The organism is Lentzea sp. NPDC036955, from assembly GCF_055608005.1.
Map to the genome: position 1 here is coordinate 165,884 of NZ_JBVJRC010000011.1, position 115,343 is coordinate 281,226.

Genomic DNA, 115,343 nt, shown 5'->3' on the forward strand with positions numbered 1-115,343 from the left:
CCGGCGACCCCGAGCGTCCCGCAGACCCGGCCGACCCCGCCTCGATCCGCATCGTGGGCACCGCCGACGTCACCAACGCCGAGCAGATCGCTGGCTACCGCGATCTGGCCGACTGCGACCCGGCGTGGGTTCTGGGCACCTGGAGGCACCTCAGCGAGGCCGGAACCGGCCTGCTCCAGGCACCGCACGTGGTGCACGCATGGGAACTCGCCGCCACGCTCGCCAAGGTCCGTCTCGACTCGGACGTCGCGTCGCTGATCACCCGCGAGCAACTGGAGTTCTGGGCAGGCCGCCCGCTCGACGAGGACGACCTTGACCGGATCGACGACGCGATCCCGAACTCCAGCATCCCGGCCGCGATCGGCGAAATCGTCGCCGGCATGGACAGCGGGGACGTCGAGTAAGCGCCTCACGCTGCTCTTCTCATCGGGCCGACATCCAACTCCACCGGGTGTCGGCCCAGCCGTCCATTCGGCACATCGCCCGGCCCCAGCCACGCGATTCACGCTCGCAAAGCACGGAGGAACACGCGCCCCATGAACATCACGATCAAGTTCGCGCCCGTACCCGACGGCAGCCGGTGGCAAGTCATTGTCGAGAAGGAGACGACCACGCTGTACCGGGTTGTGGTCGACCACGCCGAGCTCGGTGTCGACCACAACCCGGACGACATCACCGAACTGAGCGACGCCATCAGCGCCCGCGCGTTGGAACTGATCGCCCAGGGAGACGCCACGATCCTCGGCGTCGAGGACCCGCCGGCCTCGGTCGCGAGCTGCGAACTGGAGGGCGGCGGATACGCCCAGGAAGCGCTGGAGTACTACACCCAGCGCGTCACCGGACCGACCCCGCGGTAGTCGCCACCGCCGAGCTCGGGCTCTTCCGCGAAAAGTCAGCTACGAAAATTGGGTAAGGTTAGCCATGTCGGAAACGGGGGTGACGCCCTGTGGATTCCGGCGATTTCGAAGACCAATCAACGGAGGAAATTCATGATCGGTCCTGTGGTCGCGGTAGGCGACACCGTGTTCGTCGCCAGCCAGGCTGGTCGCTGGATTGTTGACGGCATCCACCTCGGACGCGGAGATGAAGCCAGTCCGCACCACACGCCGCAGAGCGCGGACCGCTCGTTCGTCACGGTGTGCCAGGTCGAAGGTGGCGGCAACGGCTACCCGTACACCACCGAACTGAGCGGCTGGACCCATGCCACCGTGCTCACCATCCTCGACCCTCGTGCGCTGACCTTCGTTCGCCCCGGCAACGCACTTGCCGATGAATTGACGGCACACGGTTTCGATTACGAAGAAGTGATCAAGCGCTCCGATAACGTGATCGACAACGGCAGGATCACCACCGTGCAGGCAATTCGCGCCGCCGCCGACGCCAAGCTGAAGGCCTGCCTCGCGAGTACGCGGGCCGAGTAGGCCTACGCGGCAGCTTGTCTGAAGGTCGCTCCCGCCACCGACGTCTGATCATCCATCCTCAGCCCGCACGACGGCTCCGACGTCCACGCGGGCATCGGAGCCGTCGGTCCTTGAAGGAGTCAGCCTGGGCATTCCGGCGGATACGCCCAGGAAGCGCTGGAGTACCACATGCGACGCGTCACCGGCACTGCTCCGCCATGACCGCCGCCGCCGATCTCACGCGCTGGCACAAATGCTGATCAATGTTTCTGACCCGCACCACCACACGAGTGAGGTACGACCATGCCCACCGGCAAGGAGATCCAAGAGACCGAGTTGGCCCCTGAGGTTGTGATCCACACGGAGGAAGCGTTCTACGCGTGGGCTGGTGATCGGTACGTGGACGTGTACGTCGACCCGCAGCAGTGGCCCGCCGGGAACACGCCGGCGTACTCGTTCGAGATCGAGCCGACGGCCTACGACCCGGCCATCCTGCCCGGCCTGGTACGCACGCATCTGGCCCTGCGTGCTGCCGCCAAGAGCACGGCATAAGCGCGGCGGGCGCGGTGCGGTCCTGCGCGGCTACGGGCACGTGATTCCCGCGAAGCACAAGCAGCGCCGACCTGGACCGAGCCACCGCGACCGAAAAGCTTCCATCACTAATAGGGTATAGTTAGTCATGTCGAAAACAGGGGTGACGTCCTGGAGATCCGACGACATCGAAGACCGACTACGAGGAGAAATCTGTGACGGAGAACAGCGCGACCGAGCCGATCACCCCGGCGGCCGAGCCGATCACCCCGGCGGCCGAGCCCGAGAAGGACCTGGGCGACCGGTCGATCACCGCGACGTGGAACGTCGGCACGGCCGACAAGGACGGATGGCAGCCGCAGGCCCGCCTGATGGTCAGCCACTGGAAGGAAGCAAAGCGCTACCAGGCCCAGCTGCGCGTCGGACGCGTCAAGAAGGAGGGCGTGTTCAAGAGCGAGATGCTCAACTACGGCGCGCTGGCGCACAAGGTGGTCATCCTCGATCAGGACGCCACCCGGTTCAACCGCAACACGCTGAACAGCCTCTACAACACCGCGCTCGCCCAGCTGCGCAGCCGCTACGAGGACGGCGATGACGCCGTGACGGCCTACTTCGACCCCACGTCGGACAAGCACGACGCCTGATCGTCCATCCCCGCCACACGACGGCCCCGACGTCCGCACGGCGCCGGGGCCGTCTGTCCTCGAAGGAACCAGCCATGCCCAAGACCACCGGCACCAAGGTCACCGTTCCCGCCATCGAGATCGAACTCGACCTGTCCGAGGTGCGCCGGTTCGGCACCGGCGAAGACGGTCGGCTGATCGCGATCGGCTACGTCCACGAACCCGGCTACCCGCGCCTGAGTGGACCGATGCTGCACTTCCAGCTCCCCGACGACAGGATCGTGCTCGCCGTGCCCGACCCCGACGGTTATCGCCTGATCTGGAAGGGCAGCCAGGCGCCCGCGACCGTCGACAAGGGAGCGGAAGAGGTTCTGGACCTGATGTGGGGCCAGGTGAACGAGGCCTTCCAGTCCAGCCTGCTCAAAGCGTTCGGCACCGCAGCCGTCGCGGCTCTCGTGGCCGCGCTCACCACGAGCTGAATCCGGCCCACGTCAGCACTGCCAACGGGCGGTGTCGCCCAGCCCCCACAACCTTCTCGCGGCCCGGCCGCCGAGCCTGACCACGTCCTCACACTCACCCTCACCGGGAGAAGACATGAACCACATTCGCAGCAATGTGTCCGGAAACGTGGTCGGTTCGGTGATCCGCGCCGACCACATCGGAAGCGTTCACATCACCGCCCACCACCACGGACATGTACCTCCCCACGCGTCCTCGGCAGGCGTGGCCGCCAGCGAAACCGTGATCCAGATCGCCGAGCGGACGTTCAACGGGTGGGACGATGTCGCCACCGCCAACGCGAAGAGGAGCGCGGACGATCACGACCCGTCCGCCTCGACAGACGACAGCGAGCACGCGCCGGACGCCGACTCTGACGACCCGCACGCGGAGTGCTGGGGGGTGCACTCCGGTCCCTTTGGCCCCGCCGACTGCGACGGCCGAGAGTTCTGACGGCACCTGCTGGAGGAGGTCGCTCCAGATCGAGGCCCCCGGTTTCCGCCGGGGGCTTTTCCATGCGCACAGCCCCCGGAGCCACCGACTGTCCCGCCTGTCAGGTGGGATCGGCGACCTCTTGCTTCTCGAACTGTGCGCCGCAGCGGAGCACGGCTGCGGGAACTCGTGCAGCTCGAAGCCGAACCAGTGCCCGCGGAGACAACAAGGGCTGCCGCTCCGGGCAGCCCAGTCGCTCAATTCGGAACCTCCTTCGCTCTAGCCGGCGGGCGCCCTCGATCTGACCGTGTTGTTCGAACAGCCTCCGGGAGGAACATTGTCCTGCGGGCCTCTTCACACGCCCATAAGCGCCGACCGAACCAGTGTCATTTTCGCAGCCCCTGCCGACATCGACCACGAAACGACCCGAACACAGAAATACCCCTGAGGGGTATTATCGACCTTGTCGGATCGGTGAAGACTTCCCGAATTCTCTGACGCCTTCGCACATTCCCACTGCTTGGAGAGATCTGTGACGACCACGCACGCCGAACGGACGGTAGAAGCGCTCGCCGACGCTGTCGAGCGGGCACTGCACGACAAGTACACCCTGATCCACCTCGACCAGGGCGATTCGCTCCCTGCGGATGTCGTGGCAGCGCTGGTCAGCGGAGACAACCCTTGGGACACCAAGGGTGGCGAGGCACTCACCAAGTGGGGAGACGAAGCTCAATGCATCAACGCATGCGACGCAGTGGACGAACTGGCTCAGACCATCCTCCGCAACTGGGAGCGGCGGGATGACGTCGACCATGAGGAGATGCTGTTCAACGAATGGCTCCTTAGCGACGCACGTCCGGCCTTGATCGACACGGTGCGAGCGCGTGACGAGTCGGGGTGGTTCGGGGAGCTGATCAGCCGCCACGGCGCCGTGCTGTTGAGGGTGACTATCAAGCAGATGGACGAAGACGCAGGCCTCAGCTTCGCCGTGCTTGAGCCCGAGCAGTTCCTCGACCGAATGGGTTTCAGTCACACAGAGCACAACTTGCATCTCGCCGGTGAGGTGATCGACAACGCGTCGCCGGAGTTCAGCGTGGTGATCGGCCAGGCGCTCATCGGCGTCGATCTGGCGGCGATCGTTCGCCTGCCAGCCGGCGGCACGGTAGAGCTCCGCAACCCGCATGTGTGGCTAGGCAGCCCGTTCGCGGGATTCGGATGGTGCAGCGAGGAGGCGTTTGCAGGAACGCTCACCGTGGACCGCAGCGACCTGAAGACTGACGAGGATGCGTTCGGCTACTCCTGGAACGAGGTAGTCGGTGGTACGTCACCCGACTCCTACAGAGGTGAAATTGTGGCATCTGCGGACGCGCAGTAGGTCAGGTCGTCGCCTCAGCGGCGCTGCCCGGCGGTCGGATTGACCGCCGGGCCGTACTGCTTGCACGCCCCCCAAGAAGACCGGTCAACCATGATCATTTTCAGCTTTCGGCAGAGCAAGATAGGTTAAACCGAAACGGTTTGACCACGACCGCTTCGCGATCTGGCAGACTTCCTTGTAGGCAGCCCCCCACCGCTCGCCACAAGCAGGCGAGCCGGACTCGGGGAGGCAGTGACTATGGCGAGTGCGCGCGGCAAAGACCGATCAGCGAGCTTGTGGCGCTACCGCGACCACTCGCTTCACGGCACCCGAGTCCCGCGTGGCCTGATGAGGTTTTCCGACCATGAGTGGGCGACAATCGTCGCCGCGGCTGCTAGAGCCGGGTGGTCACCAGCAGCATGGGCACAGCAGGTCGCGTTCGCCTACGCGGCCCGACACCAGCAAGGCGTGGCCGTCGGTGACGAATACCTCGACGCGCTGCAAGAGGTCCGGCGGCTGCTGGCCAACATCGGCAGCAACGTCAACGACGTCGCGAGGACCGCCAACACCACAGGCGAACTGCCAAGCGCCGACGCGCTCGCCGAGATGCTCGCGCTACTGCGGGAACGCCTGCAGCTGCTGGACACCTGTGTGGTGATGTTGCGTCCGGGTCTGATGCCGTGATCGCGAAGGTCGTGCACGGATATCGACCGGCCGGGTTGCTCCGCTACCTGTTCGGGCCGGGCCTGCACGAGGAGCACGAGAACCCTCGGGTGGTGGCGTCCTGGGACGAAGCTGCGTGGGCGCATCATCCCGCGAAGATCGGACCTGGGGAGTTTGACTTCGAGCTGACGCCGCTCACCACGACGATGCAGGAGCTTGCGGCTGCGGCCGGGTTGCCTTTGACCAACCCTCCTGCCCTCACCGATAAATGGAGAAAGCACCTGCGGTCCGGTGCGCCGCGTCGCGCTGATGAGCCAGAGTGGCTGACGCACTACAGATACGACTTGCGCAAGCGCGCGGTCGTCCTACGTCCTGGCTACGTGTGGCACTGCCCAGTGAGGCTGCACCCGGACGATCCCGTACTGACCGACGAGCAGTGGCAACTCATCGCCGAGCGGCTGATGGCAGCTGTGGGAATCCACGGCGAGGGATGCCGGTGGATCGCGGTGCGGCATGCGGACGATCACGTGCACCTGATGGCCACGCTGGTGTCCGAGCGAACAGGCAAACGCGTCCATCCATTTCAGGACTTCGTGAAACTGCGTGAGGAGTGCCGCACCATCGAGCGGGAGTTCGGGTTGGTCCGGACCGCCGGCGCGGACAAGACCGCATTGCGTGGTCCCACGAGCCAGGAGAAGGGCAAGGCTGCCCGGCTGGGCGAGCGCGTGGGCTGGTTCCAGCACCGGGAGGGCGTTGTGCTCACGCCGAGAGAGGTGTTGCGCCGGGCGGTGGTACGGCACGCGGCTGTGTGCGGGAATGGCACGGAGTTCTTGGACGCGCTCGCCGGCGAGGGCTTCTCGCCCTTGGTGCGTCATGATGGCCAGGGCCGGGTTCGCGGGTATGCGGTATCGCTGCCTGGTGACAAGACCTCTACAGGGGACCCGGTGCTGTACTCGGGGTCGAAGCTGGGTGCGGACTTGAGTTGGCCGAAGCTGGAGGCGAGGTGGCGTTCGGCAAGCGAGGACGTGGCCGGCGATCTCGGACCAGCAGAGGTTGATCCGGGGTCGCTGGAGGGGCGCCGTGCGGCTTTGCAGGACGCGGCGCGTGGCGTGGGGCTGGCGTTGACGGCGGTACGGAAGGGCGAGGACGCCGAGGACGCCGGTGGGATTGCTCATGCGACAGGTGAGGTGCTAGTCGCGTTCGCCCACGGGCGTGACGGTCGGGTAGCCGGGGATCTGACCGAGCTCAGCGAGGTGTTCGACAGGGCGGCCCGGGTGCCTCATCGTGTCCTTCCGTCGGTGCTGGGTCCGGCGGCGGCGGAGTTGCGGCGGACGGCTCGTCGGATCGGGGCAGTCGGCGTGCTGTCAGGCCGCGGGCGTGAGCGCGAGGCAGCCGCGGCGTTGGTGGTCGCCCTCGCTGCTCTCATCACCGAGATCGCAGCGTGGCAGGAGATGCGCGGCAGGGTGCATCAGGCTGCGGCTGCTCGTGCCGTTGCGCGAGGGCTCGGGGTGCAGGCGGATGCCGGTGTTCGCCGGCCGGCGGGAACGCCAGTACAGCCGGCACCGGGACGTCGTGTTGCGCGGGGTACTGCGGAGACGCAGGAGCGATCGCCCACGGCGGGTTCTCGGGCGCGTTGAGCGTGCGCGACTTCGGCATTCAAGGATCGCGCAGGGCATTCAGCTCCGCGATCACAGCCATCTGGCGCTTCGGCAACAGCGCCTCGGCTCGCCGAGTCGCAGGTCGCTGCGATCCGGGCGAACTTCGGAACTCGGTGGGATCACGTCTCGGAGGGCACGCCGCTCTGTTCGGGAACGACGGCGGGAGGCTGTGCCGGTGGTTGGCGTGTTGGATCAGCCGGGCTCATTCGAGCGACGATGACGGCCGAGCTGGTGGCAGCTCAGCCGTGTTGCTGCCCGCCCGGTCCTTAGGTTTAGGGCCGTGCGAGGCACAGCTGACCCGCCGTCTCGGGCGCGCTGTGTGCGGGCAGCGGAAGGCCCTGGTCGGAGAGGGTGGTCATCAGCGGAGAGGGTGCCGGCGGTGTGCAGCGCCGTGGTGCTGGCCGCGTCGACCTTGGCGGCCGCGGTAGGCCCAGCTTTGTCGCGGTGGGTGGCGCTCGCGCGACGCGCGGCGGATCGGTACGGTAGATGCGTGCCTGAACGCGAGAGCGGTGACGTTCGTACCGAGACCGAGGTCTCGGCGGCGGTGACGTCTGCGTCGCGGACGGAGCCTCAAGAGTCTTTCGCCACGGCACGAGCTCGTGCGATTGCCGGTCTTGACAAGAAGTACGGGGCGCCGCCGGTCAAGGTCATGACTGCCGTGTACGAGCAGTTTTATCCCGCTGTGCGGAATCCGTACGTGGCGTAGCGAGTAGGTTACTTGTTCACAGGTACCGGCTGGGTTCTTGACATCCCTGTGATTGCCGGGTTCGCAAAGAACGACCCTGTCGCGCAGGCGTTCGTGCGCGTAGCGCTCGAACAGAATGCCACACTGCTGCTGCCCGCCACCGCGGTCGCTGCAGCGTATGTCGAGGCTGGGGATGCTGCTGACAACATCGGTGACCTGCACGATCTTCCTGTAGTTGTCCTCGACAAGCTGGATGGCAGCCGTTCGGTCGACGTCGGCTTTCTGCTGGCCCGTGCTCGTGACGTCGAGGAAGCGCGCTCGGACTGGCGCGCAGTGGCGCGAGCGCATATCTGTGTAGTGGCGAGGGCTCGAGAATGGCCGATTGTCACCGGTGACGCCGTCGTTCCCTTCCACGCGTTCGACGACCGCCTTGAGGTCAGGTTGCTGTGGCCGCGCAGGCCTCCGAAGCCGACCTGGCAGTGATCGGAGCGCCGCACGGCGAGTACGCGATTCGGATTGTTCGATTCGATCCTCCGTGACGTGGCGCGCGGATGCCTACGCTGGTCGGGATCGGGTGTCGGGCAGGGGGAACGACACCCTCGACCTGGTCGCGCAGTTGGGCATCAGACGATAGCGATCGGCACGGGACAATGCCGATCCCTCGGTGGCCGCCGGCTGGATCGGTCGAGTCTGCTCCCCCACCTGGCTAGGCGATAACAGGATCTGCGCCCACGCCAGTACGCATCAGGCTGATGCATGGGTGCCGGGACGCTGGAGGCAGCGGGTCCGGGCCCGTTCGACAGCCAGACGTCGGAGGGGACGATGAGCGACGACGCACCTGGACTAGGACTCTCGGCGCAGGACATCCACACGGTGAGCCAATTCCTGATCGCGGTGGCCACAGTGTCCTCACTCGCGCGGCGGCGCATCGAACGTGTCCGCATGGAACGCCTGGCGTTTGCCGACGCCGAGCACGCGGCGCGGATGTACGAGCAGAGTCTTCATCCTCCGCTGCGGCAGATGAACGCCGAGGAACAGCAGGAGTGGCAGCGTCGCGTGCCGCGGGAGCTGGCCGGGCCGCAACGGGGCGAGCCGTTGACTGTGTGGACCGCGTGGATGGCGGACGCGCAGGGTGCTCCTACCGGCGAGTGGGGCGTTGAGGCGCACACCTGGGGCCCGGACGGGGCCGCGACGTCGTCGTTGTGGGTGGTGTGCCGGGACGCCGAGGATGCGATCGGGATGCAGGCGTACCTGCGGAAGTTCGGGACGTCCGAGGATCTAGGGCGCCTGCGGTACCTGGCCGGTGCCGGCGAGGGGCGGTTCGTGGAGTCCCCATCGGTGGCCGTACCAGAGAGGATGCGATCGCGCTCAGCGCCGGTCGCGCGCCCAGTCGACCAGAACATCATCATGCAGTTCGAGGCGGCGTTGCGCGCACTACTGCCTACTTACGCTGAGAGCATCCTGTACCCGAACTCGCTCGGCGATGAGTACGACGCGGCCAGGCACCTGCGGCGTCTCGTGCACAACGAGGTCACGCAGTCGGGCGTGGCTCCGTACACGCTCGCCAAGGCCGTGGCAACCGTTCCGCGCTGGGAGGGCAGATACGGGGTGCGCAATGCGCCGGCACTCGCGATGTGGGCCATCAAACGAGTGCGGGCGTCAGGCGGCTATGAGCGTTTGGCCGAGCAGCCGGTCCGGGCCGGCTCCACTGCTGCCGCAGAGCCAAGCACATCGCAGGGCGCGATCGACAAGCAGACCTCGACATCGACACGCCTGAGTGAAGTCCACACGGTCACCCAGGCCAAGAAGTGGGCCGAGCACCTGGATCCGCGAAGCGCGGAGCATCGCATCGAGGCGAAGCAGGGCTTCGGCGAGTGGGGCCCGCAGGTTGACGCCGTTCTCGCAACGAAGTTCCCCAGTCTCGTGCCGCAGGCTCTCGCCGCGGCGAAGAAGGAGCGGGACAACAAGGCTGCTGTTGTTGTAACAACCGACGGGCACGCCGTCGAAGGCGCCGTGTCCCCAGACCACTCTGTGGCATCCACTGTGGATGTTGCCGCAGTCGGTGCACCCGAGCCGAGCGCGCGCAAGCTGGCTGAGATGGCGGAGTGGGTGGACACCCTGGACACCACGAGAGGCTTGGACAGGTCCATCGCGCGCGGCACGCTCGGCCGTTCGGGCGTCGAGATCGACCGGCGGCTGGCGGCGCACTTCGGTATGGCCGATCACGAGACCGCGACGAAGCACGCCGAGAATGGCGACCCGTTCGCGGCCAGACTCACCGAGCTGTATCCAGACGGACTGCCCGATCCGGCTGCAGAGGCGGAGGCTGCTGCGTGGCGTGGCCGGGCGGAAGGCGACGAACAGCAGGCCGCCGCGCACCACGCCACACCGGACGATCGTCACACACCGGTGCGCGAGGACATCACCGGAGCTGAGCAGGCGGCAACCGATCACGCTGTGGCTGCCGTTCACCGTGGAATCGGCGCCGCCGTCGCAACGCGCCCCGCGGTCCCGCGCCAGACCGTAGCGGCGCGGCCGCCGACCGCTCGGTGAAACGGGCGCGGTCGCCGCGCACTATCACGGATTGATCAGGGGGAAGTCCATGACAGAGACCATCGAGTCGGCGGTCGTGATGCCGGCGCCGGAGGACGGCGCCCGAGATCCCGTGGACGGACGCGCTGCGCCAGACCTGACGGCCACAGCCACGGTGCCGGTATCGCGCGCGGGCGGCGCCGGTGAGTCAGAGGTGCCCGCGGCAGCGGGCACGGAGGCACCGGATGCTGCGTGGGACCTGTTCGGGGACGTCTTCGCCGACCACGTCTCAGGCTTGGTCCGCGATCCGGACAGCGCCGAGCACAGCGCACGGGAGCAGTTGTCCCAGGGACACGGCGTCGACATGGCGGTCGCGTTGCGGGCGATCGCGGCCGAGGCACGTCAGCGTGCCCGCGACGACGGGGTGATCGGATCGGCGCTGCGTGGTCTGGGCATCGAGGTCACGGCCGCGCACCTCGACACAGTCGCTGATCGGATGGCCGCGATCGGCGGATTCGACCTGGTCGAGGTCATCGACCTGGGCGCCGGGACTACGGATGCCGAGACCGCGGGCGATGACGACCTCGTGGCGTCCGCGCGTGCCGATGCCGTCGGCAAGTTCGACCTTCTCGTCACGAACCACTTGATGCCCGCGATCAACCAGGCGCCTCCCCCTCCCGCCCCCGAGCTCGCCGACGAGCGCTTTCCGCTGGACCTGCAGGAGCATCATCTGCGGACCCGCGGGCTGCTCGCGATCACCTGGCGGCAGCAGCTCGACGAGCTACGTCAGACCGATCCCGGCAACGTGCTGCTGAGGGGTGTACTCAGCATGGCCATCCTCCTGGTCGAGCATCACTCGGACCGTGACACCTTCCCCGTCATGCAGTTCGCGCGCACGATCGTGGGCACCGACCCGACTCCGCTGCATACCGCGGCACGGTTGCGGCAACTCTCGGACTTGCTCGATGACCGTTTGCTTGCTCGCGGGGTACAGAGCCAGATGAACACCGCGGCCGGCGGTCCCTCACCTGCAGGGAAGCTGGAGGCGATTGCGCGCGAGATCAACAGGATCGCCAGCACCCCCGTTGAGCTGGCCAGGGCACGTATTACCGGGGTGTTCGTCACCGCGCAGCAGTGGGCTGACCGCGACCGTGGCGGAGCAGCATCCGCTTCGACTGCTGTCTCCCAGGAGACTGCCCAGGCCGCTACCGGAGCCGGTACATCGGCAGCGGCCTCGGACTCGGCCCCCGAAGCCACGAAGGCCTCTGGCACCGACTCGCCCACGGAGACCGCAACTCAGTTCGATCCTGACCTGCCAGTCGAACAGGCGCTGTTGGGCAGCTTGCTCTACGCGCCGACCGCGATCGGGAAGATCGAGAAGATTCTGGGCGCCCGTGACTTTTCCAATCCCGAGATGCGCGTGGTGTACGAGACGCTGCGGGTGTTGAACCGCAGTCGCGGGCTCTACGACGTCGCATCCGTGCCGGCAGAAGCCAAGCGCCTGACCAGGGCGCACGAGAACCACCTCAAACTGTTCGACGCGCTGAACCGATCGGTTGTCCCGCACAGACTGTCCAAGAGGGATATTCAGCGGGTGGTGGCCGAGATCAACGCGGCCGCGCCTGCGGCGAGTGTTCCGTTCCGAGGCGTGTTCGATCCTGCCGCGCAGTCACACCTGGTGCGCATGGTGTGGGAGACAGGGTTTTCGCGGCGGCTGGCGGCGATGGCCGTGCAGATGGATCGCGCAACACCGCTGATCTCCCCAGATCGCCTGATACCAGACCGCTCGGCGCGTTCGGCGCGGAACCTGGCAGCGACCCTGACGACGATCGGCGGACAGCTTGATGCGATGTCGGCGCAGCTGGCTTCCGCGGTGCGGCGGACTGGTGTGGACGCCGAAGGCCGGCGGGCTGCGTCGGCTGTGGTGGATGCGTCGCGGTCGTGGCGGATGCCCGATCCGCTGCGGCCGGTGCTGGCACCGCTGCGTCACCGCGCCGAACGGCACATCCTGCATCTGGCGCTGCATGCCGGGCACATGACGTCGATCCCACAAGCGGTCCTGGATCTGCAGCCTGAGCATTTCGGCAGTGAGCGTCACGCGAACCTGTGGCGGACGATCAAGGACGTGCACAGCAGAGGGGAACCGGTGAACTGGGTCGCGGTGCACTGGGAGACCCGCAACCCGGAGTTCGCGCACCATCCGATGCCCAGTGTGAAGGAGCTCGCGAGCATGGGGGCGCCGCCAGAGGTCAACCCCGATAAGATCCGCCGTTCGCTGGGACTGCTGGTGTCCACGGCGTTGGCGCGTGCCAAGGCAGACGTGCAGAGCGCACTCGTGGCCCTCGCCGACACGTCAAAGGTGCCGACCGAGGCCGGGATCGCACAGGCGAAGGAGCAGGTGCGGAACCTCCGCTCCCATGCGAACACGGCGGCCGGACACCTCGAACAGATCAGCGCGGTGCGTGCGAGTGCGCAGGCACATCCCCCACGGCTTCACCCCGTTGAGCCGCCAACCCGAACCGGAGGGCCCCGAGCATGATCACCCGCGCCGCCATGGACGCGCACATCGCCGCAGGCCGGGCTCAGCGATGGACCCACGAGCTCGGCCCTGGCCGCCTGGTTCCTCAAGCCGTGCTGCTCGACGGCACGTGGTTCACGATCCGCGAGGGAGAGCACGTCTTTCAGGAGGCGTCCGCGGAGCTCGCCGCCGAACTGACGGAGGGACTGGCCGCAGCCACAGCCTTCGACGCGCTCTTCGCGGCCGGCGACGAGGGCGCCGATCAACCCGTTCAGCAGACATGAGGAGGTACCCGGTGGTCAGCGACGTCGAGTCGATGAGCCGCGCGCAGATGACTGTGCTGGTCGACGAGGGCCGCGGAGAACGGCACCGTGTCGCCGAGGCGGTCCTGGTCGAGCACCGGTGGTGGGTTGTTCACGTCGATGACGACCTGTACCGGCCCGTGACGCGCGAAACCGGCGCCGAGCTTGACCGGATGCAGATGCTCATGACCGCGTCCCTCGAGAGGGTGGCGCGCGCCCGGTTGGCGTCGTCGTCATGACCGGGCCTGTGATCGTCGCAAGTGCTGTGTGGCACGCGGAGCGGGCCGTGCTCGGCTCCGTCGTGAAACAACCTGAGCTGGCTACCGGCGCAGCCGCGTTGAGGACCGAGGAGTTCACCTACCCTGAGCACGCGGCGGTCTGGGCCGCAGTACTGGGCGTGCAGCGCGAGTCCGGGCATGCTCCCGATCCTGCTGATGTCGCGCTCGCGCCGGCAGTTCCCACACGGGTTCTGGCAAACGCCGAGGTCGTCGCCGAGGCCGTGGAGTCCCGGCGGTTCAGTCAAACAGACGTCGTGAACCCACGCCGGTTGATGCACGAGGTGCTCGCAGCCGCGCCGACGAACATCTTCGACGCCGCGGTGTACGAGCTCGTCGTGCGCGAGGCAGCCGCTCGGCGCCGCCTTGAGGAGCTAGGGATCCGGCCGGCGACCCCCAGCATCGGCATCACCGGCGACCTCGGCGCCGAGAGCCTCACCTCGCAGGAGCTAGCCGACCGCAAGCGCGTCCTGAGCAACGTCTATCGCAACGCGCGTGAAGAGAGCTCCAGCCACGCCCGCCCAGGAGCCGCCTCGGCGTCCGACGTGGCGGATCCGGTTACACCACTTCCGAAACAGCTCGTCTACCGCCAAGAGCAGGTGCTGATCCGTGCGATGCTGATCGACCCTTCAGCGCGGGACAGGAACCTCCTTGCTCTGTTTCAGCCTGAGGACTTCGGCTCGGCGAAGCACGCATCGACCTGGTACGCCATGCAGTGCGTGTTCGAGCGCCACGGTGGCCTCGTGCCGATCACCGTCGCCTGGGAGTCGGAGATCCATACCCCCACCGCGGTGAGCGTGTCGGAGCTGACGGCCATGACCCGCGAGCCTCCTGGCGATCTCGCGCTCGCCATCGTCGTCGTCGCACGTGCGGCGTGGACGCGGTACAACGAAGCATCGGTCCGCGCCCGAGCGGCTGACGACCTGGCGCCGGACGCTCGCGCTGATCGAGTACCGCCTCACGCGGCCAACGCGGTGGACCAAGCGCGGAGGCGAGCCGCGACCGAGTACGGGCCTACAGTGGCCACGATCCGCAGCTGACGACACTCGGACCTGCTCCTCTCCGGAGCTCGTCCGCGGATTCGACCTCGACGATGTCCAAGATCGTCGCCGCGCGCCTGACTTGGCGATGCGCCTGGGTTGATGGTGCGCGCACGGCGGTGCTTGCCGGCCGAGCCTTGACGAGGCCGACGCAGGAGCCCCGTGCGCCAGAAGCCGGCAACGTGAAAGCCGGATTCCGCGCCGAAGAGCGGGATCCGGCTCCAGATATGAGATAGCGGCCCACACTTCGACCGGCAGGTTTCGGAAGTGTGGGCCGCCTCGCCGCGAGTTCATGTGAACATCCGGCAGGGAGGGGGTACTGGCGGTTTAATTACGTAATGTCCTCCTTTCTGGCTGCTCTGGGAACGTCGGTCTGTGTCAGCAGTGGCCGATCGCGCACGCGTAGGTGACCTTGCCCCGGCCCTGCAGCGCCCAGTGGTCCGTGAGGTTCGTGACCCCGCCCATGATGTTGATCTCTTTGTAGCTGGCGAACGGCCAGTAGCTGAACCGCACTCTGATGCGGGTGTCGTAGGGGCTGCAGTGGTTGTAGTAGGCCTTCTCGTTGGTGTCCCAGCCGGAGAAGTAGAACCCGCAGCTCGCGGCGTTGTAGCTGCCGCCAGAGCCGAGGCCCTGCTGCTCGATGGCGGTCCGCCCGTACACCTGGGCGGACGCGGTCGAGGCGAATCCTGCGGCGAGAGCAGCGGCGACAGCGAGCGTGGCCGCAGCTCGGCCGAAAATGGAAGTCTTCATTGTTTTCCCCCGAGTGCGTCACTGATATAGCGGGACGGCGCGCGACTGTTGGCAATTTGCGCAAGGTTTCCCGCGTGCGGCTCCAAGAAAAGCCGAGGAGCTTCGCTGTGGTCAAGATACGGCGGAAATTATCCGAATTTGCCTCGTGGTCACGAGCGCGTCAGGCGTCGTTGTCGCGTAATGCGGTGGTGCGAATGCGTATTGTCACGGCCCGGGGCAGGGCTCCGGCGGGAAGTCGCGGCACACTGAACCCGGATCACCAGGGCTTGCTGTCACCGTCTGCCCGGGTCGTCACGCTGTGGCCGCGAGGGGGCGCACGTGATGGGCACGGCGGGACGCGGCGAAGGCGGCCTGCACGAGTCCAGGTTGCACACGCAGCGCGAGGGCGAGCCGGGTGCGGATCGGCACAGGAAGAACACCCGTGCGTTCGAACGTGGCGATCGAGCCGGTGCCGATGCCGAGGTTGGCGGCGAGCAACTCCCCTGTTTCCTCCTGTGCTCCCAGCGCACCGGTTTCCCACCATGCGAGCCGCTGGGGGGTGATCCACAGCCGCTGGGCGAGTTCTGCGCGGGTCAGCGCACGCAGCTCACGCAGGTTCGTCAGCGTCGGAGGTGCGGTCAGCGGGTGCTGCAGCTGCGCGGGAGTCACACGCAGGACCTCGGCGACGCTGCGCAGAACGCGCGCGGTGATCGGTGTGACTCCACGCTCCAACCTGGACACCGCGTCGTTGGCGGCATGAATCTGCTCGCCGAGTTCGGCCTGCGTGAGGCCGGCGCGCTGCCGGTGGCGGATCATCGCCTTGCGATCGAAGTTCGGGACCTCTCGGCGGGCGGGCATGAACGTGTTCCCCCTGGATAGTGATGGTCTCGCGCGGACGGTCGCCTCGAGCGTCCAGTGACGCTGGACAAGCCGGCGCGGTGACGGGTTCTTCAGCTACGAGAGCGGCTTGAACCGCCCGAGATGGTCGGGTCCACGTCGACGCGCGGACGCACCACGGTCAGCTTCGGCCTGCTCGGCTGGGCGGCGGGTGGGGCCGCTTGGCTGACAGCGGCCGCGATGGCGCGCACGAGTCCCGCCTGCACCGGTGGCAGCGTGCGCACAACCTCGGGATCGCGCGCGTGCAGCTTGGCGATTTCCCTGGACATCTCGTTGCGGGCGTTTTTCTCCGCCTCGGAAAGTTCGCCCCGCGGCGCCGTGGGGTGAGTAAGCCGATGCAGGTACCGGTCTGCTGCGCGACGCAAGGCGCTGGGCGGGTGCGTGGGGTCGTCGCCGCTCGGGCGAGGCTGGTCGTGCCACGAGGCGTCGGGCACGAGGAGCAGCAGGAAGCGGGCCCGGCCGCTGTCAAGCAGGGCAATCGCGGACGGGGTCTCGGCCTGGATCCTGGCGATGCGGGCGGCGGCGCGCGAGGTGTCGCTGATCGCTCGCCCGTCCGTCTGGCTTCGGTCGAACTGAGGCAGGGTGGTGAGAATCGCGAACTCGTCGATCAGGACCTTGAGCCGGTCGGCTGCTTCCTGCGTTCGTTGCCGTTCGGCTAGGGCCTCGCCGTGGGCGCGTAAGGCCGGGATGACCAGCCCTTCGGTGGCCGCGAGGCCGCGCGCGATCTCGCGGATGTCCTCCGCGAGCGCGGAGACGTCGCGCAGCGGCAGCGCCGCGGTGGAGATCGAGCCGTCCAGGTCGAGCGCGCGTAGGTCGCTGTGTCCGTTCTCGCGTGCGTTCGCGACGGCCTCGTCGTACCGCGTTGCCTGGATGGCCAGATACTCACACAACCCCGCCACGTAGTGCTGCTGGTCGAGTTGATCAACGAAGTTCTGCGCCGAGCCCTGCTGCACGGCGCGCTCATACGCATCCAGGACGCCGCGGACATCGAGCGGCTGCACAGGCGAGGACGTTAGCCGAGCGTCGACGAGGCGCCCGATGAACAGTTCGGCGTGGTCCTCGCCGGCGTTGCGATAGTGGGCATCGATCATTGAGTCGTGAGCGTCACTGGTCAGTTTCGCCCGCATGCTCCTCACACGCTGGGCCAAGGGTTCGGGCGCTGGCGGCTGGATTGCCGGTAGCCCAGCGAACGGCACGACGGCGGATCCGCCAATGGGGTCAGTCATAAGGACTTCCTGTTCTGATCGGACGTAGTCCGGGCGGAATCAGGAAGCGGGGGCTGATCGTGCTCCCGCCCTGTGTTGCACTGGACAGGAGCGGTACTCCGATGGGCTGGCTTCCCAGCTAGGTCAGGTCTGAGGTCGGAGGGTAAGCATGGCCTGGATGACTGTGAGCGCCCCGACTGTTTCCACCGTGGCGGTCGATCAGTTCCCGCGTCACGGATTGCTATGGGGAGCTTGCAGTTTTCCCATCTGTTGGGCTTGCGTGAAACCTATGCGCCGATGATTACAGGGTGCCACCTCACAATCGGGGTTCCGGATCTTTCGGAGGACAGGCATGAACGTGTTTCTCCAGCCGATGACGGACGTGCGGTTGCGGATTGCCTGAACGTCAAGCGGTACGGGGCAGGCGTCGCGCTGCTGGTGAGTCAGCCACGTCTGTGGCCAGCGTTCGTTGCGGGCAAGGTCCGGTCCGGATGAGCATGAGGGCGAACCAAGGTCAGGTGTCTCTTTTCGGCTGGCGGGGCGACATTGGGTGAGGATTTGACCGCTTCAACGATCTCGCGAACGAGCCCCGCGTGAACGGGAGGCAAGGTGAGTACGGTTGAGGGATCGGCTGCGTGCAGCTCCGCGATCGCGACAAGATCACGGCGCATGGCGGCACTTGTGAGTTTCTCCTGTGAGCCATTGTGGTGACTCATCCGAGCAAAGACGCGCTCGGCTGCGTCGAACAACTTGCTGGGAATCTGTCTAGAGCCACCGGATCTTTTCGGCCGGGGATTGTCGTGCCGAGTGACGTCGGGCAGCAGGTCACGCAGAACCTTGGCTCGGTTGTCGTCGAGTTGTGTGATCGCGGACGGAGTCTCGCCCTGGACTTGGCCGATCTGGACGGCGATGCGCGCGGTGTCGCTGATCTGTCGCCCCGCCGCCGTGCTGCGGTCCAACTGGGGTACGGCGGTGATTACTGCGAGCTTGTCGACCAACGCGGCGAGTCTGCCGGCAGCTCGCTCAACCCGTTGGCGCTCGGCTTCGGCCTCGTCGTAGGCGTGCAGGGCCGGGCTGAGCACGCGTGTGGCTTGCGCCAGCGTACGAGCTACGCCGCGCATCTGGTCAGCGAGTTCGGCGACGTCCTGCAGCGACAGTCCCGTGGTCGGCAGCAAGCCGTCCTGTTCGAGGTGTGCGCTGTCGAGTCCGACGCTACGCGCGGTCGAGAGGTACTGGTCGTACCGGTTCGCTTGCAGCGCAAGATGGTCACAGAGCGCGGCGACGTAGCTTTGTTGAGCAAGTGACAGTTGGTCGCCGAGCCGGGGTTCCGGTCTGTTGCGGAGGAAGTCGCGCACCGCGGTGGCCGCATCGAACGGGTGCTGCGGGTTGGTGCGACGAGCGTCGAGCAGGCGCTGGGTGAAAATTTCGGCGTGGCGCGCCCCGATTTCCCGGTAGTACACGACGGTCACAGCGACGGGTGCATCGCGGTACACATCGTCGACCAAACCTTGGATGCGCCGGTCGACTTCACTGGATGTCAGCGGGGCAATCTCCGGGAGGCCGGCGAATGACACGATGTCAGCGCTTCTGGCGGGTCCGGTCATGACGACTTCCTGTTCTGTGCGGACGGCGTCCGGTTGAATCAGGAAGCGGGGGCTGATCCTGTGCTCCTGCTGAGGTGCTTGTTGCTCAGGAGCGGTCGTGCGGTGGGCTGGCTTCCCAGCGGTGTCAGATTTTAGACCTGTTCGTGTCCAGCGGTCCACCGAACACGCGGGTGGCGACCCATCGGCCTCCTTTGGCCTGCAGGGAGATCTGGCGAATTAGCTGGCCGGACTGCGGTGCCTCGATCATCTGCTGATCGCCGATGTAGAGGGCGACGTGGTCTTTCTCGCCATCGTCGTTCCAGTCCCAGAACAGCAGGTCGCCGGGTTGTAGCTGGTCGGCGCGCACGGTCTGTGCGCGGGTGCTGTTGTACTGGGCGTCGGCCACGCGGGGCAGCTCGATCTGCCCGGATGTGCCCACGTAGAACGCGTACCGCATCAGCGACGAGCAGTCGAAGCCGACGACGTGGGTGTCGGGCGGCATGCCCAGCGTGGGCTTCTCGAGCCCGCCGCCACCCCACGAGTACATGGTCTTGTTCACGTGAGCGGCGGCCGCGACGATGACCTCCTTGGCCTCTCCGGTCCCCCGCAGCACCTGCGCGTACTTGGTGACCGCGAGTTGCCGGATCTTGTGGACGTAGTCCTGCGTCTCCGTGATCGGCGGGACTCCGCCGCTGTCAAGAACATGCCCCGGACCTGCGTTGTAGCTGGCCAGCGCCAAGCTGATCACATCGCCTACCAGGCCCGGTCTCTTCTCCACGAACGAGACCAGGTAGTCCATGTAGGCCGATTGCGAGGCGATGGCGTCAGCGCCGTTACGGGGGTCGGCCCGGCTATCGCCGTCACCGTCGCGGCCCCACTCCGTCCACGTCGACGGCAGGAACTGTGCGGGGCCGTCCGCGCCTGAGCCGTCGTTGTGCGCATCCAGCCGCCAGCCGCTCTCGACCTCCAGTTGCGCGGCCAGAATCGGTGCGGGCAGCTTGGGGTACTTCGTGGCAGCGTCCTGCAACGGCCCGCAGGCCCACGCCGGAACCCCCGAACAGCTCAACGAGATCCTGCTCCAGTCCAGACCGCCCCGGGACGCCGTCGCGGTCGTCGAGTTCTTCTGCGCACCGATCATCAGCGTCATGAGGATCACCACCATCATCCCCGCGGGCAGCAGCAACGCCGCGAACCCGAGCTTGTTGCCGGTGTTCACGGAAACTCCTCGCCGGAGCGGGAGTCCGCGAGGCGTACGTCGGTGACCCGCCAGCCCGAATCTGCACGGCCTAACGCGCAGTAGACGACCACAGTAGACAGTTCCTGGCGCCAGCCCGCGTCCCCGACCGCGACCCGCGTGGCCACCACCCCGGCGCCCGCATTGCCCTCACGCGGCGTCGGCGGGTCGTCGCGCACCGGCACTGTGGTGACCTCGACACGCCCGCGACGGGCCGCCACCATCGCCCACGTCGCGCTGCGGCCCTCGGCGCTGAGGCGCGATGCGAGCTCGGGCGTGCCGAACCGCTCGGCGGCACGCCGACGTGCGAGCCCCGGACCTTGGTCCCGTGTGGTGTCGAAGGCCAATGAAGCCGCCGCGAAATCCGAGCAGACCTTCTGCACCTCCTGCGGAACCGCCGCCGGCGTCGCTGCGGGCACGGGCGGCGGCGTGTCGAGTGCCGTGCCAGCAGGATCCCGCGAGCACGCCGCGAGCGCACACGCGGCAAGCGTGACGAGCAGTGCGGAACGTGTGGAACCTGGTAGAGCCATGATCGTCCCCCTCGATCATCCGGTGGTCCTGGTGGCGTGCGGTCGTCCCCCCGACGTGCCGCACGCGGCGCTCACGTCGCGGTCGAGGTGTAGGCAAGCAAGTCCTCCTCCAACCTCGTGCGGTCGAGAGCGTCGGCTTCACGAGTCGGCTCGACCGCCGGATGCTTCAACGCCACCACCAGCCACGTGGCGACTTGCCTCGGCGGCGGAACGAGCGCGAGCCCGAAGTAGGTGGGGACGCGGGGCTGCTCACCCTCGAAGCACACCTGCCAGGACCAGCCCTGTCGCTCTGTCCACATCAGCCGCACCCACTCGGCATCAGCCTCGGTGCCCGCGGGCGCTGGCTCGGTGATGGTCATCCGGCCACGCCGAAGTGGTACCGACTCGACCACGACGTCGGCGACAGCGACGTCCAGGCTGTGCAGTTCGGTCACGACGGCCTGCAGGTACTGCGCGTGAGCCGACGCTTCGGGTCGGTCATGATCTTGTTTCGTCATGCGGGTTCTTCCTTTCGTGCGATCAGTTCAACGTCACCGGACGCCGCGGCTTGCATACAGCGCTACCAGGTCCGTGATGGGGTCCCAGCCCGAGACCCCCCGGGAGCCACTCGCGCGACGTGTCCAGCGTTCGGTCAACCTGGGCGTCCGTCGCGGCCGTGGCACGCTGGCGGCAGAGTCCGTGGGCGACTCACCAGGGACGTCTTGCGCGGGGTCCGCCGGCTGGTGCAGTGCACTGCCTTGCCGGGGCTGGAGCTCGGCGTCGAGGAGCAGACCAGGAGCTTTCGGCTCGCGTGGCACGCTCGAAGTTCCCTGACGCGGCTGCGCCAGCGCTGGTCGGTGACTGGGGTCGCCGTAGATCCTGAGCAGGTCGTCATAGATCGGGTTGAGCGATGGCGTTGCTGTCGGCTGTGTCGGGGCGGTGGGCTGCGTCTCCAGCGCCACCAGTGCCTGGGTCAGCTCCGCCACGCGTACGTCGGGAGGGTTCGCGGCCGAGATGTGGATGGTTGCCGACTCGCGATCCACAGTGGTCACGTTGTCGGTGTGTACTGCGTACCCCAGCTGTGCCGCTTCGTTGACCAGCTCAACCCAGTGCGCGACGGTCTGGTCGAGTTTCGTGTCATCGCTGTCTCCGCTGGTGGTTGGACGAGAAGTGTCGCGCGCGAGGGGATCCGCGGCTTCCTGTGGAGTCGGCTGGACGTCGGACGCGGCTGGCTGGTCCGCCGCGGCGGACCGCGGTGGGGCGAGTTCAGCGCTCGGCTCGTCCTTGGCAGCGACGTCGGTGCCGGGTGGCACGGCACCGCGACCGTTGCTCGATGGCGGGGCCGCGGCCTCCGGCGGGGAGGCAGGAGACGCGGAGACGCCGATGACGTCGACGACCTCTTCACCGAGTCTGTCGACCCAGTATTCCCAGGGGTCAGGTTTCCCGTTGTCGTGCGGCAGGTAATCACCGTCCTCGGCTGTCCCCTCAGGGGTGTTCTCCTCATCGGGGTCATCGCCGGGCGGGTGCTCATCGTCCACCGCCTCGGGCACGGCGTTGGCGGTGCGATCGGGTGCGCCGGTCGACACGTCACCAGGTGCTGCTGGAGGATCGAGTGTGTCGAGCGAGGGTGCTGAGCCGGGATCCACCGGGGCGAGCGGGAGCTCATCGCCCGTCGTAGAGGCGAACTCCTCTGAATCAGCGAGCGCTGCTCGCCAGTCGTCGTAGTCATCATCGGCGCCCAGGTGTTCAGGCGGCGCGGTGCTGGCCACGTGCTCGCCGAGTGCGTCGTCTGCGGGCGTACGCAGCTCGGCGTCGTCGTGCACGACGACGCCGGAAGCCTGCTCTGCTTGCTCGAGTGGGGGCGGGTTGTCGTGATGAGGCTTGGTTTGGTCGGGCACGACAACGGCCGGCGTAATCGCCGTTGGGTCCTGCAACGACCGTGGTAGTGGCAGGAGCTCCCGCTGCGGTTGTTCTCCGGACGGTTCGAGACGCGTGCCGGTTGCTTCAGGAGTCTGGCCGGGTGGAGAGAGCAGTGCCGTGAGCTGCTCGACGAGCATGGTCGTGGCCGTCTGGGTGTCGACGGTGAACGGAACGGTGATCACCTTCAGCACTGGGTCGTAGCGCGGGACCGACGCCGAGCTGGCCTTGACGACCGACAATCCGTGCTGCTGTGCCAGCGCTTCGAGTTCCTTCCAGGACATATCCGCACGCAGGTTCGCAGGAGCGTTCACCGCCGTACTTGCCTGTTCAGGCACGTCAGTCATGGTCGCGAGTTCGGACGGGGTGCCTTGGCTTCCTGCCGGTGCTTTCGCCTGGTCTGTCTGCCCGTCGGCTGCGGTGGGCTGCCGCAGGTCTGTCGGTGTCTCAACGGCCTCGACCGGGTCCGCCGACTCACCGGTGGACGTGTGGATCTCAGTGATGCCGCTGAACGAACGCAATGAGCCTGGTGGCGTGACACGGAGTACCCGTGACTGGTCATCGCGCTCGATCCTCCAGAGCGCCTTCCGGGTGGGACCCGGCCCCAGCACCACACCATCGAGGCTGACGTGGCTGCTCACCGCGGAGCGCGCGGTCAGCCGCACCGCGTGTTCCGCGTCGGTGTGCATATCAAGAATGAGGTCGCCGACACGGAGTTCGCGCCATGGCACTTCGTGTGTCGCCGGATCGGGAAGAAGCGCGCGCAGCTCGCGGACCGCGTCGATTGTCGGTCCGTAGATCCGAGCATCACGATCGCCGGTGACGTCGAACAACGACGTTGACGCGCCTCGCGCATCCGCCGCTACCGGCCGCGTCGAGCCGAGCACGTTCAGCGCGTTGCTGACCACCTCCCGTTGGCACTGGCGAATGATCCGCTCCAGGTTGTGCTCGATCTGATCCCGCAACTCCGCCTCACCGAGAGCCCGATACCCGACCTCCGCTTCTCGCAGCAAGGTCAGGACTTGGGCGCTGTCGAGGATCAGCTCTCGCAGGGGATCGGACAGCCCCGCTGCGACCCAGCTGCCGAAGTTTTCGTTGGTCAAAATCCCATCGCGATGCGGGGGGCCACCAGTCGTGTGGATCGTCACGCTGCGGGCGGTCCACTCGAACCACAAGGCTTCATCGGCAAAAAGGCTCTGTACGCCAGCGCCCCACCACTCCGGGTGATACACCTGCCCGGAGGCGACGGCACGAACCATGCTGGCGAACTCCCACCCGGCCATTTTCAGGACGACCGCCGCGACATCACCGTTGATCAGCGGGTTGCCCTTAGGGCGAGGCTTCGGCGCGGAATCGTCGAGGCCGAGCTTGGGTTCCATCTTGCTGAGCTCGGTCGAGGCCGCGGACAGCGCGAACTCCGCCTCGCCAAAACCGACGCCGTGCGTCAGGACGATCGGCGGAAGCTGGGTGCCCTCGGCGTCGATGCGGTCCAGCTTCCACCACCACGGTCCGCGCGCTTTCTGCCCAGTCGCCGGCGGGGCATCGCGGCCGATGACGAGCCGAAATCGTCCTGGTTCCACACGAATGAACCCTTCCAGGGCCGAGCCCAGGTGCTCATCGGCGCCGCCGCGGACATGCGCGAGCTCTCGCCCGTCATGCAGCCTGAGAACCATGCCCGGGTAGGGAGGGTTGCCGAGGTCCGGCACCGCGGGCACAGCGTCGTCCGCCGCAGCGTCGGGAGCAGCACTGATTGGGGGTGCGTCGGCCGGGCTCGCGGCGACGGGTTCAGGGTCCGGGTCGGGTGCGGGTGCGGGTGCGGGTGCGGGTGACGCTGGACGGCCCGGTGTGGTCTCGGCGGCCTTCGTGCCGGGGGACGCCTTCCCGGTTGCAGGCTCTGCGACGGCAACCACAGCCGGTGCAGGAGGAGCCGTCGTAGGGGTGCCGTGTGCCTGGTCTTGTTCCAGGCCGAACATCGACATCTGGTCGCCACTCGCGCTGGCCATCCGCTGCTTCTCGCGGCCGGGGATGACGAAGTCGCCGTGCACGGCCATGCGATCGCTCAGCGCGTTCAGGCTTTCTACGACGTCGCCGGCCGGGACACCGCGCAGGATCGCACCGAGCAGATCCGCCTGCTGTGATCGATGTGTGAGCTCGTCCGCGACTGCGGCGAGCATTTCCGCCACGGCGACGCCGCGGCCGTAGGAGATCTCGGCGCGTGCCCGCTGATCGGGGTTCATCTGCTGGTCATGAGCGACGCCGTAGATCGCATCCCGGATTACGCCTGCGACGACCCGTCCGAGCAGGTCCTCTCCCCCGTCCTCCAGCGCGCTCCACAGCGCGCGCAACGCCGCGGACGTGTCGGGTAGCTCCAGCAGCGCCGCCCGGACCAGGTCGGGATCGGCATCGGCGAACAGCTGACGTGCCGCTTTGCGAGCCGCAGAGGCTGCGTCATCGGCTGCGGGCAGCACCGCGGGGAGCGCCTCTGTCTCGATCGGGAACGGGAGGTCCAAGCCGGCACTCTGGGCGGTGGCGTGGGAGAACTGGAGCAGATGCTCGCCGACATCGGTCAGGCGCACATCGCGCAATGCTTGCCCGGTGTCGCCGGCGAGGCCGCCACGCCTGCGGATCTCCCAGCCCATCGCGAACAGTGTAAACACAAGCGGGCCAGGGTTGGCCGGCGAAGCCGTGGGGTGGGCGGCGAGCTGCGCATGGCCGTGGACTGCGTCGAACGTGTCGCGCAGGATCGCCACCGCCCGCGGGTCGACGACCTGTCCGAGGTTGGCGGGCAGCCGCCTGACAAGGCGCTCGCCGGGGCGCAGCCCGTCATCACCGTCGCGCTTGACCGTGTCCCGCAGTCCCGCCGACTGCAGGGCGTCCAGAACGGCGGTTGCGTGCGCGTGAGCCAGCGGCCACGGCTGTGCAACAGTTCGCTCCAGACGACCGGCGACGAACCGCAGCTGGTCGGACAAGCCACGGTCTTGCGGGTACCGGCCCAACGGCGCGGGATCACCGAAACGTTGCGCTGCCGCCGTGTCAATCGCGTCCGCCAGTTGCCGCATGCGGCCTGCCGTGTGCAGTGGCGTGCGGTCGTTGCCCGCTACCTTGCGCACCGTCGCGGCCGTTCCGAAAGCGCGCCCGGCTCGTAGCAGGCGTTCAGTCACGCCGAGCGCCAACCGAGTCGGCGCATTCCCGGGCGCGGGCGGGAGTTCGCTTGCCCACACTGAGAGACGGTTCCGCAGTGTGCGGGGGTCAGCCACGTCGCCGGAAGCCACGCTGAACGGGAGCTCTCCGAGCAGGTCCACAACCGATGGCACGACGGCGGGCGCCGGCCCGAACAGTTGCTCGGCGGGAACACCGGCGTAGCTGGAAACCAGCTCGTCAAACCGTCGTTCAACCTGCTGTGCCTCGTCGACGAACCGTTGGGACAGCTCCCACGCCGCGTCCTCCTGCGGCCTAGTGGCCAAGCGCAGCGTCACCCAGCTCTCCTCCCGCCGGACCTGGTGGTGCACGCGATACAAGCCGCCGGCCTCTCGGTAGGCGCCGATGTTGACCTCGTCGGTCAACACGCTGCGTACCCGTGTCGGCTCCTGTGCCTCCGTCTGCTCCGGTGTCCGCGTTCCGGTCGGCGCGGCGGGCTTTTGCTGCGCGGCGGGCGACAAGACGGTTGCGGCAAGCTGCGCTCGCTCTGTCGGCACTTCGGCGTTCCCGGCCCGCAACTCGAAAACGAGATCCGTCAGACCAAAGCCGTTGATATGACTCAACGCACGGCTGTTGATGAGCAGTACCTGCTGGTCATGAAGCGGCCGCAGTGGTGCTTTCGCGTGCTGGGCGGTAGGCCGGAAGTGCCGCACCGTGTAACCGTGTGTCTCGATCTCGCGTACGAGGGCGACGAACCACGAACGCGTCGTGCGTTCGAACCCGTCCTGGCCCGCGACGAAGACCTGGCCGGTACCCGGTTCTTGCCGCAGGAGCCTTCGGACGCCCCGGTCACCTTGCGCACCCCGTGCGCGCGCCTTGAGCAGCTCGTCGATCTTCGAGGCGGTCACAGTGGTGATGTCCTGCGCGAGCGCGGCATCGGCACCGTGATCCATGACGGAGCCCGCGGGCAGTTCGCGCAGCAGATGCGAGTCGTCCGGGCGACCATCGCTGAACAACGCTCCCTGCCCCGCACCACCGATCGCGTCAACCGGGTCTCCTTGGGGCACCGGCCCAACAGCGGAAGCATCGGCGACAAGACCGCCCTGCTGGGCAGGTACCTGCCCGTCGCGACGAGCCTCGTCCGCGGGCTGGTTCGCGGCGGCCCGTGCTGGCGCGGGTTGCCGTGCAGCGTCGGGTTCCCGGGCGACCTGGGCGCGCAGGCCCGCGAGAGCACCGGTGAGCTGGTCAGCGATACCGGACAGAGGGATCTTGGCGTTGACCAGCACCACTCGACGATCCGCATCGACCGTGCGCTGGATGTAAGGAGGCTCGGTGATCGTCCGGAAGAGCCGCACGGTGTAGCCGTGCTCGGCGATCTCCCGAGTCAGCGCGCGGACCCACTCGGCGGCCACGCGCTGCCGATCTGGCTCGCGGCCGGTGTAGCGGCGGCCGGGGTCGGCCGGGTCCGTTGCAAGGAAGTCGTGCATCGGCTTCCAGCTGTGCGGGTCGAGATCGACGCCGAGCGCATGCAGCGCCAGCAACTGATCCACCTGGGAGGCAGACACCGACGACCGGTCGCCCAGCAACGCCTCGGCGTCCGGGTCGAGGTACGCCCCTTCAGGCAGCACCGCGAGGAGCGCCTCGTCACCCGGCTTCGGGTCAGCTTCAGCTAAGTCGATGCCGAGCCCGAGACGGATCGTTCGCGCGACGGCCCCCAGATCACCCCTGTTGACGGCGTCAAGGATCTCGGGGCGCTGCATGATCTCGTCGTAGGTGCTCTCGGTGAACACCGGTTCCGAAGCATCAGCTTGTTCCGGTTCCCCAGAACCTGGGTTCGTGGCGATGTCGAGCAGCGCTCCGTCATCGGCTCCGGAAACGGCTCGCGCGCCTGCCGGCGTTGACGCGGATGGCCGGTTCGCAGCCGAGTCGGTGGTTCCCGCGTCGAGCGCTGGTTCCGGCGCTGCACCAGCCAGCTCTGCAGGCGCCGTGCGCGCCCGCACCTGAGCGAGCGCGCCGGCCAGGACGGGGATGCGGTCGACGACCCGCGCCCTAGCGCTCACCAGTACCAGTTGTCGATCGTGATGCACGTCGGCTCGTGGTGTTCCAGCGTGTTCCGCAGCCCGACCCGCCCGGCCACGGCTTTCGCTCGCTGCAGGTGGTGTGTCCGCAGCGAGGTAGTGCCGCACGGCGTAGCCGTGGGCCTCGATCTCACGCGCTACAGCGATGTACCACGCGCGCTGCACTTCAGTGAGCGCAGGATGCATTCCGTAGTAGGGCTGGGCGGGATTCTTCAAGTCCGACTTCAGCAGAGTGTCCAAGGGAACCCAGGTGTCTGGTTCGCCTTTGACTCCCCGAGCGTGCAGCTCCAACAGGTGATCGAGTTGAGCGGTGCTCACCGATGTGGGACCGCCGAGTTGCACGTCCGTCATCACATCGAGCCGGGCACCGGCCGGCAAGAGCGACATCAGGTCTGAGTCCGGATCGCCGGTCAGCCCCGTCAGCTGGGCCCGCAGATTTGTGAGCGCTTTCGCCATGTCTGCCATCAAGTTGATCACTGGGTACGTGCTGTTGACCAGCACGACCCGGAGCTCGTCGAGCACCTGCACCGTGACCGGTGATGGAGTCGTCGCTGGTACGAAGTGCCGCACTGTGTAGCCGGTGGCCGCGATGTCGCGCGCCAGCGCTGCTCGCCACGCCCACGTCACGCGCTCGTATTCCGGTTGTTCTGGCCGGTACTTCCGGTGTGGTTCAACGGGATCGGTAGCCAAAAGGTCCCACAACACAGTTGCGGACCCGCTCACTTCGACCTGGTGACGCATCCGCACGAGCTGGTCGATGTGCGTAGCGGTCACAGGGGTCGGTGCCGCGAGCATCGCATCAGTGGCCGGATCCATCCGGGACCCCGTGGGCAGCGCGGCTAGTAGCTTGTGATCAGGCGCGGCGACCTCATCGGGCAACGATGCGGCCGGACCGCCCGTCTCGGCGGCCGCGTGGAGCGGCTCTTCGGACCGCTTCACGCGCGGCTCGGCGAGTGGAGCGCCCGGTAGGGTGATGGTCGTTGCCGCAGGCGTTCGCAGGGCGGCGAGTGCTCTCAGTAGGTCCCAGAAATGGCTGTTGACGGGAAGCCTGCTGTTGATCAGCACCACTCGACTCGGGTGCAGCACGTGGACCCCAGGCGCGCTGATACCCAGCGCGGGCTCGAAGTGTCGCACCGTGTATCCGTGAGTGGATAGGTCCCGGGCGAGCGCCACCAGCCATTCCCGTGTGATCGGCTCTTCGCCGCGCGAGACCGTCAGCGGCTTGGTCGGATTCGCCGGGTCCCGCCGGTAGAGATCGTAGATTTCCCGGAACTCAATCTGCCCGGTCTCGACCTGATTCCACCTCTGGAGCAGGTCGTTGACCTGGTCAGGTGTGATGGAGGTGCGCAGCGTCAGGGCGGCATCCGCGCGACGGTTCATCCGGGTGTCCGCGGGCAGGGCCGCCAGCAGGTCCGCGTCTGGATCGAGTACGTCGAACAAGCTGTCTGCGGCTTCTGCGGGCTCGGGATGCCCGTCCGCCAGTGAGGGCGTCACCGCCATGTCGTTGCTGGGCGTGTGGTCAAGGCGGGCGGAGGCCTTCAGTGCGATGTCCGGCGGGCCCGATGCGGCGTGCTTGAGGATGCTCACCCAGGCGGTGGTGAGGCTGAACGCGTGGGTGATGGTGTGGATTCTTGCGTTGATCAGGATTGTCCGCAGGTCGTGACGGATCACGTACTGGGGGTCTTGCCGTCGCGCGGGCGTGAAGTGCCGGATGGTGTACCCGTGGGACTCGATCACCCGTGCGAGTGCGACGTACCAGGGCGCGAGCTGCTCGCCGGACCCTGGCCTGGCATAGGTCGTGGTAACCGTCTGCTCTTGCTCGACGACGCCGGCGGGGTCGCTGTCGAGGTGGCGTCTCATCGGTAGCCAGGTGATCGGCTGGCCCATCACACCTTCGGCGTGCAGTTCGAGCAGCCGTTGCAACTGGGCGGGTGATGCCGTGGCGTCGGACTCAGCGAGGTGTCGATCGGCCCGCGGGTCCAGTGCCGCCCGGCTGGGCAGGGCTGCCAGCAGGTCGGCGTCAGGAATCTCGGCGCGCGAGAACAGGACGTCCGCGTCCTGTTCGCCGGACTCCGACGGCACGGTGCTCGGTGCCGAGCCGAGGACAGGTGCGAGTTCGTCACCGGCGGCAGGGCGCGGCAGCTCCTCGATCTTGGCCTCGTCAGGTTGGGACAGCCGCGACCGGGCTGCAGGATCCGTCAGCGGAACTGTGCCGTCGACCGGGAGGTCGTGGTGCGCGTGGGTCGCGCCATTCTCGTGAGGCAGGTCGCGTTCGATGGTCACCCTCATGCGGGCGCGGGGTTGCGGTGTCACTTCCACCACGACGCCGCGGACCGTCCGAGTGGGCTCGATACCGGTGCGTTCGAACTCGGTAAAGTCCGGGTCGGGTTCGGTCAGCTCCGCGTGGTGACCGATGCTGTTGATCGGCAGGGAGGGGTCTTCGCCAGCCAGCCGCTCCAGTGCGGCCCGCGCTCGCTCGACGTCGAACGGCCCCGATGTCGCGCGTCCCACTGCCGCCGTGACGGCGCGCCGGTACACCTGTTCATCGAGCTCGGGAAGCGTGCGCAGTACGTCGTCGAGATAGATGCCTTGCCAGCTGGTCTTTCCGGACAGCACCGTCGTGACCATCGCCTTGATCTTCTCGTCTGTGCCGCGCTCGCCCAGGACATGCGCCACGACATGCTCTCGTGTACGCAAATTCAGCACCGGCATCGGCACTGCGTGCACCACAGGCTCACTCGTGCCGGCGAAGTACCAGGTGTCATCGACAGCATCGGCGTGCCGCTGCACAAGCGTGGTGTCCTCGACGCGAGCCATGAAGACGGCCTCTTCGGCTGTCACGGACGGTTCGACCAGCCACTGACCGGGGGCAGGAGCCCGGCGTGCCACTCCCGAGAGGCCGCATTGCTCCACCAGCGTGCGGATCTCCTGCGCGGACGGGAAGTCGGCCTCCCACCAGTCCGCTGAGTCGAACGGTCCGAATCGGATCGACACGTAGGGCATCACCTGACCGTCGTGAGCGATGCCGAGCGCGAGCGATGCGTCGAGCCGCCGCCAGTGCTCGGTCGTGACGCCCGCCAGCTCGGCCAGCTGGTCCTCCATCAGTGTCCAGTGCTGATCACGCAGCATGCCGCGGATGTCGCTGATGCCCTCGACGAAGCGGACCTCGTCGTCGTATTGATCCTCGTCCAGTGCGTCCCCATCGCGGAGCTGCACCACCTCAGGCGCGCTGGGGATGTTGTCGACTGCGGGTAATTCGTCGGCGCCACGATCGTGTTCCGGGGCCACATCGTCGCCGCGAGTTTGCGCGGCTTCCGGTCGGCCACTTGTCTGTACAGCGGGTGCTGGGGCTGACGCAGGCGTGGGCGCCTTTTGCTCTGCGGTGGCCGCCGCGATCGTCTGCAGCGCCGGTCGGGAGATGTCCGCTTCGGACTGTTGGGGGCCGCCGTGCTGGAGGATCCACGACAATGACCCGAGATCGAGCCGCTTCTTGCCGCGGGTGACCGCGACGTAGCCGAGCCGCAGTGCTTCGTCGTCTGGCATCACCCACTTTTCGGCCTTGTCGTCCCACTCCGGGCCGCGGAAATCGTCGGCGATCAGGACCTGGTCCCACTCGCGGCCCTTGGCCTTGTGCGCGGTGCTCACGATCAGGTCGGGCTTGATGTCCTCTGCGGTCTCGTTCTCGTCGGCCAGCGCCTTGGCCATGTCGATCACGGTGTCGGGGCTGTACTTGTCGATGAGTCGTACGAGGGTCAGCAGCGACTGGGCCTCCTCGTGTTCTTCGGCGTAGTCCTGCACTGCCTGCCAGTCCGGGAAGTGCCGCAGGTCCTCGTGCCAGTTCCGTTGCCCCCGTTTGAGGAGGATCGCCGCCTTGGCGATGTCCTCGATGGCTTTGCCGCCGCCGACGAGCGCGACTCGTTTGCTGTTGTCCATCGCGTCCAGCACGGCCGCGACGGCGCCCGCGTTGGTGCGACACAGGATCGCGTCTGGTTCCTCAACCGGTCCGAGCACGGTGGAGATTGCCGGTGTGCCTTCCAGCCGTAGGTCGGCCTTGAGCAGCTGCAGAAACCGATTGCCGACGTTCTCCACCGCCGTGCCGAACCGCCACGACTGCGTGAGCGAGAGCCGTACCTCCGCGGGCCAGCGGGTCAGGTAGTCCTTGGCGCCACGGAAGCCGTAGATGGACTGGTTACGGTCTCCGACGACCACAACTTGCGCCGACTGAGCCTGCACGACCATCGCCTGGACCTCGTTGCAGTCCTGAGCCTCGTCGAAGAAGATGACGTCCGCGGGTAGGCGTGGATTGCTCAACGCCCAGACCTTTTGGTAGTCGTCGTGCACCAGGTTGAGCAGTCCGCCGTCCACACTGGACTTGTCCGTCCAGATCCGCTGCGCAAGCGCCAGCACCACCTCGTCAACCGAGTTCAGCCCCTCAGGCGGTGATTCGTGCCCCAGGTGCTTCACGCCCAAGTCGACATCCGCGCTCTGCCGGTAGCGTTCGACCACGCGCAGCGCCAGGCGGACCAGTTGCTCCGCTTCGATCCACTCCTCGTCATGGCCAGAGCGCCAATCCAGGTCGGTGACGCCGAGGGTTTCCGCGATCTTGCCGGGGAACCCGTCGTTCTTGGCGATCGAGGACAGCCGGGCGCCATAGGGAGTGTTGATCAGCGCTGCCCGCGCGAAGCCGTGCATCGTGTTGATCGTGACGTTGCTCTGGAACTTTTCCTCGGCCTCGCTCGCGATCGCCCTGTTGAACGCGACGTACATGATCTGCTTGTCCGCGGCCATGGCGGCCAGCATCAGCAGGGTCGTCGTTTTTCCCGTTCCTGCCAGTGCCTCGACCGCGATGTCCGCGCCGGTGGCGAAGGCATCCCGGATCGCTTGCTGCTGCGGGGTGGGCGGGAACGCCAGCACCTCCTCACGCTTGTTGGCCTGCACCTCGCGTTTGCGCGCCTTCGCCTCGGGTTGGTGCGCCTTCGCCTCGCGGTTCGCGACGAGCTCGGCCAGGTCGAGCGCCGCGATCTCTGCCAGCACGTCCTCCACGGCTTGGGCGGCATCGGCCAGGCTCGTGCCTCCCGAGCGCGGAACCTTGTAGCGCCACACGTTGCCGCCGTCGCGCCGGCGGAACACAAACTTGTGCTGGAAGTTGTTGAGCACATCGCGAAGGCGCTGTTCGCGGTCGGCGCCCGTCGTACCGCTCACGACAACGGCGCCGCGGCCGATACTGACCTGGATTCGACGTGTCCAGTGGTTGCTGGGCAGGGACACGCTGTCCTCGGCCGGGGGCGTGGCGACCGGCGAGTGCTCCGCGTCCGGATCGGGCTGCTCGCCCGCGGTGTCGGCGTGCCCACCGTCGGCAAGAGGCGTGCCGGTCGGTGTTGCGGCAGCTGACGGAGGGCTCCCAGGCCCGGTGTGCGGTGTGTGGGTATCGCCGGTCTGGGTGATGCGGGCGGCCGCGATCCGCTCCGCCAGTTCCACGGGGTCGACGCCCAGCTTCGACGCGGCGCGCGCTCCGTGCACCGCCACCGGCCCTGGTTCGTCGACGCGGTTGCCCGGCAGCAGCGTGAACAGGTCGACCACCAGGTCGACGATGGTGGGATCGTCCCTCCATGCCGAATCTGGCCAGCTGTCGAGCATCGTGCCGAGCACGGCGTCGCCCAGCGCACCGATTTCCAGCGGGTGCACTTCACCCGCACGGCGTGTGCTCGCGCTGATGTGGCGCATGGGCAGCGTGGCGATGAGGGTGGCGGTTTCGCGGACTGCGCCGAGGTGGCCTTCTACCTCGGTCAGCTTGTCGGCCCACCGTGCGACGATCTCGTCGACGAGCACGTCCTGCGCGGGACGGCTGTGCGGTGGCCGCAGATAGGCCGTGACCTGTTCCTCAGGTGTGGCGCGCCCCGCGAACACGGCCGGGTCCATCCCGTCGGGCAGGGTCGTGATTGCCAACTCCGGATAGACGCGCACAGCGTCCCTCGCGGTCGCGAGAGCGGCTTTGTGGCCAGCGTTGTCCGGGTCGAGGGCGAGCACACGGCGCCGGTCGAGCGGAACGGCCGTGTCCAGCGCGGCAAAGTGCTCCGTGGTCAGCGCGGTTCCGCAGGTGCCCACGGGCATCAGCGGCCGGTCGTCACCTGTTCGCGCGAGGATCGCCGCGACGTCGAAGGGCCCCTCGACGGCAACCGGGACCGCCGTGCTCGCCAGGTCGCGTTGCTCGTAGAGCCCGAACAGCAAGGTGCGCTTGGTGAACAGCTGCGTTTCGGGGGTGTTGAGATATTTCGCCCCGTCGTTTCCGGGCATGGCACGGCCGATGAAGCCCGCGACACGGCCCTGCGGGTCCCGGATTCCGAACATGATCCGGTTGTAGAAGAAGTCCAGCAGGGCACCGCTCTTGATCCGGGCGACACCGGCATCGACCAGATCCTGATCGTCGAACCCCTTGGACCGAAGATGCGTCACGAGACCACGCCACCCGGCCGGCGCGAAGCCGATCAGCAGGCCGGCCCCGCGAGCCCGCTCCACACCCTCGGGCGATCCGAGCCGATCCGGCTTGACGAGGTAGTCGTTGGCTGGCACGGAGTTGTGCAGTTGCTCATCGAACCAGCGCGCCGCTTCCTCGTTGATCCGGGCGTAGGTGTCGACCTGCTGTGTCCGGGTGGTTAGGGCGAGCTCGGCCTGCGGCCGTGCCGTGGTCGCCAGGCCCTGCTCGTCAGCGGCGTCCTCGAGGATGGGAGCAGCGGCGGGCTCCGGCAGTATGTGACGGGCCCGTGCCTTCGCGACCGCGCGCCGCGCACGTTGCCACAGGTCGTAGCGACCTGGGTCGGCGAGCTCGGCCTGATCGAGCAGGTCCAGCGCGGTGTCGAAGTCGCGATTGGCGTTCGCGATCGAGGCCTTGCTGTAGTGACTGTCCGCTGCGCGTTCTGCTTCGGCCTTTTCGGTGTCGCGGCGTTGCTGGATCGCGGCGTGGTTGGGCAGTCCTCGGGTCACTTCGGGGTGTTGGCGGACCCACTCGGTGATCCACTCCCATTCCTGCCAGCTGCCGTTGAGGTGGTCCTCAGCGGTCAGATAACGGCCGACATCGGTATCGAGCTTGTGATAGCCGGAGGCATGCTCACGGATCTCGCGCAGCACAAGGGCTTCTCGTTCCGGCGTGAGCGTCAGCGGCCCGGCGAGGTTCTCGGCCTCGCGCATCGCGTTCTCGGCCGCCCCGGCGTCGTGGACCTGCTCCCGCGCCTCGCGGACTAGTGCCTCGATCTCGAAGCCGTGCGGTGAGGTCGCCAGCATGTGCGGAGCCAGTTGCGCCAGCCTGCGCGGCCAGTCCCGCACCGTGGTGTCCGCGGTGAAATATGACGCGTTGAGGACAAGTCGGTGCGCGGCGAGATGCTCAGCTGCGGAGTTGTGGAGTCGTCGTCCGGCACCGTCGAAGATCTCGTCGGTGCCAGGGTCATACGACAGCACCGGAGGATTCGCAACCGCGGGCTCGTGGACGGTGACGAACACCGCCTCGCCCACGCGCACGACGGTCGCGTGCAGCCCGTACTCGGCTGCCAGGGCGCGCCAGGCGCGCACGGTCACCGGCACCCGCGGCGTCGTGTCGAGCCGCCCAGAATCGGGCGCGTCGTTGCCAGGATCACGCGTGCCGGGAACACCCGTGCTCTGCAGATGCGAGGGCAGATCCAGGACGAATGGCAGCGTTGCCCGCGCGGGCCGCACATGCGGGTGCGCATGCTCACCGGTCAGCAGGGCGACGTCGACGGGCTCCGCGGCGATGCGCCGCGACAACCACAGGACACGGTCACGTGCCGGCAGTGTCGCGGCGAGCCTCCACTGCTGGCCTTGTGCCACGATGGCGTCAGGACCGGTGTTGTCGAGCAGTAGCCCGTCGTTGTCGGCGAGTGCGATCAGGTCGCGGCGGGTAGCCACCTCGACTAGGTGCCGCCATCGATTCTCCAGGTGCTGCGGGTCGCTTGTGGCACCGCTGAGCAGCGCGTCGCGCCGGGCCCGCAAGGACTCCGCGATCGCTTCCGCCATCGCGACGATGTTGAGCGCGAGCTGTTCGCGAGGCTGAGAGCCGCGTACTCGAGCGTGAGGGACCGAGATGAGCGCGCGGGCGTGATCGACCTCGACTGTGCCCGTCGTCGACTCCACCACGATGAACCCAGCCTGGTAGAGACTCATTTCCAGGGCGTGCGCGATCTGACCGGCCATCTCGAAGACAGGCTTACCCCGCTCACCCGCGTGCACAGCCCAGGCGACCAACGCGTCGGGATCTGACGAGGGCGGTGGGGCCAGTGGCGGGGAGGTAAGGCACTCCTCGACGGTGGGCAGCTTTCCCTCCGCCATCAGCCTGAGTAGGTTTTTGTCATCGTCGGCCGTGCTTCCTGTTGAGCCGGCGATCACCCGGGTCAGCGCGCCTTCCAGCATCGACACCGAGAACACCGCATCATGTCCGTGCGTGACGTCGATCGCGCCGTTCTCATCGAGATGCGAGCCGCCGTAGGCGCTGGTACGGACTACTCGGGTGTCCAGTGCGTCCGCCTCTTCCAGCAGCAACCTCCAACGCTGCTCAAGCTCAGGGCCGGTCATCACCATCAAATCGGCCCAATGTCCGCGCAGTACCTGCTCACCCAGAGGTGCGTCCGCGAGCAGTTTCAGCGGGTTGCGGTCGAGATCCGACGGCGCGAACAACTGCTCGCCTGTCAGCTGGACGGGCTCGACCCGACCACCGGATACGGTCTTCTGCTCGTCGAGCAAAGCGATCACTTTGTGTCGCAGCACGTCTGCTCTGCGCCCGGCATCCGCGCAAGCGTGCACCAGCGTCGTGCGGATCTGGTTGCCGCCCTCGGCCGACCCCAGCCAGGTCTCGTCCAGGATGATGCGTTCGATCCCGGGGTGTCCCGCGACCGACAGTTCCGCCAGAACATGCCCGCCGCTACCGACGAAATTGATCCCGACCGGACCCCAGGTCAAGGCCACATCTCCGCCAACGTCTGGCTGAATGCCGTCACGGGCGCACCGCGCCAGGTAGGCGAGCAACTCCCCGATCGTGTCCGGGTCCGCCCACTGCGGTTCAGGCTCCGGTGCAAGGCCGAAGCGCGCGTTCTCGACGAGACTGTGTGGGGCGGCTGCCTCGGCGATCAGGTCCAGCGTTGCGGCCTGGGCGGACATCGCTCGAGCCTGCGTAACCTGTGGATCATCACTGGCCACGGCAGCCAGCAGTGCCTGTTCCTGCTCGACGAGCCGCGCGCGCAGCGCGCGAACCTCGCGCACCTGCTCCAGCAGCACGCCCTTGAGCTCGAAGAACGGCAGGTCCCTGTTGGTGTAGATGTCGCGCGTGCTGTCGCGGCGCACCACGTCCTCGGACTGCGTCGCGGGCGTCCACGTGTAGCTGGCCTGCTCCAGTTCGATGAGCAGCGTGCGACGCAACTCCTCCAGCGCGTCTTCGCGGTGCCCTCGCCGCGTCAGGACCTCTTGCACGATGTCGTCCTGTTCGGTGACGGAACCAGGTGTGCCAGCCAGTCGGCGCGTCACGTCCACATCGCTGTTCTCGGTGGCGGAAAGGTCGCGCAGGTCGAGGTCGACCGCGATACCCGCGAGCCGCAGTGCTGCCACGACGCCCTGGACGCGGTAGACGATCCGGTCCTCGGGATCGTCGTGAATCGTCGCGCCAGACAGGGTTCCCGTCGAGCGTGGCAGCGTCCACGTCAGCGCCATGCCGACCGGAGTGTCGATGGTGCGTATCTGCCACCCGGCACGCTCCCCTCGGATCGCCTCGGCGGCCTGGCTGCCTCCACCGCCGTACACCAGCGCGCCGAACTCACGGGAGTAGTGGACGATCACCCTGGGCTCGGCACCGGTCCCCACAGAACCGGTCCACGCGGCGCTGGCCGTCGTTGTGCCGGCCACTGGCGGCCAGGTCAGCTCGCCCGAGTTCGTGAACTCCAGCAGCTGCGCGCTTGTCAACGCGACACCATCGACCTTGTAGACCAAGCGCGTGTCGCGCCCGACCCGCTCGTTGCCCACGTCGACGTTGTGCCCGTTGTCCTGGCCCCAGGCACGAAGCCGATCAGGCAGAGCAGTGCGAATGGTCTCCACGATCACCGGCGGCGCAGGATCGCTCACCACCGTCTGGTCAGCAGTGCCGATAGGGCCATCAGCGCTGGCCTCGGCTTCGGCGTTCTCCGATCGGGCTTGTCGGGCACGGGCACCTGCCGAGTCCGCCAGTTCCGTCAGTCTTTCCCGCAGCATGGGTGAGGCTGGCTGGGTGATCCACGCCGGGTCGATGCTGAGGGTGTCGAGCACCGTGCCGGCGGGCGAGCGCAGCTCGACCACCGCATCGACGAAATGCAACTGCAGACCTCGCCACCGAACAACGTCCGGACCTTGCCCGATACCCAGGTGCGGAGGCTCTGTGCCGTCGCGTGCCGCCCGCGCGTATCCGACAAGGGCTCGATCTGTTTCCAGCACGTGCAGGATGTGGGGCATGACGCCGTCGACGACGAAGCGATCCGCGTGCGGCTCGCCCGCGAGCGCGCGTTTACTCGTCGCCGCGAGTTCTTCCAGCGCTGCGGCCCGCTCAGCCGACATGGGCACCGGCGCCGGTTGCCCGGCCGGGCCCATCTCGGGTACGTCGTCGCTCGCTCGGGCAGCCTGTGGTTCGTGCAGCGTGCCGGCACCCTGTGCCGCAGCCTGAGGATGCGTGTCGGTGGCCAGTGGCGCGAAGGCGTGTGCAGCCCGCATCGAGCGCTCGCGGAGCTCTTCTGCTGTTGCCGGGAGGTCAGCGGCGTTCTCGACCATCGCCCAGCCGCCTGCTGCGATCCAGTCCAGGCGCGGCCGGACCAGTGAGCCGGGCTCGAAGTCTGGATAGGACACCTCTACGTAGCGGCTCATCCGGTGGTCGCGCCAGCTCGTCGGCACGCCCAGCACCGCTCGGACAGGATCTTCCGCCTGACCGGTGCCAGGAACTCGGTCGACCGAAATGTCGACCCGGTTACGACTCGGCGTGATGCCGGAGATCCGCCACACCGGTGGCTGGTGCACGCCGCCCGCGGACCAACTTGTCCAGGCGACGTGGTCACCGGCCTGCGCACGCAAGAGCCGTTCGATCTCGGACGGTTCCGGTGAGTGCAGCTCCGCGATCACGTTCGCAGCGTGGCGCAGGAGCGCGGCTCTCGGCTGCTCGGGATTGAAGCGGTCATCGTCGGCAACCGCGTCCGCGCGCTCGCGAAGCAGATCGACTGCCTCGCGGGGATTGCCGCCGAACCCCAGCACCATGGCGACGCGCAGGAGCCGCATCGTCTCCTCGTCGGCCGCACGCAAGGCCACGTCGTGCTCGAACGTCACGTTGATCGGGTAGCGCACCCGCAGGTGGCGAATCACCGTCTGCAGCTCGCTCCACGAGGGCTCCGACAGCCGGCCGCCGATCGTGTCGTTTGTGCGTTGCGCCAGGCGATCCGCCGCGTGCACGAACTCTTTGGTGCCGGTGACGGCGGGGAAGGTGGCAGCGAGGTGCATGATCGCGGCCGAGTGCAGCGCGGCGGCACCACTGTTGCGGCCTAGGCCAGCGGCAGGAGTCGATCCATCATCGTTGAGGTCGGTCCACTGGCGCACCGCGCGCCGCACGTCGCCGGCGCTCTGTGTCCAGTCGATCTGGCGGCCGGTGAAGTCGGTCAAGCACTCCAGCGCCTCAAGGTAAGCCGGGACGGCCTCGTCCGGCAGGGTGAAGCTCGCCTCGGTGCGATCGTGGTCGGACTCGCGGGGGCTGACCTCGTCGATCTGGTGCAGGGCAGGGTCGATGCCGCGCATCAGGCGGCCGACCTGCATGCCGGAGGCCACGTGCACCACGAACCACCGTATGGGCCCGTCTTGGAGCTTCGCCCGCCAGGCCCACAAGGCCCCGGACGGTGACGCGACCGCGCGGGACTTGGAGAACGTGCTGATCGTCGGCTTGCCGATATTCAGCGTCTGTAGGTGCGCGACAGCGTCTTTTTTCGTGGGGAACGGCGACATCGCGATCGGCGTCGGGTTTGCCGGCCGCCGCACGATCTGAAGCAGCCGCCCACCATGCCCGGTCTGGGAGGCACGTGCCGGAGGGGCTGCAGTGGCAGCCATGGATGCCGGGTCGTCGGGGTGCGACTGGGCCTGTGGTGCCGGGCCTAGCGCGTCCTCAGCGGGAGCGGAACCGGTCTCGTTCTCGCCAGGCGTCGCCGCCGGGACCTCGGCCGACGCTTCGTGCGACGTGGCGATCGGCTCCGTCGCCGGGGACGCCGGTAGACCCCACGCAGCGCGTGCTGCTCGGACCAGTTCGTCGTCGGGGTCGAGGGTCAGATTCGGGTCGTTGCTGTCCAGGACGAACACGTCGAACGTGCCGTCGTCGAATCGCACGACCTGGGCCGGAGCCTGATGCTTGGGATCGTTCGGCCGCACCATCGCCTCACCGGTGACGCGGCCCACGCGCGGGCGACCGTCGAAGCCTTCGGCGGTGGGCGCGGCGAACAGCACCATGGTGCCTGCGGGGACGTGCCGCTCGTCGTCGGCGGGCTGCACGATCTCTCTGTCCGCGCCCCACGTTGCGTGCGAGGTCGGAGCGGACAGCCTCCGCCCCATTCCCGGATCGAGCCCGGCGCGCTCATGATCGGCCGCCCCGAGGAAGCGGACGTCCACTTTGGGATTGCCGGCGAAGTCGAACTGGTGAAATCCGCCGTCGGCGAACTCGATGCGGTAGGCCTCGGTCATCGGCGTGTGCCCGCGGTTCATGCCCTGCGCGCGCTGCCGCTTACCCTGCAGCCACGCCTTGCCCACGCTCGCCACGACAGCGACGTGGCCGTCGAGACGAACCTCGTCTCCAGGCGCGATTTCGGTGATGTCGCGGCGAAGGTGGAAGCCCTCGACGTCGACCGTGCCACCGACTGGGCCAGGTGCTGGCGCCAGTTCACGCCGGGGCACATGAACGATTCCGTGTCGTTCAGCCCACGCGCTGGCGACCTCGGCGCGCACTTCGTCGAAGCGACGCCCGGCGCCGTCCCGCCAGCCCGCCACCCACGCGTTGCCGTCGGCGGTGAAGGGAATCAGTGTGCCGTTGCCGCCTCGCAGGTCGGCCAGCTCCTGTGCGAGCTCGGCCACTGCTTCCCGAGTGACCTTCGGCGGCTGGCGGCGGTCGGCGTGGAGGAAGTCCCTGCCCTCCAGCACAGTCCAGCCGTTGGCGAGCAGACTCCACTTCGAGGTGTCAGGAGAGGTGATGAACAGGCAGCCGTCGGCGGCGCGGTAGGACTTCGGCGGCTGCTCGAACGTGAGGGGCGCCGCCTCGGCGATCTCCTCGCTGTCGATAATCTCCTGCTGGCTGCGCTCGAACTCGCGTCGCTCGCCGCGGGTGTGCTTCGCCCGCGTGCGGCGTGCCTGTGCTCGTGTCCAGCTCGCACGGTAGGCCTGGTCGTCGTGCGCTGAAGGCACCACGACGTCCGTGTCGTGTCGTGGGATGACCAGCCGCTCGGGTAGTTCTCGCTCGTCGGCCCACTGACCGCGCACCGCGCTCACCAGCGCCTGTGGCGTCGGCGGCCGTTCCTCGTAGTCGACGATCAAGAGGTCGATCATGCCCTGGGACGCCGCGACGAGCGTGAGCCGCTGCTCGCCGCGGTACCACTGCGAGGACCGCGATCCTGCCGACATTTCGGGGCGGTCGTCACGAATCCACGCGTGCGCGGTGAGGAGCACTTCCCACAGCCGGGTGCCAGCTGCCGCATCGGGCGCGGCGCTGGCAGGCAGAGCGCTGCTTGTTCGGGCGATCTGCGTGATGACGGCGTGACGCCACAGCTGTGCAGCGGCGGCCGCGGTCTCCACGGTGTCCACGATCGTGGCGCGGATCGAGTCGCTGTCAGGGCTTCGCGAGTCCGGCAACCGCACCTCGTAGCTCAACCGCGGGTCTTCTGCGGTCGCGATTCGGGCCCGAAGCCCTTCGCTGTGCTGGACCATCGTGACGTTGAGGCCCGCCCACTTCCATGACTCTTTGGTGACTCCCACCCAGCGGGAGACCGCCTCGTCATGGGTAATTTCCATGCCGCCCGGTGTGTACCAGGAAGTGGCATCGATGGAGGCCGCGTGCGCCGAAAGTCGCGTCAGCGCGGCGACCTCGGCCAGGCGGTCTCGCGTCCATGACAGGGTGCGTCCGCGCAGACCGGTCGCAGCCAATGCGGTGATCTGCGCCGACCGAGCCTGCAGGTCGGCGAAGTCAAGCTCGCCGAGCAGGGAGTCGACCAGCTGGGCGGCCGCCAGGTAGTTGCAATGCTCGCGCACCTCACCGACCTGTGAGGCAAGTTCGAGCACCTCGTCCTCACGCTGCGGATGAAATGCGGTGGCCACGGTGCGGTTGCGGTGGTCAACCCGGCTCCCTTCGACCCCGGTGCCGAAGGTGTGGGCATAGCCGTTCGCCGCGAGCTCGTCGAGCAGCACCGACATCCTGGCCCAGGACGGATCAGTGCCCTCGTCGATGCTGAGGGTGTCGAGAACGTCCTGCCCGCGCCGTGCGACATCGGGCTCCGTCGCGGCGAGCGCGGAAGGCTCGTTCGCCTCGCCGCTGTTATCGGAGTCGGGAATGGCCGCCTTCTGCGCAGAGAACTCCATCGCCGTAGCCGCGACGTCGCGGGAGGAGACCTCGTCGGTCTGGGCAGGCGACGCGAGTGAACCGGGCAGCGCAGTGGCTTCGGGCGTGAGCGGTGTCAGCCGCATGCTGCGCGCCAGTTCGCCGACGACCTGTGCTCGTAACCGATCTGAGGACTGCTGTGCGGTCCTGATCGCAGTCGTGATCGCGTCGAGCATGCTCGTGCCGGTGCTGCCAGCCGAGCTGGGCAATCGAACCCATACCGATGCCGCCTGCCCCGTGGCAGGCGTGATCTGAGCCTGTCGGCCCGTCGGACCGCCGTGTACGGCGACGGTCAACGCGCCGAACTTCATCAGCGTCCCGCGCGCGGAGTCGTCCCAGACGCTGAGGTCGGCGTCGGTCCGCAGTTCGCCCTTGCCGGGAGACGACAACGTAGCCGTGGGCGCGAGCGCCGCTGCTTCTGCGACGCCGAGCCAGGCGGCGGCCTCCAGGAGCCGGTCGGTGCCGAACCTTGCCGCATCGCCGGCAAGGCCGGTGTCCCTGATCCTGCGTGCGAGCGCGAGGCGGTCGTCGATGCCGCTGAATTCGGTGAGGATCTCGCCGATGGCATGGTCGGCGGCGTTCGCGTTGATCTGCTGCCGTAGGTCGCGAATGTGCTCGTGCAGAGTGCGTGCCTCGTCGGCGGAGGCATCCGCGGGGCCGGTCACCACGAGCCGCTGTTCGATGTCGAGTACGACGGAGCCGGCCTCACCGGAGCGTGTGTGCGTGAAACCGGCGTCGGTCAGCTCATGCAGCAACTCGTCCCGCAACTGGACTGCCTCGCGGTCAGAGCCGGCAGCTTCCCCGCGCGTGCTCCGCGTACTGCCCGTGCCCGAGTCGCCGATGTCCGGCGCCTGCCGGGTCCAGATGTCATCGCGTGCTGCTGCTGTTGCTGCGCTCGGTGCCACGGCCGGGCCGCGGTTCTGGGGCACGCGGGTGACCGGCTCGGCCACCTCAGGCGTCTGCGGTGGTATGGGAGAGCCACCACGGTGTGCCGCAGGTCGCGTCGTGGCCGAAGAGGAAGGCGTTGGGTGCGGCTCGCCGCTGGTGCCAGGCGAGGCCGCATCGGCAGCCTGGTCGGCGAGTGGCGCAGGCTGCCCCGCTGCGTTGCCGGCGTAGTCGTCCAGCTGCTCACGGGTGTTGTTGATCAGGTCGGCGAGCTCGGTGAAGCGGCCTGAGGTCCACGGCTGCCCGAGCAGCGTCGCGCCGTCGTCACTACGTCGGCTGAGCTGGTAGTCCCACGGCTGTCCCTGCGACGCGATGTCTTTGCCGGCGTGCCGGCTGACCGTGATGTCCATACCGGACGCGTGCCGTCCCGACCACACTCGCGTGTTGCGGTCCGGACCGCGTACCTCCGAGAGAACGGTCTGGTCCGGCAGAGTGATCGTCCGCCCTGGCGCCGCGGGCAGTCCGAGCTCAGCGGTCCGGTCGGCGGACGGCGACTGCGTATCCTCGAGGAGCTCGCTGGCGCGGTCTGCCGGCAGAACAGCGCCCTCGGACGCAGTCAGGTGCTCGTCGCGCAGGACGACGAAGTCACCGTCGATCTCAGGGGCGGTCGGGTCCAGAATTCCCGGAGGCAACCGCGGCCGGTCGGGGATGTCGACATCCGATTCGCCGATCTCGCGCAAGTAGCTGATCAGAGTCCGCCGCTGCACGTGCACGTCGTGCGCCTGGCGCGCCAGAGTGAAGACCTGCTCGTTCTGTTCCGAACGCTTTGTCGCCCGCTCGACGGCATCGGCGTCGGCGGACGCTCGCACCTCCAGAACCGCGAGGGTGAGCCGGTCGCGCTCGGCGCGAGCGTCATCCAGTTCCGACTGCTTGAGGAAGGGCTTGCCGAGCTGACGACGGGCGGCTTGCGACCGGTCCCTGAGTTCGGCGCTCACGGCGCGGCGCGCGTCGACGTCGGCGCGCGCCGACGCCAGCAGGTCGGTCAGCGCCTGGCGGATGCGGTAATGCTGCCCCTTGTTCAGATACTGCAGCTTGAGCTCAAGCCGGTACTCGTGGACCGTCGAGACCAGTCCGTGCGGCCGGATCACAGCGTTCAGCGCATCTTGGCGCCAGCCGATCGACCGCACCTCGAAAGTCAGGCCGCAGCCGTTCCAGCGCAACGTCGCGCCGGCCTTGCCGATCGGTTCGATCCCACGCTGGACCTCGGCGGCGCTGCGCTTGCCCCTGGCCGCGGCGCGGGCGTCGAATGCCTTCTTCGCGAGTTCTGCGAGCACGGTGTCGACGTGCTCAGCGGCGATGGGGTGCTCGTCGTCGGTGAAGAACCCGGCCCGTTCCTGCGGGACGCTCTGCGCGGTGTCGGCCACTGCCTCCAGAGCGCTGGCCTCTGCGTCGTGGACGGCGGCGAGCCGGTCGTTGCTCGTGATCTGGTTGTCCAGCCGCCGTTGATCACGGTGGTGTGCGGCCGCGAGGTCGCCGAGGGTCTTGACGGTCTGCTCGGCGGTGGCCAGATCCATCAGCATGGTGTTGCCCGACGCCAAAGCTTTGACCTCGGCGTAGTTCATCGACAGGTCGCCGATATCCTCGACTTCACGCAGGCTGGGATCGAGCTTGCTGCCGAACAGCTCGCGGAGGAACGTCGCCTTGTAGTCGAGCTTGCCGAACATGAACGCGTCGAAGGTCTCTTCCGCGACGTAGGTGGTGATCTCGACCTTTCTCGGCCATTCCGGCGGGATCGGTTCTCCGCGCCTGCGCATCTGCGCGATGAGGTCCGCCAAAGCGACCATGCGCGAGCCGGGCCGGACGCCGCGGCCTTCGCGCTGTTTCATGTCCGAAGGCCGCCACGGCGCGTCGATGTGATGGATGCGCACGAGCCGGTCCTGGACGTTGACGCCGACGCCGCCCTTCTCCGTCGAGGCAAGCAGCACGGAGACCTTGCCGCTGCGGCAGTCCGAGAACAACTGCGCTCGCTGCTGGTCGTTGCGTGCCTCGTGGATGAAACGCACCCTGTCGCGAGGAACACCTTCTGCGACCAGGCCTTCGCGGATCTTCGAGTAGACCTGGCCCGGTGTGCTGTTGGAGTCGCGCTTGTCTTTCCCGCCGGGCGTACCGAGGTCGCAGAACACCAACTGGAAGCCGCCGCGCTGGCCGGTGACAGCATCGGCCTCGTGTTTGGAGTCTGCGGGGAACTGCAGGTTCTGCGTGCGGCGGTAGGTGGTGACGATGTTGTCGATCGCCTTGTCGTACTTGCCCGGCAGCGGGTCGTAGACCTTGACCATTTCCGGGTCGATGGCGAGTTTGCGGGCGTCGGTGGCGATCCAGAGGATGTTGTCCGCGCCTGGCTCGGGCCGCTTGCCCTTCACTTCCTCGGCGCGCTGGGCGATCCAGCCCATCGCGGCTTCCTGGACCCGCGTGCGCGGAACCACCTCGTTGACGCGGTCGACGGGCGGCAGTACCAGGCCGAGCTGTTCCTGCGACTTGATGTCCGAGCGCTCCCCGAGCAGCATCAGCAGCTCGTAGACGTTCTTGAACCGGGTGGGCCGACGCTTCATGCGCGGTGTCTGCCCGTCCGGTGAGATCTCCTGGACGTCTTCGAACAGCACGCACCAGCGGGCCCACGCGTCGGGGCTGTGCATCGCCAGCTCCTCAAGCCGCTCCGGCATGAGGTAGTGCTGGACGACGTAGAGCTCCAGCATCGTGTTGGACACCGGGGTGCCGGAGAAGAACGTCGCCACCCGGTCGCGTTGGCCGCGCAGCCAGTTCAGCTTCATGTCCAGATCGGACGCGCGCTTGGACGCCGCCATCGAGAAGCCCTCGGTGTGGCAGGGCACCTGGAGGTTCTTGAAGTAATGGAATTCGTCTACCAGTAGGTAGTCGACGCCGAGCTGTTCGAAGTAGATGGACTTGTCCGAGCCGGCGTAGTCCAGCAAGGCCCGGGAGCGTTCTTCCAGGCTGGCGATGAGCTTCTCGACCTGCTTCACGCGCCGGTCGGAGACGCCGGTCTCGTTGTCCTCGGCGTCGACGGAGCCCATTGCGGCGGTCAGTGACGCACGGTAGTGCGCGGCGAGGTCCGCCAGGTACTGGGACTGGAACTGCTCGTGCATGGAGATCTTGGTGAACGCCGGGTGGGTGATGATTACCGCGTCCCAGTCCTCGCTCACGCAGCGGCGAGCCCACAGCTGGCGGCTGCGCCAGTCCGACATGCTGTACTCGTCGGCCACGAGCAGCTTGATCCCGGGCACGCGCTGCTTGATCTCGCGGGCGATGTCCTCCAGCGTCGCCTTCAGCACGACGATCATCGGCTTGTTCGCGAGCCCGAGCTGCCGCAGCTTCACGGCGGTCATCGCCATGATCGTGGTTTTGCCGCCACCGACGTCGTGCCCGCACAGGGCCGCCTTGTTGGAGATGGCTCGATAGACCATGTCGCGCTGCGACTGGTACGGCACGAAATCGGCGGCCATGCCAGGAACGGTCAGGTGGGAACCGTCGTAGTTGCGCAGCACGGTCGCGTTGAAGGTGCGGTTGTACTTCTCGCACAGCCGGTCCGCGCGGTCGGGGTCCTCCCACAGCCACTCGCTGAACCGGGCCGCGATCAGCTGCTGCTTGGCTTTGGCCTGCAGGGTCGCGTCGCGGTCGGTGACGGTGGTCTTCTTGCCGTTCTCCTCGACGGTCGTCGTGACTTCGGCGACGCCACCGTTGAGCTCGGTCTCGATCAGGGAGTAGGCGTCGCGCTTGTCGGTGCCCCACTCGGAGGAGGCCTCCGGCCGCGACCGGTCGTATTTGCGTCCCACCAGCAAAGACCAGGTGGAGGTCAGTGGCTCCCGGCGCACCGCGAGCTGGCCCTTGGGCTTGAGCAGTTCCCGGATGAAGGCCTCGACGTCGCTCTCCGGGATCCAGGAGGCTCCGAGCTGGCCGTAGATCTCACCCGGTCCGAGATCACGCGGCTGCCGCTCCTGCAGGGAGACGACGTTGCGGGAGTACACCTGCGGCTCTCGCTCCGCCGCGGCGACGGCCTGGTCGAGCTTGATCCGCACATCCCCGGAGAGGTACTCGCCGGCTTCGGTCCACTCGCGCGTGATCGGATCCAGGTACGCCAGGTCACCGAGGACTGCTGGTACCTGCTCGACGGTGAGATCCAGCAGGTTCGCGATCGTGGGCAGGTCGAGCCGGTTGTGCTCGTCCAGGCTCAACGCGACCGCGTCGGCCGCGGAGTTGACCTGGGTGAGGCGGACCGGGGCCTTGTTGACTCTGGTGGTGAAGATCGCGTACTTGGTGGCGGTCTGGTTGTCGCGGTCCCAGTCCTCCAGCGCCAGCACGGTCGTGTAGTCCGGGTCGGTGCGGAACCGGTACATGATCTGCGGGAGCCGTTTGGTGACGGTGGGGAGCCCGGTCTCCTCGTCCGGCTTGCCGGTGCTGATCGTGACCCGGTTGACGAAGCCGAATCGCGCGACGTAGTCGTCGTAGCAGTTGTTGAGGTGCTGCCTCAGCCCTACGAGCTCGGCGTCGATCCCGGCGACTGCCTGTGTGGTGGTCTCGTGCTCGGCGCGCGCTCGCTGCTCGTCGTCGCGGGCGGTCTCGAGTGCGGCATTTGCCTGACGAATCGTGTCCAGGGCCAAAGTGCGGGTGGTCGCACCGGGCAGTGGGCTGTCGATTCGGGCGATTGGTTCGGTGAGGGCCGTGAGCAGCACGGCTTTCGCGGCCGCGATGCCACGCTGGCGGCGTGCGGCGGCGTCGGCGCGTTGCTCGGCGCGCTGCGCCGCACGCTCCTGGTCGAGTGCCTCCTGCTCCCGCTCCTGGACGGCCAGGGTCGCATCGCGCAGCGCGACCAACGCGGTCAGCTCGACGAGCGGCTTGCCCTTGAGGTGCTCGAACTTGTACTCGTCGTTCGCGTGGTCCACGGAGACGTGGTCTGCGGGTTCGTGGGTCGCAGGGTCGTGGTCCAGGTCCGGGTCCGTGTCCTCTTCGGACGTGTCGGTGGATTCGCCGGGACGGTGGGCGAGTCCTTTCGCGTAGTCCTTCAGGCGATCGGGGATGTCGGCGTGCTCGCCGAGCTTGGCGCGGGAGTCCTTGAGCAGGTGCGCGATCTGCTGCGCCAGATCCGCCCGCCCGTCGCGCTCTGCCCGCATGTCTGGGTCGGTGGCTTGTTGCGCGAAGATCCAGCCGGCGTCGTCGGCATCGGGGCCCGTGGCCTGCTCAAGCCAGGCGAGGTCGCCGGTGTAGACCAGCAGGCGGCACGCCTCCTGGACGGCGAGATCACCGCGGTGGCGGATACCGGGGTCATCAGGACTCGGCTGCCAGTCGGGCCGCTCGATACGCGCCTTGAGCGCCTTGGCGAATGGGCCGGTCAGCCGGTCACGTGGCCTGGGCACGCGGATCGGCCGCAGTTCGCCGTCCTGCACGACCATGGCCCGGCCGTCGACGATGTGGAACGACCCTTCCTTGCGACCGTGCTCGTCCAGCAGCGTGTTCTCCGTCGTGATCAGCGTTGCGGACGGGTCGACCTTCCACACGCGGTGCTGCTGATCGGGCTGGTCTGCGGTCAGCGACGCGACGGCTTGCGCAAGACCCTGTTCCCACGTGCTCATGGACTCCGACGGGGAGAACTGCACGGACAGCGTGTGGCCGAAGCGGCCGCGCTGGGCACGCATCTCGCCGACGACGAGATCCGGGCGGGTGAGAAACAGGCGGTTGACCTGGGTGTCGAGTTCCGGCACGTACTCGGTGTCCAGCCACGTGCGATCGTGGGTGCGCACGTCCTCGTCGCTGCGCCGCCGCCGCAGGACCAGGATGTCCGCGGTGACCTTGGTGGTTTGCCACACGGCGCTGGGCAGCCGGATCGCGCCGAGCAGGTCGGCCATCTCGAACAGCCGTTGCCGTGCGGCGGCGTTGTCCTTCGCGCCGTCGAGTGTGTACCGGCTGGTGATCAGCACCGCGATACCGCCGGGGCGCATCGTCGCGAGGCTGCGCCAGATGCAGTAGTTGTGCAGGTTCGTGCGCACCTCGGATGGTGCGCTGGGGTCGTACACGAGGTGCTCGGCGAATGGCACGTTGCCCAGCACGGCGTCGACCGAGGTGACCGGGATCGGGGCCCGTTGGATCGCGCCGGTCATGATCTGCGCGTCCGGGTGCATCGCGGCCGCGATCGCCGCGGTGGTCGGATCCCGCTCGATGCCGAGCCAGCGGACGTCATCACGCAATCCGGCTGGGGTGTGCTCCATGAACACGCCGGCACCGCACCCAGGCTCAAGGATCCGGCCGCCGCCGAACCCCAAGCCCTGCAACAGCTGCCAGCACGCTTGGGTGATGTGAGGTGGGGTGTAGAACGCGCTGTAGGTCGCCTGGCGGGCCTCGATCTGGTCAGCGGGCGGCAGCAACCACTCAATCCGCTCACCGATCTCCGCCCAGGTACCCGCGCGATCGGGCTCGAACGCGTTGGACAGCGATCCCCAGCCGGACCAGCCTTGCAGGACCGCGCGGTCGCTGGCGGTGGCGGCGTTGCCGGTGTCGCGCAAGTCGTTGAGGACCTCCAGCGCGGCGAGACTGGCTCGGGCACGGGCAATCGGCCCGGATGGAGCGGCGGCCTGCGCGGTGTGCTCTTGTGGTGTGGTCATGGCTGCTCCCCCGAGGACTGCTGTGGAAGCTCGGCGTGGCCGAGTTCCTGGGATCCGGTGCTGTGCCTTTGGGGGGTGCAGGCGTTGAACGGGCCGATCGGGCTGGTCAGGACGGACAGGTGCGGGTCGAGGTGGTCGCGCAGGAAAACGCTGAGCCAGGTCGCCGACTCCTCGGCCGACAGTTCGCGGAACGCCAGGTACAGCGCCATGAACCGCTCCACCGCGTCGATGTGCTCCCACCATTGCCGGCACCAGCGGATTCCGCCGCCCTCACCGGTGGTGGTCGTCTTGCGGGTCAGCGGCGCGATGTGGGTGTCGACCCATGCGTAGACCTCGGCGAGCTGGGGGAGGTCGTCGACGGGTGGCGGGGGCGTCTGGCCGCCCGGCATTGTGGGCGTCGCAAGGCCCAGGGTGGCGAGCACCGCGGAGGTGTCGACGGGCCCGGCGTCGAGGTTGGCTTGACGTTGCTGCAGCGCGGCGGCCATCGCATCGGTGCTCTCCGCCGCGGTCATCGAGACTTCGGTGAGCACGGCTTCGAGTTCGTCCAGCCCGCGACCGGTGGCCTCGGACTTGTCCGCAGTGACGCGGACCTGCTCGGTGAGGAAGAACTGGTCTCGTTCCACCGCCTCGAGGCGCCGCTGCATGGCCTCGTGGGCGCCCGTGACCGCGACCAGTTGTGCTGTCAGCTGCTCCAGCGTGATCGGCGCGCTCACCGCAGACCACCCGCCATGGCGGCGTGCTCGGCGCGCAGCGCGGCCGCGACCGGGTTGTCCGGGCCCAGCTGGTCGACCGCCGCGTTCTGGATCAGCGCGGCCGCTTCCTTGGCGTAGTAGGAAATTTCCTGCTTGGTGCGGTTGTCCTCGGCGTACCAGGGCCGCAGGGTGAGCATCGCCGGGCGGCGCCCGGAGGTGAACAGCAGTGCGGTGGTGCGGTTGAGCGCGGCGATGTCCGCGGCGGTGAGGATCCGCTCCGTGCGCAGGCTGCGTGAGGTTGAGGTGCCGCCCGCCGAGTGACTGGTGGAGGTCTCTTCGATCTTGTGGTCGCCCACGAGGCGGGAGAGGTCCTCGCAGAAGTCCGGATCCGCGACGCCCGCTCCGATCGTCTTGATGGTCGCCGCCGACCACAACGCGTCGAAGCCGTCCTTGCCCCAGACCGCCCGGCCCTGCTCCCGCGACTGCAGGATCGTGGTGACCATGATCCCCATCGACCCGAACCACGAGTACCACGACGGCAGCTGGTCCAGGCCTCGCACGATGTTGGCGGCCTCGTCCAAGGGCACGGTCAGGGGCGGGTCCAGCCGTCCGCCACGGGCGCTGGCGGCCCGCGTGGCGACCTCGAACAGTTCGCCGACGATGGCCGCCACGATCGGGCGGGCGCTGCCCGCGCCCTCACGGCACAGCAGGTACATCGTCGGATGCCGGGTCGCGGCCGGGTCGGGAATCAGGGTCCACAGGTCCAGCCGCGGAATCGAGGCCGGCTCGGCGGGCGGTTGCTTCCACGTGTGCGGCGGTGTGATCCAGCGCAGCACCCGTTCCGATTGCAGGCACGCCAGGGCGGTGGCGACGCCCTGGTAGATGCCGCCTCGGGTCTCCCAGGGCAGTTCGGTGGTCGAGCGCAGCGCGACCGCCTGCTCGACGTAGCCGGCTGACTCCAGATGGGCCGCGGGTTCCTCGGATCGGGTCGCGACCCAGGACACGACGTCGCGGAAGGTCAGCTTCGCGCACGCCGCCGCGAGCACGAGTTGCTGCAGCAGCGCCGCCGAAGCCGGGGTGAAGAACGGATCGGCGCGTTCGGTGCGGCCGACACCGCCGCCGACCTCGGACATGAAGTAGGCGGCCAGTCGCGCGGAGGACTCGTAGTCGGTGACCGAGGCGAGAAGGTCGATCCACCACGCCTGCGGCTGGAAGGTGATCCCGGAAGGGTCGAACAGGTAGACGGGGCCGACCTTGGCGCGCAGGCCTGCGGTCAGCGACCACACGTCGCTTTTGTTGCTGGTGGCGATGACTGCGCCGGGCGCGGTGAGGATCTCCGGGACCACGCGCGCGGAGGTCTTGTTCGATCGTGGCCCGCAGATGACGAGCTCGACGTCCTCGGGCGATTTGAACACCCTCGTCCCGCCGACATCTCCCAGTGACGCGCCGATCTCGCGGGCTGCGAGAGACTTCGGGTTCTGCTGCGCGAGAGAGGGCCGCAGTCCTTGTGCCCGGATCGCCATCGCCTCGTGCTGCATCTCGGCGAACTCACGCGGCGAGGTCATCGCTCGCAGGCCGTCCTTGGGCCGGCGCCGGGCGGTGACGAGCACCGTCACGGTCACGGCGGTGCCGAGCAGCAGAACTGCTTGTCCGATCAGGATGGTGAAGAACAGCGGCCGGGAGCCATCGGGGCCGATCAGCCCGGCTACACCGTCGCGTTTGAAAGCGGTGGCCATGTCGCCAAAACCAGGCACCGAAAACAAGTCGCCGGCGGCCAGCTGTGCGGCGATCCACACCACGGACAGTGCGAGGAAGAACAACCCGACCGCCCCGGAGACCAGCCACGGGGCCACGGGCATGGCTCCGCCGGCGTGGCGGCGGCCGTTCGGGTTGCTCATGCCACTGCCCTGCCGGCGGTCTGGAACGCCGAATCGGTGTTGTAGAGAGCGAGCTCGTTGGGGGTCAGCCGCATCCGCACCGGCAGTCCGGCGCGTTCGCCGGACTTGACCAGGTACAGGCCTCGGCCTGGGTGGCGATGTCCGGGAACCCAGGTGCCCGCGGACTGCCAGCCGGCCAGCATCTGCGCTTCGCGGTTGGACAGCTGCACCGCGAGCGAGCCGAGTTCACTGGCCGGCAGCCCGCCGTAGACGTGAACGCCGCACCGCGCGGCGATGCCCCGGGCCTTCGCCACGTCCTCCGCGGTGGGCAGGGCTCGCAGATCGTCCATCGAGTGCGACAGGAACAGGCTCGCGACGCCCTTGTGCCGGTTGAGCCGGGTCATCCGGTCGCTGCGCTCGACCAGGCCCGGCCCGGCGCGCAGGGCGCGCCATGCCTCGTCCTGGATCCACAGGATCGGCCGTCCCGCGCCCGCCTGGCGGGCCTCGATCATGCCGCTGCCCCACGCCCAGGAACACAGCATCGCGGCCGCGACGATCTGGTCGGTCTCCTCGTCCAGCACCGACAGGTCCAGGCTGACCGCGGGTGAGTCGGCGTCGAGCCGCGCCGTGGTGCGCCGGTCGAACAGGCCGCGCAGCGGCCCGTCGACGAGCAGGTCGAGCGCGGACAAAACCTCGCGCATCAGCGCGAAGTAGCGATCGAGGTCGCCGCCGACCCGTGCGGCGTTGAGCATCGGCTCGGGCGGATGGTCGAGGACCTCGCGCACCTCGGGGATGGTGGGCTGGCCGTCGTCGCGGGCGTCGGTGGCGAGGTCGAGCGCGCGGCTGATCAGGTTGCGCTCGGTCGGGGTGGGCGGCCGGTCCAGTTCCAGCAGCAGCAAGCCTTCCAGCAGCGCGGTCTGCCGGGCCCGGATGGTCTCGCGCAGGGCGTCGCGTTCGCGGCCGCTGATCGTCGTGGCCAGCAGGTGCCGCAGTGGGCCGGGGTCGAGCGGGTTGATCGAGTCGTGGCCGCGGCCGAGCTTGATGACGGTGCCGCCGAGCCGCCGGATCAAAGGCGAGTACTCCCCTTTGATGTCGGCCGGCACGAACGCCAGCCACCCGAACGCCGACAGGCCCAGACCGAGCCGTTTGGCGAACGCGCTCTTGCCGACGCCCGGTTGTGCCTGCACCCACACGCCGGTGTTGGTGATGAGGCCCTCGCGCAGCCACTCCCCCGGATGCAGGCCCACCGGTTCGTGGGTGTGCAGGTCGTGCCCGATCGGGACGCCGCGCACGCGAGCGCCGGAACCGCCGACGAACGGGAACAGACCGGCCAGTTGCGTGGTGGTGCCCTGCCACAGGGTCGCGCTGCCGACGTGGTGGTCGCGGCCGCCGCCCGGCACCGGCCAGCCGCGTGCCGGCGGTACCGGCATCGCCCTCAGGTCGGCGAGCGGATCGGTTGGTGCTGCAGCGCGTTGCGCCGCGGCGTCGGCCACGGACCGTGCGATCTCGCGTGCCGGATCGGGCGCGTTCGTGCTGCGGCGTCGGAACAATCGGACCGTCATGAGTGTCGTCCCCCCGGTTGACACAAGCTGTTGCGGTGATCCGCGCCAGGTCCCCCCGGACGGCGCGGGCGGACGCGACTAGCCGCTGGTCATCGCATCGAGCCTCCACGCGGTGGCGATGTCGCGGGCGATGACGGTGTTGGCGATGGCGGCGTCGGCCGGGCGCCGGCCCAAGCCGCAGCCGGCGGCGATCGCGGCGACAGGCCCGTCGAGCAGAGCCTCGACGAGGCCCAGCACGGTCTCGGACTCGGTGCGGTGCCGTTCGGCGATCAGACCCGCGATCAGCCGGACGTTGCGGTGCAGCCGGCGCAGAGGGCGATAGAACTCGGCATCGAGTGACGGCGGGTCGTCACCGGTGACCATCGGAAAGTGGATCAGCGGCACCGGCTCATCGAGGCGATCGCACAAGTCGGCCAGCGCGTTGGCGAACAGTACCGCCGGGGCGAGATCGCGGGGTCGGAACAAGGGCTGGTGGTTCAGGTCGCCGTAGCACAGGTGCACCACCCACCGGACCGTGTGCGGTGCCTCGAGCAGCAGATCGACAATCTGTCGCGCGAGTCTGCGTGCCAGCGCGGGCCGCGCCCACGCGGGCGCGCGGTGCAGCAGCGCGAGGATCGCCGGGGACTCCAGTTGCACCTCGAAGTCACCGTCCCACTGGTAGGCGCATGCGGAGACCTCCCGCGTCACCACCTGCTGGAACACGCTCATCCAGCGCAGCACCGCGGCAGGGTTGCCCAGGGTGAACAGCGCGAGGTCCAGTGCGTGCGGAACACCGACCTGCTGGGGCGGCAGCAAGTCATGCGGGTACTCGAACCGCAACTGCTCCCGCACGGCCATTGCCTCGGCCAGCGCATGCTCCCGGCCCAGGACGAGCTCGTCCGGATCGAGCTCGAACCCGCGCCGCACCCGGTAGTAGCGCGGATCGGTGTAGTCGCCGTAGTCGCCGTAACGCCGCACCTGCAGGCACCGCGCCGCGGTCAGGCCGAGTACGTAGTCACGGATCCAGTTCGGGTTCGGTTCCCAGACCAGCGCCCGCAGCCCGACCGCGCCGACGGTGTCCAGCTGCCAGCGCAACGCGGTCGTGGCGTCCGCGCACAACGGCTCAGGCAACGACCCGACCAGATGCACCCGGCGCGCCGGGACGGGTGTCGGTGGCCTGCTGGTTGCGGTCATGGTGATGTCCCCCTGGAAGTGATGGCTGTGTACACGGCAGAACGCGAGAACGGCGGCGATCGGGCCGAGGCAGCCGGTGGTGGTTCATCGCGCCCACCTGCCGCGCCGCGCGAGCTCGGTCGGATAGACCCCGCACCCGAGTGAGGCCGCGAACGCGACGTGCTGCCAGCCCCAGGCCCGGCGCAGTCGCAGCTTCGCGTTGCGCGCGCGGGACTCGAGGTCAGCGATCGCGTCGGGCAGCTCTCGCGGATCGGTGACCGTGGTGGTCACGTACATCGCCCACAAGCCGACGCCGGCGCCATGCGCTTCTTCCTCGGTGGCCTGGATCGCGCGCTGTTCGTCGGCGCGGTCACGGGCGGTCTCGTCGACGCCGCGGCGGCGGCGCAGCTGGCGCCGGAAGCCCGCGCCGGAGGCCTCCTTCATGACGACTTCGGCGGCGGCATCGGCGGGGTAGGGCTGGTAGGTGATCGCGACGCGCCGGTGGTAGCGGCCGGGCGTGACCAGCGGTGCGAGCACCGTCGAGGTGACCTGTTGGTTGGGCAGGTCGGCCATCGCCCACGACACGGACCAGCCCGATCCGTGCCAGTAGTGGTCGTGCATCGACTCGCTCTCCACCGGGCCGGCATCGGCCCAGGCGAGCAGATGGTCGGTCTCGGCAAGGCGGGCGAGTTCACCGCGGGAGTCCGGGTCGTAGGCGCTGCGCAACCATCGGGTCCAGTGCCCGGCGGTGGCGCGGCCGAGCGTGGCGACCCCGCACAACGGCAGGTCGCCTTCCACCCCGGACAGAGCGCGGCTGACTTCCGCGACGCGTTCGGCGTCGTCACGGGGCTGGGGCCGGGCCCGCATCGGGGAGAAGGTGAAGTTCACGCGCACGCTGATGTCGGCGGTGGCTCCCCGGTGGGCGTCGGCGATCTCGGCCATGGTCGCGCGTGCGATCGCCGGTGCGCTGGGGTCGAGCTTGTCGGCCACGTAGTCGGCCAGCTCGGTGCCGGAGGACGGTGCGGACTCCACCACGATCGCGACCCAGTCGATCGTGGGCTCGAAGCCCAGCGAGGCCTGCCAGGAGGCGAAGTTCCCGATCCACAGGTCGGTGCGGTCCTGATCGGCCAGTACCGTGCCGATCGGCGCGACACGCACACTGGCGGTCAACCGGCCGGTGCGGCGATCCCAGAGCACGCCGAATGGCTGGCCCAGACCGTCTCGTGTGGACAAGGGCATGATCGGCGCGAGCACGCCGGGCAGTTCGTGGCGTCGGGGGTGTTTGGTGAGGACCCCGCTTTCCCAGGTGTTCCAGCCTTTGCGGCGCGCGGTGTAGGTGCGGGCGGTGATGATCAGGGCACCGCCGAGCGAGGTGCCGTGACCGCGATGCGGGATCAGGGTGAGTACCGCGCAGACGAGTGCGGCCGCCACTGTGATCGGGAGGACCAGCAGCGGAAGGCGGAACGTCGCGATCGCGACCCAGCATCCGAGCGGTACGAGGACACATCCCGCGATGACGGCGGTCTGGGTCTCGCTCAGCCGTCCGACGCCGAAACCGCGTCGTGCCCGCCAGCCTCCGTAGGTTCTGATCTGCGTCATCAGTTCGAACCCCCTGACGTGTCGGAGCTGCTGGGCATCCCGTTCGGCCCCACGCTCGTTGCGCCGCCGCCGGCGTCTTTCGATGCCTGTGCGGCCATCACCGCTGCGCCTGCCGGAGTCACTCCGGCCGCGGCGGTGCTCGCACCGGCAGTGCCCACACCCGCGGTCCCTGCTGCAGCGGAGCTACTGGCTCCCTCGATCGCAGCGGTTTCGCCGCCCGAGCCGTTGCCGGCCGTCGACGTGATCTCGCCGCCCGCCGGAGCACCGGTGCCCGCGTTGCCTTGGTTGGCGCTGTGCACGCCAGGCTCACTCGGCGCGCCGCCCTGCGCTTGCGGGTTCGGCGCGGGTCCCGAGGAGCCATCGCCCTGGTGGGCGGACTCGATCGAGGGTGGTGCGCCGCTGTTACCCCCGGTGCTGCTGGCCGGGCCGGTCTGATCCATGTAGCGGGTCATCGCGTTGCCCCCGGACCCGAAGCCCTGTGCGAGCTGGGACATACCGCCGGCCAGCGCCGCGCCGACGCCGCTGCCGGAGCCCCCGCCCGCGACCAGAGCCATGCCGCCCCAGGAGAAGAACCGGTACATCGCGGGCATGGCGATCGTCGCTAGTGACACTGTGGCGACCCCGGTGAACGCCGTGCCCAAGGACTGACCGTCGCTGGTGAGCTTGAAGCCCACCGCGTAGATGATCGATCCGACGGGCTGATAGCAGACGATCACCAAGCACCACGAGATCGTTTTGGGCAACCAAGGCTTGGTGGCCTCGGTGAGCTGTCCGGCGGCCGCCGTGGGCAACAGCGACAGCAGGATCACCAAGGCGCCCATCTTGAGGTAACCGAGCACCCACTGGATCAAGCCGAGGATCCACAGCAGGCCCGCGATGAAGAAGATCGTCCACGGTCCGCCGGTCGGGTTGGTCCTTATGTAGGTGGTCATCGCCCCGGCCATCTTCTCTGGAAATCCGTCCAGACTGGACTTCAGTACCTGCGTCGACAGCACTACACCGCTCTGGTAGAGCAGCAGCGCGACGGTGGTGCCGAGCGAGGACCAACCCAGGAACTTCAACAGCCCCATCGCGGTGGTGACCAGTGGATCGGCTTTGCGTTTGATCATCATCTGGATGCCCTGCCACATGACTCCTCCGGTCAGCAGGGCCATGCCGACGAACAGCAGCAAGCCGCGGATCTCATCGATCGCAGGCTCCTGCAACATCGATGAACGGTCCTCGTCGGTCCACCAGGTCAGCGCGTAGGTCAGGGTCTCCACCGCACTGGCCGCGAGGTTGTTGACCTGCTCTGTGAACCAATCGCCGACCGCGCCGCCGAGGTTGCAGCCGATGTCGAGCGCGCCGCACTCGTCGGTGGCCTGTGCGAGCACAGTGGTTGTCATGACGCCGCCCCCGAGATCACGCCCAGCGAGGCGAATCCCTCGGTGCCCGAAGCCGCGTGCGCGCGTCGGCGCGGGAGCTTGACCTTCCAGTCGCCGCCCTGCCAATGCAGTACGACGGTCAGCTGCGCGTACTGGCCGGATGCCATGGCTTGCGGGGTCGCGGCGAGCAGTTCGACCTCCACGAGGTCGCCGGCCGGATCCCCGGCGCTGATCCTCGACCACCACTGGGTCGGGCGGACCTCGGCCGGACGGGCAGTCGTCGTCTGCCCGGCGAGCTCGGCGACCGCGGCGCGTGAGTCTCCGACGGTCTGTTCGGCGAACGTCGGGTTGAACACTGCCGGGCCCGCCGCGGCCGACAGCCGCATGGACAGGTTGATCGCGGCGAACACTGCGCCTCGTTCGTCGTGAGAGAACCCCCTGGCGCGTCCGGCGTCGGTGTCGCGGGGGCCGTGGCAGGCCGAGCGTGGCACCTTGGTCAGGTCGGGTGCGGTGAACCACGTGATCGCGCACCTGTCGGAGGACTGTTGTGTGATGGGCGGCGCTGACGTTGGGTGGCCTGGGTCCGGCTGCGCGGCCTGCGGCGTGTCCTCGACCAGCCACACACCGCTGACAACCGCCAGCAACAGGAGTGCTGCGAGCGCCAGCAAGCGGGTGCGGGAGCGGCGAGAACCTGACTCGGTGATCATTGTGGCGAGACGAAGAACGTGACAAGGGACGCCGAGCCGAGGATCAGCGCGATGCCGCCGATGATCCACGGAATGCTGATCGCGCCCTCGATGGCCATGTTGTTCCGGTTGCGGCGACCGATCGCCATCATGATTCCGGCGGCCACACCCGCCGCGACGGCGCCGAACAGACCGCCCCACTTGATCCAGGACAACAGCGTCTGCGCCCCCTGCTTGAGTGGTCCGGGTGGTGGTGTCGGAGCGGGATCGAGGCCGTCGAGCGGGTCGTTGGGTTGCTGGGCCAGGACATCGAGCGCTTGCGCGAACACGTGCATGATCGACATGTGGACGTTCCCCCCGGAACTGCACTACGGGCCCGCGGTCAGCCGTGCCGGCCGCCGGGCATTGCGTGATGGTGGGCGCCGTTGACCGGCGCCGAGGGAGGCCACGGCCCTGCCCGGATCGCTGGATGCACGCCTGCCGCGTCGAGGTCGAGGTGACGCGCGGGCAGAAGCACCCGATCTCCGTGCGGTATCTGGAGCGGGTGGGCGGCAGGCTGTTGCGCCCAGGTCTGTGCCGCAGGCGCGGAGTACATCTGCTTGATCGCCTGCGGTAGGGCGGCGAGCGCGGCCGCGATGTCCTTGTGCGACAGAGCGGCTTCACCGGGTGGCTGCGGCATGGTGAGCCATTCCGGCTTGTGCCGGATGTGCAAGGTCGCGGTGAGATGCGGCTGGACGGTGATCAAGTCGGCCTTGAGTGTGCGTACCGCACCCGAGACCGTGTGCATGACGACTAGCACCGGTGGCGGCTGGTAGTAGCCGTGGCGGTGGGCCAGTTCGTGCATCGTTCGCAGCGTGGAGCCGATTCGGCTGGTCGAGGCCGCGGTGTTGGAGCTGACCAGGACGTCGACTCGGCCGTTGGTATAGGCGGCGGCACGCCCGTCGACGTAGAGGGCGACGCGCCCGTTGGTGTAGTGGCCGTGGTCTTTGATGTCGATGCCGGAGGCTCGGCCGTGCGCGGCGAGCCAGAGGCGCGCCCAGGTCGACGTGCCCACGCCGCCGGCCACGCCGGCGACTACCAGCGGATCGAAAGTCGACTGCCCATCCGTCACCGTGCCCCCCGACACCGGTTGCTCGACGCCACGGCGTCGAGGTCACCGCCGCCCGGATGGGCCAGATACGACGGACTTCGTGTTGTGCGGCCGCGTCTGCGGCAGTTCCGTGCCGGCGCCACGCGCCTGCGTTGTCGCGCGCACTGGCGGATCCCCGGACGGGACCGGGCTGCCTCGCAACGCGAGCGCGCCGGTCCCGCCCAGGGGGTCGCCTCCCGATCACGGGAACGCAGTGTCGGAGGAGGCCCCGACCGCTCGCGAACCGCCTCAGCCCCCCGCCCAGGCCAGCTCACGCTCAGTTCGTGTGGTCACTCAACGTTGCCGAAACCAGTTCGACCTCGTCGGTGGCCGCCCCCTCCGAAGTAACCCGTTCGGCCGTGCTGCGCGTAGCCGATCACGAGCCAACTACATTGCGTTACCGCCATCCCCCCTAATGGAGGCACTTCCATGTCTACACCGTTGCTCTCGGTATACACCAGCAACGATGCTGACTTCAGTTAGATTATCACTCGAATGGAGTAATAGTCCAGTTAGACAGTGCATCCTGCTCACGGAACGTGTACGAAGTACAGACGTCGCCGAGACGCAGAACGCAACGACCTGATGTCTTGGTCCAAACGAGGGGGCGGCTGGCCATGTCCACGACTAGGCGTGATCATCGCGATCAGTCCTGTAGCGCGGGCGGATCGCACGGCACCGCAACGGATGTCAGTACCTGCTCGGAGTAACGAGTCATGGCATCGCCGATACGAGGATCCATGACCACCGCACCGGCGCGCGGACTACCTGCCGACACGACATCGTTCGTCGGTCGCTCCGCGCTGATCGAGCACGCCTGTGAGCTGCTGGATACCAAGCGCCTGGTCATCCTCACCGGCCCTGGCGGTGTAGGCAAGACGCGCTTGGCCGTGCGGGTCGCAACGACCGTCGCACGCACGTTTCGCGACGGTGTGTGCCTGGCAGATCTGCGGGGGCTCATCGGCGATTCCAGCACGGACGCGCCCAGCAGGCCGGCTGCCGACCCGATGGGTGCGCTGTACTGGGTGGTTGCGGACGCATTGAATCTGCGGGATCACTCCGACGAGCCGGTCGCAGCGAGACTGCGCGAGTACGTGCGAGACCGGCAGATGCTGCTGGTGCTTGACAACTGCGAGCACGTCGCGACCATGGTGCGGCGGCTGGTCACGACACTGCTGCGCGAGGCACCGGGGCTGAAGGTCCTTATCACCAGCCAGCACCGCTTGGGTGGGCCCGACGAACACCGCGTGCCCGTGGAACCGCTGGCCTGTCCTGACCCGGACTCGCCGTCATGGTCCGCGGAGGAGGCGTACCGCAGCGACGCGATTACCTTGTTCCGCGAGCGGTCGGCTGCCGCAGGACATCGGATCCTCGATGACGAACTGAAGGACGTCGCCCGGCTGTGCGCGGCGGTCGGCTGCCTGCCGCTCAACATCGAACTGATCGCCGGCACGATGAGCACCTACTCCCCCGCCACGATGCTCGCGCGCCGGGAGAAGCTGATGCTTCAAGGCCGTTTTCTTCAACCGGTCGAGTGGAGCTATGACAACTGCGGCTCGGACGCCGAGCGCCTGTTGTGGCGGCGGCTGTCGGTGTTCTCCGGCGACTTCGACCTGGAGGCCGCCGAAGCTGTTGCCTGCACCGACGTGATCCCCGCCGAGAGGATGCTTGACCTCGTCGACGATGCCGACGCCCCAGGCGCCGACGCCATCACCTTGTGTGAAGTCCTGGACAGCGCCGACGTGTTCGATCTCATCGAGAACCTGGTCCACCATTCCGTGCTGTCGATCGACCGCAGCTCCGGAAGGATCCGCTATCGGCTCCTGGAGACCCTTCAAGCGTTCGGAGCTCACCGGCTTGCCGAGTCCGGAGAGGACCGAGCAGTACGGTTGCGGCACTTGCTGCACTATCGCGACCGTGTCGTCGAGGTCGCACAGAACTGGTTGTCTCCCAACGAAACAGTCTTGCTCGATCGGCTCAGGCTCGACATGCCACAAGTGCGTACGGCAATGACGTTCGCACTGTCGCAGTCACCCGCCGCCGCACTGCACGGTCTGGAAATCGCGACCATGCTCACCGTCGGAAGGGGCTGGTTCTTCCTGGGCACCCTCTCCGAAGGCAGAGAGTGGCTGCTGCGCTATCTGGGCACCCTGACCGACCTTCCACCGGGGCTGCGCGCGATCGCACTGGCGCAGTTGTACTGGCTCGGAATCTGCCAAGGACGCGCGGAACTGACCGAGGAACGGTTCGACGAGGTCCTCTCGCTCGCCGAGGAGAGCGGCGATCCGTTCGCTGTGGCCACCTACAGCTTCCTTCGGGGTGTGCACTACCTGCTGGCGACCGGGGATCCGGCAGCGCTGCAGTGGTGCCAGAGGGCGACCACCGAACTGGAGGCGGCAGGGGACCCGACGAAAGCGTTCATGCCCAAGATGTTCGCCGCGTTCGCCGCCTCCTTGATGCACGACGATCCTGAGCTCTCGTACCGTTTGTCGGCCGAGGTGGTGGAGCTCGCTGAGATGTCCCAGTCAGCGCAGTCGGTGGGCTGGGCACGCTTCACACTGGCATTGGCGCATCTGCAGCGCGGCGAGTGCAGGCAAGCCCGCCTGTTGCTGCAAGAGGGCTTGCGAATTCAGCGCGACATCGGTGACCTCTGGGGACCCTCGTGGACGCTGGATGCCCTGAGCTGGGCAACCGCCAAGGACACACCGGAGCTCGCCGCCGAGCTCGCCGGCGCCGCGGACAGCGTCCGGAGCATCACCGGAGCACAGATCGAGCGGCTGCCCGCGCTCGGTGCCCAGCGCACAGCGGCCATGCAAACCATCCGCTCCTCGCTGAGCGCGCAGGCCTGCGCCACCGCCTATATCCGAGGCCGCGCGCTGCCGCTGGAGCAGGCGATCGAGTTCGGCATCGCCGCTCTCACCGCAGACGAACAGGCCTCTCGCCTCCTTGACCCGGCGGTACACGAACTCGCCAGCAGGGGTGTGACTCCACGGGAACGGGAGGTGGCGCTGCTGGTCGAGAACGGGTTGACCAATCCACAGATCGGCCAGCAATTGCACGTGGGAACCCGAACCGTGGAGACCCATGTGCGCAGCATGCTCAAGAAGCTGGGATTGGCCACACGAGCAGAGCTCGCCGCCCTCTTGGCCGCCAGCCGCGCATCCGCGGGCATCACCCCAGCCACACCGGGAGCTGACGCAGCCCGCTCATGACCGAACCAGGCCGCCGGCGCACATCCTGCGCATCGATCGCCAGGTGAGCGTTTGGGAACCGGGTCACCAGCTCGGTGAATGCGACATGGCCGACCATGCGCGCCAGAGCAGCACCCAGGCAGTAGTGCACGCCATGGCCAAACGCGAGATGGTTACTCACCTCACGCGAGAGCTGCATCTCTGCGGCGTCGGCGAACCGGTCGTCGTCACGGTTGGCCGAGCTCAGGCATATCAGCACGATCTCGCCGGCGCGGATGGTCGTGCCGTCGATCTCGACGTCCTCCCGCGCGAACCGTGGCGGGGTGGCACGCACCGGGCTGTCCAGCCGCAACAACTCCTCCACCGCGCGCGGCACCAACGCCGGCGTCCGCGCCAGCTGCTGCCATCGATGACGATGCCGCAACAGCCAGAAGGCCCCATTGCCGATCAAGTTCGCTGTGGTGTCGTGCCCCGCGACGATCAGCAGAAAGCAGGTGCCGAGCAGCTCCTCGGCGCTGAGCTGGTCGGAGTCGACCGACGCCGACACCAGCGCGGACAGCAAGTCGCCCGCGGGAGCGTCCCGCTTGGACGGGATCAGCCGGGTGAAGTAGTCCTCCATCGCCTGCGAGGCAGGTTCGGCGTACTCCGGCTCGTCGCGCATCAAGTGCTCGGTCCATGTCCGGAACTGCACGCGGTCGCTGTGCGGCACTCCCAACAGCTCGCACATCACCGTCACCGGCAATGCGGTCGCGAACTCCTCCATGAGCTCCGTCGGCTGTCCGGTGTCCCGAAAACGCGCGAGTGCAGTGCCCAGCAGACACTGTGCCGTCTCGCTCACGCTGGGTCGCAACGCTTCCACCCGTTTCGGGGTGAAGGCCGCGGAGACGACCTTGCGCAGGCGCCGGTGCTCGGGCGGGTCGGAGTTGAGCATGTTGCGCTTGTACATGCCACTGAATGAGACGTTCCTGTGCTCGCTGGCCATGCGCGTGCTGATCGCCGCGCGCAACTCGTCGGCGTCCTTGCTCAGTGCGGGGTTCAGCAACGCCGCCTGCGCCTCGCGGTGCCGCACGATCAGCGTCACCGGCATCTCGTTCGCCAGACGTGTCCGGTGCACGGCCCCCAGCTCACGCAGCTCGGCGAAGACTTCCTCGGCCCGGTTCCACGCGCCGTCCGCGAACATGCCCGCGGCGACGTCTCCGACCTCCGTCATCCATCCCCCTTGGAACCGGCCGGCCCCCCTGTGCCGGCCGGGTCATGCACTGCCGTGGCCGGTTGCCCAGCGGCGCACGCGCAGCAGTGATCGATCAGGAGGCTTTGTGGCGAAGGCTCGCGCCCCGCCACGAGGATGCCTGTGCAGGTGAGTGATCCCTCGGAGCCTGCACAGGTCCCCACCTCCCCCGATCGGCCTGACGGCTCCGCGATTGCCCGATCGCGGCACCTGGCCTATCTCCGGTGTCCCCCCATGTGGACCACGCTGGTCGCGATGCTTGCCACGCTCGCTAACGCTCATCGTGATCCGCCCCTGAGGACGAGCACAGCCTGCCTGGGGAGTCGTCCCGCGCACATCCGTCATCTGCCGGAGCCCGCCCCTTTTGCCCACTGATTTCCGCTGGCTAGACGCATGCAGACCTACGTACTGCCCACCCGTAGACCCCAGCTGCCCATAGGTCCGGCTGCGATGCCAGTGGCCCGAGCCAAGGCCTGAACGGCGTGGGGCCCGACAGCGATGCTGCCGGGCCCCACGCTGCTTTACGCTCAGCGATCCGCAGCCTCCCCCAGCGGCGGCCGTACGACCGCCGCTGGGGAGAACTCCGCAGGAGAGAGCTCCACACCGTCCGCGACGACTACGCGGTTGCGGCCAAGAGTCTTTGCCCGCAGCACGGCCTGGCTGCCGTGGTGCGCGAGAACGTCCAGGGTCGTTCCGTGCACGGGGGACATCGCGACGCCGATGGACACGGTGCGCCCCTGTCCCGGCTCGCTGTGCGGGTTGATCAGGTGCGCCTTGTCACCCGCAGGCAAGCGGACCTCGATCGCCAGGCAGGCAACATCGTGGCGGATACGCTCGGCCAGCGCGACTGCTTCCTTCCTGCTGGTGCTGGGCAGGGCGACGATGAACTCTTCGCCACCAAAACGGCCCACCACGTCGCCCCTGCGGACGCTCGCCTGGATTCGGCGCGCCACCGCCTTGAGGACCTCATCCCCGCCGAGGTGACCAAACTCCTCGTTCACTCGTTTGAACCAGTCGATGTCGATGAACAGCAACGCAGTGTCGTAGCCCAGCGCTTGGTCGGTCACGAGCTCCGCAGCTACCTCCGGTTCAAAGCCGTAGCGGTTCTTGACCCCGGTTAGCTTGTCGGTCCATGCGTCGGCGGTGCGCTGGTCGAGATCGATGCTCATCTGCTGGATGTTCTGCTGCGACTTCGTGCAATGCACGGCGGCTACCACCATGATCACCGGCAGGATCTCGCTGATGGTCATCAAGGCGCTTGTCATCACCGCCATGAACAATGTGACCACGATGAACAAGTTCGTCCGTGCGTCGCCAACGAGGTCGGTGAGGCCGACGCGCCCGGTGTTCACCAGCGCACGGGCCACGCCCACGATCACCGCCTGAGCCAGGAAGTACGCGGTGACCGCAGCCACGATCGCCGCGGCGGCGGTGAGCTGCTCGGCGGCGGTCACCGGCAACTCTTGATGACCGGTGATCCACGCGTGCAACGGACTCCAGCGCGCGATCCAGTACACGCCCAACACGCTGGCCGCGATGGCTGCGGAGGTGAACCCGAACCTGTGCGGGCTCTTGCGCGCGTACCGGTAGCGGTCCAGACGCAACGCGACCAGCAGCACCAACACCAGCGGTGCCGGAGACACGATCGCCGCAGTGAACAGCCAGATACTCGTCTGATCGACGTGCTCTCCACCACGGGCAGCGTCACGACGGCGTTCTTCGGGCTCCCGTGTCGCGATGACGTGGGTGAGCGCGAAAGCCGCCAGCGGGCCGAACCGCAGCAGGTCGTCTACGCGAACCACCGCGAACGCACTGGTCACCGCCGCACACACTCCGATGACGAGCTCAGCACCGAGCATCCACACGATCAACGGGACAGGGTTCTTCCACAGTCCCCACCGCGTCGGTCGCAGATCTATCACCCATCGGATGTACCGGTTCGGGCGCGTCCACGAGAGACTGTGCACGCCTGAGAACAATGTGATCCCTCGTGCGAGCGGCGACTGGTTGCCCACCGGTTCGTCGGCGCTGCGGCACGCCCTGGGAGGCCCACCCTGTGGAGGTGACGACCGTGCCCGAGTTCGAGCCTGGTGACCGCGAGTTCTGACCATCTCCTGTTGCCCCCATGTTCAGCCCCCAGCAGGAGGTGACGACCATGCCCAAGTTCGGCGACCGCGAATTCTGAGCTGCCAAACTCTTCTCACTTCACCTGGCTCGACCGCACCTCCCGGTGCAGGAGCAGGGCGCTGAGTCCTGCGAACCCGAGCCCGACGGCTCCCGCCAGAGCGACTGCCGCCGAGGCGGACTTCAACCACTGGGCCACGGCGGCGCCCGCGAGTACCGCGAGACCTTGTCCCGCGGACAGACCTGCGTTGAGCAGGCCGTTGGCGCCCGCCGTGAACCCAGGTGGAATCCGCTCGGTGATCTCCGCACCCGCGCCCGCAAGGTAGGCGGCGCCGGCACCGGAGACGATCAACAGCCCCACCGCGAGGAATAGCGGCGGCTGGAAGACGAACGCGAGCAGTGGTGCCTGGCACAGCAGGGCCAGCGGCACGACGAGACCGCGTTGACGTGCTGAAGGCTGGCGTTCCAGCCAGTGTCCCATGATGATCACGCCCACGCAGTCTGCCGCCAGCACCATGGCGACCATGCCGTCAGGGCCGTGTGCCTGCTCGACCAGCGGCGCCGCCAGTCCATCCGGTACCGCCGCGAAGCCGATCAGAACGATGAGGATCGCCATGAGCCGGGCCTGGCGGTCCTCACGCAGCACCCGCGCGAACATTCGCACCGACGACGTCTTGTTCTGGGGCGATGCGCCGGCCGAGATCGTGCGGGCGGCTGGACGAGGCCGCAGCCCCCACCAGAGCAGCGCTGCGGCCGCCAGGAAGCTCAAGACGTCCAGGAGCAGTGCTGCGATGGGGCCGATCGTGTCGATCACCGCTGCGGCCGCGACGAGGCCGAGGAGCTGCCCCTTCTCCCGCATCACCATCAACCGGGTACGCCCGGCTTTGTGGTGCTCGGTGTTGACTACGTCGAGCACCACGGCCGCTCGCGCGGCGGCGTAGAGCGCTTGCACACCCGCCGCCGACGCGGCCGCGCCGGCGAGCACCACCACCGACGCGCCGGGCAGTGTCATCACACCGACCAGGCTTGCCTGCACCACACAGCTGGCAACCATCACCTCCCGCCGGGGGAGACGATCCGCGAGCGGCGTCAGCACCGGTCCCGCGACCAGCGGTGCAAGCAGCATCAGCCCGTACGTCGCACCACTCCAAGCCGCCGAGCCCGTACGGTCCAGCACGAGAAGCGCGATGGCGACTTTGGCCAGTTGGTTCCCGATGACCGAGGTGGCTTCGGCGCCCCACAACGCGCGGAACTCCGGCCCCAGGTTCGGACGCACGGACCTGCCTTGTTTCACCCCGCACCCCCGTAACGTCTAACTGGCATCCCCCGACATTCCATCCGAGATGGTAGAGCAGTTAGACGTTTTTCGGCCAAGAGCGCACGCCGTCGAACACCAATGGACTAACCGGATGACTGTGTGTGAAAATGATTGATGCCACGCACGTAAAAGCTAACGCACTGTAGTCTTTCGCTTCCTCCGCGTTCGCAGGGGATAGTTAGACGCGGTGACGCGAAGGTCTGGGGGACCGCCATGCCCGCCAAGAAGCCACCCCACCCGCCCGCAGATACATTCGGTGCACGCCTGCACCGAGTGTGGGCAGCGCACCGCGTCCCGAAGAACAAGGCCGCCGTCGACGCGCTGCGCGCCGATCCCAACGCCGACGTTCCGCTGGGCGAGCCCACCTACGAAGAGGTCGCCGACTTCGTCACCCGCCACCACGTCAGCGTCAGCGCGCCCTACCTCGGCATGCTTCGCCGTGGCGAGCGCCCCAAAACCGGTAACCCGAGCCTGGAGATCGTGGATGGCCTCGCCGCCTACTTCGACGTGGACCCCGATGAGCTGCTCGGCCGAAACGGCAGGAACCTCGGCGACAGCCCGTCGAACGATCAGCAGCCCGGCGAGCACACGTTCCTCGTGGACCGCCTTGATCTGCTGTACCAGACGATGCGCCCCGCAGGGCGCACCGAGCCTCTCACCGACCAGGAGGTGGCTGGCGCCATCGGCGAGAACGTGGAGACCTTGCGTGCAGCACGGGCCGGTGAACCCGTCCACGACCACAACGAGCTGATGGACAGACTCGCGCGTTACTTCGGCGTGCCGATCGAGTACCTCCAGGACGACGCAGACCCGGAGCTCGTGAAAAGAATCGACGAGCAGCTGGGCCGCTTCCAGGCGATGCTCCAGATGCAGGCCAACGGCAAGTTTGACCTCGGCACGTTCGACTTCGCGCTCCGCGCGTTCTCCAGTGTGAAAGAACCCGAGACCCAGAAGGCACTTCTGCGTATTGTCGAGAGCATTGCCGCTGCAGAGCGCAGCGGCAATAGCGGCTCTGGGGGGCTTGACCAGCGATGACACGCGATTCGTCCGGCGTGTTCGACGGCGCGGTGCGCCGACGTGTCGGACGTATCGCCGACGACCTGCTGCGTGCGGTAGCGGTGCCTGACCCGTTCGATCTCGGCGGATTCTGCGCCGCGCTCGCCGGGCACCGCGGCCGGCCGCTGACCCTGGTCGGGCTGCGCACGCTGCTGGGCGACAAGCCCGTTCCGGTACAGTTCTCCGGGCTGTGGCTCGCCGGCGCCGACAGCGATTACCTGTTCTACGACGACACGACCCCGCCGTTGCACCAGCGGACCAGCGTGTTGCACGAGATCGCGCACATGGTGCTCGGCCACCGATCGTCCGAGCGGCCTCAGGACGTGCACCTGACGTTGATGCAGATTCTGCTGCCCGATCTCGATCCCGCCGTCGTGCGCCGATCGATGGCCCCTGGGCTGTGCCGGGCCCGCGACGTGCAGACCATCGACGGCTACTCCGACGACCAGGAACGTGAGGCGGAGACACTGGCCACGGTCCTGATCGACAGGCTGCAGTTCCCGGTGAACGCCGATCCGCGACGGGCATCATGCACCACGATCAGCGGGGGCGACGCCGACGTGCTCTCCCGGATGGCCGGAGGGTTGACCGCACGCAGGCAGGAGCGTTCATGATCTTCGTCGGGCTCCTTGTCGTGCCGCTGGTCGTCGGCGCGCTCGTGTTGTTGGAGTTGCTCGTGCAGCGTGTCCGCGCGAGGGTGCTCGACGGCCGCGGTTCGGCCACACAGGCCGCCCCGGCGGCGCGTGCCATCGCCATGTCATGTCTGGCTCTCGGATTCGCCGTCGTCCTTCAGCTGACCGCGATCAACTCGGCCATGAACCGGATCGCGGGCTTCAACCTTGTCTGGCCACTCCAGCACGCCCTGGTCCTGTTCTCGGGCTACATGACCCAGCTGTTCTTCGTGTTCTCCATCGAACCTGAGGACCAGCTCGCCCGTCGACGCGGGCGACGACTCGCAATCCCGTTCGCCATCACCCTCATCGCGATGATCACGTTGTTCCTGCTCGCACCCGGCGCCCGTGATTTCGTCTACGGGCCCACGGGCCGCAACGAGTCCGGCGGACCAGGCAACCCGATCGCCCAATCCGCGTTCACTCTCTACAGCACTTATCTCGGCATCACCGTCGCGATCCTTACCGTCCTGTCGTGGCGATGGATGAGCAAGGCACGCGCGCTGCCGTTCTTGCGCACCGGCTTGTTCCTGTCCGCGCTGGGATGCGGCTTGAGCACCGTCTACTACGGACACAAGCTCATGCACGAACTGGTCCTGTTCACAAGCCACACGCTCCCCTGGACCGAAGGCAGCATTGGACTGAGATTGATGCCCGTCGCCGTGACGCTGTCGACGCTGGGCGTGCTCATCGGAAAGTTCGGTGACCGCATCGCACTCAAAGCGCGTCCCCTCACTGACCGCGTCAACGAAAACAGAGCCGTCCGGCGCCGGGTGCACGCCTACCATGATCTCTTCCCTCTGTGGAACCGCTTCGTCCAGCAACTGCCTGGCATCGCGATGGACCCCCGCACCATCGACGACGCCCAACTGGCACCCGCCGACGCTCGCTACCACCTGACCCGGCTCCTGGTCGAGATCAGCGACGGTGTCCGGCAGATCAGGCCGCACGTCCCGCCCTCCGTCTACGACCAGGCCGAACACCTCGCTCGTCAAGCCGGCCTGGACACCGAACAACATGACGCCGTCGTACAGGCGGCGGTGATCAAGGTCGGGCTCGACGCCTGGCAAGCCGGCCACTCCCCCACCGCCACGGGAGCGACGCGCTCCTTCGGACCGGACGAACTGGCCAACGAGGTCGCCTGGTGGCGTCGGGTCGAACACGCCTTCGACAGCCCGATCGTCACGCAGGTCTACACCGATCACACGCGGGCCGTCGGCACGGCACACACAGACCAGGCAGCACCCAGCCCCGTCAACCGAAGCGAGTCCTGAGCTCGATGGCACGCCGCACCCATCTCACCCGGATCAACAGCCTCGACGTCAGTGAGGACTACGAGACGATCCACCGCCTCACCGTCACCCGCGAGTTCCCGTTCGACGTGACGCTGACCTGGCAACTTGCCTTCTACCGCGTCTACGCCATCCCGCGCATCGCAGAATTGCTCAGCCACACCGGCCACATCACCGGCCACGCGCTGTCCCGCGCCGAGGACACCGGTCTGATGATCTACGAGATGGTCGAACACGGACTCGACCATCCCCGCGCCCGCACCGTGCTGAGCATGATGAACCGCATGCACCGCCGCTGGGACATCGCCAACGACGACTACCTCTACGTGCTCGGCACCTTCATGCTCGTACCGATGCGATGGCTGCAACGCTACGGCTGGCGCACGCCCAGCCAGCGGGAGCTCGACGCGGCACACCGGTTCTGGCACGAAGTAGGCCGCCGCATGAACATCAACGGCATCCCGGACAGTTACGCGGACTACGAGCGCTGGTTCGACACCTACGAGCGCACGCACTTTAGGTTCACCGCGGCGAACGCCGAGCTGTACGCGGCCTCCCGCCAACTGCTCGCCGACCGCTTCCCTACCTGGATGGCACCCCTCGTGCACCGTGCGGGCGACACCCTGCTCGACCCGCCATTGCGCGACGCCCTGGGCGTGCCGCGGCCGCCCTGGCTCCTGCGGGGCGCCGTCCACTTGGCACTGCGGACCCGCGCCAGAATTGTGCGCTGGATGCCTGAACGTCGCAACAGCATCTTCACCCCAGGCGGCGTCACGCTGTCTCGCCCCAACGGGTATCAGCTCGACGACCTCGGAATTCGCGAGCACTCGCAGCGCAACAACTCGGATTAGCATGATGGCCGTCTAGGTTGATTCACCTGGTAGCAAAGTGGTATGGCGTGTCCTCGCCGAGCACGCGGCCGCGGTTGCGCGGGCGCGCTCGCCGTCTGAATGTGTGGGGCCGAAGATGGCCTCCTTCGCTGCGGTGGCGAGTTCGGCCTGCGTCGGTGCCGTCAGACCGACCCGGTTCCAGGCGAAGCTGATGTGGAGGGCGATGACTGCCCGGATGCCGCGGGTGAGAAGTCCTTCTTCCCGCAGGGTTCTGAGCATGGCCCCGGCGTGGTGTGCGCGGCGAGCCAGCCGGGGTTGACGAGGGTGCTGCGGGCTGTTCCTCGCAGCAAGTGCGCGACTTGTGCGGTGCCGGAGAACCTGACCGAGTTCGCGGCCGCGGAGATGGACGCGGACAAGCAATCCATCTGGGAGCCGCTGCTCGTGCCCGCGCAGTGCCCGACCGCGGGCTTCGCCGAGGGCTTGATCAAGGCGATGGAACCGACGCTCACCCCCGACGAGGTCGCCACGCGAGTCCACGCGCGGATGGCTCGTCAGAACGCCGAGCAGGAACCCGTCGTCGTGCTGGACGAAGACGTGCTGCGGCGCAAGGTCGCGCCGGCCGAGGTCTGGATCGGGCAGCTGCGGCATCTGATCGACATGGTGCGCTCTGGTCGCCTCGACCTGCGGGTGATCCCCCGGTCAGTCGGCATCCACCCGGTCACGCGGGCTGGTTCGCCTTGCTGAGCTTCGACAACGACGAATTCCCCGACCGCGGCTACACCGACGGCAGAGGCGGCAGCCTCTATCTGGACGATCCCGACGACGTCGCGGGCTGCAGCAAGACCTTCGACACGCTCTATGACCTGGCACTGCCGGAGCACCAGGAGCGGCAGCAGCAACGGCAGCGGCGGCACCAACTGCGTCGAAGTCGCGTTCTTCTCTCCACACGTCGGCGTGCGGGACTCGAAGAACCTCGGCCTGGAGCTCGCCTTCACACACGCCGCGCGGCGGCGCTGGCTACTGCACCTCTAACTTCAGCGCTGCTACGTACCTTCCCGACCGGCGCCGAGACGACCTCACGCCGCGACATTCGCGCCCGTACCTGCGCTCACGGTTGATGCGCCGGTGGCAGGTCCAAGCTTCACACCGAGACCGAGTCTCGGTCCGCGGTTGACCCCGGTCCGAGTTCGCGGCCGAGTCGATGTGGGTCTTGGCCGCGGCGTCGTCACCGCTCAGGCGAGTGTCGGGATCATGCCGCTCGAGGAGCATCACGAGCCGGACCTACGCGGTCACGATCACCCGCGGCATGGATGGCGACGCCCACGTCGCCGGGATCGCAGAGCTGGAACAGCAGGGGGCCGACCCCGCGGTGTCGCGCATGCTCGACCGGACCGGAGTCGACATCGCACTGCCAAGTGCCTGGACCATCTGTGCGAGCAGCTCCGGTATCGAGCTTGCTCTGTAGCGGCTGGCACGCCCTGTGCTCGGTCCGTCCGGGTGGTGTTCGGCAGAGCCGCTGACCTGGGAGTCTTATCGACGACGTGGTCGGTGACTTCCGTTTGCGAAGGTCAGGACTCTGCGCCGAGTTCGTGAACTTGCGCGCAGAAGTTGAACAACCGCCATTTCAGCGGCTACGGTTGCGGCACGGATATGTACATATGAACGCCGTAATGTGCAGTCTGCGGCCCACAGCCGAACGGCCAGGAAGCCGCGGGTGCTACCCACACCCGTGTGCGACTCCCCGGCCGCCGGAACAGGGACTACCGACCGCGCGCCTCATCAGCAGCGAAGCGGAGACCCCACGCGAGGAGCCTGGTGATCATCGCGATCACTGGGCCCTTGTCGTTCAAGAAGGGACTCACCACGGTGAGCCCGTCCATCACGAAGGCCGCTCGGTCGCAGGTCCTCGCCAGCTTCTCCTCGCGGGATTCCTCGTCGGAAGGTCCCTGTACGGATCTGCCACGGGGCATCGAACGCCACCTCCTCCCCGGTTCGGTCGAGCCCCGGAGGGGCTCGGTCCACCCGTCACCGGATCCGTCGTGACGGGTGCCGGTCAGGTGAGGAGGATCAGTTCGCGCTAGGCCGATCCGATCGAGAAGACTCTAACCGGTTCGCACATATGTGAGAGAAACCAGCGGTGTTCACCCGAGGTCCTCGACTGGCCCTCCATTGCGCCGCTTCCGGTCGGATAGGCGCAGCTCAGGGCGCTTGAAATCTCATGCCTGCAAGGTGGGGGCGGCCCTTCGGAGCCGATCACGCTGTACTGAAATTTGGGCCATTCGGGTGGTGCGGCGTCACTTCCCGCAGAAACGATGCGAGGTTTTTTCACTCGGATGGCGCAGGATCATGGGTGTATCGCGTGCAGTTGCGGCGACAGAAACGGCATGAGGTTGTGGAAGCGAGGGATCCCGCTCGACGGTGGCACGTTCCTCGCCTCCGCCGTGCTTGCGCGCCTGGGCGTGCACGATCATCACGCCGTCACGTAGACGTCGTGGCCCGGCGTCACGGCCGCGCATCTGTTCGGGAGCGGACCTGGCCGGGTGCAGGCAGGCGCCTGGCGGCCGGGAGACACATCGAACGAGTCGATCAACTGCATGCCTGAGTAGCACCTGGTGCGCCGCGCCGAAGCGCGATGCACCCGGCCTTCCCCCATCATGTCGTGGTGGAGGAGGAGCGGCTCTCAGCTGCGCTCGGCGAGGCGGAGGCGCCGTTCCGGACGCTCGTCGAGGACTCGGCTTGGGCGCACGCGAGCATGGAGGGCCTCTTGTAGACGGGGGTTGCCGTTGACCATCCCGGCCTGGCGGGCGTTAGCTGAGGGGCGGAGCTGATTTGGCGGGTGAACGAGACTTCCTAACACGAGGCGTGCCGCCTCGGCGAGCGCAGCCTCCACCACGTCGCTGTCGTCGATGGCGGATCACCAGGGTGAGCCGCGTGCGGATTCGACGGGCTGCCACCCTCGACCTGTGATCCCTCGTCGCGCATCCCGCCTCCGACGTACCCGGTCCGCCAACACCGCCGTGCCTGGCGTCCGGCTTGCTGGTCTGCGCCGCCCTCCCACCCGCCGCAGGCGGCGATCACGCCTTGGCAGATCGTGGAATTGGGCGGCGATCGCCGCCGTCATCGCCGCGCTGGCCTCCGCCGCCGGCGTGTACTTCACCGGCCGGGCCCTCGATGCCACCCGCACCCAGACCGCCGTGACCGAGCAGGGACAACTCACCGACCGGTTCACCAAAGCCGTCGACCAACTCGACCGCACCGGCACCGATCACCTCCAAGCCCGACTCGGCGCCATCTACGCCCTCGAGCGCCTGGCGCGCGACTCCCCCCGCGACCAACCGACCATTATCGAGATCCTCTCCGCCTTCATCCGCACGACCGCACCACCACCCACCTCCACCCCCGCTAGCACCCCGAAATCCACCGCGATCTGCCCCGACCAGGCTGTCGCCCCCGACATCCAAGCCGCACTCACTGTCCTGGGCCGTCGCAACACCACCCACGACCACAACAGCCGAATCGACCTGGTCAACACCTGCCTGACCGGCGCATACCTCCGCGGTGCAAACCTCCGCGAAGCGAACCTCCGTCAAGCGAACCTCACGAATGTGACCCTCGACGACGCGGACCTCCGTGGCGCGGACCTTCCCCGGGCGAACCTCAGTTCCGTGGTCCTCCGCGACGCAAACCTCCGCGGCGCAAACTTCACCGGCGGTGACCTCGGCACCGCGTTGCTCTTCGGTGCGGACTTCCGCGGCGCGTACCTCATCGACGCGAACCTCCGCGGCGCGTTCCTCGATGACGCGGATCTCACCGGCGCGGATCTCACCGGCGCGAACCTCACCGGAGCGAACCTCACCGGCGCGCGCCTTACGCAAGTGCGCCATAACGAGAAAACCCTCGTCACTGACGTCGAGACCGATGATCGGACTGAGGGCGCGTGGTGGTGACGGCGGCCCATAACTGCATGATGAGGAACGGCTGTGATGACAGCTTCTTGACCATTTCGATCGCCGGCTGGCTGGTCCAGACACACCCGTCAACCCTTGATGATCATGGTGTGCGATCATCCAGTCATTGACCGCCTGTGCACAAGGCCTCGTGCTCGATCTCGGCCGGTGGTGGATGGCCGGCCCGGACTCACGGCTCGTCGAGCAGATCGCGTTCAGCGTCGCCGCCAGCGAGGCTGAACGGACTCCGGGCGGGATGTACGTGGAGGGTTTCGTCTGGGCGGACAGCCAGGTGCGGGCGGCGGCGTGGTGCGGGGTCGGCACGAGGGTCGTGTACGGGCCGAGAGCTGACGCGTACCTCGGCGTCCCCCTCGCGCCGCGTTTCTGCGGGCGGGTGCGGCAGCGCACCGGCGCGGCCGCGGTGTTGATGAGCAAAGACTCCAAGCTGCTACCGATGCTCAGGGACGGGCTGCCACCGGGTGCGGTCCTGGCCGGCGGTAGCCCGGGACCCCGGCATTCCTGAGGAGCGGCTGCTTCCAGGCTCCGGCGGTGCCCCGCGCGTGTCCACTCCTTGTCCACTGTCGGGCAGCCGGGTGCCCATGAAGCGCGTGGGTCTTGATCGCGCCCGCGTTCGCTCCCGAGACCACTGCGGCGGCGGTGTGCGCAACGGCAACAACCGTCAGGCCAGCCAGTTTCCCGGCGGTGAGCGGTACATCCGGCCCGCTCGACCTGGCGGGCGTGCTGGCATGCATCGGCGCCGCCGTCTTCCCTGAGCGCTGGAACGAATTTCACGAGTCGCTGCTGCCCGCCGACACCGCGCAGCAGCGCGCCAAGCAGGCAGACGGCGGCTAGTTCGCCGTCATCGCGCCGGCGCTGCGCAGCTACCGCCCGTATCCGGCTTCATGTGCAGCGACGTGAAGTGGCTGGATCCAGCCGGGTATGCCCGCTGGGTCGACGTCGGCCTGCTTGGGAATGGACCTCTGCGGCCAAGAGGCCGAAGGATGGCGCGAACGCAACAATCAGCGCGACTGCGCGTTCGTCGACGGGCTCTACGGCACCGGGCTGCGGTTGACCGTGTGGGGCAGCGTCCTGCAACTGGAACTGCCCGCCGAACCGCAAGCTCCTCATCAGCGCGCCGAGTCCGTGGCATCGACCACAACGGCGGGCAGCACCCTCGCGTCGATCAACCTGTCAGTCAGCTCCACGGCTTGACCGCGAACGACGTCCGAATTGATGTCGTCACCGACCTGCTCGGCGATGTACTCCTGGATCACACTGATGGCGCGGTCTCGAAGCGATGTCACGGCGAAAGCATAGGTCGGGCTGTCCGTCGTGGTTGATGTCGGTTGCGGCAGAAGAAGCCCGCGTGCCATCGAGAAGGACGTGCTTCCCACGCGCCGGCAAGACGGTCCGGAAACACGATCCGGATCGTCACGAGCCGCGGAAGTCAACGTCTACTGGGCTCCGGATCCGTCGTCAGAACCCGCGGGTACCCGCTACCGGGCCGGGCTCGGGCCGGGCTCGGGCTCGGGCTCGGGCTCGGGCTCGGCATACCGAACCACAACCGTTCCCGGTCAGGTTGATCCGCTCATGGTCGTGGTGCTGTCGAGGGTCTCGAGCTGGTGCTGGACTGGGTCGGCGTCGGTGGCGGCCTTGCTCCGCTGACGGTGGCCGCGGGAGTCCTTCCCCACCCGGCACCGTACCCACGCCAAGGCGACATCAGCGTCCCAGACGGGCGCTCCGGTGGTCGGGTCGAAGCCGTAGCGACGTGGAGCCTGGCCGCAGGCGACCCAGGACGGCGCGATCGCCTGTCTTGCCTCGCGGAGCACCGCGCGCCGAGCACGACGGCGAGTCACCAGCATCGGAGGAACACTTCCTTCGCTGCGGCCTCGGCTTTTGCGTCGTTGCCGGGAAAGCTCTCGTGAGTGAACGCTTTCGCTGCATCCCGGCATGCCTTCCACAGGGCTGCATCCGTCTCGGCGTCCCTCTTCGCCGCCTGCGCGCCGAGCATCTGGCCGTAGGCGTCCTGCTGTCTCTTCGTCAAGTCCGCGATTTCACGGTCCTTGCGTTCCATCTGTTCGGTCAGATCTGAGGTGGTCTTCAAGTAGAGCGCGCCCGACGCGCCGGTCGCTCCGAGCAGAAGCACCAGCAGCACAAGCAGCACCACGATACCGACCTTCTTCGGTTTCGCGGATTCAACAGGATCAGTCACGACATCCCCCCAGTTGATCACTCGTTCAGGCGGTTCATCGTCAGCCTGGTTCTTGCGGTTACGTGAGTCGGCTCACCGCGCCGATGACCGGCTCGAAGAACCCGTCCACGTCAGGCCCCACCGCTACCAGCGACCCAGCGACAGCTTCCGCGCCACGATCGCCGACCTTCAGCGGTCCATCCTGGTGCTTACGTCACCTGCGTGTTCAACCCCGACCGCGCGCTAGACCAGCGTTCTCGCGGTCGCTGGCTGGCTCGGGCTGGCCAACATCACCTTCCGCCACCGGTTCCCCGACGTGGTCGACGAACTCGGTCAGCGCGGTCGCAGTGCACAGCTTCGTACGCGGCTGCGACCAGCCACACCGAACTCCGGCAGGACAACCGCCGGCTGCGTGCCGATCTCTGCGTCCTCGGCGACCAGTAGGAGCTCGCGGCGGCGATGGTGCAGCAGCTGACCGAGGACGACCAGCGCCTGGCCCGCGCACTCGAGCAGGCACACGCCGTGCGCGTCCTGCCCGGCCAGGCCGGTCCTGACACCCAGCGACTGCTCGACCACAGTCCTGGGAAGGACTGATGGTGGGGTTTACCAGGCATAATATTGAGCCGATCACCCGTTCGGCGTAGCGTGTGGTGTGTCGGATCCGGCACACCGACAGCCCGTTCATACCCGCCGAGGGCGGAGGCCGCATGTCCGCACAACCACATCATCGAGCCTCACCTGTGTAGCGGCGAGTTCGATGTCCGTCCTGCACGCCCCGGTGGACGTGGTCGCGGCGTGCGCAGAAGGCCCTGCCACGGCCCGATGAGCGGCGCCCGGTGCGCTTCGAGCCCAAGTACGACGGCTGGCGCGGCCTGCTGTTCACCGGCGACGGTGTGCTGCAGTCACGGCAGGGAACCGACCTCGCCTCGCGGTTTCCCGAGCTGATCACCGCCGCGCGTGTGCTCGGCGATGTTGTGCTCGACGGCGAGATTGTCGCCCTGCGCGCGGGCTGGCTCGACTTCGGTGCCCTGACCAGCACGCCCCGCGGCCGCGCCGCCGCGGGCATCACCATCTACTTCGTCGCCTTGGACCTGCTCGCCGAGGGCGACCACGACCTGCGTACGGCGACCTGCCAGGACCGCCGGGAACGCCTGGAAGCGGTCATGGCCGGAGTCCGGACGCCGCTGCAGCTCGCGCCGTGCACCACTGACCGCGACCGTGCCCTGGCCTGGATACGGCCCGAGGTCTCCGTGGTGGGCATCGAGGGTTGCCTGATCAAACGACTCGACCGGCCCTGCTGGCCGGGACGCTACGGTGACTGGATCAAGGTCCGGCACACCGTGGTCGTCGACGCGGTCGTCATCGGCGTCACCGGCAACCCCAGCGCTCCCGCCGAGCTGCTCCTCGCCTGCCCCGACGCTGCCGGCGAACTGCGCCGCATCGGCCTGTCCCACCCGCTCTCATCCGCCCTGCGAGCCCAGGCCGGACCGCACCTCGACCTCACCGGTGAACCACCGGCCCGCGTGTCCACTGGCCAGTTCGGCAGCCGCAGCGAGACCATATACACACCGGTCCACCCAACCCTGATCGTCGAAGTCGAAGCCGAAGGGTCCGTGCACGCCTTCACCAACCGACTCCGCCCGACCGTGCACCGGCTCCGCCCCGACCTCACACTGGCTGACCTGCAGCCCCAGAACTGACCGTGGAATACCACCGTGCGCCCATCGTGTTGCGCTGCCGGAGGACTTCCTCGCCGAGCGGGTACGCCAGGCCGTCAGCGCGGAGGTGGAGCTGTTCGTCGGCCGGTTTGCGCGAGTGCCTGGCCGGCGGTAAGCGGCTGCGGTCGCTGCTGTGCCGCTGCGGATGGCTGGCCGCGGTGGGCAACGCCGACCACGTCGCTCGAGATGCATCTGCACCCGGGGTCCCGAGCATCCTCGGACACAGGACCGGCTGCCTCTCTGTCGCGGCGCGTTGTTCTTTCCCTGGCATCGCCGCGGTGACCAGGTTCCTCCGTATGGATGGCTCCACGGTCACGCTGGGCGTGCTCTGGCATCCTGGCTGTGGACTTGGTCCGTCGCCACAGCGGGGAGACAGCGTTGTCGCAGGTGGTTGTTGTTGACGTTTCCGAAGAGTCCGCTGCCCGCAGGTTGGCGGCCGAGCACGACGTCGAGGTGGAGTTGCTCCCACGCCGGGGCATCGAGCCCGTCGCCACCGTGACACTGGTGCTGATGGGCGCTGCGACAGCGGTCGGTACGGTCTTGCGCGTCCTGGAACAGCGCAAGGGCGGCCAGGTGATCGATCTGCGACCCGGTTCACCGAAGGCGTTCTACCGCACGCCGGATCTGGTCTACGGCATGGTCGTGATCATCGCGTCGGACGGCACCGTGACGCTCGACGTCAAGGAAGCCGAGGGCATGTTCGGCAAGGTGATCTCCACGTTGCCGCAGTTGCTTTCCGCAAACAGCAGTGTGGACGAGGTCGCCACGGCAGTGACCGACACGTTCGGCTCCGATGTGCAGGTAGAGAAGGGTGAGTAGTCACCTCGACGGAGCCGAACGGTTCCTGGCCCAACTGCGGGCACAGACGCACACGCTGCTCCCGCGACTCGATGAAGCCCTCCGGGACGCGGCGATCGACGAGGTCGTCCGTTCGATCTACTCCGCCGAGTTGGCCGACGATCCGAGCACACGGGCGATGGTCGCTTCAGGAGCTCCTGAGTCGGGGAAAGACCTGGACGAGGTGATGGCCCAAGCGCTGGGCAGGATCCAGGATCAGATCGAACAGACGGCGATCGCCAGAGTCGAGGGTGTGGATGTCGCGGCCCGTCGTCCGCTGATCAGCCACCTCCACACCGGGCAACTCAACGCTACCAGCATGCGGGTACCCGGTGACTCTTACAGCTATCTGGTGCTGTTCGAGGACCAGATGACCAGATTCGCCTCGTTGCTCAGCGACGTCGTGGGCGCCGCGGTCCCCAGCACCCAAATGGATGCCACGGGTCGGTTCACTTTTCAGCTCAACCTGCCCGATGTTTCCGACCGGGTTGTCCGAGAGCCGAGCATCATCACCCAGTTCATATCGATCATTGCCCGCTATACGGTCGAGGGCAACCTTAACGGGATCACAGGGAGCACGCGCAACTCTAACTTCGGGATGATGCTCGAGCACGCCCTGCTGACCTTTGTGGTCGGACACGAGTACGCCCACATCATCCTCGGCCACCTCGACGCACCGGCAACGCCAAAAGGCGTCCTGCGCGGCACGGACGCTGAGACGCTTGATTATTCCTGGGTGCAGGAGGTCGATGCCGACCTCATTGGAATGATCCTCGCAATCAACGCTGGCGTCGAGCACGCAAACCGTGACATCGCGGCGGGTTTTCTCGGCATCTGCCTTTTCTTCGACGCCCTCGACGTCATGGACCGTGCCGTCGCCTTGCTGGAAACCGGTGACGAGAACGCTCGCCAGCTCGGCTCCCACCCGCCCTCGCAAATCCGCAAACAGCTTCTGCGCGAGAAATTGCCCCGCGCGTTCGGCGCCGCGCCTGGCGTGGCGGAGAATGTGCGCATCGCGCTGGAGATGGCCGATGTCCAATCGACACTCATTCGTGCGATGTGGCAAACCACTCGAGAGATCTTGCTGAATATGCGAAGCCAAGGCATGCGCCCGGCTAGCACGTGGCGGACGGTTGCCAGGAACTGAGTACGGGAGCACGACCCCGAAGCGGTCCGCCGATCCTCGCAGCGGTAGGCGGCGCAGACCTCGGTCGGATGGATGACGAAGCTACTTGCGGGCACGTGCGAGCAGGTAGACCAGGGTGTTGTGCGAGATGGGCTCGCCGTTGGCTCCGGTCACCGTCGCCCCGAGCCGCGCGACTTCCGAGAAGGAGATGGCGTGGTCCGCCACGCCTGCGTTTCGGGCGTGTCTCACCGCAGCTCGCAGCACCTGGGCATGGGAACGGGTCCGCCTGGTCGCTGCGGCGAACGAACGCAGCGCGCCTCGCACATCCTCATCGCGTAGAAGCGCAAGATCACTGCCCGGCGGCAGGAACTCCGCAGTGATCGCCGCACCGCCCCTGGGGACGGTGTGAGGGCGTCCCCGTTCGCGTACGTCCTGCGACAGCAGCGCTCCAACGAGATCCATCGCGCTTGTCATTCGGCCATCGCGTTGCCGCACCCGGTCAAGCGGGAAGCCGCGCCGTGCTCTGTCGTGGGCCTTCGGACGTGTGCTGTGGGTGTGACGCTCACGATGCAGGTGATGTTCGTTGATCTCGCGGCGGAGGTTGTGCCCATAAATTTCATGCATGCGCATCGCCCAGTCAGCGAAGCTCACTGCTGGTATGTGCGGCACAGGCATGGCAGGGCCTGTGGCCGCACCGAGCACAGGATCGGCGCTCCAATTGTTCACGCGCCAGCGGATGTATTTCACCAGGCCAGTTGATCGCCTGTCTCTGCCGTTGTTCCAGGGGGCGACCCGCCTGCCATCGAGGTCGTGATCGAGCATGTTCATGATCGAGTGATTGCACCAGCCAACCTCGTAGAGCTTGGTCAACTCTCGCTTGAGGTCCCGGAGTTCGGCTGAAGGCCACTCCGCGCGGCTGATCAAGCTCAACGTGGCCGCGTGAGCTTGATCTTCGCCGACAGGAGCGACCTTGCTGGGCCACTCGCGAAGATTGGCGATCCACATATGCCGCATGCCTTGGAACCCGGCAATGTTGTGCAAAACCTTGAAGATCTCCTCAACGACGATCTCTGCGTCAAGGCTGCCTGTGCGGGTGTCGCGCCCCATGGCTTCAGATGCTCTCCGCCAGGACCTAGCGTACGTGGCCGATCTCGGCGGAAAGCACTCGTACGAGTGGAGAGCACACCCCGATCGATACCTCCTATCCGTGGCAAGCCAAACTGGACGCGACAGCAGCAGCGTGCGCCGATCTGACAGGACGCCGTCGACCGGGTCGAGGCCATCGCGCGCTGGCACCTCCTCGTCGACTCCCGATCACGGTGCGCGCCGACGACGGTGCCGCAGCCCCTTCCAGTCCTGTCAGGGCGTCTCCTTGGTTCGGAGGACGAACCGGCCGATCAAACTTGATCGGCCGCAAGCTGGTAGAGGTCGGCGAAGTCGGCAGGGATATTGCCGCCGTGCTCGAAGTACGCGGTGAGCACCCTCCGTACCGTCTCCAGCGGTACCACCTGTTCGGCTGGGATCTCTTGGGTGTTCGCCGCGAAATCGAACAGTTCCGTCCCCGTGGCGTTCCGGTTGCCGAGCGTCGCGCGAGCCGGATTCCACAACTCGTGCACGAAGCCGGACTCCGCGCCGATACCCGCATACAGGTGAGGGAAGCGGTACGGGTCTTCCATGACCGCAAGCTCGACGATCGCGGGCACCGGTTTGCCGCCGGGCAGCTCGATCACGCGATCGATCAACGCGGACAGCTCTTCCCGCGAGTTGATCAGTACGGGAGACTGCGCTGACTCGCGATCGAAAATGGCCTTCAGCGTTGCCACGGTGCCCGCGTCCCTCCTGCGATCGTTTGCTTGTACCCGTCCGAGCCGTAGATCGTGAGCGTGGAGCCGGCGGGCAGGATCGCCCCGACGAGCACCTCGCATCCGAAGTCACCGACGCACGGGACGTTGTTGATGAGCACCGTAGCGTGCTGAATGTCGTTGTTGCGCATGTGTACGGCGAGCTTGGTTTCCACGTGTGACGCGGAGAACGGCAGTCCTGGACGCGGGAGCTGGAGGGATTTCAGGCACCCGGCGACGTCTGCTGCGTCGGCCCCTTGCCCGCTCACGATCTCTGTGACATCGACTCCATCCGCGAACCATCGTCCGTGCGTCTTCTGACCCGTGCTCACCTCGACGGGCGGGGGAAGCTGATCGCGGAGCTTCTGGAGGTGCTCGGGTGAGCCGGGCTTCGGTGTGACTGGAGCCGCGGCAGGCGTATGTGATGGCGGAGTTGGTGGGGCGCCATCGAGTTGCAATCGACCGACCACGCTCTTGATGACGTCCGCCGCCGAGCCGAGACCCGACGTCAATCCTTCGGGCTCGCGTATGCCGTCAACAACCTTTGTGAACATGGCGCGTGTGTCTTCGACGTCTGCTTGAAGCGACCCCGCCCCCGCCGCCCCAAGAAGTTCATGAGCGTCTTCGGCGAGATCCGCCGCCGCGTGCGCCGCGCTGATCGCTTGTTCGATCTTGTTGAGCGCTTCGTTCAGTCCGTCCCCGACTTCGCCGATCGTTGCCATGGCCCGGCCGGATCGTGTGGTCAGCGGCTCTGCACGTCGGAAGATTCCGACAGGTACGCGCCTGGAAGGAGCGGAGAACACCGCTTGCATCGCGGGTCCCGAGCGTTCGGGTTGCGGCGCTCGAGCCGGGCCGCGATGTCGGCCGCCGTCACCCGGCGGGTCGTCATCCAGTTCTCCCAGCGCCGTTGCAGGATCGTGTCGAGGCTTCCCCAGCCGTCGAGCTCGATCGCGTACTCGTGCAACGTGGTGAGGTGATTAACCGGATTTGCCACGCTCACAGCCGAGCAATCCCACGCGTGAATCAGACTCTTGTTCAACAGATAGGGGTGGGACTCCGGGGTGAAGGCTTCCTGTTCGCGGTACCACCGTGCGATCAATTCGTCCATGCGCCGCGTGGCCTCGGCGTGACTGGCTGCGGCCGAATCGCAGTAGGTGCAGCAGCCCGACTCCCAGCTGGTCACCGACCGCATCCACTCCTGGGCTTGGACGAAGTCGATCTCGCCGGCCGCGGCCCGGTCGAACAGCCACCGCACGGCTTCGGTGTCGATCAGCCATCGCACGTTGTCGGTCCGGGACCACTGGGCCTGGACTTCCACCTCGTGCGGGAAGCGGTGCGAGCCGATCTTCAACTCGACGCGGCGAGACATTCCGTGGGACATGACCGGAAATCATCCCACCGACGGTGCTGCAGGTCGCATACCCATACCAGCGCGCCCGTTCTCCCCGTCGCCCACCTGCCGCACTGACTCGGGCTGTTCGACTCCGTCGGTCCAAAAGTTTACCGGTCGCTTGGTGGCACCGACACTGCCGCCGCTCGACATGCCGCCCGGTCACAAAGAGGCTGGCTGGCTGTGCGAGCTCACCTCTCACGGCGCCACCGACCGGTACGGACCGCGCGAGAGCAACCTGGGGCGTGGGCACAGATCGACCACGACCTGGCGATCATCGACCGACTCGGCTTCCGCAGCCACTTTCTGTGCATGACCTCGTTCTAGGCTGCGCAGAGTGCCGCATCCACTGCCAAGGCCGTGGCTCGGCGGCGAACTCCGCGGTCTGCTGCGCCCTGACGATCACCAACGTTTACCCTATGCGCTGGAAGTTGTGGTTCACGCGGTTCCTCAGCACCGAGCGTGACGGGCGGCCGAAGTCGGCGACGCCGATCGCGTGCTGGAGACCTCGGGGACGTGGCACCGTAGCAGCCCGATCCCGGACGGCATGCTGGTCTGGCTGATCGCGGCTGCGATTCGTCGGCCCGGCGGTGCCCGGACACGCCCGCGGTCAGTAAGTTCGTGGCCCGCGGTATCCCGGAGGGGATGTCTGCCGCCGCGCCGGTGGATTTGGGTTGGTCGGCGGTCCCCAACCAGCAGCCGTGCACCTGCGGGGTGTCCCGAGGCGAGGTCGAGGCGCTGGCGGGCCAGGTCTGCCCGGTCGTCAGTCGTCGCCGCCGCATCGAGCACCTCCCTGATGGGTGCACGCCCCCGCACGCGCAGCGCAACGGCTGGGCGGGTCGGTGCGTGCGCTGGACCGGGTGGATCGGAGCAGGCGAGGGCGTGCTGGTCGGGGATCCTCACGTCCGGAGCGGCAGGAAAGTCGTCGCGCACGAGGGGCAATGCCAGGCGGTCCCGGCGCCTCAGCCGGAGATGCGGGTGGTCAACGTCAGGTCCGGTCACTGCGGGCGCTGCCACGGGCCGGTGGCGGCCGAGACCGGCGCGGCGATCATGTCAGGGTATTCGCCGGGCAGCGCTGGTCGGCGCCGGTCGGCGGGCGTGGTTCGTCGCGTTGAGGCCAGGGAACGGGTTCGACGGCGCTGTCGAGGTAGAGCGAGGTCGCGGGGACGGGCCGGACGAACTCGGTTTGGTGTGCCGGGGTGTCCAGGCCGCGTCGGCTCGTCCAGCGGGTGTCAGCGCTGACGGCCAGCGCGCCGACGAACTGTTCCATCTTGGTCGACCAGTCGCGAAAGACGACAGGGTTGAGGGTGCGGTGATGCAGCAGGGCGTTGCCGCAGCGTCGTTGCTTCTGCGCGAACCAGTACGCCGCGTGGGTGCGCTTGGCGTCCGCGTCCTTGACCGGTTTGGGGAAGGCCGTGCCGCCGAAGGTGCGCAGGGCGCGGTAGGTGGTGTTGGGCAGGCTGGGCGGTTGCCAGCAGTCCTGCTCGATCCAATGTGCGATCGGATCGTTCGTCATGGTCGGGATGTAGGCACGCAGCCCAAGCCGGCGAGCGATCTCGTCGCTGAACCGCCGCTGGTCTTGCGGACCGCCTGATGCCAGGCGGCGCCAGTACAGGCGGCCGAGCAGCTCGGCGACCGTGATGGCTTCGGGGTAGACGACGGCCAACAACCGCGACGCGCTGAAGGTAGCAATCTCGGTGGCTGGCGGGATGAGCACCTCAGCGCGGCGAGTCCATTCGATCCAGTCGTGCTCGGGCGCGGTGATCTGTGCGAAGTTCCAGCGATGCGCGCAAACCAGGAAGCCGGTCAGCACGGCGTCGTAGGTGGCGGCTGGCCCGATGCGGTGCAGCAGCCGCAGGTGCCGGTGTTGTGCGGTGACGATCTCGGGCACCGCGTCGAGGCTCGGCTGGGGGTGGCCGGTCAGGTCGGGCGGGCCGATCCAGATTCGGTGCCGGGTGCAGACGTAGGTGTGGTGAGCGAACAGGTGCAGCACGGGACCGCCGTCGTGACGGGCGTCGCAGCGCCGGCACCCCGGTTGGGGCTCGTGTCGCAGCGCCAGCCAGTCCGTGTGGTCGTCGAACAGCTCGACGATGGCGCGATCGAGGCGCTGCCGGGGCTGGTTGGAGACGGTCGCGAGCAATTCCCCGTCTAGGCGCCGGGTTGTGCTGCGCGTGGTCTTCGGCAGGCTGACTTGCCGCCACAGTTCGTCAGCCGACATGTCGTGCACCGCGGCGAGCCGCGTGATGTAGGAGATGGCGATCTCCCGGTGCGCGGGCCGGAGCGGGATCGGAAGCGGGGAGACCATCAGCGCCCGCCCATCTTGCGGCACCACGCCGAGGACGCGCTGGTAGCTGCGCGCCTCAGTGGGATGAGGTTCAGCATATCGACGGTGATGCGCTCGCTTTCGCTGGTCGCGAGCACCGCGTGGGTTCGTACGAGCTGCCCGGCCGTCAGCCGGGCGGGCGGTGTGTAAGACGCGCTGCGTCCCGGCAGCGGCAGCAGTACCAGGGTGCGCAGCTGCTTGACCCGTTCGGTGGCGCATCGGATCAACCGTGACTGGGTGCCCGTCGCTGTGCCGGCATCGGGTGGGTCGCGGCGCGTGGTCATGATGTCACCTCGTAGTGCGCGGCCATCGTAGGTAGCACTCCGCATGCCGAGACCGGGATTGAGACCATGCCCTCCAGCTCGCCGGCCCACGATCCCGCCAAGATCGAGCACGCCAGGCACAGCGCGACCGGGTTCGGGTCGTAGCAGTCGGCGGCGTCTTCGTGCTCGCAGACGCCTTCCGCGCAGTCGTCGTAGGTCAGCACTACGGGCGCGTGCCGGGTGAGGTGGCCGAGGACTGCGGCCGCGGTGTGGTGTTCGACCTCATTCTCGGCGCCGAGATTCAGGAGCCGTTCGATGACGCGCTGGTAGAGCAGCGGGTCTGGAAGCGCGCGTCCCAACGCCTCCAGGAAGGCAGCCTCCGGCCGTCGATGCGCGAGCTCGATGGCGGCGGTGCCGTGCTCCAACGCCACCTCCCACGAGCATTCCGGGCACAGATCCCGACGCGCCATGTTGTCGTTGCAGCGTGAGAACTCGCCCCAGGTCGGCGCGATCGTGGCGATGCCACCGCACAACGTGGATACCCACGTCTCCGGGTTCTCCCGGGACCTCGCGGCATGCAGCGGCCGGGAGGAGGGGCTGATCGCGATGGCGAACTTGGGGGCGCCGGGCCTTTCCAGTGTCAGATCGAACAGAAATCCGGTGGTCATGGTGGTGTCCTCCGTGGACGATCGAGGGTCAGCAGGACCGGGCACATTGACCCCGGCCTCACCCCGGACCTCCCCGCAGGTCTCTGGCTATTTTGGCGCCCTGCCGGGGCGAGGGAACCGTGGACAGGAGCGCGGTCGTGAGATCGACGGTGTTGTCGAAGCTGGGAGCCTCCCGGCTTCCCAGACGTGGCCGTTGGCCGATCTCGACGAGCCACAGCGCGATCGCGCCCGGTGAGGGGGCGTGGCGGTGCGCGTACCAGCGGTGCCCGCTCGGCGTGCGTGCCGACCAGCCATTGCCCACCGTCCACTGGGCGTCGATCCCCGGCGCGGTGAGGTCAATCCACAACGCTGTGGGGTGGTTGGCGTGTTCGTCGGTGACCACAGCGTCGACCTGAGCGCCGGTGAGCTCGTGCACCGCGGCCGCTACGGCACCAGCGTAGATCTCGGCGGCGGGCAGCGCGGGATGCGGTGCAGCGTGGTGCCGGGCGCGGTGCAACGCCGCCGCGACCGCCATGACCGTGAGCGTCGCGGCGATGACCGCGCCGCAGACGAGCAAGGCGAGGTACAACACCACCAGCGCCCCGAGCAGCACGGCGGCGACGCCGGACGGCAGCGGCCGCGTCGTACTCTCGGCGATGTCGAGAACGACGTCGCCGTCGAGTCCGCCGAGCCAGGCCGCCGCGCCGAGAACAGCGCTGCCCGCGATCGCGCCCAAAACGATGTCCCGGCGATGCTCGCCACCGCGCCAGGCGAGGTACTCGCCCAGGAGCAGGCCGAAGCTGACGAACACGAAGATGATCACTGTGGTGCCTCGCTGGGAGATTCGCCGTCCGGACAGGGTTGCTCAGCCGGATCGCTGCGAGTTGTTGGCGAGCGCATTGGCCTGTACTGCAAAGGATTCGGTGCGCGCAGGAATCCGACGAGCGGTCCGACGACCAGTGCGAGCCCGAGGCTTGCCACCCCGACGAGTCCCGTGTGGACGGCCAGGACCGGGCCGATCGCGAGCCATCCCGCCGTCAGGCTCAGCAGGTCGGTGAGCACTCGCAGCAGCGCCGGTGAGTAGCCACGGCGCCGGGCGAGTGCTTCGATGATGCCGTCGCGTGGCAGCACTCCGAGGCTGGCGTCGAGGTAGAGCGCGACGCCCAGGCTGAACCCGCCCGCGCCGGCGACGAGCAGCGCGATCCGGCTGGCCGTGCCGGTGACCGCAGGGAGCAGGAACAGGGTGATGTCGGCTCCGATGCCGGGGACGACGAACGCGGTGACGGTGCCGGGTCCGGGCTTGATGCGCAGCGGGATATAGAGGGCCAGCAACAGTGCTTGCGTCACGATGATCGCGACGCCGAGGGTCCAGCCGGTGCGCGCGGCGACGGCGCTGTGCAGCACGTCGAGCGGAAGCAGGCCCGACTGTGCCCGCACCAGCAGACCGATCGAGGCACCCATCAACGTGGTTCCGCTGAGCAGCAGCAGAACCCGGCGGGTCGTCGACCTCGGCACCACGGCCTCAGCGGGGCTCATGCGCACCGCCGAACCGCACCTGAGACCCCTTGAGCCGCAGCGTGGTGCGACCAGTGGGCCACCGCGGCGAGGTGAGGACGCTGCAGAGGACGGATGTCCTGGCTCGTGGAGGTGAGCGGCACGGTCGCGGTGCCGACGGTGCCGATTCGCTTCCGGCGCGTGATCAGGGACATCTCACCTCCTTGAGTGGGGTGCGCGGCCCGCCCTGGGGAGGCCGTGGCGGGCCGCGCGAGTGAAGCGGACGGCGTTCCGTCAGCCGGTGACCACCGCGTTGCCTGGGCGCGATTCGGGCTGGGGTGCCGGCCGCTCGGGCTTGGGCTGCTGCGTGCCGGTCGGCGCAACGGTCGGCTTGGTCGACGTCGCCGGCGGCCGGCTGGATTGCGTCGTGGGCGGAGCGGTCGTCGGCGGCGTGGTGGTGGGCGGCGTGGTGGTGGGCGGCACGGCCGCCTTGCCGCAGCTGACCTGCGCGACCGTGATCGTCTGCACCGGCCCGCCCGCGCCGTTGATCGTGATGACCGCACCGGTGGCCTTGTTCCCGGAGACCGCGCCGAAGGTGACGCTGCCCTTCTCGCCGAGCTTCTGCGTCCCGGATCTCGACGCCTTGGCCACGCCCGCGCTGCAGCTGGCCGACACCGGGCCGATCGACTGCCCGGCGACCACGACGTCGGCTGCCGACGCCTCGGCGAGCCCCGCACCGGCCTTGGCCGACAGGCCGGTGGCGGTGAACGTGCCCGCCTTACCGGCGACGGCCCCTGCCGCCCCGGACTTGACCTCCCCCGCCGAGCTCACGGCCGGGGTCGCCCCGACCGGGTCGACGCCGGTGGCGCTGACGCCGAACGCGGACGATGCCTCGGTCTGCTGTGCGGCCGCGGTGCTCGGGGTGCCCAGGCCCAAGCCGGTGAGCGCGAGCGCGCCGATCGCGACCGATGCGAGTGTCGCGCGAGCCGACACGATGTCTTTGCTGACCACGAAAATCTCCCTCGTGTGTGGCACACCCCACAGGCGCGGGGCGTGGTGGTGCGTCACCGGATCAGCACAGGGCTGCCCAGCGGCACCCGTGTGCTGAGGAGCTGCAGCGCGTCGGGCGGCACGCGGATGCAGCCGTCGCTGGAGCGCTGCCCGAACACATCGCCGGTCGGCCAGCCGTGCACGCCCACCGTTCCCGGGCCGCCTCCGTAGCTGGTGTGCGTTGGGCTGTGGATGCCCAGTGGGAGCACGACCGGGCTGTAGCGCGGCTCGTCGGGCACGAGGTTGTCCAGCAGGAACGTCCGGCCCGCCGGTGTGGGGGCCTCGGGCTTGCCCACGCCCACCGTCCAGCGGCCGAGCTGCTGCTCACCGTCGAAGACCGCGAGGGTGAACGCCACGCGGTCGACCTCGATGCGGACGGTGGTGCGCTCCAGTTCGACCCGCGGGTCTTGGAGATAGATCCAGCCGGTCGCGCCCTGCGGCCGCACCGGCAGCAAGACCTGCGCCCACCCCGGCTGTTCGGCGATCACCGGGAGCCGGGTCTCCCCTGCCCACTGCTGTGCAGGTGCGGCCGCGATCGCCCGTTCTCCCGGTGCGAGATAGACCGGCAGCACGGCGGTCGGCTTCACCAGGCGGCCGGACGGAACAAGGTCCGGCGCGGAATCGAGCGGAGCGTCAGGCACCGTTCCATGCGTGGTGGCCGGCGGCAACGCCGCCAGCGCCGCCGCGTCCACCGGCCGGGGCGCGACAACCCGCTCCCCCGCCGCCGGTGCCGCGATCGGTGGTTGCGCGGCGAGCGTGCGCGGCGCCACCGCCGGTGTCGTTGACGGGCCCGCGGATGCCAGCACGACCCCGGCCGTCATGGACACGAGCAACGCGATCCCCAGTAACACCGTCGTCCAGCGCCCACTCGCGGGCGGGCCGACCAGATGTGCGGAACGCGGGGAGGCTGTTCCAGAGGGCTTCTCGACAGGTACGCCGACCTGCAGTTCAGAGTGGATGTGGTCTGTCACGTCGGTGCCTCACGGGATGCGGAAGGTGAGGCGGCACCAGAGCGCGGGCGTGCGATCACCCCGGTGCCGCCTCACGGCTCACTTGCCCAGCTGGGTCAAGAACTGGCCGTTGGCCGCGGGCGTGCCGACACCGGTCACGGTGTCCCACCCCGTGGCGGACTGCAGGGTCTGCGGCCTGTCGTCGAGGTTGACCAGGTAGTTGTTCGGGTCCGTGGGCACATCGACGTTGCGCCACGCGATCATGATCGGCGTCCACATCGCGGCCTTGACCGGCGTGACGTCGGTGATCGCCGAGCTGCCCTTGAGCTTGTAGATCGCGCCGTTGAGGAACCCGAATCGACTGACCTGCTGGGTCTGCTGGGCGTTGGCGACCAGTCCTGCGATCACCGGTGTGCCGAGCGACGTGCCACCACCGGGCAACAGCTCGAACACGCCATCCTTGTTGGTGTAGCCCATGCCCATGCCGGTGAACGCGTCGGAGATCGCGGAGATGTCCGGCACCGCCCGCTTGCCGCGCGCGACCGTGTCGGGCACGACGCCCTTCTGGTAGTCGGGCATGTCGTAGCGCAGCGACACGCCGCCGCCGGCACCGCCCGCGAAGCGGCCGTCACGATCCTGCTGCGCGACCCACTGGCCACCCGACAGCGTGAAGCCCGAGGTCTGCCAACCGGCGGTGAACTTGACCTGGTTCGCCGAGTCCAGCGCCACTGACGTGCCGCCGATGCCGGTGATCCACGGGTGCACGGCGGGCCAGCTGGCCTCGGGCCGGCCGTTGAGCAGGCTGTTGTCGCCCTGGTCGCCGGAGCAGAACAGCAGCGCTTGTCCTTGGATGGCCGCCTGCAGTGCGATGGCGTCGACCTGCTCCCGTTCGGTGGCCGGAATGTCGGACTCGCCCTCGAACAGCCAGCTGTTGCTGACGATCGACACCTTGTTCTCCGCGACCGCCTGGTTCAGTGCCTCGTAGAGCGCGGCACAGGAGCGCGCTCCGTAGTAGGTGATCTTCGCGCCGGGTGCGAGGGAGTGCACGGCCTGCACGTCCATCGTCTGCTCGGCCGCCCAGATGTCGGTCCCGCCGCACTCTTCCTCGTACTCGAATCGCGAGGGCGCCACGGCGGTGTACTGGCCCTCGGCCAGCGCGGGCCAGCCGTACGTGCGGCCGGCGCGGTTGGTGTCGGCCACCACGGTGGGCGAGTTGTAGGCCGCGGTGATTCCGATGTGCTGGCCCGCGCCGGTGTTGGCCGCGGTCAGCCCGTAGATCGCGCGCAGCTGTGCGGTGTTGTAGCCGCAGATGTCGTTGCTCTGCATGCCGTTGCCGTGCATCTGCGGCACGCCGGTGTTGTTGACCGCGCCCCAGTACGGCGCGCAGTCGGTGCCGGCCGCCTGAGCGCCCGCCGCGGCCTGCACACCGGGACGCGGCGCCCGTGTGCCGGTGATGTTCTGGGGGACAACGGTCTTGGCGCTGTCGTCGATGCCCACCACCGCGGTCACCACGCCCGCGAGCTCGCGCGGCAACGCGAGCGGCTTCTCCGGCGCGACCAGGATCTGCTCGCGACCGTCGTGCGCCTTGCGCTTGTAGGTCGACAGCGCCGTGGAGAACGCCGACTCCAGCTGGCCGTTGGTTCCTTCGACCGAGATGAAGTGCCGGTTCGGAGCGACCGAGCCTACGGTCAAGCCCTTGCCGCGCAGCCAGTTGCTGACCTTGTCCACACTGGCCTGTGTCGGGGCGAACCGCTCGGCGAACTGCGCGGACGACAGGAACTTTCCGTGCTGGGGTGATCCCGGCGTCGACACCGCCTTCGCCAGCGCCTGTGCTCCGCGCTTGTCGCGCAACTGCAGGGCCACCTGTACCTGCCGCCGCTGCCCGTCGTCGGCCTGGCCGACCTTGCTCTGCGACGACGCCCAGCCAGGCGTTGCCGCCAGGTTCAGCTCGGAGTCGACTACCTGCGCGGATGTCGTCGGTGTGATGAGTCCGGCGAGCACGGCCGCCGCGACCATCACCCCCGCGACACGGGACGGTCGGAATGACATTGATTGTTCCCCCGGATATCGGATCGATTCATCACACCGGTATTTGCGACACAGCACGAGGGGCAGAGCAGTTAGTCGCCGCAGTGGACTCGCACAATGAATTGCTGCCTCTGCCGACCTTGTCCTCGATGCCGCCGGTGCGGCCAGCATCCCTCTGCCAACTCTGTGATCAGCACATATGGTGCCGGTCGCCGCAACCCTGCCTCATGCGCGATACGGCGGTCAACAGTTCTACGGTGATTAACGAGAGAAAAACAATAAGCTCGCAGAAATCGAGACGCGTGCATGCCGAACTGCTCGCGGCATCATGGCCGCGAGCATGCGCAAATGGGAATCGGGGGCTGCATCCCGAGGCGTAGCTGCGCAGGTCGTCCGCGAGCGAACCCCAGGAGCGCGTGCGTATGCGCTGCATCGTGAGCGAGCGAGGCAGATGGAGGGCGGTCCCGCCGTGGCCGGAAGCCCATCTTCCGACGCGCGGCGGGACCGCGGCGGCCGCGGCCTGGGAGACGGGTGGAGCTGGGGGCATCCACAACGCGACTCGTGGCGGCGACCTGTCAGGGAGAACAGAGAGGAGAAAGCCGCCAGTGCGCGGGCCGGGACCACGCGAATCTTCTGGATCGGCCGCGGATGCGGTCGAGGACCAGAAGAGCCGAAGCTGGGCAGCAGACGTGGTCCAGGTGGGATCACGACCCGCGCACCGACGGGGCTCATCAGCCGACCCGAGTCTTCGGGCCGATGTGGACGGCCTTGGCCGCGGGTGTGTGCGCGGTACACGCACATCCGTCGCGCAGCGTGCCGAACACCTCGTAGGACCACCAGGTGTGTGTGGTGTCGTCGAGCTCGTAGGCCGCCGGGCGAACCGCGGCGGGAATCACCCTGCGGCCTCGGGTGATCGCTGGACGCCGGGGCGTGAGGACCCCGGCGAGTGGATCGATGTCAATACGCGGCTCGCGCACCATCGAGCAGCAGGTGGTGAGCAGCGCTGAGATCTCGGCCCACAGCGTCTCGGTGAGTCGGCCTTCGACGCCGGCGCCGTAGAGGGCGAGTGCACACCGGCCCTGGATCTGCTCGAACTGCACCTCGAGTTGCAGGAGCAGGCCTACCTCGGCCAGTACGCGCTTCGCCTCCCACAACGCATGCAGAGCCGGTGCGCCTACTTGCTCGCGCAGGTCGAACAGCTCGGGGTGATTGACCGAGATCAGCTCATAGTCGATGTGCCCGCACACCGTCCGCGCCACACCGTCCCAGCGTGGGGGACGAACGTGCCAGTCGACCAGCGCCGCGACACCTTCTGGCACCACGGTCTGCGAAGGATCCAGGCGTCCGCCACAGCTTCCGGGTTCGGGCAGGAAGAGTACGTGCGCTTCACCGCCTCGCTCACCCCGCAGGTGCGTCTGTTGTGCTTCTTCCTTCACGCCGACATCCCCCAATGTCGCTCACGACGCCACGGCTCGGCCGCGACAGCTTTGTTGTAGCGCGTGACGCGCCACCTTTCCGGCGGGTGGCCTTGTGCCGCGCGAGCGTCGAGTGTTCGTGGTTCTTGCGTTGGACAGCCCCTGGATCTGAGAGCTGCGGCGGTCCAACGTCTAACTGAGTCCGGTTGATCAGCTCGGTGCTTGTCACACCATCGCATCCTCTTGACTCTGAGTCACGAGCTACGGCCGTAGAATCCGAACATGTCACTCGTATGGCCTAGCCACTGCTGCAACATACCTGGTGACGATCTACAGGACCCGCCGCGAGTTGCTACTCTGTGTCACTTTATGTCGTCACGAGCGCTGTTTGCGCCACCGGGATGAGGACTGGCGGGGTACGCGACTGCACTCAACCGGGGACGACCTGGATTTTTATCTAACTGACTCCGGTATCTCACTGTGAGTGATCGATCCAACTCGGGCCTGGCGTGTTTGTGCACGAAAAGAGGCATCTGGTGCGTGTCGGTGTCGAGCTTGGCCAGCGTGTTCGCGCGTTTTGGTGACTGTGCGTTGACGTCATGGGTAAGGTAGCCGCGATCGTGTCAACGGGGGACGCAACCGAGTTAGACGTTGTCGGAAGCTGCCTCAGCCAGCGGCTGGAACACGCCTGTCGGCGTGCGCCGGAGGAAGTTTCTGCGATCGCAGAGGTGTGATGGCAGAGGCACGAATGGGGGGAGTCCAATGCAACTCACCACGTGCATTCACAAGCAGCTCGCACGGCGCTTCGAGCCCTTGGCTCAGACATGCGACGAGGCGGCCCCGTCACGCGGACCGCCTCTGAAGCATCGGAGCCGATGTGGACTTCCCCATCCAGCCGGCTCTCCACGAGGTCCTCGGGCGGCAACCCGAAACTCCTCTACACCACACACCGGTGTCACAACCGGTGCTCTAGCTAGCCACTCCACTGCGTCGAGAGGCCCTTTCTCGTGCCCACGATAACCCGTGCGTACGACGCTGTCCAAGTTCAGGGCAGTGTGTCGTGCCCAATTCCGCTACCTGCACTGCGGTCAAACGAACTGCATCGTGCGTGCACCAGAACAGCCACGGCGAAGTACCGGCTGATAGCCAGTGACGCAGGCCGACGATGACTGTGTTTGCCGCGCCGAACTCCACGACTGACTGCCCCTCGGGAGTTGACCGAGGCCTCCTGTACCAACTCTTCACCATGAAGATCACTCCACGTCGGCGTATACGCGTCGACTACAGCCTCAAGCACGGGTACGACGACTCGATCCCCGTACCCGCGACTCCTCCCGATGTGCCACACGCGATCTACTTGGCGGACAGCCGAATGATCTTTCGCCTGATTGCCCTCGACCTGGACGCAAGGCCCCACGGCGAAGCCGCAGTTCTGACCGACTTGAACCGGATCCGCGCATGGCTTGACACCACCGGTATCCCGTACCTAGTTGCCCGCTCCAGCCCCCAGGAAGGGCGCCACGTGTGGATCTCGATCCCTCGCGGCGTTTCCGCGCAGCTAGTCGCCATCCTCGCGGACCGCCTGCGGGCCGCCGGCCTGACATCACTTGACTACGGACTCTTGAAGAACCCACGAACAGGATGTGTTCGGCCCCCTGGTGCTCTGCACCGTACCGGAGGAATGTCCATACTGGACCCAACCGTGCACGGTGTCATCACACCGCAAAACCTCGGTACTATCGCGAGCCGGTTCACCTGTGGAGCAACAGAAGCAGCCATCGAGGCGCTCGTCCACCTTCTCCCCACAGACATGCAAGCTCCGGCTTCACCAAACGCATCCGAACAGCGCCTGGCCCCCCTTGCTGAACCCGACCGCAAACGTGCCGTGCCAGTGCTCACTGATGAGCACGGAATGCCCTTCCTCGAAGGACGCCGGCGCGACCTGAGTGCCTCGACCGCAAGCCTGCTTAAGGCTTCCCTCGCCGGCCAGGACTGCTCGGCCGTTCTGCACGCAGTTCTCCTTGGAGCCGTGTTCGCTCGATGGCGATTCAGCGACGTGGAACCCTGGCTTGAAGACAACTCCGTCACCGCAGTTGAGCACTGCAGGAGCGAGCGTCTTCCCTCCATGACCGGCCGCTCGGCACGACCTGCGCATGTAGGCCATACGATGCTGCGCCGAGCGTGGGCACGAGCCGTGAACGCAGCCGCCACGCTTCCAGCTTCAACACCGCGTCATCCAGCAGATGACTTGCGACTCGCACGTGTCATTGCCGCGGTCGAGCGCATCAAGGCAGCTGCTACAGCAATTCCCTGGAGATGGGCCGGCAGGGCGGGACCGGCCGACGAGGCAGCGCTCCACGCGGCGCTGCAGGTAGCACTCGAGGCCCAAACCTTGACGATCGATCTCGACATCCGCAGATGGGCCGAACGAAGTGGACACGGGCGATCGACCATGCAGCGGGCGGCGTTGCGCCTGACGGCGGTGGATGACAGCGGTCGACGCTGGCTGGAACGTGTAGCGGTTGGAGAGGGACAAAAGGGCTCCACATGGCGGTTGTTGGATCCTGCCGAGAGTCGTGACCGGTCGCATGTGGACAAATCTGGGACACAAGGGGAACCCGCCGCCCCTTGTCATGTCTCTGCTGCTTTGGTCTGTGATGAGGGAATGTCGAAGGAGCGCGTCCCGACTAAGGGAACATTTTCAGCTTACACTGAAACCATTATGGTCAGTGATGGTGATGGGCAGCTTGGCGGTAGTGCTGGCCTGAAAACGATCATGGACTGGTGTGGGCACCATAAACACGATGTCTGGACGTACCGACTGGGCCTTGGTCACCACGCTGCGCGCGTGATGTGGGCAGTTGCCAGGGGCGCCCGTCACACGTATGAAATTGCTAAGAACACTGGCTACCCTATAAGTCGTACGATTCACTATCTCAACCAGCTTGCCAAACTTCACCTTCTACGCCTGGACCGCGGAGCGCGGATCAACCACGGTAGCGAAAGCCTTAGTAGCGCTGCGGTAGAACTAGATGTCATGGGCACGGGAGCGCGTAGAGCTCTACGGCATGCGGTGGAAAGAATTGTTTATACGTGGTGGCGTGATGAGCTTGAATGGCGATCGACGCGTGGCAAGCGGACCTTGCGCAGAGGCAGAGGAGGAGGTCAGAGGGTCGGACTACGGCACCCGAGTCAAACCGCTCTCGGTATCGCGACAGGATCGCGTGCGAGGTTCGGCTCTTTCCCAACTCGCACAGGTGCAATTGATTCCGGACGCGCGAACTTCAGCGTTGCGATGGCGACCGTGGCCGCGCATCTCGGAGCAGATGCCGCGTGTACAAATGCGAACAACCTCGTGAAGTAAACTGTTGTGAGACCGCACTGAACGGCGCGGCGGCTGGCATGCAAATTGTCCGCCAGTTCTAGGCTCGATCCGGACGTCGTCAAGGTCGCGTCGTGAGCGGGGCTCGCGCTGGTGCGTGCTGGGTCGAGCGAAGTTGTTCTGTGGTGGTTGCGGTTCGTGCGGGACGAGCGTGCCTCGGCCTGCTGGCCAACGGCGATGATGTGACGGGCCGCGCTGCTACCGCAGCGGCGGGCAGGTCGGTTTGAAGGCCACTCCTGGAGGGTGCTCCTTCCACTCGCTTTCGGTGAAGCCCCGGCCTGCTGCGTGGCGGGTCAGGCTGCGGTCAGGGTCGTACGAGAGGTCGCGCAGTGCGCTCAAGGGCCACACAGACCATCCGCCAGGATGAGCGGAGCCTGATGGAGTCGCCGACGACACGTGTGGTGTGCGACCATGAGTTCCCTGGCGGTCCTGCGTTCGGCAGGAGGACCTTGGGCCGTGAGTCCGGGCCGAGCGGGTTCAGATGGATCCCGCGTTCCTTCTCGACGGCGATGATCCCGGCTCCGGTGCGACTACATTCGACAATCGCCTACCGAACCCCCACCGAAACACGCATCACCTGCGTTGCGTGAACACCCCGTGTCCGGGACCGGGGACAACTCGAACGGTTGTGAACGCCAGGTCATTGTCTCTCTAGCGATCACCCCGTACGTCTCACACCGTCACGCTTGATCCGAAGGGTAGCGCCCTGCCTGCAACGCAGGCGTCTTCTCCTCTATCCGGGACTGGGACTGGAGAGAGCGAGGCCCTTGGCTCGACGCCGAGTCGACCTGGTGCCCACTCTGGTCGCCTAGATATGCGCAACGGCGCGGACAACTCGCTAGCGCGACTCGATCAATCGGACAGAGCCGGCTGCGTGGCTTGGATCCCGCTTTGATCCTGAAGCCTCGGCGCTTTGGGTCGAGGCTTCAGCAGGTGTGGCGGCTAATGCGGCCTCCAGTCCAGGTCAACCAGCGCCCACGCAGCGCGCATATCTTGGCGACCTGGTAGCGCGAACGAGTACCTCGTCGCGGCTCTCGCCGACTCGAGTGGGTAGTTGCTGCCTGTCGGCCTCGATCGTCAAGCCTGTTGGCGATGCCACGCCGCTTCGAACCCGCGTGGTCGCCTCCTTCGACGCTGCGCATGCCGTGCAAGAAAGCCGGAGGATGACCGTTGTGTCGCGTTCTTGCGGTTGGCGGCTGAAGTCCACGGCCACGGGTGAGTCACACCTCGCTAAGCATGAAGTCCCGCGTCTGTTGCAAGGCAGAGCGTTCGGCCACGCCACACGCATATCTAGGCGACCGTGCCGGCCGAACAGGCACCTCGTTGCGCAGACGGCTGTAGCACGCTGCTGGGCAATACGGCGATCGGCCGTGCTTCTACGAGGATCTCGCTGGCTAACGCCGAGTGCAGACTTCTAACGCGGACAACAGACAGCGCTCTTCCGCCACGTCGGCACGCACTTCAGGCGGATCCCCAGCAGGACAGTCTAATGTGGACGACACCCGCATCGGCAGCCCTCAATGCGGAGCACACGGGAACATGTATGAGGTGTGTTCGACCACACAGCCGTAGTCATCCGTCCTCCCGACGAGGCAAGGCAAGTCGATCACATGTTGACGGACGACGACCTTTGGTTCTGATCGGCTGCATGGGTCCTTGTCCACGCATATCTAGGCGACTGCGAGCTCCGAACGAAGGAGAATGGGTCCGGTGCTGTCTAGCGGCAGGGCACGAAGGAGCCTCGGCAGTCCACGCATATCTAAGCGACCATGCGAGAACTGGCAGATCAGCGGGCACCCCGACGTACTCGAAGCCGGAGGGGCGGCGACTTGGTTGAGGCATCTTGTCTACCCACGCATATCAGGGCGACCTGCCGCCGTCGGAGTGGAGCGCAGACTGCAAATCGCAGAAGATGTTCACCCGCATACCCGCGCGCCCAACCAGATCAAGCCGAGTGAACGGGCCCCTACAACCTGCTGTGGCAGACCGATGCGTCGGGCCTGTGGATGCCATGTGGACAACATGTGGACCGCTCCGCCGGTCGGAGCAGTTGTGCACGCATACGTGGGCGACTCTCTAGTGTTTTGCCAGCTCGCCCAGAGCGGGGTCTATCGCATATCTAGGCGACCGCAAGCCAGCGAGGCGCATATCTAGGCGACCGCGTACCAGCCATAACGCCCGCTAGCACGCATACGTAGGGGACCTCAACGCATATCTAGGCGACCGCCTGTAACTGTTTCTGCTGGTAGATAGCTCTTTTCTGAGGTCCCCCTGTAGTTCTTCCTGTAGTAAAAAACTCCTGTAGGTAGTAGGGCCCTCGCCGCCTGTTTGTCTTGTCCGACTGAAGCTGTCGGTGTCCGGACCTAGTTGTCGGTGGTGTTGTCGGTGTCCGGGGGTACTTGTCGGGGCCGGTGAGGCGGCCCCGACGCCGCCCGAGAGAATGCCGCGGTGCCGACGCTTGATCATCTCCCTGGCGGGGCGCCGCAGGCGCTGGCTGAGCGGTTCGAGCTCGCGTACGCCGACGAGGGCGGTGAGCAGCGCGTTCCGCTGACCGAGGCCTGGTCAGTGCCGTTCGAGGCGTGCACGCCGGTCCGCGGGTTCCCTTCATACAAGGGGCAGCGGCACTACAACGGCCGCTGGTGGACGGCCACGACCGGCACGTTGGTGGGCTACGAGTCCTGGCTGGAGCGCGACCGGCTGGTGCTCCTGGACTTCGATCCGGACGTCGTCGGCATCGCCTCCCAGCCGTTCTGGCTGTTCTGGACCACGGCGGAAGGCAAGGCCCGCTCGCACGCGCCCGACTACTTCACCCGCCTCGCTGACGGGTCCGCGCTGGTGCTCGACGTCCGCTCACCGGACCGGATCAATCCCCGCGACCAGGCCGCGTTCGACGCGATGGCCGAAGCCTCCGAGGCGCTGGGCTGGCGCTACGAGGTGGTCGGGGCACCACCGGAGGCGTTGCTGGCCAACGTGCGCTGGCTGGCCGGCTACCGGCACCCCCGCCATCACCTCGACGACGTTGCCGACGCGCTGCGCGCGGCCTTCGCCGCTCCGGCCGGGCTGCTCGACGGGGCCGAGGAGGTCGGCGACCCGATCGCGGTGCTGCCGGTGCTGTTCCACCTGCTCTGGCGGCGTGAGCTGCACACCGACCTGGACCGGCCCATGCACCCCGAGGTCGTGGTCACGGCCGAGGCGGTGGGCTGATGACGTCGCCAGGGGCTGTTCTGCGGGTCGGTGACCGGGTCGCGTTCGACGGCGACGAGCACCTCGTGGTGGGCCTGGCGGGCACCGCAGTCCGGCTGCGCGCGGACGCCGGCGGCGAGCAGGTGGTACTGGCCGGGCACCTGATGGCCGCTGCCGATTTCGCGGTCTTGGACAGCGTCAGCCTGCCGGTGATGGAGCCATTCGGGCTGCTGGAGTCGCTGCCCGCAGAGGCGGTCGCCGAGGCGGAGCGCTGGCGCGATCACCTTGTGGAGATGGCGACCGGGCTGCCGCCCGGCGCGGCACCGGGCACCGCTGCGCGCCCCGGTTTCGACCCAAGCACCACCTCGGCGGCCGACCGCTTGCAGGCCAAAGCCGCCGAGCTGGGCATCAGCGCGCGGACGATCGAGCGCAAGCGCGCCCGGTTCGAGGAGCAGGGGTTGTGGGGCCCGGTCGACCATCGCGCCACGCGCACGTTCGAGGCCACCGGGCAGGCCGACGCGCGGCTGGTCGCGGTGCTGCGCGAGCTGATCACGGCAGAGACCGACGCGTCGACGGGCACGCGATCACGGCTGATCCGTCGCGCGAGCAAGCGGGTCGAGGAGCTGCACGGCCAGGGTGTGGTGCCGCTGCCTGGGCGCAGCGCCTTCTACGAGCTGGTGGACCGGATGACGGTCGGGCACCACACGTTCGGCTCTGCGGTCACCCGTCGGCAGACGGCGAACCGGCCGTCCGGCTCGTTCACCGCGACAGCCGCGGCACGGCCTGGCGAGCAGGTCCAGATCGACTCCACGCCGATCGACGTGATGGTCCTGGCCGCCGCCGGCATCCCGGTCCGCGCCGACCTCACGATCGCCGTCGACGTCGCCACCCGCACCATCTGCGCGGTGCTGCGATCGGTCGGCACCAAGGACGTCGACGCCGCGCTGCTGCTGGCGAAGATGCTGGTCCCCGAACCGATGCGGCCGGGATGGGCCGATGCGCTGCGGATGTCGGCATCTCAGCTGCCGCACGAACGGCTGCTCACCATCGACGCGCGGATGCGGGAGGCCGCCGCGCGGCCGGTGATCGTCCCCGAGCAGGTCGTGATCGACCACGGCAGGGTCTACATCTCCAAGACGTTCGCCCGCGCCTGCGAACGGCTCGGGATTTCCATCCAGCCCGCGCGCAAGGACACCCCGACCGACAAGGCCGTGGTCGAGGCGACGTTCTCGGCGATCAAGACGCAGTTCGCGCAGCACGTCGCCGGGTTCAAGGCGGCGAACACCCAGCAGCGCGGCCGCGATGTCGAACCCGTCTGGACGCTGGACCAGCTCCAGGACCTGCTCGACGAGTGGCTGATCGTCGGCTGGCAGCACCGCCCGCACGACGCGCTGCGGGACCCGCACGCGACCCGGCGCAAGCTCACGCCGAACGAGCGCTACACCGCACTCGTCGCGATGGCGGGCGACCTGCCGCTCACCCTGACCGGCACCGACTACCTCGAACTGCTGCCGGTGAAATGGCGCGTGATCAACGCCTACGGCATCCGGATCGACTACCGCACCTACGACTGCCGCGAGCTCGGCGACTACCGGCGCGAGCACTCGGGGCTGACCGGAAAGCGCGGGCTCTGGGAGGTCCACTACGACCCCTACGACCTCTCGCAGGTCCACGTCCGAACGCCGGAGGGCTGGGTGAGCGCGCCCTGGGCGCACCGGGCGATGGTCACCGCGCCGTTCGCGGACTTCACCTGGCAGCACGCCCGTCGCCTGGTCGCCGAGTCCGGTCGCGACGTCACCGAGACCGAGATCGCCCGCGCGCTGGACGCGCTGCTGACCCGCGCCGAACACGGCCCGGACAAGGCCGGCGCGAGGGTCGTTGCCCGCACCCGCACCGCCGCGGCCTCGCACCGGCCCGCGCTGCCCGCTGCGGTCGACGTCGTTGACGAGCACGCATCCCAAGCCGATCCACCGTCCGCACAGGACGCGCAGGTGATCCCGTTCGGCGTGTTCGACGCTGACGCAGAAGCCGAAAGGTGGCTATGACCGGCCTGCTGACCGGGCTCGACGACGTCGAGCAGCTCCCGCCCGACGAGTCGCTGACCACGAAGGAAGGCTGGCGCCGGTTCGTCACCCACCAGCCCACACCACCGGTCTTCCCGGACGCCGCCGAGCTCGCGGCGCTCTCGCCTCGGGCACGGGCCACGCTGGTCCAGGCCCGGCGCGACTACCACAGCGATTTGCCGCTCGCGCACACGCCGGTACTGCGGAAACTGCTGGCCACCGGCCGGTTGCTGGTCCAACTCAACCGCGGCCAGATCTCCGCCCGGCGCGGCATGATCCTCTCCGGCGCCTCGGGCACCGGGAAGACCACGGCGCTGAGCCAGCTCGGGCGCACGCACGAACGCGCCGTCCGCAAACGCCATCCCGGCCGGGCCGGTGAGGACCGGATCCCGGTCGTCTATGTCACCGTCCCGACCGACGCGACGCCGAAGATGCTGGCGGTCGAGTTCGCGCGGTTCTACGGCGTCGAGTTCAGCGCGCGGGCGACCATGCCCGACATCGTCAACACCGTCTGCGCGGTCGCCGCCCGCACGCACCTCGAGTTGGTGCTGATCGACGAGATCCACAACATCCTCGACACCCGCGCCCGCGCCGAGGTCTCCGACCAACTCAAGTACTTCGCCGAACGGCTTCCCGCCACGTTCGCCTACGCCGGGATCGAGGTCGAGGAACGCGGCATGTTCGCCGGGCCGCGCGGCCGGCAGATCGCCGGTCGGTTCACGCTGATCGACTCGACGCCGTTCGACTACGGCACGCCCGAGCAGAAGACCGCCTGGCGAGCGCTGATCGCCACCTTGGAGCAGTCGCTGCGGCTGCACCAGCACCATCCGGGCACGCTCGTCGAGCTCGCCGACTACCTCTACGAACGCACCGGCGGCGCGATCGGCAGCCTCTCGATGCTCGTCCGCGGCGGCGCCGTCCTGGCCATTGACGACGAGAGCGAACGCATCACCACCGACCTGCTCGACCTCGTGCCACTGGACCGGGCCGCGACCAGCACGACCCCGGCACGACGACGGGCGCACGCTGATGGTCTCCCGCCTGCCCATCACGATCCGGCCCGCGCACCAGGAGATCGCCGTCTCCTACCTCGCCCGGCTCGCCGCACTCCACGACCTGCCGGTTCAAGACCTCTGGCAGCAGGTCAGCCGTCCCAAAGGCAACGGCAATCCGACCCGGCGCCTCGACGGCGACCTGCTCGCCACCGTTTCCAACCAGCCGCGGCACCGGCTCGACCGCGCCATCGTCGAGCTGATCACGCCGGAACCTGACTGGCTCGCGCTGCGCCACCAGCCCCAGCTCGGCTGCTGGCGCTGCAACGCCCGCCACCGCGGCGGACCGGTGCTGCACCTGCTCGGCCACCACACCTACGTCTGCACCCGGCACGAGATCTGGATCGGCCCGCCCGACCAAGTCGAGCATCCACAACCGAGCCTGGCCGAACTGCCCGAAGTCGTTGCCGCCCAACACCGGCACCTGCGGCTGCTGCGCCGGATCGGCCCGGCCGCGACGTTCGACGCGGTGCTCACCGGGTTCCTGATCTGCGCGCACCGCTGGAACTTCGCCGACCTCGACACCGCGGCCGACAGCGACGCTTGGCACGACTGGGACCGCCGCGCCGATCTGCTCATCCCGCCCGGCACCGAGGACGAAACCTTCAGCACGTCCCGGCTCTTCGCAGCCGCCTACCCCGAAGCGATCGCGGTCGCCGAGCTCATCGGCTCCCTGCACTGGCGGCGTCTCGCGGCCGGCGGACCGGACGACCAGCGCGTGTTCGCCGCCGAGATCGCACGCCGCCTCGGACAGCCCAACTACCGGCCCCGCGCGTTCCAAGACCCCATCGCGCACTGGATGGAACAGGACTGCTGGCAGCCACCGAGCCTGCCCCACACCGACTACCGCAGCCTCAAGACCTTCGGCGGAGCCACCTTCCGCAAACCCACCAAGGACAGCGACAACAAACGCCGCACCAGCGCGCTCTGGTTCAGCCGCCACCACCGCGGCGACGCGATGCTGCACCACCGCACCCTCACACCAGTCGTCCTGCGCGACTGGTCACGCAAACTCGAACTGTTCACCGCCGCGCTCGAACTCACCACGAACACCAGGACCCAACCGCCCAAGTCGCTGAAACTGCTCACCGGCAAGGAGTTCGCCACCTTCAAGGCCAGCGACTGGGTCCGACCAGAACCAGCGCCATCGCCCTACCTCGACACCGCCGTCGAACCGGTCGGCTGGCCAACACGATCCGGCCCACGAACTCCTCCTGGCACCCGACCACGACTTGCCCACGAGCACCGCGGCTACAACCGCGCGCTCACCAACCCGCTCCGCCAGGACCGCGTCAAGCCCGACAGCGCAAACCAGGGCCAAGACGATCGCTGACACCCGATCAGCGCAATCAGTCAAAGTTTTGACCAGTCAAAGTTTTGACCGTATGATCTTGAGGGTGATGACCGACCATGCAACCCCCCAGGCAGTCGAAGACTTCCTCAACGAGCGACGGGCTCTGTTTCGCGCCTTCGACCACGACCTCAGGCGGGGCGTCAGCGCAAACGAGATCGCGAGAATGGCTTCCCGCGCCGTGAGCAGGCCCGTCGTGCTGGCCTACCTCAACGCCAAGCAGCTGGCCGCGGACGTCCGCCTGGTCTTGCGGTCCGCCAAGCTGGACGGCACCTTCGGCGCCGAGATCACGGGAGAGATCGGCCGGGGATCACGTGCCGTTTGCATCACGCTTGCTGTTGACCCACAAGAGATCGAGCGGGACCAAGACACCCTCGTCGCGCACCTCACTGACGCACTTCTTGCAGAGGGCATTCGACTCGAGACGCCCAAGCAATGCTCGATCGCGGATGCACTCTGGGACGGAGAACTCGTTGAGCTCCACCGGTCGCGAACCACGGAGGCAACCAAGGCTCAAGGCAGCTCGGCGAAGTCATCCTCCTCGGCACGTCACAGGAATGAGGGCATGCGCGTTGGAGACCCGGCGGAGTTCCGCTACGACGAACCCGAGCTCGGCATCTCGGCCGGCACCCCCGGAGTCGTGACCGCAATCCGCACGCCGGACGATGTCGACTTCACGACCGCCGATGGCCGCAAGTTCACCACCGAGCTGGACATGCTTGATCCGGTCACAACCGATTCCGCCAACTAGGTCCGGACAACGAGTCATCCGACCGTCCGAACCTAGTTGGCGAACCGCAGGTCCGGATGCCGATGCTCCGCCAACTTCGTCCGGACAGGACACTGTTGTCCCGTCCGGACAAACCTTGCGAAGTCCGGACCTACCTTGCGAAGCCGCTGCGAGCGTCCGGACTTAGGTTGCGAGCACCCGTTGATCACCGCTGTGGCGGGTGGTGGACACTTCGCCGGTGACGAGTGAGGGGGTCTTGCCGCCAGTCGACGTGGTCGAGGTTGGCTTCGCGCTGGACGGCGACGAGCACCGGCTGCCGTTGACTGAGGTGTGGTCCGTGCCGTTCGAGACGTGTTCTCCGGCTCGGAACTTTCCCTCCTACCGTGGTCAGCGGCACATTCCGGGCTTGTGGTGGTCAGCCACGACGGCCCGGCACGTCGGGTTCGAGTCTTGGCTGGAGCGCGATCGGTTGATGCAGCTCGACTTCGATCCGGACGTCGTCGGGATCGCGTCCCAGCCGTTCTGGCTGCTCTGGACCGCGGACAACGGTCGGACTCGTTCGCACGCGCCGGACTACTTCGCTCGGCTCGCGGACGGCCGCGGGCTCGTGGTCGACGTCCGTCCGCCGAACCGGATCAAACCGCGTGACGTGGTGGCGTTCGACCTGACGAGGCGCTGTTGTGACGCGCTGGGCTGGGACTACGCCGTTCTCGGTGCCGACGACGACGTGCTCGTGGCGAACGTGCGCTGGCTGGCCGGCTACCGCCATTCCCGGCACCGGCTGCCCGAGCTGGCCGAGCTGGCCGAGCAGCTGCGCGAGGTTTTCGCCGCCGGGTTCCCGTTGCACGCCGGGGCCGAGCTGGTCGGCGACCCGATCGCGGTGCTGCCGGTGCTGTTCCACCTGCTCTGGCAGCACGAGCTTCACGCCAGCCTGTCCCGGCCGCTGCACCCGAACACTCTCGTGACCACAGTCGACGCCGGAGTTCCAGCATGACCGGCGGCCGACCGGTGCTCGCGCCCGGCGACCAGGTCCACTTCGAGGGCGGGCAGCACCAGGTCCTCGCCTTGAGCGGCACGTCGGTGCGCTTGCGCTCGACCGAGGGCACCGAGCAGGTTGTGCTGGCCGGCTACCTGATGGGCGCTCCGGACTTCGCGGTGCTGGGCACCAGCGCGCTGCCCGCAGTCGAGCCGGTCGGCCTGCTCGACGCGCTGCCCGCCGATGTCCTGGCGGCCGCGCAGGACTGGGAACGCCACGTCGTCGAGGTCGAGACCGGCCTGCCGCCCGGCGCCGGACCGGGTGCGGTTCCGCGTCCCGGCTACGACCCGGCCGTCCACACACTGGTGGAACGGGATCGCGCGAAGGCCTCCGAGCTCGGCGTCAGCGTCCGCACCGTCCAGGCCCGCCGGGCCCGCTACGCCGCGCAGGGTCTCTGGGGGCTGGTCGACCAGCGCGCGACCCGGACCTGGGAGGTCACCGGCCGGGCGGATCCGCGGCTGGTCGAGGCCGCACTGGAGGTGATCGCCACCGAGACCAGCACGTCGACGGGCACGAGGTCGCGGTGATGCGGCGCGTGGTGAAGCGGGTGGAGGAGATCCACGGCGCCGACGTAGTGCCGGTGCCTGGCCGGTCAGCGTTCTACGAGCTGCTGGAACGGCTCACCGCGGGCAAGTACACGTTCGGCTCGGCGGTCACGCGCCGGCAGATGGCCAACCGGCCGCAGGCGATGTTCACGCCGACCTCGGCGAGCAGGCCCGGTGAGCAGGTCCAGATCGACTCAACGCCGATCGACGTGATGGTGCTGCTCGAGGACGGCGTTCCCGGCCGGGCGGACCTGACGATCGCGGTCGACGTCGCCACCCGCACGATCTGCGCGGCGGTGCTGCGCCCGGTCGGCACCAAGGCGGTCGACGCGGCGCTGCTGCTGGCCAAAATGGTGGTCCCGGAACCGATGCGGCCGCACTGGGACGCCTCACTGCGGCTGGGGGCCTCGCGGATCCCGCACGAACGGCTGGTCTCGATCGACGCGCGGATGCGCGAGGCCGCCGCCCGGCCTGTGATCGTCCCGGACACCGTGGTCATCGACCGCGGTCGCGTGTTCGTCTCCGAGGTGTTCGTGCGGGCCTGCGAACGCCTGGGCATCTCCGTCCAGCCGGCGCGGCCGCGCACACCGACCGACAAGGGCGTGGTCGAGTCCACGCTCGGGTCGATCAAGACCCTGTTCGCGCAGCACGTCGCCTCCTACACCGGCGCCGATCCGACCCGGCGGGGCCGCGACGTCGAGGCGCAGTGGTCGATCGAGCAGCTGCAGGAGCTGCTGGACGAGTGGCTGATCGTCGGCTGGCAGCACCGGCCGCACGATGCGTTGCGCGACCCGCACGCGCCGGGCCGGGCGCTGACGCCGAACGAGCGCTACGCCGCGGCGGTCGCCGCATCCGGCTACCTGCCGCTGACGCTGACCGGCGAGGACTACCTGGAGCTGCTGCCGGTCGAGTGGCGCCAGATCAACGACTACGGGATCCGGATCGACTACCGGACCTATGACAGTCCTGATCTGGGGCTTTGGCGACGTCAGCCCTCCGGGATCGCGGCGAAGAACAACCGGTGGGAGATCCACTACGACCCCTACGACCTCTCGCGGGTCTTCGTCCGCACGCCGGATGGCTGGGTCACCGCCACCTGGACGCACCTTCCGCTCGTCGCCGCGCCGTTCGCCGACTTCACCTGGCGGCACGCCCGCACGCTCGCGCCGGCGGGCGCGACCGAGGCAGAGATCGCGCGGGTTCTCGACGACTTGCTCACCCGCGCGCAAACCGGTCCGCAGCGCAAGACCAGCGCTCGCGTGGTCGCCCGCACCCGCACCGCCGCGGCCACGCACCGGCCCCAGCTTCCCGCGCCGGTCGACGTCGTCGACGAGCGCGCATCCCAAGCCGATCCCGCGCCGGGCGCGCAGGTGATCCCGTCCGGTGTCTTCGACGCCGATGCCGAAGCCGAGAGGTGGTTATGACCGGCTTGCTGGAGGACGACGCCGACGAGCTGGTGGTCGACGAGCCGCTGACCACCAAGGAGGGCTGGCGCCGGTTCGTCGAGCACCTGGCCGAGACGCCGGAGGCGCCGAGCTCAGCCGCCTTACTCGCGCTCGGGCCGGACGCCCGTGCCGAGTTCGACGAGGCCCGCCGCGACTACCACGCGCAGCTGCCGCTGGTGAACACGCCGATCATCCGCCAGGTCCTGACAACCGGACGGCTGCTGATCCAGCTCAACCGCCGCCAGATCTCCGCCCGGCGCGGCCTGATCCTCTCCGGGGCCTCGGGCACCGGGAAAACCACCGCGCTCACCCAGCTCGGCCGCACCCACGAACGCGCCGTCCGCAAGCGCCACACCGGCCCGGCCAGCGCAAACCGGGTGCCGGTCGTCTATGTGACGGTCCCGCCCGCCGCGACGCCGAAGATGCTCGCGGTCGAGTTCGCCCGGTTCTTCGGCCTGGAGTTCCGCGGCCGCGCGAACATGACCGACATCGTCAACGCCGTCTGCACCACCGCCGCGCGCACCCACGTCGAGCTCGTCCTGGTCGACGAGATCCACAACCTCAACCTGGCGACCCGGTCCGGCGCGGAGGTCTCCGACCAGCTCAAATACTTCGCCGAACGGCTGCCCGCGACGTTCGCCTACGCCGGCATCGAGGTCGAGGCCCAGGGCCTGTTCGCCGGGGTCCGGGGATGGCGGATCGCCGGGCGGTTCACGTTGATCGGCTCCACGCCGTTCTCCTACGGCAGCACCGAGCAGCGCGAGGCCTGGCGCGCCTTGGTCGCCACGCTCGAGTCCACGCTGCGCCTGCACCAGCACGCCCTGGGCACGCTCGTCGGCCTGGCCGACTACCTCTATGACCGCACCGGCGGCATGATCGGCAGCCTCTCCCAGCTCGTTCGCGGCGGCGCGATCGTGCCATCGATGACGGCAGCGAACACATCACTCGCGACCTGCTCGACCTGGTCCCGGTCGACTTCGCCGCGGCCCGCGCGCCGCCGGCGAGCGCACGGCCGCCGCACGCAAGGCCCGCGCCTGATGACCTCCCGCCTGCCGATCACCGCCCGGCCCGCCCGCAACAAGCTCGCCGTCTCCTACCTGGCCCGGCTCGCGGCCCTGCGCGACATGCCGTTCGCCGAACTCTGGGAACAGGTGAGCGGACTGCGACGCGGCTATGGCAAGGGCAAGTCGCTCAAGGCCGACCTGCTCGCCGCCGTCATCAGCCAGCCCCGCGACCGGTTCGAACGCGCGATCATCGAACTGCGCGTCTCGCGTCCGGACTGGAAAGCCCTGCGGCATGAACCCCAGCGCGGCTGCCGCCGCTGCAACGCCGGCCACCCCGGCGGCCCGGTGATCCAGCTGCTCGGCCACCACGACTATGTCTGCACGCGGCGTGTTCACCGCGACGACGGCGGCGCGGCTTGGCCAGCAGGTCAAATCGCCTCGACCCTGATCGGCGTAGCGGTTGACGCGGCGCTGCTGCTGCCGAAGATGCTGATCCTCGATCTCACACGGCTGGCTTGTCGGACGCGCTGCGGATGACGGCGTCGCGGTCGACGCGCGGATGTGCGAAACGCGGCTCGACCGGTGATCGTTTCGAAGAAGCCTTGATCGACCGCGGGACGGTGTTTGCCTCCGATACGTGCGCCTGGTCCTGCGAGCAGCAGAGGATCTTGATCCGGCCCGCGGGCACGGACCGCCACCGACGAGACGGTTGGTTGTCGGAGCCAGGTTCTCGGCGACCAAGGCGATGTTCGCGCGGCAAGCCCAGGTTCTTGGAGGTCCAGTTCGACTCCTCCGCCCTGCTGCTGGCCCACGTCTGCTCCTTGTCGGAGGGTTCCTCCACGCATATCAAGGCGACCTGAACTAGCTTCCGGAGCTTGACAACGGGTGATCTGTTCGGCTCCACCTTTGCCGTGGCATCCCCGAGGTTGCCCACGCATATCTAGGGGACCCACATCCGGAGCAGGATGCGCCCTACATCCACACTTGGACCTCGTGCGTGGAGTCGCCTAGATATGCGTGAGGCTCGGACACCCCAGGTAGCACCTCCCCTGGAGCAGGAGGGCAAGGGGCCTCACCGCGCTTGTCTGACGAAGGCGCGCACCTGCACCAAAGCTCCCTCCGAGTACGCATATCTAGGCGACCGCGTGCAGGGCTTCGCCGTCTGCGACCCGGCGACCAGGCTGCGCTAAGCCATGCTTGTGACCTGCGGATCAGCCGCCGCCCTGCCCTTGCGCTGAGTCAATCAGGCTGCGTCGTTGAAGCGGGTCTAGATGAGGAGAGTGCCGACGCGAAGAAGCTGAGCAGGGCGAGGTCGTGCTGCACGGTTGACGCCCAGAGGTGTCCCTTCCACACACGCATATCTAGGCGACCACTGAAGGGCCTCCTTCAGATCACCTTGTCGGGTCCATCGGTCCTGCGGCTGCCAGGAGACCTGTAGCTCCTAGCCTGCGGCATCGTCAGGTTCCTGCCTGACGGGGTCGCCTAGATATGCGTGTACAACTCGCCCAAGTGAATGCTTGCAAGGCTTGCGGTGGGCCGTATGCCAGGCTATGGCTCGTGCCACGTCCACCAAGGAACGAGAACCAGCTCGCGCTCCTCGACGCGCTCGTTGCTGCACGCGAGTCAGATGGCGAGGAACGTGGATACCTCGCGCGCGTGTTTGCCCAGGTTGCCTTGCCATACAAGGACCCGGGTAAAAAGGTTGATGTCTGGGCCAAGAGGAACGGCAATGTGTCACTACTTCTTCGGCCTGGCTTTGCTGAGGACAAGGAAGGAAATCTGGTTTCTCTTGGGTTTCCTTTTGGTGTGTATCCGCGACTGCTCATGCACTGGTTGTGTACGGAAGCCGTTCTTCGCCGCTCGCCGGTTTTGGAAATCGGCCCCTCTTTGTCTGAGTTCATGCGGTCACTCGGCGCGGGACTGAAAGGGACCGGCGGTAGGACTGGTTCTATCACCCGTCTGCGTGATCAAATGGACAGGCTCTTTCAGGCTGAGATCACGATCAAGCGAGATGAGGTTCTGGAAGACGGCTCCGAGCGGAATCGGGGCGTCAGGCTGAACGTGGTGGATGCTTGGGACATGAGGTGGGCTGCTGGTGACCGCAGTTCTAGTAAGGCAGCTCCGTTGGCCGGATCGACGATTCACCTGTCGCCGAAGCTGTACGAGGAGATCATTAACCACCCCGTTCCGCTGGATATGGAAGCCTTGCGTGCACTGTCAAGTTCACCGATGTGCCTGGATATCTACGCTTGGCTAGCGCACCGCTTGAGCTACTTGTCGAAGCCAACGAGGGTCTCGTGGGCTATGCTACGTGAACAGCTGGGCACGAGCGTTGCTGATACCAAGCAAGGTCGTGCGAAATTCAAAAAGACCTTCACTGACAACTTGGCTATCGTTCTGAAGGTATACAAGAATGCCAATGTCAACGTCGTTGACGAAGGTGTGATCCTTAAGCAGAGTCTGACGCACGTGCCGATGGCCGGAATGCGGAGTCTGCGTACTCGCACCGCTTGATGGTTTCGCTAGTGTCGTTTCCCTACGGGTATAGCGGGTAGGTTGCTCAGCCGCCGTAGGTGGCCATGACTCAGGCCTAAGTGCTTTTGCTGCAACGTCTATAGTTGAGCATAGCGTCGATCCATCCGAATGCCGCGTGCGCGACGGCGATCAGGTAATCGTGGGCGTTGATGCACAGCTGGTGAATTATCGAAGTCGTCGCCTCGCCGCAACTTGCGGCCTCGACCAAACCTCCTGCGCATTATACTAAAGCCCGGTCGACTACTCTCAAACATCTGGGCCCGACCGCCCTGACTGCGGCCGCCGAGCAAGAACACCGAGTCAACCTGGGACGGTCGGCCTGGCTGGTACAGGGCGGATCATGGTGCTGGTGACCAGGGGCATAGACCGCGCGGTCACGAACCAGCACAACATCGAGACGATGTGGCGGCGGCTCACTGAGGTCACTGAATCGGCGTGAACGCGGTCAGGCCGGGCTTGACCATCGCGACGACGTCGGATCCCTGACCGAAGAACAGCGTGCCGCGCCCGCCAATGTCCAAACAGGTGACCGATTCCGACAGGCGCACGACCTCCACGCATTGCTGGGTTTCAAGGTTTCACAGTCGGATCGTGCAGTCGTAGCCGCCGGTGATGACGGTCGGCCTGCCGCGAGGCTGGCCATGATCACGCTGTTGACGGTCTGCTCATGCCCGGCCAAGCCGCGACCGTGCTCTCGCCCCACACTCAGATTCCAGATCCTCGCCAAGGGTTCGTCGCCGATGGTGACCGCGAACAGGTTCCTGCCGACGGTCGCGAGCGCCAACGACCTGATGCCACGGCGGTGATCAGTGCTGATTCTCACGACGCAGCGCCGCGCGGCCGGGTCCCAGGCCTCGATTGTCTGTGTCGCTCCCTCCCCGTTGGGTGACGCCGTGGTTCCGACCACCACCACGAGCCGCCCACTCATGCGCCGATGGCGGCGACGCTGACGTAGTGACCGGAAGGCCTGTCGATGTCGACCTTTCCGACCAATCTCCACGAGCGCTTCACCGGCGCCACTGTCGACACGTCCAAAAACGCGCGATCACACACCGCGACGACGGCCTTGCCGACGCTTTCCGCCATGGCGACTCTCGGAACTCCGGCCCGCGGTGCTTGAGCTCGCCGACGTGTCTGTGTTTGGCGAGGTCCCAAATCTCCGCAGCTCCGAAAGCGGCGAGCGCCGGGGTCTCGGTCGTGTTGATCTCGTAGTAGGCGGAGCGGTCACGAGGCCGGACGAAGCCTTGCAACTGCCCGTCGGTGAGGCTCCAGCAGTGCACCGGTCCGTGCTCGCGCGAGGCCAGCACCACCGCGGCTCCCTCGGACTCGGAGATCGCCAGCTCGCAGACCGTGCCGGTTGAGCGGTCCGGGACCTCCGGAATCGCCAGCGTGTCCAGGTCGAGCACTCCGACCCTCTGGTCCGGCACGCTGGTGTACTCGCTCGTCCATGCAGCTGTCAGGGCGAGAAACCGTCCGTGCACCGTCACTGCGGCGAGGCAGACCACCTCGTCGTGCCCGGTGCAGAGTTCGCTGACCAACGTATGGGTCACGATGTCCCACACGCACACCGACCCGTTCGCCAGACCAGCCAGCAACACCGGCCTGCCCGCACGGCGCGCCGTTGTAATCACCTCGATGCCGTTCTCCGGATCAAGGTCCTCTATGCGCAGTTCGCCCAGTGGATCCTGATCCAGCAGATCCCACGTCTCAATCGTCGACCGCGAGGCGCAGCAGCCGATCACCCTGCCGTCGACCGCGGTGATCGTGAAGCCGTGAAGGAATCCGCGGACGGCGATCTGCCCCACGCGGCTGCATGCGCTGAGGTCCAGGATCTCTACCAGAAGGTCCTCTACGCCGGTGACGGCCGCGATCAACCTTGTGCCGGTTCTCGTCACGGCGATGTGCTTGACCTCGTTCGCCCTGCGGAAGTCGGTGTAGCAGTTCCCGGCCGGCTCCAACGTCCGCAGGTTCCACAACCACAGCGTCAGACCCACCCTGCTGGGTGTGCCGTCACGAGCACCTCGTCGGTGACGATGATGTCGG

The 115,343-nt window shown here is 67.6% G+C and carries 77 protein-coding genes and 1 pseudogene (1 of these 78 cut by a window edge); 40 read left to right on the forward strand and 38 right to left on the reverse strand.

What is annotated here, in order from left to right:
• The 16 genes from ACZ7CF_RS34345 to ACZ7CF_RS34420 all read left to right on the forward strand — a co-directional run.
• A protein-coding gene (locus tag ACZ7CF_RS34345) for a hypothetical protein (protein ID WP_470371666.1) crosses the window boundary here: on the forward strand, window positions 1–404 show its 3' portion. The gene continues 67 nt to the left of window position 1, outside the view; only the last 404 of its 471 coding nucleotides appear in the window; its start codon lies off the left edge, out of view; the stop codon is at window positions 402–404.
• Window positions 405–536: 132 nt separating this feature from the next.
• Entirely contained in the window at window positions 537–857 is a 321-nt protein-coding gene (locus ACZ7CF_RS34350; RefSeq protein ID WP_470371667.1) for a hypothetical protein, read from the forward strand.
• A 132-nt stretch (window positions 858–989) separates the two neighbouring features.
• Window positions 990–1,421, forward strand: a complete 432-nt coding sequence (locus ACZ7CF_RS34355) for a hypothetical protein (protein WP_470371668.1) — start codon at window positions 990–992, stop codon at window positions 1,419–1,421.
• Between the two features lie 282 nt (window positions 1,422–1,703).
• On the forward strand, window positions 1,704–1,952 hold the full coding sequence (locus ACZ7CF_RS34360; protein ID WP_470371669.1) for a hypothetical protein: 249 nt from the start codon (window positions 1,704–1,706) through the stop codon (window positions 1,950–1,952).
• Window positions 1,953–2,146: 194 nt separating this feature from the next.
• On the forward strand, window positions 2,147–2,575 hold the full coding sequence (locus ACZ7CF_RS34365; protein WP_470371670.1) for a hypothetical protein: 429 nt from the start codon (window positions 2,147–2,149) through the stop codon (window positions 2,573–2,575).
• 74 nt (window positions 2,576–2,649) lie between these two features.
• Complete coding sequence (locus ACZ7CF_RS34370) at window positions 2,650–3,033, forward strand: hypothetical protein (protein ID WP_470371671.1); 384 nt, start codon at window positions 2,650–2,652, stop codon at window positions 3,031–3,033.
• Window positions 3,034–3,148: 115 nt separating this feature from the next.
• Entirely contained in the window at window positions 3,149–3,505 is a 357-nt protein-coding gene (locus ACZ7CF_RS34375) for a hypothetical protein (protein ID WP_470371672.1), read from the forward strand.
• A 511-nt stretch (window positions 3,506–4,016) separates the two neighbouring features.
• Window positions 4,017–4,859, forward strand: coding sequence for a nucleoside triphosphate pyrophosphohydrolase family protein (locus ACZ7CF_RS34380; RefSeq protein WP_470371673.1), 843 nt, complete (start codon window positions 4,017–4,019; stop codon window positions 4,857–4,859).
• Window positions 4,860–5,186: 327 nt separating this feature from the next.
• Complete coding sequence (locus ACZ7CF_RS34385; protein ID WP_470371674.1) at window positions 5,187–5,522, forward strand: MobC domain-containing protein; 336 nt, start codon at window positions 5,187–5,189, stop codon at window positions 5,520–5,522.
• Window positions 5,519–7,138, forward strand: coding sequence for a relaxase/mobilization nuclease domain-containing protein (locus ACZ7CF_RS34390; RefSeq protein WP_470371675.1), 1,620 nt, complete (start codon window positions 5,519–5,521; stop codon window positions 7,136–7,138). Before ACZ7CF_RS34385 ends, ACZ7CF_RS34390 begins: the two co-directional genes overlap by 4 nt.
• A 739-nt stretch (window positions 7,139–7,877) precedes the next feature.
• The gene (locus ACZ7CF_RS34395) at window positions 7,878–8,327 is read left to right on the forward strand and encodes a hypothetical protein (protein ID WP_470371676.1); all 450 of its coding nucleotides are present in this window, start codon (window positions 7,878–7,880) and stop codon (window positions 8,325–8,327) included.
• 339 nt (window positions 8,328–8,666) lie between these two features.
• A complete protein-coding gene (locus ACZ7CF_RS34400) occupies window positions 8,667–10,397 on the forward strand; it encodes a hypothetical protein (RefSeq protein WP_470371677.1) in 1,731 nt (576 codons plus the stop codon).
• A 49-nt stretch (window positions 10,398–10,446) separates the two neighbouring features.
• Complete coding sequence (locus ACZ7CF_RS34405) at window positions 10,447–12,915, forward strand: DnaB-like helicase N-terminal domain-containing protein (protein WP_470371678.1); 2,469 nt, start codon at window positions 10,447–10,449, stop codon at window positions 12,913–12,915.
• Window positions 12,912–13,178 carry a hypothetical protein gene (locus ACZ7CF_RS34410; protein ID WP_470371679.1) on the forward strand — a complete coding sequence of 89 codons (267 nt, stop codon included), beginning with the start codon at window positions 12,912–12,914 and terminating at the stop codon, window positions 13,176–13,178. Before ACZ7CF_RS34405 ends, ACZ7CF_RS34410 begins: the two co-directional genes overlap by 4 nt.
• Before the next feature lie 11 nt (window positions 13,179–13,189).
• Window positions 13,190–13,435: a hypothetical protein gene (locus tag ACZ7CF_RS34415; RefSeq protein ID WP_470371680.1), complete on the forward strand. Its 246-nt coding sequence runs from the start codon at window positions 13,190–13,192 to the stop codon at window positions 13,433–13,435.
• The gene (locus ACZ7CF_RS34420) at window positions 13,432–14,511 is read left to right on the forward strand and encodes a DnaB-like helicase N-terminal domain-containing protein (protein ID WP_470371681.1); all 1,080 of its coding nucleotides are present in this window, start codon (window positions 13,432–13,434) and stop codon (window positions 14,509–14,511) included. Before ACZ7CF_RS34415 ends, ACZ7CF_RS34420 begins: the two co-directional genes overlap by 4 nt.
• A 378-nt stretch (window positions 14,512–14,889) precedes the next feature.
• On the opposite strand, the gene ACZ7CF_RS34425 is transcribed toward ACZ7CF_RS34420, so the two are convergent.
• The 17 genes from ACZ7CF_RS34425 to ACZ7CF_RS34505 all read right to left on the reverse strand — a co-directional run bounded on the left by ACZ7CF_RS34425 (window position 14,890) and on the right by ACZ7CF_RS34505 (window position 60,026).
• The gene (locus ACZ7CF_RS34425) at window positions 14,890–15,261 is read right to left on the reverse strand and encodes a DUF6355 family natural product biosynthesis protein (RefSeq protein ID WP_470371682.1); all 372 of its coding nucleotides are present in this window, start codon (window positions 15,259–15,261) and stop codon (window positions 14,890–14,892) included.
• Between the two features lie 291 nt (window positions 15,262–15,552).
• A complete protein-coding gene (locus ACZ7CF_RS34430; protein ID WP_470371683.1) occupies window positions 15,553–16,098 on the reverse strand; it encodes a helix-turn-helix domain-containing protein in 546 nt (181 codons plus the stop codon).
• 92 nt (window positions 16,099–16,190) lie between these two features.
• Window positions 16,191–17,228 (reverse strand): hypothetical protein, encoded by a 1,038-nt coding sequence (locus ACZ7CF_RS34435; protein ID WP_470371684.1) that lies wholly within the window; start codon window positions 17,226–17,228, stop codon window positions 16,191–16,193.
• A 557-nt stretch (window positions 17,229–17,785) separates the two neighbouring features.
• The gene (locus ACZ7CF_RS34440; protein ID WP_470371685.1) at window positions 17,786–18,946 is read right to left on the reverse strand and encodes a hypothetical protein; all 1,161 of its coding nucleotides are present in this window, start codon (window positions 18,944–18,946) and stop codon (window positions 17,786–17,788) included.
• A 124-nt stretch (window positions 18,947–19,070) separates the two neighbouring features.
• Window positions 19,071–20,141, reverse strand: coding sequence for a C40 family peptidase (locus ACZ7CF_RS34445; RefSeq protein WP_470371686.1), 1,071 nt, complete (start codon window positions 20,139–20,141; stop codon window positions 19,071–19,073).
• Window positions 20,138–20,578 (reverse strand): hypothetical protein, encoded by a 441-nt coding sequence (locus ACZ7CF_RS34450; protein WP_470371687.1) that lies wholly within the window; start codon window positions 20,576–20,578, stop codon window positions 20,138–20,140. The genes ACZ7CF_RS34445 and ACZ7CF_RS34450 overlap by 4 nt, the downstream gene beginning before the upstream one ends.
• 182 nt (window positions 20,579–20,760) lie before the next feature.
• Entirely contained in the window at window positions 20,761–21,186 is a 426-nt protein-coding gene (locus tag ACZ7CF_RS34455; RefSeq protein WP_470371688.1) for a DUF6292 family protein, read from the reverse strand.
• Window positions 21,187–21,219: 33 nt separating this feature from the next.
• On the reverse strand, window positions 21,220–49,983 hold the full coding sequence (locus ACZ7CF_RS34460) for a UvrD-helicase domain-containing protein (RefSeq protein WP_470371689.1): 28,764 nt from the start codon (window positions 49,981–49,983) through the stop codon (window positions 21,220–21,222).
• Window positions 49,980–50,696 carry a DUF4913 domain-containing protein gene (locus ACZ7CF_RS34465; protein WP_470371690.1) on the reverse strand — a complete coding sequence of 239 codons (717 nt, stop codon included), beginning with the start codon at window positions 50,694–50,696 and terminating at the stop codon, window positions 49,980–49,982. Before ACZ7CF_RS34465 ends, ACZ7CF_RS34460 begins: the two co-directional genes overlap by 4 nt.
• The gene (locus tag ACZ7CF_RS34470) at window positions 50,693–52,573 is read right to left on the reverse strand and encodes a type IV secretory system conjugative DNA transfer family protein (protein WP_470371691.1); all 1,881 of its coding nucleotides are present in this window, start codon (window positions 52,571–52,573) and stop codon (window positions 50,693–50,695) included. Before ACZ7CF_RS34470 ends, ACZ7CF_RS34465 begins: the two co-directional genes overlap by 4 nt.
• Window positions 52,570–54,114, reverse strand: coding sequence for a hypothetical protein (locus tag ACZ7CF_RS34475; protein WP_470371692.1), 1,545 nt, complete (start codon window positions 54,112–54,114; stop codon window positions 52,570–52,572). Before ACZ7CF_RS34475 ends, ACZ7CF_RS34470 begins: the two co-directional genes overlap by 4 nt.
• A 78-nt stretch (window positions 54,115–54,192) precedes the next feature.
• Window positions 54,193–55,287, reverse strand: coding sequence for a hypothetical protein (locus ACZ7CF_RS34480; RefSeq protein ID WP_470371693.1), 1,095 nt, complete (start codon window positions 55,285–55,287; stop codon window positions 54,193–54,195).
• Between the two features lie 84 nt (window positions 55,288–55,371).
• Window positions 55,372–56,865, reverse strand: coding sequence for an SCO6880 family protein (locus tag ACZ7CF_RS34485; protein WP_470371694.1), 1,494 nt, complete (start codon window positions 56,863–56,865; stop codon window positions 55,372–55,374).
• On the reverse strand, window positions 56,865–58,250 hold the full coding sequence (locus ACZ7CF_RS34490; RefSeq protein ID WP_470371695.1) for a hypothetical protein: 1,386 nt from the start codon (window positions 58,248–58,250) through the stop codon (window positions 56,865–56,867). The genes ACZ7CF_RS34485 and ACZ7CF_RS34490 overlap by 1 nt, the downstream gene beginning before the upstream one ends.
• Window positions 58,247–58,936 carry a DUF8175 domain-containg protein gene (locus ACZ7CF_RS34495; protein WP_470371696.1) on the reverse strand — a complete coding sequence of 230 codons (690 nt, stop codon included), beginning with the start codon at window positions 58,934–58,936 and terminating at the stop codon, window positions 58,247–58,249. Before ACZ7CF_RS34495 ends, ACZ7CF_RS34490 begins: the two co-directional genes overlap by 4 nt.
• Window positions 58,933–59,259, reverse strand: coding sequence for a hypothetical protein (locus ACZ7CF_RS34500; RefSeq protein WP_470371697.1), 327 nt, complete (start codon window positions 59,257–59,259; stop codon window positions 58,933–58,935). Before ACZ7CF_RS34500 ends, ACZ7CF_RS34495 begins: the two co-directional genes overlap by 4 nt.
• A 38-nt stretch (window positions 59,260–59,297) precedes the next feature.
• Window positions 59,298–60,026: a hypothetical protein gene (locus tag ACZ7CF_RS34505; RefSeq protein ID WP_470371698.1), complete on the reverse strand. Its 729-nt coding sequence runs from the start codon at window positions 60,024–60,026 to the stop codon at window positions 59,298–59,300.
• Window positions 60,027–60,784: 758 nt separating this feature from the next.
• On the opposite strand from ACZ7CF_RS34505, the gene ACZ7CF_RS34510 reads away from it, so the two are divergent.
• Complete coding sequence (locus ACZ7CF_RS34510; RefSeq protein WP_470371699.1) at window positions 60,785–63,256, forward strand: helix-turn-helix transcriptional regulator; 2,472 nt, start codon at window positions 60,785–60,787, stop codon at window positions 63,254–63,256.
• Here ACZ7CF_RS34510 and ACZ7CF_RS34515 read toward each other — a convergent pair.
• From ACZ7CF_RS34515 to ACZ7CF_RS34525, 3 genes are all read right to left on the reverse strand, one after another.
• Window positions 63,216–64,445, reverse strand: a complete 1,230-nt coding sequence (locus ACZ7CF_RS34515) for a cytochrome P450 family protein (protein ID WP_470371700.1) — start codon at window positions 64,443–64,445, stop codon at window positions 63,216–63,218. The genes ACZ7CF_RS34510 and ACZ7CF_RS34515 overlap by 41 nt on opposite strands.
• 545 nt (window positions 64,446–64,990) lie before the next feature.
• On the reverse strand, window positions 64,991–66,328 hold the full coding sequence (locus tag ACZ7CF_RS34520; protein WP_470371813.1) for a GGDEF domain-containing protein: 1,338 nt from the start codon (window positions 66,326–66,328) through the stop codon (window positions 64,991–64,993).
• Window positions 66,329–66,663: 335 nt separating this feature from the next.
• Entirely contained in the window at window positions 66,664–67,863 is a 1,200-nt protein-coding gene (locus tag ACZ7CF_RS34525; RefSeq protein ID WP_470371701.1) for an MFS transporter, read from the reverse strand.
• 255 nt (window positions 67,864–68,118) lie between these two features.
• Here ACZ7CF_RS34525 and ACZ7CF_RS34530 point away from each other — a divergent pair, with 255 nt between their 5' ends.
• The 6 genes and pseudogenes from ACZ7CF_RS34530 to ACZ7CF_RS34555 all read left to right on the forward strand — a co-directional run bounded on the left by ACZ7CF_RS34530 (window position 68,119) and on the right by ACZ7CF_RS34555 (window position 73,219).
• Window positions 68,119–68,940: a helix-turn-helix domain-containing protein gene (locus ACZ7CF_RS34530; protein WP_470371702.1), complete on the forward strand. Its 822-nt coding sequence runs from the start codon at window positions 68,119–68,121 to the stop codon at window positions 68,938–68,940.
• The gene (locus ACZ7CF_RS34535; protein WP_470371703.1) at window positions 68,937–69,575 is read left to right on the forward strand and encodes a hypothetical protein; all 639 of its coding nucleotides are present in this window, start codon (window positions 68,937–68,939) and stop codon (window positions 69,573–69,575) included. Before ACZ7CF_RS34530 ends, ACZ7CF_RS34535 begins: the two co-directional genes overlap by 4 nt.
• The gene (locus ACZ7CF_RS34540) at window positions 69,572–70,906 is read left to right on the forward strand and encodes an MAB_1171c family putative transporter (RefSeq protein WP_470371704.1); all 1,335 of its coding nucleotides are present in this window, start codon (window positions 69,572–69,574) and stop codon (window positions 70,904–70,906) included. Before ACZ7CF_RS34535 ends, ACZ7CF_RS34540 begins: the two co-directional genes overlap by 4 nt.
• Before the next feature lie 5 nt (window positions 70,907–70,911).
• The gene (locus tag ACZ7CF_RS34545) at window positions 70,912–71,775 is read left to right on the forward strand and encodes an oxygenase MpaB family protein (protein ID WP_470371705.1); all 864 of its coding nucleotides are present in this window, start codon (window positions 70,912–70,914) and stop codon (window positions 71,773–71,775) included.
• A 381-nt stretch (window positions 71,776–72,156) separates the two neighbouring features.
• Window positions 72,157–72,872, forward strand: a pseudogene (locus ACZ7CF_RS34550) (DUF5753 domain-containing protein).
• Between the two features lie 188 nt (window positions 72,873–73,060).
• A complete protein-coding gene (locus ACZ7CF_RS34555; RefSeq protein ID WP_470371706.1) occupies window positions 73,061–73,219 on the forward strand; it encodes a hypothetical protein in 159 nt (52 codons plus the stop codon).
• Window positions 73,220–74,048: 829 nt separating this feature from the next.
• Here ACZ7CF_RS34555 and ACZ7CF_RS34560 read toward each other — a convergent pair.
• On the reverse strand, window positions 74,049–74,228 hold the full coding sequence (locus tag ACZ7CF_RS34560; protein ID WP_470371707.1) for a hypothetical protein: 180 nt from the start codon (window positions 74,226–74,228) through the stop codon (window positions 74,049–74,051).
• Between the two features lie 489 nt (window positions 74,229–74,717).
• Between ACZ7CF_RS34560 and ACZ7CF_RS34565 the strand changes: the two genes are divergently transcribed.
• The 3 genes from ACZ7CF_RS34565 to ACZ7CF_RS34575 all read left to right on the forward strand — a co-directional run bounded on the left by ACZ7CF_RS34565 (window position 74,718) and on the right by ACZ7CF_RS34575 (window position 76,553).
• Window positions 74,718–75,701: a pentapeptide repeat-containing protein gene (locus tag ACZ7CF_RS34565; protein ID WP_470371708.1), complete on the forward strand. Its 984-nt coding sequence runs from the start codon at window positions 74,718–74,720 to the stop codon at window positions 75,699–75,701.
• A gap of 151 nt (window positions 75,702–75,852) precedes the next feature.
• A complete protein-coding gene (locus tag ACZ7CF_RS34570; RefSeq protein WP_470371709.1) occupies window positions 75,853–76,224 on the forward strand; it encodes a hypothetical protein in 372 nt (123 codons plus the stop codon).
• A gap of 179 nt (window positions 76,225–76,403) precedes the next feature.
• On the forward strand, window positions 76,404–76,553 hold the full coding sequence (locus ACZ7CF_RS34575; protein WP_470371710.1) for a hypothetical protein: 150 nt from the start codon (window positions 76,404–76,406) through the stop codon (window positions 76,551–76,553).
• Window positions 76,554–76,828: 275 nt separating this feature from the next.
• Here the strand turns inward: ACZ7CF_RS34575 and ACZ7CF_RS34580 are convergent, their stop codons facing one another.
• Both ACZ7CF_RS34580 and ACZ7CF_RS34585 read right to left on the reverse strand, forming a co-directional pair.
• Complete coding sequence (locus tag ACZ7CF_RS34580; RefSeq protein WP_470371711.1) at window positions 76,829–77,095, reverse strand: hypothetical protein; 267 nt, start codon at window positions 77,093–77,095, stop codon at window positions 76,829–76,831.
• A gap of 458 nt (window positions 77,096–77,553) precedes the next feature.
• Window positions 77,554–77,913, reverse strand: coding sequence for a hypothetical protein (locus tag ACZ7CF_RS34585; RefSeq protein ID WP_470371712.1), 360 nt, complete (start codon window positions 77,911–77,913; stop codon window positions 77,554–77,556).
• A gap of 438 nt (window positions 77,914–78,351) precedes the next feature.
• Here ACZ7CF_RS34585 and ACZ7CF_RS34590 point away from each other — a divergent pair, with 438 nt between their 5' ends.
• From ACZ7CF_RS34590 to ACZ7CF_RS34605, 4 genes are all read left to right on the forward strand, one after another.
• Complete coding sequence (locus tag ACZ7CF_RS34590) at window positions 78,352–78,486, forward strand: hypothetical protein (protein ID WP_470371713.1); 135 nt, start codon at window positions 78,352–78,354, stop codon at window positions 78,484–78,486.
• 242 nt (window positions 78,487–78,728) lie between these two features.
• The gene (locus ACZ7CF_RS34595) at window positions 78,729–79,592 is read left to right on the forward strand and encodes an ATP-dependent DNA ligase (RefSeq protein ID WP_470371714.1); all 864 of its coding nucleotides are present in this window, start codon (window positions 78,729–78,731) and stop codon (window positions 79,590–79,592) included.
• Window positions 79,593–79,988: 396 nt separating this feature from the next.
• A complete protein-coding gene (locus ACZ7CF_RS34600; RefSeq protein ID WP_470371715.1) occupies window positions 79,989–80,429 on the forward strand; it encodes a hypothetical protein in 441 nt (146 codons plus the stop codon).
• Window positions 80,422–81,594: a M48 family metalloprotease gene (locus ACZ7CF_RS34605; protein WP_470371716.1), complete on the forward strand. Its 1,173-nt coding sequence runs from the start codon at window positions 80,422–80,424 to the stop codon at window positions 81,592–81,594. Before ACZ7CF_RS34600 ends, ACZ7CF_RS34605 begins: the two co-directional genes overlap by 8 nt.
• Window positions 81,595–81,675: 81 nt before the next feature.
• Here the strand turns inward: ACZ7CF_RS34605 and ACZ7CF_RS34610 are convergent, their stop codons facing one another.
• The 4 genes from ACZ7CF_RS34610 to ACZ7CF_RS34625 all read right to left on the reverse strand — a co-directional run bounded on the left by ACZ7CF_RS34610 (window position 81,676) and on the right by ACZ7CF_RS34625 (window position 84,783).
• The gene (locus ACZ7CF_RS34610; protein WP_470371717.1) at window positions 81,676–82,680 is read right to left on the reverse strand and encodes a hypothetical protein; all 1,005 of its coding nucleotides are present in this window, start codon (window positions 82,678–82,680) and stop codon (window positions 81,676–81,678) included.
• Between the two features lie 290 nt (window positions 82,681–82,970).
• Window positions 82,971–83,396, reverse strand: coding sequence for an Imm1 family immunity protein (locus ACZ7CF_RS34615; protein ID WP_470371718.1), 426 nt, complete (start codon window positions 83,394–83,396; stop codon window positions 82,971–82,973).
• Window positions 83,384–84,136, reverse strand: a complete 753-nt coding sequence (locus tag ACZ7CF_RS34620; RefSeq protein WP_470371719.1) for a DddA-like double-stranded DNA deaminase toxin — start codon at window positions 84,134–84,136, stop codon at window positions 83,384–83,386. Before ACZ7CF_RS34620 ends, ACZ7CF_RS34615 begins: the two co-directional genes overlap by 13 nt.
• A 20-nt stretch (window positions 84,137–84,156) precedes the next feature.
• Complete coding sequence (locus ACZ7CF_RS34625; protein WP_470371720.1) at window positions 84,157–84,783, reverse strand: hypothetical protein; 627 nt, start codon at window positions 84,781–84,783, stop codon at window positions 84,157–84,159.
• Window positions 84,784–85,112: 329 nt separating this feature from the next.
• On the opposite strand from ACZ7CF_RS34625, the gene ACZ7CF_RS34630 reads away from it, so the two are divergent.
• Entirely contained in the window at window positions 85,113–85,367 is a 255-nt protein-coding gene (locus ACZ7CF_RS34630) for a hypothetical protein (protein ID WP_470371721.1), read from the forward strand.
• Between the two features lie 485 nt (window positions 85,368–85,852).
• Here the strand turns inward: ACZ7CF_RS34630 and ACZ7CF_RS34635 are convergent, their stop codons facing one another.
• From ACZ7CF_RS34635 to ACZ7CF_RS34675, 9 genes are all read right to left on the reverse strand, one after another.
• Window positions 85,853–87,109, reverse strand: coding sequence for a TniQ family protein (locus tag ACZ7CF_RS34635; protein ID WP_470371722.1), 1,257 nt, complete (start codon window positions 87,107–87,109; stop codon window positions 85,853–85,855).
• A complete protein-coding gene (locus tag ACZ7CF_RS34640; RefSeq protein ID WP_470371723.1) occupies window positions 87,109–87,411 on the reverse strand; it encodes a hypothetical protein in 303 nt (100 codons plus the stop codon). The genes ACZ7CF_RS34635 and ACZ7CF_RS34640 overlap by 1 nt, the downstream gene beginning before the upstream one ends.
• Entirely contained in the window at window positions 87,408–88,058 is a 651-nt protein-coding gene (locus ACZ7CF_RS34645; RefSeq protein WP_470371724.1) for a hypothetical protein, read from the reverse strand. The genes ACZ7CF_RS34640 and ACZ7CF_RS34645 overlap by 4 nt, the downstream gene beginning before the upstream one ends.
• A 58-nt stretch (window positions 88,059–88,116) precedes the next feature.
• On the reverse strand, window positions 88,117–88,860 hold the full coding sequence (locus ACZ7CF_RS34650; protein WP_470371725.1) for a hypothetical protein: 744 nt from the start codon (window positions 88,858–88,860) through the stop codon (window positions 88,117–88,119).
• Window positions 88,857–89,573, reverse strand: coding sequence for a YczE/YyaS/YitT family protein (locus tag ACZ7CF_RS34655; RefSeq protein ID WP_470371726.1), 717 nt, complete (start codon window positions 89,571–89,573; stop codon window positions 88,857–88,859). Before ACZ7CF_RS34655 ends, ACZ7CF_RS34650 begins: the two co-directional genes overlap by 4 nt.
• 252 nt (window positions 89,574–89,825) lie before the next feature.
• Window positions 89,826–90,542 carry a hypothetical protein gene (locus tag ACZ7CF_RS34660; protein ID WP_470371727.1) on the reverse strand — a complete coding sequence of 239 codons (717 nt, stop codon included), beginning with the start codon at window positions 90,540–90,542 and terminating at the stop codon, window positions 89,826–89,828.
• Between the two features lie 53 nt (window positions 90,543–90,595).
• Complete coding sequence (locus ACZ7CF_RS34665; RefSeq protein WP_470371728.1) at window positions 90,596–91,432, reverse strand: L,D-transpeptidase; 837 nt, start codon at window positions 91,430–91,432, stop codon at window positions 90,596–90,598.
• 198 nt (window positions 91,433–91,630) lie between these two features.
• The gene (locus ACZ7CF_RS34670) at window positions 91,631–93,580 is read right to left on the reverse strand and encodes a S53 family peptidase (RefSeq protein ID WP_470371729.1); all 1,950 of its coding nucleotides are present in this window, start codon (window positions 93,578–93,580) and stop codon (window positions 91,631–91,633) included.
• 710 nt (window positions 93,581–94,290) lie between these two features.
• Window positions 94,291–94,995, reverse strand: a complete 705-nt coding sequence (locus ACZ7CF_RS34675; protein ID WP_470371730.1) for a hypothetical protein — start codon at window positions 94,993–94,995, stop codon at window positions 94,291–94,293.
• 5,809 nt (window positions 94,996–100,804) lie between these two features.
• Between ACZ7CF_RS34675 and ACZ7CF_RS34680 the strand changes: the two genes are divergently transcribed.
• The 9 genes from ACZ7CF_RS34680 to ACZ7CF_RS34720 all read left to right on the forward strand — a co-directional run bounded on the left by ACZ7CF_RS34680 (window position 100,805) and on the right by ACZ7CF_RS34720 (window position 113,279).
• Entirely contained in the window at window positions 100,805–101,560 is a 756-nt protein-coding gene (locus tag ACZ7CF_RS34680; protein WP_470371731.1) for a TnsA-like heteromeric transposase endonuclease subunit, read from the forward strand.
• On the forward strand, window positions 101,560–103,584 hold the full coding sequence (locus tag ACZ7CF_RS34685; RefSeq protein WP_470371732.1) for a Mu transposase C-terminal domain-containing protein: 2,025 nt from the start codon (window positions 101,560–101,562) through the stop codon (window positions 103,582–103,584). Before ACZ7CF_RS34680 ends, ACZ7CF_RS34685 begins: the two co-directional genes overlap by 1 nt.
• Window positions 103,581–104,873, forward strand: coding sequence for a TniB family NTP-binding protein (locus ACZ7CF_RS34690; RefSeq protein WP_470371733.1), 1,293 nt, complete (start codon window positions 103,581–103,583; stop codon window positions 104,871–104,873). The genes ACZ7CF_RS34685 and ACZ7CF_RS34690 overlap by 4 nt, the downstream gene beginning before the upstream one ends.
• Window positions 104,874–106,051: 1,178 nt before the next feature.
• Window positions 106,052–106,756, forward strand: coding sequence for a hypothetical protein (locus ACZ7CF_RS34695; RefSeq protein ID WP_470371734.1), 705 nt, complete (start codon window positions 106,052–106,054; stop codon window positions 106,754–106,756).
• A 307-nt stretch (window positions 106,757–107,063) separates the two neighbouring features.
• Window positions 107,064–107,729, forward strand: a complete 666-nt coding sequence (locus ACZ7CF_RS34700) for a TnsA-like heteromeric transposase endonuclease subunit (RefSeq protein ID WP_470371814.1) — start codon at window positions 107,064–107,066, stop codon at window positions 107,727–107,729.
• A complete protein-coding gene (locus ACZ7CF_RS34705) occupies window positions 107,726–108,298 on the forward strand; it encodes a hypothetical protein (RefSeq protein ID WP_470371735.1) in 573 nt (190 codons plus the stop codon). The genes ACZ7CF_RS34700 and ACZ7CF_RS34705 overlap by 4 nt, the downstream gene beginning before the upstream one ends.
• On the forward strand, window positions 108,298–109,740 hold the full coding sequence (locus ACZ7CF_RS34710; RefSeq protein ID WP_470371736.1) for a Mu transposase C-terminal domain-containing protein: 1,443 nt from the start codon (window positions 108,298–108,300) through the stop codon (window positions 109,738–109,740). The genes ACZ7CF_RS34705 and ACZ7CF_RS34710 overlap by 1 nt, the downstream gene beginning before the upstream one ends.
• A gap of 32 nt (window positions 109,741–109,772) precedes the next feature.
• A complete protein-coding gene (locus tag ACZ7CF_RS34715; protein ID WP_470371737.1) occupies window positions 109,773–111,302 on the forward strand; it encodes an AAA family ATPase in 1,530 nt (509 codons plus the stop codon).
• 1,020 nt (window positions 111,303–112,322) lie between these two features.
• Complete coding sequence (locus ACZ7CF_RS34720; protein ID WP_470371738.1) at window positions 112,323–113,279, forward strand: replication protein RepA; 957 nt, start codon at window positions 112,323–112,325, stop codon at window positions 113,277–113,279.
• A gap of 443 nt (window positions 113,280–113,722) precedes the next feature.
• Here the strand turns inward: ACZ7CF_RS34720 and ACZ7CF_RS34725 are convergent, their stop codons facing one another.
• A complete protein-coding gene (locus ACZ7CF_RS34725; protein WP_470371739.1) occupies window positions 113,723–113,857 on the reverse strand; it encodes a hypothetical protein in 135 nt (44 codons plus the stop codon).
• A gap of 450 nt (window positions 113,858–114,307) precedes the next feature.
• A complete protein-coding gene (locus ACZ7CF_RS34730) occupies window positions 114,308–115,294 on the reverse strand; it encodes a WD40 repeat domain-containing protein (protein ID WP_470371740.1) in 987 nt (328 codons plus the stop codon).
• Window positions 115,295–115,343 lie beyond the last annotated feature (49 nt).

Excerpts from the sequence above, each read along its gene's own strand:
- ACZ7CF_RS34350 (WP_470371667.1), top strand. The coding sequence starts at position 537 with ATGAACATCACGATCAAGTTCGCGCCCGTACCCGACGGCAGCCGGTGG.
- ACZ7CF_RS34355 (WP_470371668.1), top strand. The coding sequence starts at position 990 with ATGATCGGTCCTGTGGTCGCGGTAGGCGACACCGTGTTCGTCGCCAGC.
- ACZ7CF_RS34360 (WP_470371669.1), top strand. The coding sequence starts at position 1,704 with ATGCCCACCGGCAAGGAGATCCAAGAGACCGAGTTGGCCCCTGAGGTT.
- ACZ7CF_RS34370 (WP_470371671.1), top strand. The coding sequence starts at position 2,650 with ATGCCCAAGACCACCGGCACCAAGGTCACCGTTCCCGCCATCGAGATC.
- ACZ7CF_RS34375 (WP_470371672.1), top strand. The coding sequence starts at position 3,149 with ATGAACCACATTCGCAGCAATGTGTCCGGAAACGTGGTCGGTTCGGTG.
- ACZ7CF_RS34385 (WP_470371674.1), top strand. The coding sequence starts at position 5,187 with ATGAGGTTTTCCGACCATGAGTGGGCGACAATCGTCGCCGCGGCTGCT.
- ACZ7CF_RS34400 (WP_470371677.1), top strand. The coding sequence starts at position 8,667 with ATGAGCGACGACGCACCTGGACTAGGACTCTCGGCGCAGGACATCCAC.
- ACZ7CF_RS34405 (WP_470371678.1), top strand. The coding sequence starts at position 10,447 with ATGACAGAGACCATCGAGTCGGCGGTCGTGATGCCGGCGCCGGAGGAC.
- ACZ7CF_RS34410 (WP_470371679.1), top strand. The coding sequence starts at position 12,912 with ATGATCACCCGCGCCGCCATGGACGCGCACATCGCCGCAGGCCGGGCT.
- ACZ7CF_RS34420 (WP_470371681.1), top strand. The coding sequence starts at position 13,432 with ATGACCGGGCCTGTGATCGTCGCAAGTGCTGTGTGGCACGCGGAGCGG.
- ACZ7CF_RS34425 (WP_470371682.1), bottom strand. The coding sequence starts at position 15,261 with ATGAAGACTTCCATTTTCGGCCGAGCTGCGGCCACGCTCGCTGTCGCC.
- ACZ7CF_RS34430 (WP_470371683.1), bottom strand. The coding sequence starts at position 16,098 with ATGCCCGCCCGCCGAGAGGTCCCGAACTTCGATCGCAAGGCGATGATC.
- ACZ7CF_RS34435 (WP_470371684.1), bottom strand. The coding sequence starts at position 17,228 with ATGATCGATGCCCACTATCGCAACGCCGGCGAGGACCACGCCGAACTG.
- ACZ7CF_RS34440 (WP_470371685.1), bottom strand. The coding sequence starts at position 18,946 with ATGACCGGACCCGCCAGAAGCGCTGACATCGTGTCATTCGCCGGCCTC.
- ACZ7CF_RS34455 (WP_470371688.1), bottom strand. The coding sequence starts at position 21,186 with ATGACGAAACAAGATCATGACCGACCCGAAGCGTCGGCTCACGCGCAG.
- ACZ7CF_RS34460 (WP_470371689.1), bottom strand. The coding sequence starts at position 49,983 with ATGACCACACCACAAGAGCACACCGCGCAGGCCGCCGCTCCATCCGGG.
- ACZ7CF_RS34470 (WP_470371691.1), bottom strand. The coding sequence starts at position 52,573 with ATGAGCAACCCGAACGGCCGCCGCCACGCCGGCGGAGCCATGCCCGTG.
- ACZ7CF_RS34475 (WP_470371692.1), bottom strand. The coding sequence starts at position 54,114 with ATGACGGTCCGATTGTTCCGACGCCGCAGCACGAACGCGCCCGATCCG.
- ACZ7CF_RS34480 (WP_470371693.1), bottom strand. The coding sequence starts at position 55,287 with ATGACCGCAACCAGCAGGCCACCGACACCCGTCCCGGCGCGCCGGGTG.
- ACZ7CF_RS34485 (WP_470371694.1), bottom strand. The coding sequence starts at position 56,865 with ATGACGCAGATCAGAACCTACGGAGGCTGGCGGGCACGACGCGGTTTC.
- ACZ7CF_RS34490 (WP_470371695.1), bottom strand. The coding sequence starts at position 58,250 with ATGACAACCACTGTGCTCGCACAGGCCACCGACGAGTGCGGCGCGCTC.
- ACZ7CF_RS34495 (WP_470371696.1), bottom strand. The coding sequence starts at position 58,936 with ATGATCACCGAGTCAGGTTCTCGCCGCTCCCGCACCCGCTTGCTGGCG.
- ACZ7CF_RS34500 (WP_470371697.1), bottom strand. The coding sequence starts at position 59,259 with ATGTCGATCATGCACGTGTTCGCGCAAGCGCTCGATGTCCTGGCCCAG.
- ACZ7CF_RS34510 (WP_470371699.1), top strand. The coding sequence starts at position 60,785 with ATGACCACCGCACCGGCGCGCGGACTACCTGCCGACACGACATCGTTC.
- ACZ7CF_RS34515 (WP_470371700.1), bottom strand. The coding sequence starts at position 64,445 with ATGACGGAGGTCGGAGACGTCGCCGCGGGCATGTTCGCGGACGGCGCG.
- ACZ7CF_RS34530 (WP_470371702.1), top strand. The coding sequence starts at position 68,119 with ATGCCCGCCAAGAAGCCACCCCACCCGCCCGCAGATACATTCGGTGCA.
- ACZ7CF_RS34535 (WP_470371703.1), top strand. The coding sequence starts at position 68,937 with ATGACACGCGATTCGTCCGGCGTGTTCGACGGCGCGGTGCGCCGACGT.
- ACZ7CF_RS34540 (WP_470371704.1), top strand. The coding sequence starts at position 69,572 with ATGATCTTCGTCGGGCTCCTTGTCGTGCCGCTGGTCGTCGGCGCGCTC.
- ACZ7CF_RS34545 (WP_470371705.1), top strand. The coding sequence starts at position 70,912 with ATGGCACGCCGCACCCATCTCACCCGGATCAACAGCCTCGACGTCAGT.
- ACZ7CF_RS34555 (WP_470371706.1), top strand. The coding sequence starts at position 73,061 with ATGGATGGCGACGCCCACGTCGCCGGGATCGCAGAGCTGGAACAGCAG.
- ACZ7CF_RS34590 (WP_470371713.1), top strand. The coding sequence starts at position 78,352 with ATGGTGCAGCAGCTGACCGAGGACGACCAGCGCCTGGCCCGCGCACTC.
- ACZ7CF_RS34610 (WP_470371717.1), bottom strand. The coding sequence starts at position 82,680 with ATGGGGCGCGACACCCGCACAGGCAGCCTTGACGCAGAGATCGTCGTT.
- ACZ7CF_RS34620 (WP_470371719.1), bottom strand. The coding sequence starts at position 84,136 with ATGGCAACGATCGGCGAAGTCGGGGACGGACTGAACGAAGCGCTCAAC.
- ACZ7CF_RS34625 (WP_470371720.1), bottom strand. The coding sequence starts at position 84,783 with ATGTCTCGCCGCGTCGAGTTGAAGATCGGCTCGCACCGCTTCCCGCAC.
- ACZ7CF_RS34635 (WP_470371722.1), bottom strand. The coding sequence starts at position 87,109 with ATGGTCTCCCCGCTTCCGATCCCGCTCCGGCCCGCGCACCGGGAGATC.
- ACZ7CF_RS34640 (WP_470371723.1), bottom strand. The coding sequence starts at position 87,411 with ATGACCACGCGCCGCGACCCACCCGATGCCGGCACAGCGACGGGCACC.
- ACZ7CF_RS34645 (WP_470371724.1), bottom strand. The coding sequence starts at position 88,058 with ATGACCACCGGATTTCTGTTCGATCTGACACTGGAAAGGCCCGGCGCC.
- ACZ7CF_RS34655 (WP_470371726.1), bottom strand. The coding sequence starts at position 89,573 with ATGAGCCCCGCTGAGGCCGTGGTGCCGAGGTCGACGACCCGCCGGGTT.
- ACZ7CF_RS34670 (WP_470371729.1), bottom strand. The coding sequence starts at position 93,580 with ATGTCATTCCGACCGTCCCGTGTCGCGGGGGTGATGGTCGCGGCGGCC.
- ACZ7CF_RS34685 (WP_470371732.1), top strand. The coding sequence starts at position 101,560 with ATGACGTCGCCAGGGGCTGTTCTGCGGGTCGGTGACCGGGTCGCGTTC.
- ACZ7CF_RS34690 (WP_470371733.1), top strand. The coding sequence starts at position 103,581 with ATGACCGGCCTGCTGACCGGGCTCGACGACGTCGAGCAGCTCCCGCCC.
- ACZ7CF_RS34705 (WP_470371735.1), top strand. The coding sequence starts at position 107,726 with ATGACCGGCGGCCGACCGGTGCTCGCGCCCGGCGACCAGGTCCACTTC.
- ACZ7CF_RS34710 (WP_470371736.1), top strand. The coding sequence starts at position 108,298 with ATGCGGCGCGTGGTGAAGCGGGTGGAGGAGATCCACGGCGCCGACGTA.